Origin of the sequence: Micromonospora sp. PLK6-60, assembly GCF_019890675.1 — a bacterium.
Taxonomy (GTDB): Bacteria; Actinomycetota; Actinomycetes; order Mycobacteriales; family Micromonosporaceae; genus Micromonospora.
In genome coordinates, this window is the sequence record NZ_JAIOAA010000013.1 from 57,672 (window position 1) to 158,173 (window position 100,502).

General features: G+C 73.6%; 96 protein-coding genes (1 of these 96 only partly in view). 51 read left to right on the forward strand and 45 right to left on the reverse strand.

From position 1 onward, the window contains the following. Positions 1 to 308, reverse strand: the beginning of a protein-coding gene (locus K7640_RS22065) for a hypothetical protein (RefSeq protein ID WP_222956785.1). Its footprint begins 616 nt before the window's first position; 308 of the gene's 924 nt are visible here — the first part of the coding sequence; its start codon is at positions 306 to 308; its stop codon lies off the left edge, out of view. Positions 309 to 492: 184 nt separating this feature from the next. Between K7640_RS22065 and K7640_RS22070 the strand changes: the two genes are divergently transcribed. The 4 genes from K7640_RS22070 (at position 493) to K7640_RS22085 (ending at position 3,137) form a co-directional block, all read left to right on the forward strand. Continuing rightward, positions 493 to 963 (forward strand): MarR family winged helix-turn-helix transcriptional regulator, encoded by a 471-nt coding sequence (locus K7640_RS22070; RefSeq protein ID WP_222956786.1) that lies wholly within the window; start codon positions 493 to 495, stop codon positions 961 to 963. 376 nt (positions 964 to 1,339) lie between these two features. After that, the gene (gene wrbA / locus K7640_RS22075) at positions 1,340 to 1,960 is read left to right on the forward strand and encodes an NAD(P)H:quinone oxidoreductase (protein ID WP_222956874.1); all 621 of its coding nucleotides are present in this window, start codon (positions 1,340 to 1,342) and stop codon (positions 1,958 to 1,960) included. 60 nt (positions 1,961 to 2,020) lie between these two features. Continuing rightward, entirely contained in the window at positions 2,021 to 2,224 is a 204-nt protein-coding gene (locus K7640_RS22080; protein ID WP_222956787.1) for an SDR family NAD(P)-dependent oxidoreductase, read from the forward strand. A gap of 163 nt (positions 2,225 to 2,387) precedes the next feature. Next, positions 2,388 to 3,137 carry an SDR family NAD(P)-dependent oxidoreductase gene (locus K7640_RS22085; protein WP_222956788.1) on the forward strand — a complete coding sequence of 250 codons (750 nt, stop codon included), beginning with the start codon at positions 2,388 to 2,390 and terminating at the stop codon, positions 3,135 to 3,137. Between the two features lie 176 nt (positions 3,138 to 3,313). Here K7640_RS22085 and K7640_RS22090 read toward each other — a convergent pair whose 3' ends face one another. Both K7640_RS22090 and K7640_RS22095 read right to left on the reverse strand, forming a co-directional pair. Next, the gene (locus K7640_RS22090; protein ID WP_222956789.1) at positions 3,314 to 3,826 is read right to left on the reverse strand and encodes a sigma-70 family RNA polymerase sigma factor; all 513 of its coding nucleotides are present in this window, start codon (positions 3,824 to 3,826) and stop codon (positions 3,314 to 3,316) included. A 100-nt stretch (positions 3,827 to 3,926) separates the two neighbouring features. Next, a complete protein-coding gene (locus K7640_RS22095) occupies positions 3,927 to 6,674 on the reverse strand; it encodes an AAA family ATPase (RefSeq protein WP_222956790.1) in 2,748 nt (915 codons plus the stop codon). Positions 6,675 to 6,802: 128 nt separating this feature from the next. Between K7640_RS22095 and K7640_RS22100 the strand changes: the two genes are divergently transcribed. After that, positions 6,803 to 9,640, forward strand: a complete 2,838-nt coding sequence (locus K7640_RS22100) for a BTAD domain-containing putative transcriptional regulator (RefSeq protein WP_222956791.1) — start codon at positions 6,803 to 6,805, stop codon at positions 9,638 to 9,640. A gap of 125 nt (positions 9,641 to 9,765) precedes the next feature. Here the strand turns inward: K7640_RS22100 and K7640_RS22105 are convergent, their stop codons facing one another. Both K7640_RS22105 and K7640_RS22110 read right to left on the reverse strand, forming a co-directional pair. Next, positions 9,766 to 11,226: an alpha/beta hydrolase gene (locus K7640_RS22105; protein ID WP_222956792.1), complete on the reverse strand. Its 1,461-nt coding sequence runs from the start codon at positions 11,224 to 11,226 to the stop codon at positions 9,766 to 9,768. A gap of 162 nt (positions 11,227 to 11,388) precedes the next feature. Then, a complete protein-coding gene (locus tag K7640_RS22110) occupies positions 11,389 to 12,102 on the reverse strand; it encodes a hypothetical protein (RefSeq protein WP_222956793.1) in 714 nt (237 codons plus the stop codon). A gap of 253 nt (positions 12,103 to 12,355) precedes the next feature. On the opposite strand from K7640_RS22110, the gene K7640_RS22115 reads away from it, so the two are divergent. After that, positions 12,356 to 14,311 carry a translation factor GTPase family protein gene (locus tag K7640_RS22115; RefSeq protein WP_222956794.1) on the forward strand — a complete coding sequence of 652 codons (1,956 nt, stop codon included), beginning with the start codon at positions 12,356 to 12,358 and terminating at the stop codon, positions 14,309 to 14,311. Positions 14,312 to 14,344: 33 nt separating this feature from the next. Here K7640_RS22115 and K7640_RS22120 read toward each other — a convergent pair whose 3' ends face one another. The 3 genes from K7640_RS22120 to K7640_RS22130 form a co-directional block, all read right to left on the reverse strand. Beyond that, positions 14,345 to 14,665, reverse strand: coding sequence for a hypothetical protein (locus K7640_RS22120; protein WP_222956795.1), 321 nt, complete (start codon positions 14,663 to 14,665; stop codon positions 14,345 to 14,347). 145 nt (positions 14,666 to 14,810) lie between these two features. Further along, entirely contained in the window at positions 14,811 to 15,041 is a 231-nt protein-coding gene (locus tag K7640_RS22125) for a DUF2188 domain-containing protein (protein WP_222956796.1), read from the reverse strand. Between the two features lie 164 nt (positions 15,042 to 15,205). After that, positions 15,206 to 15,610, reverse strand: coding sequence for a VOC family protein (locus K7640_RS22130; RefSeq protein WP_222956797.1), 405 nt, complete (start codon positions 15,608 to 15,610; stop codon positions 15,206 to 15,208). 89 nt (positions 15,611 to 15,699) lie between these two features. Between K7640_RS22130 and K7640_RS22135 the strand changes: the two genes are divergently transcribed. The 4 genes from K7640_RS22135 to K7640_RS22150 all read left to right on the forward strand — a co-directional run bounded on the left by K7640_RS22135 (position 15,700) and on the right by K7640_RS22150 (position 22,576). Continuing rightward, positions 15,700 to 16,683: a YafY family protein gene (locus tag K7640_RS22135; RefSeq protein WP_222956798.1), complete on the forward strand. Its 984-nt coding sequence runs from the start codon at positions 15,700 to 15,702 to the stop codon at positions 16,681 to 16,683. A 286-nt stretch (positions 16,684 to 16,969) separates the two neighbouring features. Beyond that, positions 16,970 to 18,505, forward strand: coding sequence for a Re/Si-specific NAD(P)(+) transhydrogenase subunit alpha (locus tag K7640_RS22140; RefSeq protein WP_255609727.1), 1,536 nt, complete (start codon positions 16,970 to 16,972; stop codon positions 18,503 to 18,505). Between the two features lie 31 nt (positions 18,506 to 18,536). Further along, positions 18,537 to 19,994, forward strand: a complete 1,458-nt coding sequence (gene pntB, locus K7640_RS22145; RefSeq protein WP_222956800.1) for a Re/Si-specific NAD(P)(+) transhydrogenase subunit beta — start codon at positions 18,537 to 18,539, stop codon at positions 19,992 to 19,994. Between the two features lie 536 nt (positions 19,995 to 20,530). Next, positions 20,531 to 22,576: a family 43 glycosylhydrolase gene (locus K7640_RS22150; protein WP_222956801.1), complete on the forward strand. Its 2,046-nt coding sequence runs from the start codon at positions 20,531 to 20,533 to the stop codon at positions 22,574 to 22,576. Positions 22,577 to 22,635: 59 nt separating this feature from the next. On the opposite strand, the gene K7640_RS22155 is transcribed toward K7640_RS22150, so the two are convergent. Next, entirely contained in the window at positions 22,636 to 23,610 is a 975-nt protein-coding gene (locus tag K7640_RS22155; RefSeq protein WP_255609729.1) for a hypothetical protein, read from the reverse strand. Positions 23,611 to 23,833: 223 nt separating this feature from the next. Here K7640_RS22155 and K7640_RS22160 point away from each other — a divergent pair, with 223 nt between their 5' ends. From K7640_RS22160 to mnhG, 6 genes are read left to right on the forward strand one after another with little or no spacing between them, the layout of a single operon-like run. Then, entirely contained in the window at positions 23,834 to 26,668 is a 2,835-nt protein-coding gene (locus K7640_RS22160; protein ID WP_222956802.1) for a Na+/H+ antiporter subunit A, read from the forward strand. After that, on the forward strand, positions 26,665 to 27,123 hold the full coding sequence (locus tag K7640_RS22165) for a Na(+)/H(+) antiporter subunit C (protein WP_308042625.1): 459 nt from the start codon (positions 26,665 to 26,667) through the stop codon (positions 27,121 to 27,123). Before K7640_RS22160 ends, K7640_RS22165 begins: the two co-directional genes overlap by 4 nt. Beyond that, positions 27,120 to 28,691, forward strand: coding sequence for a Na+/H+ antiporter subunit D (locus K7640_RS22170; protein ID WP_222956803.1), 1,572 nt, complete (start codon positions 27,120 to 27,122; stop codon positions 28,689 to 28,691). Before K7640_RS22165 ends, K7640_RS22170 begins: the two co-directional genes overlap by 4 nt. Next, positions 28,688 to 29,311, forward strand: a complete 624-nt coding sequence (locus K7640_RS22175) for a Na+/H+ antiporter subunit E (RefSeq protein WP_308042626.1) — start codon at positions 28,688 to 28,690, stop codon at positions 29,309 to 29,311. The genes K7640_RS22170 and K7640_RS22175 overlap by 4 nt, the downstream gene beginning before the upstream one ends. Then, the gene (locus K7640_RS22180) at positions 29,308 to 29,571 is read left to right on the forward strand and encodes a monovalent cation/H+ antiporter complex subunit F (RefSeq protein ID WP_222956804.1); all 264 of its coding nucleotides are present in this window, start codon (positions 29,308 to 29,310) and stop codon (positions 29,569 to 29,571) included. Before K7640_RS22175 ends, K7640_RS22180 begins: the two co-directional genes overlap by 4 nt. Continuing rightward, positions 29,568 to 29,969, forward strand: coding sequence for a monovalent cation/H(+) antiporter subunit G (mnhG, locus tag K7640_RS22185; RefSeq protein ID WP_222956805.1), 402 nt, complete (start codon positions 29,568 to 29,570; stop codon positions 29,967 to 29,969). The genes K7640_RS22180 and mnhG overlap by 4 nt, the downstream gene beginning before the upstream one ends. A 64-nt stretch (positions 29,970 to 30,033) precedes the next feature. Here mnhG and K7640_RS22190 read toward each other — a convergent pair whose 3' ends face one another. The 6 genes from K7640_RS22190 to K7640_RS22215 all read right to left on the reverse strand — a co-directional run bounded on the left by K7640_RS22190 (position 30,034) and on the right by K7640_RS22215 (position 35,880). Continuing rightward, complete coding sequence (locus K7640_RS22190; RefSeq protein ID WP_222956806.1) at positions 30,034 to 31,368, reverse strand: PHB depolymerase family esterase; 1,335 nt, start codon at positions 31,366 to 31,368, stop codon at positions 30,034 to 30,036. A gap of 132 nt (positions 31,369 to 31,500) precedes the next feature. Further along, positions 31,501 to 32,349: an ABC transporter permease gene (locus K7640_RS22195; RefSeq protein ID WP_222956807.1), complete on the reverse strand. Its 849-nt coding sequence runs from the start codon at positions 32,347 to 32,349 to the stop codon at positions 31,501 to 31,503. After that, positions 32,346 to 33,341, reverse strand: a complete 996-nt coding sequence (locus K7640_RS22200; protein WP_222956808.1) for an ABC transporter ATP-binding protein — start codon at positions 33,339 to 33,341, stop codon at positions 32,346 to 32,348. Before K7640_RS22200 ends, K7640_RS22195 begins: the two co-directional genes overlap by 4 nt. Continuing rightward, positions 33,329 to 34,417 (reverse strand): hypothetical protein, encoded by a 1,089-nt coding sequence (locus K7640_RS22205; RefSeq protein ID WP_222956809.1) that lies wholly within the window; start codon positions 34,415 to 34,417, stop codon positions 33,329 to 33,331. The genes K7640_RS22200 and K7640_RS22205 overlap by 13 nt, the downstream gene beginning before the upstream one ends. Further along, on the reverse strand, positions 34,401 to 34,925 hold the full coding sequence (locus tag K7640_RS22210) for a sigma-70 family RNA polymerase sigma factor (RefSeq protein ID WP_308042627.1): 525 nt from the start codon (positions 34,923 to 34,925) through the stop codon (positions 34,401 to 34,403). The genes K7640_RS22205 and K7640_RS22210 overlap by 17 nt, the downstream gene beginning before the upstream one ends. Positions 34,926 to 35,124: 199 nt before the next feature. Continuing rightward, positions 35,125 to 35,880 (reverse strand): class I SAM-dependent methyltransferase, encoded by a 756-nt coding sequence (locus K7640_RS22215; protein WP_222956811.1) that lies wholly within the window; start codon positions 35,878 to 35,880, stop codon positions 35,125 to 35,127. A gap of 210 nt (positions 35,881 to 36,090) precedes the next feature. Here K7640_RS22215 and K7640_RS22220 point away from each other — a divergent pair, with 210 nt between their 5' ends. From K7640_RS22220 to K7640_RS22235, 4 genes are all read left to right on the forward strand, one after another. Beyond that, entirely contained in the window at positions 36,091 to 37,299 is a 1,209-nt protein-coding gene (locus tag K7640_RS22220; RefSeq protein ID WP_222956812.1) for a glycosyltransferase family 39 protein, read from the forward strand. A 102-nt stretch (positions 37,300 to 37,401) separates the two neighbouring features. Further along, positions 37,402 to 39,282 (forward strand): glycosyltransferase family 2 protein, encoded by a 1,881-nt coding sequence (locus K7640_RS22225; protein ID WP_308042628.1) that lies wholly within the window; start codon positions 37,402 to 37,404, stop codon positions 39,280 to 39,282. Continuing rightward, on the forward strand, positions 39,270 to 40,445 hold the full coding sequence (locus K7640_RS22230; RefSeq protein ID WP_222956814.1) for a glycosyl hydrolase: 1,176 nt from the start codon (positions 39,270 to 39,272) through the stop codon (positions 40,443 to 40,445). The genes K7640_RS22225 and K7640_RS22230 overlap by 13 nt, the downstream gene beginning before the upstream one ends. Positions 40,446 to 40,548: 103 nt before the next feature. Beyond that, positions 40,549 to 41,709, forward strand: a complete 1,161-nt coding sequence (locus tag K7640_RS22235; protein ID WP_222956815.1) for a glycoside hydrolase family 26 protein — start codon at positions 40,549 to 40,551, stop codon at positions 41,707 to 41,709. Here K7640_RS22235 and K7640_RS22240 read toward each other — a convergent pair. Continuing rightward, positions 41,700 to 42,536, reverse strand: coding sequence for an alpha/beta fold hydrolase (locus K7640_RS22240; RefSeq protein WP_222956816.1), 837 nt, complete (start codon positions 42,534 to 42,536; stop codon positions 41,700 to 41,702). The two genes, K7640_RS22235 and K7640_RS22240, sit on opposite strands and share 10 nt — an antisense overlap. 60 nt (positions 42,537 to 42,596) lie before the next feature. Here K7640_RS22240 and K7640_RS22245 point away from each other — a divergent pair, with 60 nt between their 5' ends. Beyond that, complete coding sequence (locus K7640_RS22245; RefSeq protein WP_308042629.1) at positions 42,597 to 43,280, forward strand: helix-turn-helix domain-containing protein; 684 nt, start codon at positions 42,597 to 42,599, stop codon at positions 43,278 to 43,280. A 10-nt stretch (positions 43,281 to 43,290) separates the two neighbouring features. Here the strand turns inward: K7640_RS22245 and K7640_RS22250 are convergent, their stop codons facing one another. The 4 genes from K7640_RS22250 to K7640_RS22265 all read right to left on the reverse strand — a co-directional run bounded on the left by K7640_RS22250 (position 43,291) and on the right by K7640_RS22265 (position 46,368). Continuing rightward, positions 43,291 to 44,091 (reverse strand): hypothetical protein, encoded by an 801-nt coding sequence (locus K7640_RS22250; protein WP_222956818.1) that lies wholly within the window; start codon positions 44,089 to 44,091, stop codon positions 43,291 to 43,293. A gap of 47 nt (positions 44,092 to 44,138) precedes the next feature. Continuing rightward, entirely contained in the window at positions 44,139 to 44,756 is a 618-nt protein-coding gene (locus K7640_RS22255; RefSeq protein ID WP_222956819.1) for a hypothetical protein, read from the reverse strand. A 4-nt stretch (positions 44,757 to 44,760) separates the two neighbouring features. Further along, positions 44,761 to 45,267, reverse strand: coding sequence for a hypothetical protein (locus K7640_RS22260; protein WP_222956820.1), 507 nt, complete (start codon positions 45,265 to 45,267; stop codon positions 44,761 to 44,763). 66 nt (positions 45,268 to 45,333) lie between these two features. Then, positions 45,334 to 46,368 carry a LacI family DNA-binding transcriptional regulator gene (locus K7640_RS22265; RefSeq protein WP_222956821.1) on the reverse strand — a complete coding sequence of 345 codons (1,035 nt, stop codon included), beginning with the start codon at positions 46,366 to 46,368 and terminating at the stop codon, positions 45,334 to 45,336. Positions 46,369 to 46,485: 117 nt separating this feature from the next. Here K7640_RS22265 and K7640_RS22270 point away from each other — a divergent pair, with 117 nt between their 5' ends. From K7640_RS22270 to K7640_RS22290, 5 genes are all read left to right on the forward strand, one after another. Then, complete coding sequence (locus tag K7640_RS22270) at positions 46,486 to 47,652, forward strand: Gfo/Idh/MocA family protein (RefSeq protein ID WP_222956822.1); 1,167 nt, start codon at positions 46,486 to 46,488, stop codon at positions 47,650 to 47,652. Beyond that, on the forward strand, positions 47,649 to 48,800 hold the full coding sequence (locus K7640_RS22275) for a dihydrodipicolinate synthase family protein (RefSeq protein WP_222956823.1): 1,152 nt from the start codon (positions 47,649 to 47,651) through the stop codon (positions 48,798 to 48,800). The genes K7640_RS22270 and K7640_RS22275 overlap by 4 nt, the downstream gene beginning before the upstream one ends. Continuing rightward, on the forward strand, positions 48,797 to 49,600 hold the full coding sequence (locus K7640_RS22280) for a sugar phosphate isomerase/epimerase (protein ID WP_222956824.1): 804 nt from the start codon (positions 48,797 to 48,799) through the stop codon (positions 49,598 to 49,600). Before K7640_RS22275 ends, K7640_RS22280 begins: the two co-directional genes overlap by 4 nt. Before the next feature lie 44 nt (positions 49,601 to 49,644). After that, the gene (locus tag K7640_RS22285) at positions 49,645 to 50,370 is read left to right on the forward strand and encodes a nucleotidyltransferase domain-containing protein (protein ID WP_222956825.1); all 726 of its coding nucleotides are present in this window, start codon (positions 49,645 to 49,647) and stop codon (positions 50,368 to 50,370) included. A gap of 91 nt (positions 50,371 to 50,461) precedes the next feature. Then, positions 50,462 to 50,731 carry a GlsB/YeaQ/YmgE family stress response membrane protein gene (locus tag K7640_RS22290; RefSeq protein WP_222956877.1) on the forward strand — a complete coding sequence of 90 codons (270 nt, stop codon included), beginning with the start codon at positions 50,462 to 50,464 and terminating at the stop codon, positions 50,729 to 50,731. 238 nt (positions 50,732 to 50,969) lie between these two features. On the opposite strand, the gene K7640_RS22295 is transcribed toward K7640_RS22290, so the two are convergent. Continuing rightward, positions 50,970 to 52,199, reverse strand: a complete 1,230-nt coding sequence (locus K7640_RS22295) for a CdaR family transcriptional regulator (protein ID WP_222956826.1) — start codon at positions 52,197 to 52,199, stop codon at positions 50,970 to 50,972. Between the two features lie 85 nt (positions 52,200 to 52,284). Here K7640_RS22295 and K7640_RS22300 point away from each other — a divergent pair, with 85 nt between their 5' ends. The 4 genes from K7640_RS22300 (at position 52,285) to K7640_RS22315 (ending at position 56,946) form a co-directional block, all read left to right on the forward strand. Further along, positions 52,285 to 53,376 carry a ferredoxin reductase gene (locus tag K7640_RS22300; protein ID WP_222956827.1) on the forward strand — a complete coding sequence of 364 codons (1,092 nt, stop codon included), beginning with the start codon at positions 52,285 to 52,287 and terminating at the stop codon, positions 53,374 to 53,376. Positions 53,377 to 53,390: 14 nt separating this feature from the next. After that, on the forward strand, positions 53,391 to 54,560 hold the full coding sequence (locus K7640_RS22305; RefSeq protein WP_222956828.1) for an acyl-CoA desaturase: 1,170 nt from the start codon (positions 53,391 to 53,393) through the stop codon (positions 54,558 to 54,560). A gap of 100 nt (positions 54,561 to 54,660) precedes the next feature. Further along, the gene (locus tag K7640_RS22310) at positions 54,661 to 56,172 is read left to right on the forward strand and encodes a 26S protease regulatory subunit (protein WP_222956829.1); all 1,512 of its coding nucleotides are present in this window, start codon (positions 54,661 to 54,663) and stop codon (positions 56,170 to 56,172) included. Between the two features lie 81 nt (positions 56,173 to 56,253). Next, the gene (locus K7640_RS22315) at positions 56,254 to 56,946 is read left to right on the forward strand and encodes a hypothetical protein (RefSeq protein WP_222956830.1); all 693 of its coding nucleotides are present in this window, start codon (positions 56,254 to 56,256) and stop codon (positions 56,944 to 56,946) included. Between the two features lie 69 nt (positions 56,947 to 57,015). Here K7640_RS22315 and K7640_RS22320 read toward each other — a convergent pair whose 3' ends face one another. Beyond that, complete coding sequence (locus K7640_RS22320) at positions 57,016 to 57,882, reverse strand: DUF6745 domain-containing protein (protein ID WP_255609736.1); 867 nt, start codon at positions 57,880 to 57,882, stop codon at positions 57,016 to 57,018. 452 nt (positions 57,883 to 58,334) lie between these two features. Between K7640_RS22320 and K7640_RS22325 the strand changes: the two genes are divergently transcribed. Then, positions 58,335 to 59,192 (forward strand): septum formation family protein, encoded by an 858-nt coding sequence (locus tag K7640_RS22325; RefSeq protein ID WP_222956831.1) that lies wholly within the window; start codon positions 58,335 to 58,337, stop codon positions 59,190 to 59,192. On the opposite strand, the gene K7640_RS22330 is transcribed toward K7640_RS22325, so the two are convergent. After that, positions 59,127 to 59,798, reverse strand: coding sequence for a YciI family protein (locus tag K7640_RS22330; RefSeq protein ID WP_222956832.1), 672 nt, complete (start codon positions 59,796 to 59,798; stop codon positions 59,127 to 59,129). The two genes, K7640_RS22325 and K7640_RS22330, sit on opposite strands and share 66 nt — an antisense overlap. 72 nt (positions 59,799 to 59,870) lie before the next feature. After that, positions 59,871 to 60,617: a GntR family transcriptional regulator gene (locus K7640_RS22335; RefSeq protein ID WP_222956833.1), complete on the reverse strand. Its 747-nt coding sequence runs from the start codon at positions 60,615 to 60,617 to the stop codon at positions 59,871 to 59,873. A 645-nt stretch (positions 60,618 to 61,262) separates the two neighbouring features. On the opposite strand from K7640_RS22335, the gene K7640_RS22340 reads away from it, so the two are divergent. The 3 genes from K7640_RS22340 (at position 61,263) to K7640_RS22350 (ending at position 62,271) form a co-directional block, all read left to right on the forward strand. Further along, positions 61,263 to 61,439 (forward strand): hypothetical protein, encoded by a 177-nt coding sequence (locus K7640_RS22340; RefSeq protein ID WP_222956883.1) that lies wholly within the window; start codon positions 61,263 to 61,265, stop codon positions 61,437 to 61,439. Further along, positions 61,436 to 61,654 (forward strand): hypothetical protein, encoded by a 219-nt coding sequence (locus K7640_RS22345; protein ID WP_222956834.1) that lies wholly within the window; start codon positions 61,436 to 61,438, stop codon positions 61,652 to 61,654. Before K7640_RS22340 ends, K7640_RS22345 begins: the two co-directional genes overlap by 4 nt. 146 nt (positions 61,655 to 61,800) lie before the next feature. Continuing rightward, the gene (locus tag K7640_RS22350) at positions 61,801 to 62,271 is read left to right on the forward strand and encodes a hemerythrin domain-containing protein (RefSeq protein WP_222956835.1); all 471 of its coding nucleotides are present in this window, start codon (positions 61,801 to 61,803) and stop codon (positions 62,269 to 62,271) included. 10 nt (positions 62,272 to 62,281) lie between these two features. On the opposite strand, the gene rox is transcribed toward K7640_RS22350, so the two are convergent. Further along, positions 62,282 to 63,703, reverse strand: coding sequence for a rifampin monooxygenase (gene rox / locus K7640_RS22355; protein WP_222956836.1), 1,422 nt, complete (start codon positions 63,701 to 63,703; stop codon positions 62,282 to 62,284). Between the two features lie 203 nt (positions 63,704 to 63,906). After that, the gene (map, locus tag K7640_RS22360; protein ID WP_222956837.1) at positions 63,907 to 64,725 is read right to left on the reverse strand and encodes a type I methionyl aminopeptidase; all 819 of its coding nucleotides are present in this window, start codon (positions 64,723 to 64,725) and stop codon (positions 63,907 to 63,909) included. Positions 64,726 to 64,800: 75 nt separating this feature from the next. Between map and K7640_RS22365 the strand changes: the two genes are divergently transcribed. Further along, positions 64,801 to 65,067: a helix-turn-helix domain-containing protein gene (locus K7640_RS22365; RefSeq protein ID WP_222956838.1), complete on the forward strand. Its 267-nt coding sequence runs from the start codon at positions 64,801 to 64,803 to the stop codon at positions 65,065 to 65,067. Here the strand turns inward: K7640_RS22365 and K7640_RS22370 are convergent. Further along, on the reverse strand, positions 65,064 to 65,720 hold the full coding sequence (locus K7640_RS22370) for an HAD family hydrolase (protein WP_222956839.1): 657 nt from the start codon (positions 65,718 to 65,720) through the stop codon (positions 65,064 to 65,066). The two genes, K7640_RS22365 and K7640_RS22370, sit on opposite strands and share 4 nt — an antisense overlap. 143 nt (positions 65,721 to 65,863) lie before the next feature. Between K7640_RS22370 and K7640_RS22375 the strand changes: the two genes are divergently transcribed. Together K7640_RS22375 and K7640_RS22380 are read left to right on the forward strand one after the other, a co-directional pair. Continuing rightward, on the forward strand, positions 65,864 to 66,196 hold the full coding sequence (locus K7640_RS22375; protein WP_222956840.1) for a YciI family protein: 333 nt from the start codon (positions 65,864 to 65,866) through the stop codon (positions 66,194 to 66,196). Beyond that, positions 66,193 to 67,413 carry an RNA polymerase sigma factor gene (locus tag K7640_RS22380; RefSeq protein WP_222956841.1) on the forward strand — a complete coding sequence of 407 codons (1,221 nt, stop codon included), beginning with the start codon at positions 66,193 to 66,195 and terminating at the stop codon, positions 67,411 to 67,413. The genes K7640_RS22375 and K7640_RS22380 overlap by 4 nt, the downstream gene beginning before the upstream one ends. A 29-nt stretch (positions 67,414 to 67,442) precedes the next feature. Here the strand turns inward: K7640_RS22380 and K7640_RS22385 are convergent, their stop codons facing one another. Further along, positions 67,443 to 68,057 carry an HD domain-containing protein gene (locus tag K7640_RS22385; protein WP_308042630.1) on the reverse strand — a complete coding sequence of 205 codons (615 nt, stop codon included), beginning with the start codon at positions 68,055 to 68,057 and terminating at the stop codon, positions 67,443 to 67,445. Positions 68,058 to 68,165: 108 nt separating this feature from the next. Between K7640_RS22385 and pdxY the strand changes: the two genes are divergently transcribed. After that, positions 68,166 to 69,017: a pyridoxal kinase PdxY gene (gene pdxY / locus K7640_RS22390; RefSeq protein WP_222956843.1), complete on the forward strand. Its 852-nt coding sequence runs from the start codon at positions 68,166 to 68,168 to the stop codon at positions 69,015 to 69,017. Between the two features lie 49 nt (positions 69,018 to 69,066). Here pdxY and K7640_RS22395 read toward each other — a convergent pair whose 3' ends face one another. The 3 genes from K7640_RS22395 to K7640_RS22405 form a co-directional block, all read right to left on the reverse strand. Continuing rightward, positions 69,067 to 69,540 (reverse strand): GNAT family N-acetyltransferase, encoded by a 474-nt coding sequence (locus K7640_RS22395; protein WP_222956844.1) that lies wholly within the window; start codon positions 69,538 to 69,540, stop codon positions 69,067 to 69,069. A gap of 81 nt (positions 69,541 to 69,621) precedes the next feature. Beyond that, positions 69,622 to 72,147 (reverse strand): FtsX-like permease family protein, encoded by a 2,526-nt coding sequence (locus K7640_RS30635; RefSeq protein WP_222956845.1) that lies wholly within the window; start codon positions 72,145 to 72,147, stop codon positions 69,622 to 69,624. A 1-nt stretch (position 72,148) separates the two neighbouring features. Continuing rightward, positions 72,149 to 72,952: an ABC transporter ATP-binding protein gene (locus K7640_RS22405; RefSeq protein ID WP_222956846.1), complete on the reverse strand. Its 804-nt coding sequence runs from the start codon at positions 72,950 to 72,952 to the stop codon at positions 72,149 to 72,151. Between the two features lie 274 nt (positions 72,953 to 73,226). Between K7640_RS22405 and K7640_RS22410 the strand changes: the two genes are divergently transcribed. Then, positions 73,227 to 73,442: a heavy metal-associated domain-containing protein gene (locus K7640_RS22410; RefSeq protein ID WP_222956847.1), complete on the forward strand. Its 216-nt coding sequence runs from the start codon at positions 73,227 to 73,229 to the stop codon at positions 73,440 to 73,442. Here K7640_RS22410 and K7640_RS22415 read toward each other — a convergent pair. From K7640_RS22415 to K7640_RS22425, 3 genes are all read right to left on the reverse strand, one after another. Further along, positions 73,439 to 76,429, reverse strand: coding sequence for a BTAD domain-containing putative transcriptional regulator (locus K7640_RS22415; RefSeq protein WP_222956848.1), 2,991 nt, complete (start codon positions 76,427 to 76,429; stop codon positions 73,439 to 73,441). The genes K7640_RS22410 and K7640_RS22415 overlap by 4 nt on opposite strands. A gap of 174 nt (positions 76,430 to 76,603) precedes the next feature. Continuing rightward, positions 76,604 to 77,317: a spermidine synthase gene (locus K7640_RS22420; protein WP_222956849.1), complete on the reverse strand. Its 714-nt coding sequence runs from the start codon at positions 77,315 to 77,317 to the stop codon at positions 76,604 to 76,606. Between the two features lie 93 nt (positions 77,318 to 77,410). Continuing rightward, on the reverse strand, positions 77,411 to 77,800 hold the full coding sequence (locus K7640_RS22425) for a hypothetical protein (RefSeq protein ID WP_222956850.1): 390 nt from the start codon (positions 77,798 to 77,800) through the stop codon (positions 77,411 to 77,413). Positions 77,801 to 77,986: 186 nt separating this feature from the next. Between K7640_RS22425 and eccB the strand changes: the two genes are divergently transcribed. Continuing rightward, the gene (gene eccB / locus K7640_RS22430) at positions 77,987 to 79,378 is read left to right on the forward strand and encodes a type VII secretion protein EccB (protein WP_222956851.1); all 1,392 of its coding nucleotides are present in this window, start codon (positions 77,987 to 77,989) and stop codon (positions 79,376 to 79,378) included. A 187-nt stretch (positions 79,379 to 79,565) separates the two neighbouring features. Here eccB and K7640_RS22435 read toward each other — a convergent pair whose 3' ends face one another. From K7640_RS22435 to K7640_RS22450, 4 genes are all read right to left on the reverse strand, one after another. Beyond that, a complete protein-coding gene (locus tag K7640_RS22435; RefSeq protein ID WP_222956852.1) occupies positions 79,566 to 80,174 on the reverse strand; it encodes a bifunctional 2-polyprenyl-6-hydroxyphenol methylase/3-demethylubiquinol 3-O-methyltransferase UbiG in 609 nt (202 codons plus the stop codon). Positions 80,175 to 80,249: 75 nt separating this feature from the next. After that, positions 80,250 to 81,116, reverse strand: coding sequence for a carbohydrate ABC transporter permease (locus tag K7640_RS22440; RefSeq protein WP_222956853.1), 867 nt, complete (start codon positions 81,114 to 81,116; stop codon positions 80,250 to 80,252). Next, complete coding sequence (locus K7640_RS22445) at positions 81,116 to 82,072, reverse strand: carbohydrate ABC transporter permease (RefSeq protein ID WP_222956854.1); 957 nt, start codon at positions 82,070 to 82,072, stop codon at positions 81,116 to 81,118. The genes K7640_RS22440 and K7640_RS22445 overlap by 1 nt, the downstream gene beginning before the upstream one ends. Further along, positions 82,069 to 83,463, reverse strand: a complete 1,395-nt coding sequence (locus K7640_RS22450) for an ABC transporter substrate-binding protein (RefSeq protein ID WP_222956855.1) — start codon at positions 83,461 to 83,463, stop codon at positions 82,069 to 82,071. The genes K7640_RS22445 and K7640_RS22450 overlap by 4 nt, the downstream gene beginning before the upstream one ends. A gap of 116 nt (positions 83,464 to 83,579) precedes the next feature. Here K7640_RS22450 and K7640_RS22455 point away from each other — a divergent pair, with 116 nt between their 5' ends. The 3 genes from K7640_RS22455 to K7640_RS22465 all read left to right on the forward strand — a co-directional run bounded on the left by K7640_RS22455 (position 83,580) and on the right by K7640_RS22465 (position 86,814). Next, entirely contained in the window at positions 83,580 to 84,620 is a 1,041-nt protein-coding gene (locus K7640_RS22455) for a zinc-binding alcohol dehydrogenase (RefSeq protein ID WP_222956856.1), read from the forward strand. Then, positions 84,617 to 85,435, forward strand: coding sequence for a sugar phosphate isomerase/epimerase family protein (locus K7640_RS22460; protein WP_222956857.1), 819 nt, complete (start codon positions 84,617 to 84,619; stop codon positions 85,433 to 85,435). The genes K7640_RS22455 and K7640_RS22460 overlap by 4 nt, the downstream gene beginning before the upstream one ends. Before the next feature lie 89 nt (positions 85,436 to 85,524). Continuing rightward, the gene (locus K7640_RS22465) at positions 85,525 to 86,814 is read left to right on the forward strand and encodes a hypothetical protein (RefSeq protein ID WP_222956879.1); all 1,290 of its coding nucleotides are present in this window, start codon (positions 85,525 to 85,527) and stop codon (positions 86,812 to 86,814) included. A 53-nt stretch (positions 86,815 to 86,867) separates the two neighbouring features. Here K7640_RS22465 and K7640_RS22470 read toward each other — a convergent pair whose 3' ends face one another. Then, positions 86,868 to 87,572, reverse strand: coding sequence for a CBS domain-containing protein (locus K7640_RS22470; RefSeq protein ID WP_222956858.1), 705 nt, complete (start codon positions 87,570 to 87,572; stop codon positions 86,868 to 86,870). Between the two features lie 166 nt (positions 87,573 to 87,738). Here K7640_RS22470 and K7640_RS22475 point away from each other — a divergent pair, with 166 nt between their 5' ends. Next, positions 87,739 to 88,332: a hypothetical protein gene (locus tag K7640_RS22475; RefSeq protein ID WP_222956859.1), complete on the forward strand. Its 594-nt coding sequence runs from the start codon at positions 87,739 to 87,741 to the stop codon at positions 88,330 to 88,332. A 99-nt stretch (positions 88,333 to 88,431) separates the two neighbouring features. On the opposite strand, the gene K7640_RS22480 is transcribed toward K7640_RS22475, so the two are convergent. Both K7640_RS22480 and K7640_RS22485 read right to left on the reverse strand, forming a co-directional pair. After that, positions 88,432 to 89,670, reverse strand: coding sequence for a hypothetical protein (locus K7640_RS22480; RefSeq protein WP_222956860.1), 1,239 nt, complete (start codon positions 89,668 to 89,670; stop codon positions 88,432 to 88,434). Between the two features lie 41 nt (positions 89,671 to 89,711). Further along, positions 89,712 to 90,299 carry an NUDIX hydrolase gene (locus K7640_RS22485; protein ID WP_222956861.1) on the reverse strand — a complete coding sequence of 196 codons (588 nt, stop codon included), beginning with the start codon at positions 90,297 to 90,299 and terminating at the stop codon, positions 89,712 to 89,714. Positions 90,300 to 90,381: 82 nt separating this feature from the next. Here K7640_RS22485 and K7640_RS22490 point away from each other — a divergent pair, with 82 nt between their 5' ends. Next, complete coding sequence (locus K7640_RS22490; RefSeq protein ID WP_308042631.1) at positions 90,382 to 90,876, forward strand: type II toxin-antitoxin system PemK/MazF family toxin; 495 nt, start codon at positions 90,382 to 90,384, stop codon at positions 90,874 to 90,876. A gap of 159 nt (positions 90,877 to 91,035) precedes the next feature. On the opposite strand, the gene K7640_RS22495 is transcribed toward K7640_RS22490, so the two are convergent. Then, entirely contained in the window at positions 91,036 to 91,686 is a 651-nt protein-coding gene (locus K7640_RS22495; RefSeq protein WP_222956862.1) for a GGDEF domain-containing protein, read from the reverse strand. 259 nt (positions 91,687 to 91,945) lie between these two features. Here K7640_RS22495 and K7640_RS22500 point away from each other — a divergent pair, with 259 nt between their 5' ends. The 5 genes from K7640_RS22500 (at position 91,946) to K7640_RS22520 (ending at position 96,552) form a co-directional block, all read left to right on the forward strand. After that, on the forward strand, positions 91,946 to 92,182 hold the full coding sequence (locus K7640_RS22500) for a DUF397 domain-containing protein (protein WP_222956863.1): 237 nt from the start codon (positions 91,946 to 91,948) through the stop codon (positions 92,180 to 92,182). 153 nt (positions 92,183 to 92,335) lie between these two features. Then, positions 92,336 to 93,217 carry a helix-turn-helix transcriptional regulator gene (locus K7640_RS22505; protein ID WP_255609769.1) on the forward strand — a complete coding sequence of 294 codons (882 nt, stop codon included), beginning with the start codon at positions 92,336 to 92,338 and terminating at the stop codon, positions 93,215 to 93,217. Between the two features lie 484 nt (positions 93,218 to 93,701). Next, positions 93,702 to 94,769, forward strand: a complete 1,068-nt coding sequence (locus K7640_RS22510) for a LacI family DNA-binding transcriptional regulator (RefSeq protein ID WP_222956864.1) — start codon at positions 93,702 to 93,704, stop codon at positions 94,767 to 94,769. A 2-nt stretch (positions 94,770 to 94,771) separates the two neighbouring features. After that, entirely contained in the window at positions 94,772 to 94,975 is a 204-nt protein-coding gene (locus K7640_RS22515; RefSeq protein ID WP_222956865.1) for a hypothetical protein, read from the forward strand. 95 nt (positions 94,976 to 95,070) lie between these two features. Then, a complete protein-coding gene (locus K7640_RS22520) occupies positions 95,071 to 96,552 on the forward strand; it encodes a serine/threonine-protein kinase (RefSeq protein ID WP_222956866.1) in 1,482 nt (493 codons plus the stop codon). Positions 96,553 to 96,700: 148 nt separating this feature from the next. Here the strand turns inward: K7640_RS22520 and K7640_RS22525 are convergent, their stop codons facing one another. The 3 genes from K7640_RS22525 to K7640_RS22535 all read right to left on the reverse strand — a co-directional run bounded on the left by K7640_RS22525 (position 96,701) and on the right by K7640_RS22535 (position 99,250). Further along, entirely contained in the window at positions 96,701 to 97,552 is an 852-nt protein-coding gene (locus tag K7640_RS22525) for an MOSC domain-containing protein (protein WP_308042632.1), read from the reverse strand. 145 nt (positions 97,553 to 97,697) lie between these two features. After that, positions 97,698 to 98,384 (reverse strand): phosphotransferase, encoded by a 687-nt coding sequence (locus K7640_RS30885; protein ID WP_222956867.1) that lies wholly within the window; start codon positions 98,382 to 98,384, stop codon positions 97,698 to 97,700. Positions 98,385 to 98,518: 134 nt separating this feature from the next. Continuing rightward, on the reverse strand, positions 98,519 to 99,250 hold the full coding sequence (locus tag K7640_RS22535) for a carbon-nitrogen hydrolase family protein (RefSeq protein WP_222956868.1): 732 nt from the start codon (positions 99,248 to 99,250) through the stop codon (positions 98,519 to 98,521). Positions 99,251 to 99,358: 108 nt separating this feature from the next. Here K7640_RS22535 and K7640_RS22540 point away from each other — a divergent pair, with 108 nt between their 5' ends. Beyond that, a complete protein-coding gene (locus K7640_RS22540; RefSeq protein WP_222956869.1) occupies positions 99,359 to 100,150 on the forward strand; it encodes a DedA family protein in 792 nt (263 codons plus the stop codon). Positions 100,151 to 100,502 lie beyond the last annotated feature (352 nt).

Sequence of the window (100,502 nt, forward strand, 5' to 3'; positions counted from 1 at the left end):
GGGTCGAGGTCGCCGGCCCGGCTCGCGGTCAACTGCACCCACCGCTGCGACGACCGGCGGGCCGCCCCCGCCGCGACGCCGCCGTTCGGCACCGCCCAGTCGCCGGTGTCGGCCTGCGACCTGTTCGACTTCGCGGTGCCCGAGAGCAGCGCGAGGCTGCCGCCCACCGAGCCGTCCGCGGCCTCGCCGCCGGCCGGGGCGGGCACCCGCGCCGGTGCGGGCGCCTCCGACGGTGAGCCACACGCGGTCAACGCCACCGCGCCGGCGGTCATCAGGGCGGCGAAGGGCACCAGGTAATTGCGCATCATCTTGGGGTCTCCCGGTTTCTACCGGCTCCCGTACGTCCGGAAGCAGTTCGGCATCCACACGGCCCCCGCTCGACATCGGTTCAGCCGAGCTCGCTCTCGCCGTGGCGGCGGGAGTAGCCGGCCATGCCCCGGCTCACCACCTTGTCGGCGCGGTCGGGCCTGCTCCGGGCGGTAGCGTTGAGGGGTGAGCGAGTCTGAGCGGCTGAACGACCGTGAGCGACGTGCGTGGTTCGCGTTCCTGACGATGCAGGAGGACGTCCGGCGTCACATGAACCGCCAGTTGCTCCGGGACGCGGAGATCTCGGTGGCGGATTTCGCTGTGCTGAGCAGCCTGCGGATGTCCAAGGACGGCCCGATGCGCGTCTTCGAGTTGCGGGAGGCGCTCAGGTGGGAGAAGACCCGCCTGATCCACCAGATCTCGCGGATGATCCGCCGAGGTCTGGTGGAGCGGCAGACCTGCGTCGAGGACCGACGTGGCACGCGCATCGCCCTCACCGACGAGGGGCGCGCGGTGATCGACAAAGCGACGCCGCTGCACCTGCGGTACGTGCGGCAGATCTTCCTCGACGTGCTCAGCCCTCGTCAGCTCGACACCCTCGCCGTCGTCTCGGAAGCGGTGCTGGACAACCTCGAGGACGACGCCTTCGAGGACTGAGCAGGCCGACCCGGGTGGTGACAAGTCACCTCTATTTCCGGGGCGGATAGCTGTCGGCGCGGATAAACGGTGACGTGCCACCTGCTCTGTTGCCGGGCTTTGCTGCCACCCCGCCCCCGTGGCAGGGCTGCTGCGCGGGTTCAGGTCGCGGCGGAGCTGGCCTTTCAAGCGACCATAAGGGCTGTTTCCCGGCGATGGGCCGACCTGGTGATGACCTTGGGTGTGCTCGGCGTCGCCGTACCCAGCGAAGGTGATGTGTCATCGGACACGTAGAGGTGACGTGTCACCTGAATCTGGCTACGGTTGGCCGCAGTAAGCCGCCCGGGCATCGCCGAGGGCCACCGTGGTTCACGCATCCGAGGAGAAGATCCACACCATGTCCAACGTCGTCAAGCTCGCCCTGATCTACTACTCGTCGACCGGTACCGGCACCGAGATCGCCACCACGATGGCGGACGCGGCGGAGGCCGCCGGCGCGCAGGTGCGGATCCGCAAGGTCGCCGAGTTGGCGCCGCAGGCCGCGATCGAGGCGAACCCGGTCTGGGCCGCCCACCACGCGGCCACCGCGGACGTGCCCGCCCCGACCCCCGATGACCTCGTCTGGGCCGACGCCGTCATCTTCGGGTCGCCGACCCGCTTCGGGAACATCGCCGCCCAGTTGAAGCAGTTCTTCGACACCCTGTCGGCGGTGTGGCAGGCCGGCGCGCTGGCCGACAAGGTCTACAGCGGCTTCACCTCGACCGCCACCCGCCACGGTGGGCACGAGTCGACCCTGCTCGCCATGTACAACAGCATCCACCACTTCGGCGGCATCATCGTGCCGCCCGGATACACCGACGCGGTCAAGTTCGTCGACGGCAACCCCTACGGCACCTCACACCACGCGACCGGCCCCGACTTCAGCGCGATCGGTGACGACACCCGCAACGCAGCCCGGCACCAGGCCGAACGCGTCGTCCGCATCGCCCGGGCCCTCAAGTCGGGAAACGCCGCCTGACGGTGCGGCACCCCACCCCGACCGCGCCGCGCGGACGGGACCTCGGAAAGGACCATCGCAATGGGACGCGTCTGGCTGGTCACCGGAGCGGGCTCCGGACTCGGTCGGAAAGTCGCCCGAGCGGCGCTCGCCGCGGGAAACACGGTCGTGCTGAGCGATCGACGTACGGCGGGGGCCGAGGAGGTCGTCAGCGCCTGCCCCGACCGCTCCGGCACCCTCGAGTTGGACGTCACCGACCAGGTCCGGTCCGGCGAGGCCGGCTAGGAGGCCATCGGTCGATGTCGATGGGCAACGAGACCGTCGACCGCCTCGACGACGCCGTGCAGCAGACGCCGGACGAGCGGACCGCCGGGGAAGCCCCTCAGCCGGAGCACCGACCACGACGCATGAATCCCCGCACCTGCGGGGCGGGAGAAGGGACATCACCATGGCACGGCTACAGGGAAAGACGGCGGTGGTCACCGGCGGCGCGATGGGAATGGGCGCCGCCACCGTCCGCCGGCTCGTCGGCGAGGGCGCGAGCGTCGTCATCGCCGACGTGAACCTTCCGGCGGCGGAGGAACTCGCGGCCGAGCTCGGACCGCGGGCGGTCGCCGAGAAGCTCGACGTCCGATCGACGGACGAGTGGGCCGCCCTCGTCGGGCGGACGGAGGAGCGCTTCGGCTCCGTCGACGTCCTGGTCAACAACGCCGGCATCGCCGACCCGGCGCCGTTGGAAGAGTGGGACACCGCGCGGTTGCAGCGCACGCTGGACGTCAACCTGATCGGTGTCTTCAACGGCATCCAGGCGGTCGTCCCGGCGATGAAGCGGGCCGGCGGCGGGTCGATCGTCAACATCGGCTCCGTCGGCGCCTTCCAGGGCGTGCCGAGGATGTCCGGCTACGTGGTGTCGAAGTGGGGCGTACGTGGCCTCACCAAGACCGCCGCGCTGGAGCTGGGCGTCCACGGGATCCGCGTGAACGCCGTCCACCCCGGGCAGACCCGCACGCCCATGACCGAAGGCGTCACCTTCAACACGAGCAACATCGCACTCGGCCGGGTCGGGGAGCCGGACGACATCGCCCGGATCGTCCTCTTCTTCGCCAGCGACGACTCGACGTTCGTCACCGGCAGCGACGTGGCCGGCGACGGCGGGCAGGCCGCCGGGCAGGCCGACTACGACGGTCTGCCGCGATAGCGGGCCCGCCACCTACGACAGTGGCCACCGCACGATCCCCGGTCGCGTCCCGCGCACCGGGGATCGCGCGTTCCGTCGACTCGGCACGACCACCCCGTGGAGCGTGCGGGACGCGCCGTCTCTGACGACGGCGCGGTGCTGATGCTCACTCCGCGCTGACGGTCACTTCGCGCTGTTCAGCTACTCGCCAGCGCTTCGCGCAGATGACGCACGGCGTAGTGGGCACGCGACTTGACGGTGCCGGCCGGAATGCCGAGCAGGGCGGCGACCTCGTCGACGGAGTGTCCCTTGACGTGCAGCTCCAGCAGGACGGACCGGTGGGCGGCGCCGAGTTCGCCGATGGCGCGTCGCAGGGTGAGCGAGGCGATCGCCGTTTCTGCCGCGGAGTTTGCCGGGGGCGCCAGGTCCGGGTCGGCGAAGCCGACCTCGATGGGCCGCCGTTGCCGTTTGCGGTATGCGTCGATCGCAATTCGCCGGGCGACTGTGAACAGCCAGCGCCGCTGCGGCTCCGGACCGGCGGGCAGTTGGTCCAGGCTGCGCCAGGCCCTCAGCATCGTCTCCTGCAGCAGATCCTCGGCCGTGCAGGGAGAGCCCGGTGGGGTCAGTCTCCGCAGGTAGTGCAACAGCGCGCCGCCATTGTCCCGGTGGAGTACCTGCAGGTCAGTGTCGGTGGCGGTGGCCCTCGGCATCATATTCCCCTCCGTCGTCCAGCACGCTGGGGAAAGCGTAGGAGGGGGGCAGTAAATTCCTACTCTATTGCCAGTTAATTAGCGTCCGTTCAGCATTCTGCTATTCCGGTAATTGCGCCGACAGGGCGTCGCGCAGCCCGGCCCGTGCCGAGATACCGAGCTTGGGGAAAATTCGGTAGAGGTGGGCGCCGACCGTGCGGGGGGAAAGGTAGAGGCGCTCGGCGATCTGCTTGTTGGTCAGACCGCCGGCGGCCAGGCCGGCGATCTCGAGCTCCTGGCCGGTGAGGCCGGCGGGGCCCGCGGCCGGTTGCTCGGCGACGACGGGCCGGTAGCCGGTGGCGCGCAGCTCCGCGGTGGCGCGGACCAGCCACGGCTCGGCGCCCATGGCGGCGAAGCCGCTGCGGGCGGCGAGCAGCTGGGTTCGGGCGGCCGAGAAATTCCGCCGGCGGCGCAGCCTTTCGGCGAAGGCGAGCCGGATCCGGGACGACTCGAACAGCCAGCGCTCGGAGGCCGGGTCGTTCAGGGTCTGCGCGAGCCGGGTGTCGGCGTCGTCGCTGTCGAGCACGAGCGCGTCGACGCCGTGCTGAAGCAGCCTCATGCGGGAGGACAAGGCGGCCACGTCCGCCCCGCGCATGGCGTCGGCGTGCGCCCGGGCCTCGGCCGGACGCCCGGTGCGCACCGCGGCTTCGACCAGGTCGAACATCAACCACGTGCAGTTCGGCACGTACGCGGCGAGGACGCCGGCGGGACTGGACGCGGCAGCGTGCCGGTAGGCCGACTCGAAGTCGCCCGTCGCGGCGGCGGCCAACGCACGCGGGTGATGGGCGATGGCCGCCGCTCCGGCGACCCCGCGGGGCAGCGCCCAGTGGGTGATCTCGTCGGCCAGCTCGTACGCTTCACCGGCCCGGCCCCGGCCGGCCGCGACGATCGCCCGGGTATAGAGGAAGTACCACCTCAGGAAGGTGAGGCCGCTGTCGCCGCAGACCTGCTGCGCTTCGACGGCCAAGGTCTCGGACTCGTCCCACCGGCCGGTGAGGAAGCCGTCCAGGCAGAGGTGCATCATCGCCGACAACTGCCGCCGCGGCGCCCCTCCCTCGCGCCCCTGCCGCACGAGCCGCCACGAGTACTCGCGGTTCTCGCCCAACCGGTCGAGATAGATCGAGGCGGTGCCGATCCGCATGACCCGGGTCAGATCCTCCTCCTCGGGCAACGTGGCGATCAGCGCCTCCAGGTCGGGCAGCGCCGCCCGGCCGGTGCGTACCGGGTCGGGGAAGGTTCTGCTCATCACCGACAGGAGGTCGGCCGGGCCCGGGCGGAGCATGGCCAGCAGCCGGTGGAAGGCGGCCCAGTGGTCGGGACTGCCGGCGTACCAGGACAGCAACAGCAGCGTGTGCATGGCCTCGTCGAGCGCGGGGTCGTCCGCGCGCCAGCCGTGCGCGCCCGTCTCGATCGCGCCGGCGAGCAGCCGGTGGGCGGTGTGCACGTCGCCGTCTCCATTGATCATCAAAAGAGCCGCGGCGCCGGCCGCGTGCAGAGCGCCGGCCGCGTCGACGTTCATCTTCCGGGCCCGGGCGAGCAGGGTGGTCGCGTCGGCCGAGCCGCCGGCCTCCGCGCCGATGTACGCCGCCTCGGCCAGCCGTCGGGCAGCGTCCTCCCCGGTGGCGCTGAGCTCCGCCGCGCGCGTCAGGGCGGCGATGGCGGCCAGCGCGTCACCACGTTGCAGGACGCGGTGGGAGGCGCGCTCGAGTTCCGCCGCGACCACCTCGTCCGGCCCGGCGGTGGCCGCGGCGAGATGCCAGCTACGACGTTCCGGATCGCCCGGCAGGGCTTCGGCGATGGCCAGGTGCGCCCGGCGGCGCTCCTCGTGCGTGGACGTCGCGACGATCGCCGACTGGATGAGGGGGTGCCGGAAGGTGATCCGCCCGGTCGCGTCGTCGACCCGCACCAGGTGGGCTCGTTCGGCCGGTGCCAGCGGGGTGAGGTCGGTCATGCCGCGCAGAATGCGCACGTCGCCGCTGCCTTCGAACGTGGCGAGCAGCAGCAGCAGGCGGGTGGGATCGGGCAGGCCGGCGATGCGGTTGGCGAAGTTGGCCTGTAGCCGGTCGCTGAGGGGCACCACGTCCGAGAAGTTCGCGGGCTGCGGCGGGTCGGCCAGGGTGTCCGGCAGCTCGCCCAGGGCCAGGGGATTGCCCTGGGCGAGGTCGAGCAGGCGTTGCCGAGCGCGCGGCGTCATGGTGGGGAAGCGGAAATCCACCAGCCGGCTCGACGCCTCGGCGCTCAGCGGCTCGACGGTGACCCCGGTGAGGCCGCTAGGGTCGAGGAAGCTCTCGGTGCCGGTTCTCCGGGCGGCGATCACCCCGATGGGTGATTTCGGCACCCGGCGGGCGACGAAGCCGAGCACCACCGCGCTGGACCGGTCGGCCCACTGCACATCGTCCACGATCAGCAGGACGGGCGCCTGCTTTGCCACCGTGGTGAGCAGGGACAGGGCGGCGTTGCAGACCATCAACGCCGCGGGTGCCGGGCCGGGCCCGAAGCCGAGCGCCACGGTGAGCGCGTCGCGCAGCGCCGGGGGCAGTCGCTGCATCTCACCGTAGAGCGGCAGCAGCAGTTGGTTGAGCAACGAGTAACTGACGTCCGCCTCGAACTCGGACCCGGACGCGCGTAACACCCGAAGGCCGGCCGCCTCGGCCATGGTCGCCGCGGCGGCCAGCAGGGCCGACTTGCCGACGCCGGGTTCGCCGCGGACCATCCGCACGTTTCCGTCGTGCCGCACGGATTCCAGGAATCGTTCGATACGCGCCAGTTCCACCTCGCGCCCGAACAACAGCTCAGGGGTTGCCGTCACATCCGGCACTACGCCACCGGGCGGTCCGGGTTCAGCCGCCCTCGGCCAACAGACTCTAAGCTGGGAGCCGTGATCGTTGACCGCTCGCCATGCTGATGGGGGCCGGCACGCCGGGCCAGGGTCCGCCCGTGCGCTTCGCCGTGCTGGGCCCGGTGCGGGTGTGGCGGGGCGGACAGGAGGTCGATCCGGGCTCGCGCCAGCAGCGGCTGATCCTGGCGCTGCTCCTGGCGCGGGCCGGCCGCCCTGTCGGCATCATGGATTTCGTCGCGCTGTTGTGGGACGAGCGGCCGCCCCGCAGCGCCGTGAACATCGTGCACCTGCACCTGGGCAGCCTCCGCCGGCTGTTCGAACCCGACCTGCGACCCCGCGCATCCGGACGGTGGCTGGTGGGCGACGCGGCCGGCTACCGCATGGTGGTCGACGCGGACGGACTGGATCTGCTGCGCTTTCGCGACCTGGTGCGACAGGCGCGGACGGCGGACGACCCCGTGGCGGCGTTGGCGACCTACGTGCGGGCGCTGGAACTGTCGCGTGGGCCGTGCGCCGGAGCGCCGGACCTGATCAGTCGCCCGGTCGCCGATTTCGAGGCGGTGGACAACGAGTACGCCGACCTGGTGGGCGAGGCCACCGAGTTGGCCCTGCGCGCCGGAACGGCGCGTACCGTGCTGCCCATGCTGCGGCGGGTCGCCGCGCAGCGTCCGCTGGACGAGGCCGTGCAGGCCAAACTGTTGCTGACGTTGTCCGCGGCCGGGCAGCAGGCCGAGGCGATCGCCCTGTACCAGGAACTCCGCGGCCGGCTCTCCGATGAGCTCGGGATCGATCCGGGCCGGGAGCTCCAGGAGGCATACCGGAAGGTCCTGCGACACGACGCCGCCGGCAGTGCCGAGCCGCCGGAGGTACCGCTGCGCGACGAGGGCCCGCTGGCGGCTGGCCCGCTCGTCGTTCCGGCCCAGCTGCTGCCCGACCTGCCCCACTTCACCGGCCGGGCGGAGAGCCTGCGCCGGGCGCTTGCGCTCATCCACGGCCGAGCCCCGACCGGGGCCCTGCGGATTGTGGCCATCGAGGGCATCCCCGGGGTCGGAAAGACCACCCTGGCGACCCACCTCGCCTACCGGGTGGCCGACGAGTTCCCGGACGGCCAGCTCTACGCCGACCTCCGGGGCCTGGATCCGGACGCCGCGTTGGCCCCGGGAGAGGTGCTGCAGGCATTCCTGCACGCGCTGGGCGTCCGCGGCCCGGACATCCCGGTGAACGAGCTGGCCCGGTCCGGGCTCTACCGCAGTGTCCTGGCGGAGCGCCGGGTGCTGATCGTCCTGGACAACGTCCGCGACGCCGACCAGGTCCGGCCGCTGCTCCCCGGCGCCCCGGGAAGCCTCGTCCTGGTCACCAGCCGGTACAGCCTGGCCGGTCTCGCCGCGACACACGGGGCCGACGTGCTCGCACTCGACGTTCTGCCGAATGATGAGGCGCGCGACCTCCTGGTCTCGCGCCTCGGACCCGCGCGTGCGCTGGCGGACCGGCCGGCGCTGGACGAGATCGTCACACTGTGCGGGGGCCTGCCGCTGGCCCTCGCCGTGGTGGCCGCCCGGACCCTGGCGCGCCCCGGATATCGGCTGTCGGCCGTCGCCCGTGAGCTGCACGACACTCGGGGCAGCCTCGACGGATTCGACGTCGACGATCCGGACAGCGACCTGCGCGCCATCTTCTCCTGGTCCTACCGTGGGCTCAGCCCTTCGGCCGCCCGCCTCTTCCGTCTGCTGGCACTGCATCCGGGCCCGGACGTCACGCTTCCGGCCGCGGCGAGCCTGGGCGGCCTGCCCGCGCGCACCGCCCGCGGCGTGTTCGGCGAGCTGGTACGAAGCAGGCTGGTCACCGAACGTCGGCCCGGTCGCTACGGCGCCCACGACCTGATCGCCGCGTACGCGCGGGAGCTGTTGCACGACACCGACACCGCCGCGGAGCGCGACGCGGCCACGGACCGGCTGCTCGGGTACTACCGACGTGCCGCGTACGCGGCCAATCGTCATATCAATCCCGAGATCGACGCGGATCCACCCGAGATTCTCGACGGGGTCGTCGACGAGAGCCCGAGCACCGGCATGGAGGCCGCCGACTGGTTCGCCGCCGAACGTGAGGTGCTCAAAGCCGTCATGCGTCAGGCGAACGACGTGGGCCGGGTCTACGACGCCTGGCAGTTGGAGCTGACGGTGCAGGGCTTCTACCAGCGGGACGGTTGGTGGCAGGAGTGGGCGACCGTGGTGCGCGAGTGCCTGGACGCGGCCAGCGGCGCCGGCGACTCGGCCGGAGCGGCGAACATGTTGCGCAGTTTGGCCGGTGCCCAGTTCTACCTCGGCAACAGCACCTCCGCGCTGGCCCTGCTCGAACGTGCGCTCACGATCTTCACCGAGCTGGGCAACGCGTCCCGGGAAGCGCTGACGCTGCGCAACATCGGCGAGGTGAGCTTCGCGGTCGGCGACTACCACCGGTCCGCCGCCTGTCATCACCAGGCGCTGCGGATCGCGGAGTCCCTCGGGGAGCAGATCACGCAACTGGATGTGCTGTGCCGTCTCGCCGACACGCAGTACGAACTCGGCGACCGTACGTTGAGTTTTGCGACCATCGGCCGGGCGCTGGCCATGAGCGAGCAGCTCGGCCGCGATGTCCGCCGCAGCGAATGCCACCTCCGGCGCGCCAACCTCTATCTCCGCGAGCGGCAGTACGCCGAATCGCTGGCGGACTGGACCGCGGCCGAAGAGCTGTCCACTGCCATCAGCCATCGCGTGCACATGGTCCGGGCGAAGCTGGGCCTGGGTGACACCGCCTATGCGATGGGCGACCGGTCCGCAGCCCGGACGGCTTGGTTGGCGGCTCTCGCCCTGAGCAACGACTCGAATCCGGGGCAGGAGGCCGGGATCCGGCATCGTCTGGCGAAGCTGGGCCACCGCGCCGATGGCGTGGCGGCGTAGCGGATCGTCGACGCGGCGGCCACCACCCGGCCCGCTACGGTTCCGCCGCCCTGCCGGCATCGAACCGTGGGAACCGTTGCCGGCCGCCGGGGTATCCCACTCAGCAGCCGGCAGCGCCGGCCGGCTCAGGGGCGCGGATCCACCGCGGCGCAGGTCGTCCCCGGCGCCGGGAGCCGCCCATCGACAACAAAGCGGTCGACGACCGCGTCGGGGCACGACAGGTGCTGGCGGTAGACCCCGTGACCCCACCCCTGGTAGGTGAACAGCCGCGCGCCGCGGCCGAGTTGTTCGGTGACGGTTGCCGCCCAGTGGCGTGGAGTGGCCGGGTCGTGCTGGGCGGCGACCACGAGCACGGGACGGCGGGTGTCGACGTCCAGCCGATGCTGCGGATTACGGACCCTGCCGGGGTAGCCGAGGCAGGAGCCGAAGGACTCCGCGCCGGCCGCGCCGACCCACAGGTGAGGTGCGGCCGATGCGGCCTCCTCCAGGAGGCGGGAGAAGTCGGTGAAGTTGCGGATGTCGAGTTTCCAGTCCTGGCAGAACGCGAAGTCGGCCAGGGGTCGAACCTCGGGCATGGTGGCGGCCGTCCCGGGCCCGACCGGCCCGCCGTCCAGTGCGGTGAGCCGTTCGGCGAGTCGGGGCCAGTTGGCCGGAAGCCAGGACGTGAACTGCAGCTCCGCGGTCAGGCCGTACCGGGTGTAGTTGCCGAGATCGCCGTTGTCCGCCCGAGCGGACAGCGACGTGACAAGTGCCGGCACGTCGCGGCCGTGCAGGGCGCAGGTCGGCGTCCGGTCGCACCAGGACGCGAACTGCGTGAACATGTCCTCGGCCGCCGCGGTGTGGGTGACGAAGAACGACCGCGCGGACTGGCTGTGGTCCATCGGGCTGTCGAGCACCATCGCGCGCACCCGGTGCGGGTAGTTCTCGGCGTACGCCTGGGCCGTCAGCGACCCGTAGGAGACGCCGTAGAAGGTGATCGTCGACTCTCCCAGCGCGGCCCGGATCGCGTCCACGTCGTGGGCGACGCTCACCGAGTCGAGATGGTCGGTCAACGGGCCCGTGCGTTGCCGGCAGTCCTCGTACAGCGCGCGGTTGTACCTCACCAGGCCGTCGTAGGCCCGCTTGCTCGTCGGCACCGGCGGAGGCCGCTCGGCCAGCAGGTTGGCGGAACACACGACCGGGTTGCTCCGGCCGACACCGCGCGGGTCGAAGCCGACGATGTCGAAGCGGCGCAGGATCTCCGGGTTGAAGTAGCGCTCGTCGAACACCGCGTCGATACCGGACAGCCCCGGCCCACCCGGGTGGAAGATCAGGGTGCCGATCCGGTCCCCGGGGTCCGCCGCCGGGCGGGTGGCGAGGGCCAGCTCGAAGGTGGGGCCGTCGGGGCGGGCCCAGTCGACGGGAAGCGTGAGCGACCCACACCGCAGTCGCTGATCTGCCTCGTGCTCCGGGCAGGAATGCCAGGCCACGCTGCGGCTCGCGCCCGGAGCAGCCGAGCTTTCGCGGGGTCCGATGATCACTGCGCCTCCCAGGCTCAGAGCGCTGGCGACCAGGGCGCTCAGCACGGTGTTGAAGATCCTTCGCATGAGTCCTCCGCGGACGTGGTGTCGGCTCGCGACGACAGGTGCGGACACCACCACACGACGTGTGTTCGTCCGGTCGGTTCACACAGCTCACCGGAATCCGTGACGGGTTCCGTGGCGCGTCGGCGGGCGTGGCGGGTGGCGGTGAACGACAGTCGCGGTCGGTCAGGCCGAGGTGAGCACCGTGATGGGCGAGCCGAAGGTGGCCGAGCCGGGATCGTGCGCCTGCCCGATCAGAACCCGGTCACCGAGCGGAGCGGCCAGCCGCACCACCACCTCGCGCTCCTCCGCGTAGTCCAGTCGAGCGCTGTCCGGCCCGTCCCTGGGGACTTCCACGGGCTCGACGAGCACGGCCTGGTCCGTCTCGAAGACCTCGGCGTAGGGATAGTCGGCATATGGCGTGGGCGTTCCGGTGAACCGGTATGTCAGCGTCCGCCCGTCCTCCGCGAGCACCGCCTCCTCGTGATCGCAGGCGCTCAGGCCGGGCGGCCGCCACGTCATCCGGTGTTCGAAATCTGGGTCCAGGGCGATGAACGGCCATCTCCGGTCGTCGGGATACATCATCCACGCGGGAAGCTCGCGGCGGCCCCGGTCCGTGGCGAAGGGCCCGTTCGCGCGGATGAGTCGTGCCAACGGTCTCGGCGCCCCGGTCTGCACGTCGCTGCAGTACTTGATCGCCGCCGGAACGAGCTCCGGCGGCAGCGCCGAGTGCGGAACGCCGGGGCCGTCGAACACCTCCCGCCACCGGGTGTCCGCCCTGAGCCGTTCGAGCGCCGTGACGCCCATCGCCGTCAGCACGACGGGGCGTGGCTCACGGTGGACCGGAAAACCTTCCCACCTGGCCAATGCCTGCCGAGCATGCTCCGCATCGATGCGCACGAACTCACGCTAGCGGCCCCGCGCTCGGCCGCGTGTCCCGAGGTCTTCCGCAGTCGACGCGGCAGGCTCACGGCAGTGCCGTCGGGACTGAATTCGGTGGCGGCGGTCGCAGCGGGCGTGCGAACGTGGAGGCCGTCCGCCGGGTGCAGACCGGTGGGCAGGGTGATTCGCCGGGAACGACCACGATGAGGAGTGACAATGCGAGCAACTTCCACGCTCCGGACCCTTGACCGTCCTACCGTGGAGTTCCGCCTTGGCACTGTTGAACCTCGGGATCGTCGCCCATGTTGACGCCGGAAAGACCAGCCTGACCGAACGCCTGCTCTACGAGGCCGGCGCCGTGTCCCAGCTCGGCAGCGTCGACGCCGGCACGACGCGCACCGACTCGATGGAGCTGGAGCGCCGGCGCGGCATCACCATCCGGGCGGCGGTCACCTCCATCATGATCGGTGACCTGCGGGTCAACCTGGTGGACACCCCCGGCCACCCCGATTTCATCGCGGAGGTCGAGCGTTCGCTGGCCGTGCTGGACGCCGCCGTGCTCGTGGTGTCGAGCGTGGAGGGGGTCCAGCCGCAGACCGTCGCCATCTGGCGGGCGCTGCGCCGCATCGGCGTGCCGACGATGTTCTTCCTCAACAAGGTGGACCGCCGCGGTGCCGACGTCGACCGGGTGACGACCGAGCTACGCCAGCGGCTCGGGGCGCGGCCGGTCCCGCTCACCACGGTCCTCGGCCAGGGCGGGAGCGACGCCCGGGTGCGGGCCGTGGGCCTCGACGCCGAACCGGTGGTGGCGGCGGTGGCGGAGGTCGACGACGCGCTGGCGACGCGGTGGCTGACCGACGGGCCGGTGCGGGTCCGCGACGTCCGGCGGGCGATCCGGAACACGGTACGCCGCGCCGAACTCGCCCCGGTGGCGTGCGGCTCGGCGATCACCGGAGCCGGGGTGCGGCAGCTGTCCCACCTCCTGGCCGACCTGCTGCCGCGCGCCGAGGAGCGGGACGGTCCACTGGCGGGCACGGTCTTCGCCGTCGACCGGGACGGGCACGGCCGGCGGGCCTGGCTGCGGTTGTGGTCCGGGCGTCTGCGCGTACGGGATCGGGTGCCGCTGGCCGAGACCCGCCCCCAGACGGTGACCCAGATCGCCGTCATCGAGCCCGACGGCGTGCTGGTGCGTCCCGCGGTGTCGGCCGGGCAGATCGCCGCGGTACGCGGCGTGGCGGCCCGGATCGGCCAGCACATCGGGGACCCGCCGCTGCGGCGCGGCTACCGGTTCCCACCGCCGACCAGGCAGGCGCTCGTCGAACCCGTCGACCCGGACCAGCGCCTGGCGATGTTCGCCGGCCTGGCCGAGTTGGCCGACGAGGACCCGCTGGTGGACCTGCGGCTCGACGAGCAGCAGGCGGAGGCGGTGATCCGCCTGCACGGCGAGGTGCAGAAAGAGGTGCTGGCCGCGCTCATGGCGGAGCGGTACGGCGTCCGGGTGCGGTTCTCCGGCACGCTGACGGCCTGCATCGAACGGATCGCCGGCACCGGCAGCGCCGAGGAGCGGGTGCGCGAGCGCGGCAACCCTTACCTGGCCGGGCTGGGGTTGCGCATCGAGGCCGCCCCGGTCGGGCACGGCATCGAGTTCCACCCCGGTATCGAGCCCGGCCGGCTGCCACCGGCGTTCGTCGCCGCCACGGAGGAGGGTGTGCGGGCCGCGCTCCGGCAGGGCCGGCGCGGCTGGCCGGTCACCGACTGCACGGTCACCATGACGGCGTCCCGATACTGGCCGCGGCAGAGCAAGCCGCACCAGAAGTTCGACAAGTCCATCTCGACGGTGGCGGCGGACTTCCGCAATCTCGCCCCGGTCGTGGTCGCCGCGGCGCTGCGCCGGGCCGGTACCCGGGTGTGCCAGCCGATCGAGCGCTTCGACGTCAACCTTCCGCAGCACGCGGTGGAGCCGGTGCTGGCGTTGCTCGGCCGGTCCGGGGCGCTCGTCCACGACACCGCGGTCGCCGGTGGGTACCTCGAGGTGAGCGGCACCCTGCCGTCGGCGCGGGTGCCGCAGGTCGTCGCCGCCCTTCCCGACCTCACCGGTGGCGAGGCCGTGCTGACCACCACCTTCGACCACTACGCACCGGTCACCGGTGCGGATCCGCCGACGTTGCCCCGGCGTGGACCCGATCCGGCCGATCGGGAGGCGTGGTTCCGTGCCGTGCCGCGGTAGGGCGGCCGGGAGGCGCCAGGCCCGCCGATAGGATCAGCCGCGTTCCCGCCCGGGTAGCGGATCACCACGGAGAAATGCTTCGTACGCCGGACGGACGTCGTCGTCGATCTCGGGCCGGACGCCGCGGTAGCGGGTGTCCGCGCGGTCGCGATGCGGGCCGGAGAGCCAGTACTCCTCGTCGGTGTCGACGTCGTAGAAGTTGGCGTCGTACATCCCGCGCCCGCGTCGGAGCCTTCTGCCATGCCAGTACGCCGTTTGCCAGCTCTTGCTGAACCGCACGTAGCTGATCCACGCCGGCCCGCTGTCGGTGTCGTGGCCCGTCTTCAGCTGTACGAACATCACCCGTTCCGGCACGGCGTACAGGATGACACGGTGCGGCTCCCCGGGTCGGTTCCGATCTGCGACCGGGAGAGGTCCCGGCGGGTTCGTCGAACCCGCCGGGACCTTCGGCTCGCCAAGGCCGGACGGCCGTGCGGCCGCCGTCGGCGCTGCCGGTGGTTCAGCCCGGGATCTCCCGGGGGTCGCGGCTGCGGGGGTAGGTGTTCTTCTCGCCGATCGTGCCGTCCTGCTTCTTGATCACGTGCTCGGTCTCGCGCTCCGCGGCCAAATCCCGGCCGGCCGCCACCGCTTCCGCCTTGGTGTCGTGCCGGCTGCTCGCCCGCTCGTTGCCCTCCGGGCGGTTCTTCCACTGCCCGTCCTGCTGGTAGGTGTCGATGTCACCCTTGGCCATGTCCGTGTCGCCTCCCTCGGTCCGTGCGTGGTCGATGGTGAATGTGCCCGCGCGGCCGGACGGCGAATCCTCCCGCGATCGGTGGATCCGCGGGCGCCGTCACGCCGCCGGTCGCGCCGGACATCCCTCGTCCCCAGGCAGGGGACAGGTGGAGGTGCCGTGCGTCATCGACCCAGGATCTCCAGGTAGTGCGGGTTGTGCATGATGCCCAGCACGTTCCCGAACGGGTCGATCACCGATGCCGTCACGAAGCCGGACGTTCGTGGCGTGAGCGGCTGGTACTCCGTGGCACCCATCGACAGCAGCTTGTGGAACGTCGCGTCGATGTCGTCGACGTGCCAGTACATGACGACGCCGCCGGGGCCGGGCGCGGCGCCCGCCGGCGCGTACCGGCGGTCGATCAGGCCCAGCTCGTCCAGGCTGTCGCCGATGCGGAACTCGACGTAGGCGGGCGGCCCGTCGACCGGGCGCACGAAGTAGGGCTCGGCGTCGAGCAGTTCGGCGTACCACCGGGTGGCCGCCGCCAGGTCGTCGGCCCAGTAGTTGATCGTGGCGAATCCGCGCAACATTGGTGCTTCCTTTCCTTCGGTCGGTGACAGGGACCATCCTCCGGCCTAAAGTGCTCACCAACTGACCACTTTGGGCCGAGGGTGGAGAGATGCGCGCTGACCGCCTCGTCGCCGCTCTCCTGATCATGCAGACCCGCGGTCGGGTGACCGCAGCCGAACTGGCCGGCGAGCTCGAGGTGTCGGTCGCCACCGCCCGCCGCGACCTGGAGGCGCTGTCGGCGGCGGGTATCCCGGTCTATCCGCAGCCGGGACGCGGCGGCGGCTGGGCGCTGGTCGGCGGGGCCCGCACCGACCTGTCCGGCCTGTCGGCCACCGAAGCCCAGGCGCTGTTCCTGCTCGCCGGCCCGGCCGCGACCGTCTCCGACGAGGTCAGGGCGGCCCTGCGCAAACTCCTCCGGGCGCTGCCGCAGACCTTCCGGGCCGACGCCCGGGCCGCCGCCGACGCCACGATGATCGACCCCGCCCGCTGGGGTGAGCCGGACCGCCGCCGCCCGCAACTGGTCGACCTGCTGCAGACCTCCGTCATCCGGCAGCGCAAACTCCGGCTGACCTACACCGGCCGCACCCGGGAGCAGACCGAACGGCTGGTCGATCCCTGGGGCCTGGTCGACAAGGACGACGTCTGGTATCTGGTCGCCGGGACCGACCAGGGTCGGCGCACCTTCCGCGTCGACCGGATCGTCGCCGCCGAGCCCACCGACCTACCCGCCGAACGTCCCGACGACTTCACCCTCCAGGCCGCCTGGCAACACGTCGTCGACGAGGTCGAACAGCGACGTTCCCGCACCTGGGCGACCGTCCTCGTCGACAGCAGGTTCGTGTCCGTGCTGCGGAACCAGTTCGGCCGGCACTGCCACCCCGACGACGAACCCGGCGACGGCCCGACCCGGGTCCGCCTCGCCGCACCGACCCCGCTGGACCTCGCCCGGAACCTCGCCGGCTGGGGCGCGCTGATCGAGGTGGTCGAACCCCGCTCCGTCCAGGCGGAGCTGGCGCGCATCGGCGCCGAACTCGTCACCCGCTACCCCCGCGGACCCGGCTCGACGGACGAACCCGGTCCGGGCACGACCTAAGCCCTGCCGGGCGGCCCCACCCGTCGGGTCGTCCCGGGGCGGGTGGTCGCCGTACGGCGATCAGGACGGCTGTCCAGCGTCTTCCGGTGACCTTGACCGGCGGGAAGGCGCCGGTTCCCGTCGCGTCGTGCCCGAGGGCCGACGCCGAAATCGGCGACATCGGTCTATGGCAGACCAGCGCGATGATCGACATTATGGGAGTCGCGGTGACCCCGCATGAGAATCGGCGAACGCCTGACCGCCAAGAGGCGGGGCCGAGGCCGAGGGCCTCCCGGCGACCAAGGAGATGCGTGTGCTTATCGGCGTTGTCAACGAGTCGAGGCGCGGGGAGACCCGGGTGGCCGCAACCCCCACCACTGTGGTCCAGCTGTTGAAGCTGGGTTATCAGGTGGTGGTGGAACCCGCCGCCGGGGAGCCGTCGAGCTTCCCGGACGAGGCATACGTCTCCGTCGGCGCGTCCGTGGGGAATCCCCTCACCGCGGACATCGTGTTCGGGGTGAACGCGCCGTCAGCGGAGCAGCTCGACGCGCTCCGCCCGGGTGCGACGTGGGTCAGCCTGCTGGCTCCGGCGTCGAAACCCGAACTGGTGGAGCAGCTGGCGCGTCGTCCGATCACCGCCCTCGCGATGGATGCCGTGCCGCGCATCTCCCGCGCACAGTCGCTGGACGTGCTCTCCTCAATGGCGAACATCGCGGGATACCGGGCCGTGGTGGAAGCCGCACACGCCTTCGGGCGGTTCTTCACCGGTCAGGTGACCGCTGCCGGCAAGGTGCCACCGGCGAAGGTGCTGGTGGCGGGTGCGGGTGTCGCGGGGCTCGCGGCGATCGGTGCCGCCGGCAGCCTGGGCGCCGTCGTCCGCGCCACCGATCCCCGCCCCGAGGTGGCCGACCAGGTGCGTTCGCTGGGCGGGGAGTACCTCCCGGTGGAAGCGCCCGACGTGGAGGTCTCGGCCACCGGGTACGCCAAGGAGATGTCGGAGGACTACCACGCCCGGGCGGCTGCCCTGTACGCAGCGCAGTGCCCGGACGTGGACATCATCATCACCACCGCGTTGATCCCCGGGAAGCCGGCGCCTCTGCTGCTCACCAAGGAGATGGTGGCGAGCATGAAGCCGGGAAGCGTCATCGTCGACATGGCGGCGTCGAACGGCGGGAACGTGGAGGGCACCATCCCCGGTGAGGCGGTCGTCACCGAGAACGGCGTGACCATCCTGGGCTACACCGACCTCGCCGCTCGCCTGCCCACCCAGGCGTCGCAGCTGTACGGCACCAACCTGGTCAACCTGATGAAGCTGCTGACGCCCGGCAAGGACGGCCAGCTCGTGCTCGACTTCGATGACGTGGTGCAGCGGTCGATGACCGTGGTCCGGGACGGCGAACTCACCTGGCCGCCACCGCCCGTGCAGGTCTCGGTGGCGCCGGTCGCGGCGGAGAAGTCAACGGAGTCGCGAGCGAAGCGGCCCGTACCGACGTCCCGCCGCGTCGCGATGGCGACGGCCGTCGGGGTGGTGCTGTTCCTGGTCGCCGCGCTGGCCCCGCCGGCGCTGCTGGGTCACCTGACGGTGTTCGCCCTGGCGATCGTGGTCGGCTACTACGTGATCGGTCACGTGCACCATGCGCTGCACACACCGCTGATGTCGGTGACCAACGCGATCTCAGGGATCATCGTCGTCGGCGCGCTCGTGCAGATCGGTCACGGCGAGGCGTCGAACCGAGCCCTGATCACCGGGCTGTCGTCCGCCGCGATCCTGCTGGCCAGCATCAACATCTTCGGCGGCTTCGCGGTGACCCGCCGCATGCTGACCATGTTCTCCCGCAGCTGATGCCACCCCCGAGTCCTGGAGCTACTACGACATGACTGTCGAGACCGCGGCGCAGTCCGCGTACATCGTGGCCGCGCTGCTGTTCATCCTGGCGCTCGCCGGCCTGTCCAAGCACGAGACCGCCAGGGCGGGCAACGCCCTGGGCATGGCCGGCATGGCGTTGGCCCTGGTCGCCACCGTCGCGCTGGCCGCCGAACACGGCATCGGCGGCACCGCCGCGAGCCTGCTCGTCGGGGCCACCCTGGTCGGTGCCGTCATCGGGTTGGACCGGGCAAGGCGGGTGCAGATGACCGGCATGCCCGAGCTGATCGCGCTGCTGCACTCCTTCGTCGGCCTCGCCGCCGTGCTCGTGGGCTGGAACGGTTACCTCCAGGTCGAAGGCGACCTCGACGGCGCCGAAGCGCACGCGCTTCGGGCCGAGGAGATGCTGGGGATCCACCATGCCGAGGTCTTCATCGGCGTCTTCATCGGCGCGGTCACCTTCACCGGATCGATCGTCGCGTTCGGCAAGCTGTCGGCGCGGATGAAGTCCGCCCCGCTGATGCTGCCCGGCAAGAACATGCTCAACCTCGGTGCCCTGGCCGCGTTCGCGTTGCTCACCGTCTGGTTCGTCCTCGACCCGCAGTTGTGGCTGCTCGTCGTGGTCACCGCGATCGCGCTGGCACTGGGCTGGCACCTGGTCGCCTCCATCGGCGGAGGTGACATGCCGGTGGTGGTGTCGATGCTGAACAGCTATTCCGGCTGGGCCGCCGCCGCGGCCGGGTTCCTGCTGGAGAACAACCTGCTCATCATCACCGGCGCGCTGGTCGGCTCCTCCGGCGCCTACCTCTCCTACATCATGTGCCGGGCCATGAACCGGTCGTTCCTGTCCGTCATCGCAGGCGGCTTCGGTATGGAGAGCACCACCCCGGGCGAGGTGACTCAGGGCGAGCACCACGAGGTGACCGCCGAGCAGGTCGCCGACATGCTGGCGGAGGCGGACTCGGTCATCATCACCCCCGGCTACGGCATGGCGGTCGCCCAGGCGCAGCACGGCGTCGCCGAGCTCACCCGCAAGCTCCGCGAGCGGGGCATCGAGGTCCGCTTCGGCATCCACCCGGTAGCGGGCCGCCTGCCCGGCCATATGAACGTCCTGCTGGCTGAGGCGAAGGTTCCCTACGACATCGTCCTGGAGTTGGACGAGATCAACGACGACTTCGCGCACACCTCCGTCGTGCTGGTCATCGGCGCCAACGACACCGTCAACCCTGCTGCCGAAGACCCCGACAGCCCCATCGCCGGAATGCCCGTCCTGACCGTCTGGGAGGCAGGCCAGGTGGTGGTCTTCAAGCGCTCGATGGCCACCGGCTATGCCGGTGTCCAGAACCCGCTCTTCTTCCGGGACAACACCTCGATGTTGTTCGGGGATGCCAAGCAGCGCGTCGACGACATCCTTGCCGCGCTCGCGACGCGCAGCCAGACCGGCCCGACGCTGACCGCCACCGGCTGAGGTAGGGAGGCGGCGGCGTGGTCCTCGGGTCGCCTCCCGTCGGGCGGGCCGAGCCGGGCCGGCCCGGCTCGGCCGGCCAGCACGGATGACCTCCCTCCACATCGGACAGCGCCGCCTCGGGGTCGACCCGTGACTCTTGACACTCCTGTGTCGGGAGTGTTAAAAATCCACTACAACCAGTGTTAGCGCCAACATGAACACCGGCCGCAACAGGGTGTCGGAGTGGGGCAATCCGTCCATCACTCCTATTAACTTGGTGTTACGTCGCCCCCACTAGAGATTGGAACGAGTGTTAACGCTAACACTCGGCGACCTGCCCCGACGGTCGCTTCCAGGACGACCGGGAACCCCGAAGAGCCCGGCGCCTGCTGGACACGACATCGCCACGGAGGGACTCGGCTCTGCTCCCCGTACCCCTTCGTGAATCTCTGGATTCGACAGCCCGGGACGACTCGTGAACCGGACCGTCGATCAAGGAAAGGAAGACGTGCACCATGTCTTATCTGTTGGCAAGACCGTGGAGAGTCATCCCCGTCATGATGGCGCTGATCCTGGCTGTCGGGGGTCTGGCAATCGCCCGGCCCGCGCAGGCGGACACCCACGTCATCGGCTCGTCCGACAACGGCGACGGGACGTATGACAACCCGGTGATCTGGGCAGATGTGCCTGATACGGACGTCATCCGGGTCGGGGACGCCTTCTACATGTCGAGCACGACGATGCACATGAATCCGGGTGTGCCCATCATGAAGTCCTATGACCTCGTGAACTGGGAGACCATCAGCTATGCGTACCTCGTCATGGACGACAGGCCGGCGACCACGCTGAAGAACAACCAGAGCATGTACAGCAACGGGACCTGGGCAAGCACCCTGAGGTACAAGGACGGAACCTTCTACATCGTGGTCCCGTCACCGACGACGGGCAGGACCTACTTCTTCCAGACCGAGGATCCGGAGCACCAGCCGTGGCGCCGGACGGAGGTCAACGCCCGGTACCACGACCCCAGCCTCCTGATGGACGACGACGGACGTAACTGGCTCGTCTACGGCAACAATCCCCTCAGGATCATCGAGGTGAACAAGACGGTCACCGGCATCGCCGCAGGCGCCCAGTCGCAGGTGCTCATCCAGAACATCCACGCGCCGGACCCGATCACCGGAATCACGCCCACGGGCGGGCTTGCCGAGGGCTGCCACATCCAGAAGATCAACGGCACGTACTACATCGAGTGCATCACGTGGCCGTCGGGGAAGCCGCGTACCCAGGTCGCCCATCGCGCGAGCAGTCTTGCCGGTCCCTGGGAGTCCAAGACGATCGCCCAGGAGAACGTCGTGGTCGGCACGGGCGGTGGCGGGCCCGCCCAGGGCAACATCGTCGACGACGGGCAGGGCAACTGGTACGGCGTGGTCTTCCGCGACAGCGGCTCGGTCGGCCGGATCCCGTGGCTCATCCCGATCAACTGGACCAATGGCTGGCCGATGTACGGTGACGACGAGACCGGCCTGCACCTCACCCGGAGCGGCCCGAAGCCGATTCAGGGCTTCCCGATGAAGAGCGTCGTGTCGTCGGACGAGTTCACCAACAGCGCGCCGAAGCCGACGTACAACGACGCGATCCTGGATCCGCTGCTGCCCGAGTACGTGTACAACGGCTCGAACCTCAAGCTCGACTGGCAGTGGAACCACAATCCGGACAACCGGTACTGGTCGCTCACCGAGCGCCCGGGTTGGCTGCGGCTCACCACGGGGCAGCTGGCCACCAACCTGCTGAACGCACGGAACTCCCTGACGCAGCGCACCTTCGGGCCGACCTCCTCCGCCCAGGTGGCGCTCGATGTCAGCAACATGAAGAACGGCGATCGCGCGGGCCTGGCGCTCTTCACCGCCCGGTACGGCACGATCGAGGTGCGCATGAACAACGGGGTCAAGACCCTCGTCATGATGAACAGCTCCTCGACCACGAACCACACCGACGTCGCGAGCTACCCCCTCACCTCGAACAAGGTCTATTTCAAGGTGGATGCGAACTTCGCGGGTCAGCTGGACCGAGGAACGTTCTACTACGGCCTCGACGGCGTGCACTGGACCCAACTCGGTAACACCCAGCAGATGAACTACAGCACGAACAACCACTTCATGGGATACCGCTTCGCCCTGTACAACTACGCGACGACGGAACTCGGCGGTCACGTGGACTTCGACTACTACCGCATCAGCGACGAGCTGAAGGGCGCGACGCCGCTGACGGTGAAGGGCTTCTACCAGCCGGTCGGCATGGACGGGGTGGTCAACACCGTCAAGGCCGGAAGCACCGTACCGATGAAGTTCGAGGTGTTCTCGGACGCCTCGGAGGCGACCGACCCCGCCATCGCCTCCATGACGGTGGCCGATGTCGCCTGTGACGCCAGCGCGCAGACGGAAGAGATCGAGTCACTCGCCACCGGCGAGAACTCGCTCACCTACACCGACGGTCACTTCCAGTACAACTGGAAGACCCCGAAGAGCCCCGGCACCTGCTACGCCGTAACCGCCACCATTCAAGACGGATCTCGCATCACCGCTCAATTCAAACTGCGCTAGACGACACCGACGGGGGAGGGGCTGCGCACGCCGCAGCCCCTCCCTCCTCGGTGCGGCGGTCAGCCGGCCGGGCTGAGGTCGATCACCAGCGCGGGGCCGGTCCGCCCGCCGCCCGGCTCCGCGCGGGTCAACCGCTGCGCCGCCCGCGCCGGGTCGTCGTCGCGGATCGCTTCCCCGAGTACGCGGACCCAGCGCTCGCCGTGGGTGTCGGTGAAGCCGGTGCTCACGACGGCGATGCGGCGGGCGGTGACGCGACCGCCGGTCACCTCCGTGGCCCCGGTCGGTTCCGTGGCCGGGGCGGTGAGCCCGAGGGCGGGGCCGGCCGGGACGCCGGCCGGCCCGTCCGGCGTGCCGACGTCGGGTGAGCCGCAGCGCACCGCCTCGACCCGGCCGGCCCGGTCGACCTGCACGATTGTCGCGTCGAGGTAGCCGGCGGGGGCGAGGTCGTGGACGGCCCGGCGCAGCGCGCGGGCGAGCTGGGGCAGGGTGCGCCGCGGCCGGCCGGCCTGCTGGTGGAACGTCCGCTCGATGGCCCGGGTGCCGGCCCGGTCGGCCAGGGCGTCGCCGACCGCCGTGCCGACGAGGACCCGCAGGCCGCCGTCGCGGACCGGGACGGCGGCGGCGACCTCGCCGGGGCTGCGGCAGATCGCGAGGGCGGCGCGTCCGGGGCCGGCGGGCATGGTGAACACGGCGACGTCCGGTGGGGCGGCGGCGCGGACGACCGCGGCCCTCCGCCGGCGGCGTCGTGCCCAGGCCAGGGCGGGCGCCGCCGCGAGGCACATCGCGGACACGAGCAGCGCCGACGGGTCGGTCCGGTGCCCGGGGACGATCGGTACGGCGACCGACACCGCGACCAGCACCCCCGCCCAGGCCGACACGAGTGCCGCCGCCCGGGGGCGGATCGTCACCCCGAGCAGGCCGGGCAGCAGCACCCAACCGAGCGGGGAGCTGACCTCGGCGGCGCCCATCAGCATCGCGTTGCCGGTGGTGCCCGCCAGGGCGGTTCGCATCGACAGCAGGGCAGTGTTGCGCATCACCGCGTCCCATCGTCGGGCGGGTCGGCGGACTGTCACCTGCCGCCCCGCGGGCCGTGCGCCGCCGGTCGGGCGGCGGGGCCGGACGGCCACGCCGACCAGGTTAGCCGGTTCGGCGGCGCCCCGACTCGCGTAGTTCGACGAATGTCGATCATCGTATGTGCTGTTCACCTGATCGCAGGTTAGGGTTGACTCACCGCGTTGTGGATCATTGGGAGGTTGTGTGCTGGTACTGGTGGCGGTCCATGCGCTCGCAGCCTTGATCGCCCCGGCGCTGGTACGCATCTGGGGCCGCCGGGCTCTCTACCTGTTGGCCCTCGTGCCCGCCGCGGCGCTGGGCTGGGCGCTGACCCGGACGGACCAGGTGCGCTCGGGCACGCCGGTGGTCGAGACGGTCGGCTGGGTGCCGCAGCTCGGTCTGGAAATCGCCCTGCGGATGGGCACGCTGTCCTGGTTGATGGTGCTGCTCGTCGGTGGCGTCGGTGCGCTCGTGCTCGCCTACAGCGCGCGGTACTTCCACTCCGACGATCCCGGCCTGGGCCGGTTCGCGGCGGTGTTCGTGGCGTTCGCCGGGGCGATGCTGGGCCTGGTGGTCTCCGACGACCTGCTGCTGCTCTACGTGTTCTGGGAGCTGACGACCGTCTTCTCCTACCTGCTGATCGGCAGCGACCCGACCCAGCGGGCGAGCCGGCGGGCCGCCATGCAGGCGTTGCTGCTGACCACGCTGGGCGGTCTGGCGATGCTCGCCGGGTTCGTGATGCTCGGCCAGCACGCCGGCACGTACCGGTGGTCGGAGATCGCCGACGACCTGCCCGGCGGCGGCTACCTCGCGGTGGCCCTGGTGCTGGTCCTGCTGGGCGTGCTGAGCAAGTCGGCGATCTTCCCGTTCAGCTTCTGGTTGCCGCGCGCGATGGCCGCGCCCACGCCGGTCAGCGCGTACCTGCACGCGGCGGCCATGGTCAAGGCCGGGGTGTTCCTGGTCGCGCTGATGGGGCCGGCGGTCGGCGAGGCGACGCCGTGGCGGCCGGTGCTGCTCACCGCCGGACTGGTCACCATGTTCCTCGGCGGCTGGGCGGCGCTGCGGCAGGTCGACCTGAAGCTGCTGCTCGCCTACGGCACGGTCAGCCAGTTGGGCCTGCTGATGGTGATCCTGGGCGCGGGCACCCGGGGCACCGCGCTGGCGGGTGCGGCGATGCTGCTGGCGCACGCCCTGTTCAAGGCGACGCTGTTCCTGATCGTCGGGGTGGTCGACCACGTCGCCGGCACCCGCGACCTGCGCGAGCTCAGCGGGCTGGGCCGGCGGGCACCGGTGCTGGCGGTGGTGGCCGGTCTGGCGGCGGCGTCGATGGCCGGGCTGCCGCCGCTGGCCGGGTTCGTCGCCAAGGAGGCGGCGCTGGAGGCGTTCCTGCACGGCGGCCCGGCGGATCTGCTGGTGTTGGCCGGGCTGGTGATCGGCTCGGCGCTGACCGTGGCGTACACGATGCGTTTCCTGTGGGGCGCGTTCGCCGCGAAGCCGGACGTCGAGGCCACCCGGCCCGAGCGGGTGGAGTGGCCGTTCGTCGCCCCGGCGGCGGTGCTGGGCGTCGCCGGTCTCGCCGTCGGCGTGCTCGCGCCGGCCGTGGACCGGGTGCTCGCCCCGTACGCGGATCTGTTCCCGGACGCCGACCCCGGCTACCACCTGGCGCTGTGGCACGGCCTGACCCCGGCGCTGGGCCTGTCGGCGCTGGCCGTCGCGGCCGGTGTCGGGCTGTTCCTGCTGCTGCACCGGCGCCGGCCCCGGCTGGCGCGGCTGCCGTTCGACGGCGCGAGCGCCTACGACTGGGCGGTGCGGGGCGTCGACCGGGCGGCGGTGGAGCTGACCGGTGCCACCCAGCGTGGTTCGCTGCCGTTCTATCTGGGCGTCATCCTGGTGGTGCTGGTGGTGCTGCCCGGCGGCGCGCTGCTGGCCGGCCTGCCCTGGCCACAGCGGTTCAAGCTGTGGGACAGCCCGTTGCAGGCGGTCGCGGGCGCCGTGGTGGTGGTGTCGGCGGTGATGGCGGCGCGGGCCCGGCGGCGGTTGACCGCGATGATCCTGGTCGGCGTCTCCGGCTACGGCACCGCGCTGCTGTTCATCCTGCACGGCGCCCCGGACCTGGCGCTTACCCAGTTCCTGGTGGAGACCGTCACGATCGTCATGTTCGTGCTGGTGCTGCGCCGGTTGCCGGCGAAGTTCTCGGTCCGGCCGATCCGCACCAGCCGGCGGGTGCGCGTCGCGCTCGGCGTCGCCGTCGGCCTGGTCACCGCCGGCATGGCGTACGTGGCGGCCGGCGCCCGGGTGGCCACCCCGATCTCGGTCGACTTCCCCGGCGAGGCCGTGGCGTACGGCGGCGGCAAGAACGTGGTGAACGTGACCCTTGTCGACATCCGGGCCTGGGACACGATGGGCGAGATCGCCGTGCTGGTGGTGGCCGCCACGGGCGTGGCCAGCCTCATCTTCCGCCGGTCCCGCGCCCTGGACATGCGCAGCGGCATCCCCGGCGTCGGCCGCAGCGACTCGGTGCGGCCGCGCTGGCTGACCACCGGCGCCACCTCCCGACAGCAGTCGGTCATCCTCCAGGTGGTCACCCGGCTGCTGTTCCACGCGATCGTGCTCTTCGCGATCTACCTGCTCTTCTCCGGCCACAACGCGCCCGGCGGCGGCTTCGCCGCGGGGCTGGTCGCCGGCCTCGGCCTGGCCGTGCGGTACCTGGCGGGCGGGCGCACCGAGCTCAACGGGGCGGCGCCGGTGGACGCCGGGCGGGTGCTCGGGGCGGGCCTGATCGTCGCCATCGGCACCGGGGTCGGCGCGATGCTGCTCGGCGGCGACTTCCTGCAGAGCGCGCTGCTCGACTTCCACCTGCCGGTCTTCGGTGACGTCCACTTCGTCACGTCGGTCTTCTTCGACGTCGGCGTCTTCCTCATCGTGGTCGGCCTGGTGCTGGACATCCTGCGCAGCCTCGGCGCGGAGATGGACCGCCAGCAGGAGGTCGACGAGGGCGTGGCCGAACCGGCCGAGGACCGGACGAAGGAGCTGGTGTGAACCCCAACCTGATCTACGTCCTGGTGGTCGGTGTGCTCTTCGCTGCCGGGATCACGCTGCTGCTGGAACGCAGCCTGACCCGGGTGCTGATGGGGGTCATCCTGCTCGGCAACGGCGCCAACCTGCTGCTGTTGACCGGCGGCCGGGCCGGCGGCCCGCCGATCGTCGGCACCACCGACGAGGCGGAGATGGCGGACCCGCTGCCGCAGGCGATGGTGCTGACCGCCATCGTCATCACCCTGGGCATGACCGCGTTCCTGCTCGCCCTGGCCTACCGCAGTTGGCACCTCAACGGGCACGACGAGGTGCAGGACGACGTCGAGGACCGCCGGATCATGGAGTTGGCGGACCGGGACGAGGGCCCCGGCACCGCCGACGCGGACACCGTGCGTGAACTGGCGGCCGACCCCACCGAGCCGATGCCGGTGGCCCGTGAGCGGGAGAGTGCGACATGACCTGGCTCGTTCCGCTGCCGGTGGTGATGCCGCTGATCGGCGCCGCCCTGACCCTGCTGCTGGTCGGCCGGCCGCGCGCCCAGCGGTGGGTCAGCATCACCGTGCTGACCGCCACCGTCGCGGTCGCGGCGCTGCTGCTGGTCCGCTCGTCGCTGGACGGCCCGCTGGTCGTCGAGGTCGGCGGCTGGGTCGCGCCGCTGGGCATCGTGCTCGTCGCCGACCAGCTCGCCGCGCTGATGCTCGTGGTGTCCGCGGCGGTGACCCTGTGCGTGCTGGTCTATTCCATCGGGCAGGGCCAGGCCGACGGGCACGAGGAGACGCCGCTGTCGGTCTACCACCCGACCTACCTGGTGCTGACCGCCGGAGTGTGCAACGCGTTCCTCTCCGGCGACCTGTTCAACCTCTATGTCGGCTTCGAGATCCTGCTGGTGGCCAGCTACGTGCTGCTGACGCTGGGCAGCACGGAGACGCGGATCCGGGCCGGCACCACGTACGTCGTGGTCAGCCTGCTGTCGTCGGTGCTCTTCCTGGTCGCGATCGGCCTGGTGTACGCCTCGACCGGGACGCTCAACCTGGCGCAGCTGGTGGACCGGTTGGACGCGCTGCCGGACGACCTGCGGCTGGTCCTGCAGGGCATGCTGCTGTTGGCCTTCGGCATCAAGGCCGCGGTGTTCCCGCTGTCGGCGTGGCTGCCGGACAGCTACCCGACCGCGCCCGCCCCGGTCACCGCGGTCTTCGCGGGCCTGCTCACCAAGGTCGGCGTGTACGCGATCATCCGCACCGAGACGCTGCTGTTCCCCGGCGGCCGCACCGCCGACCTGCTGCTGGTGGTCGCGGCACTGACCATGGTGGTCGGCATCCTCGGCGCGGTGGCCCAGTCCGACATCAAGCGGTTGTTGTCGTTCACGCTGGTCAGCCACATCGGATACATGCTGTTCGGGGTCGGGTTGACCACCACGCTGGGGCTGTCCGCCGCGATCTTCTACGTGGTGCACCACATCACCATCCAGACCACCCTGTTCCTCGCCGCCGGGCTGATCGAACGGCGCGGCGGCAGCACGGCACTGGACCGGCTCGGCGGGCTCGCCCGACTGTCGCCGCTGCTGGCGGTGCTGTTCTTCGTACCCGCGCTCAACCTGGCCGGCATCCCGCCGTTCTCCGGGTTCCTCGGCAAACTCGGCCTGGTGCAGGCCGGGGTGGCCGACGGCGGGGCGCTGGCGTGGGGGCTGGTGGCCGGCGGGCTGCTCACCAGCCTGCTCACCCTGTACGCCATCGCCCGGGTGTGGAACCTGGCGTTCTGGCGGGCCCCGCACCCGGACATGCCGGAGCCGGGTGACCCGGTGCGGGCGGCCCGCACCGACGGCGCCGAGCAGCCGCACGAGGACCCGGAGCCGGCGGGCGCGGTGCTGCCCCGGCTGATGATCGGCTCCACCGCCGCGCTGGTGGCGTTCGGCCTGGCGTTGACGGTGGTGGCCGGGCCGCTCTTCGACATCAGCACCGACGCCGCCGAGGACCTGCTGCGCCGCGCCCCGTACGTCGAGGCCGTGTTCCCGGACGGTGCCCCGTGACCGACGAGTCGATGACGACCGGGCCGGCGAACCCGCCGCTGGACCGCCGCGCCCGCTGGCGCAACCGGGTGGTGGCGGTGACCGGCCTGGCCACCATGTGGGTGCTGCTCTGGGGGACGCTCTCCTGGGCGAACGTGATCAACGGCCTGGTGGTCGCCGCCGTGCTGGTGGTGGTGTTCCCGCTGCCACCGGTGACGTTCGCCGGGCGGATCCGGCCGGTCGGGCTGCTCCGCTTCGTGCTGCGTTTCCTGCTCGACCTCGTGGTCGCCTCGGCGCAGATCGCCTGGCTGGCGGTGCGCTTCGGGCACACCCCGCACGCCGCGATCATCGCCGTGCGGCTGCGGGTGAACAGCGACCTCAACCTCACCCTCACCGCCGAGGCGTTGTCGCTGGTGCCGGGGAGCCTCATCCTCGAGGCCGACCGCGGCACCGGCACCCTCTACGTGCACGTCCTCGGGGTCCGCACCCCGGCCGAGGTGGAGCGGTTCCGCGACGGCGTGCTCGACCTGGAGGCACGCATCATCGCCGCCATCGGGTCGGCCGAGGAACTGCGCACCCTCGACCGGCCCGCTCCCACCGGCCCGTCGGAGCCGGTCGACCTGGAAGGGGCATCGACGTGACCGTCGTCGCCGTGCTCGTCGCCACGCTGCTCGCCGTGGCCGGCGCGCTCACCCTCACCCGCATCATCCGTGGGCCGTCGATCCTCGACCGGGCGGTCGCCACCGACGTGCTGCTCGCCGTCGTCGTCGCGGCCATCGCCACCGAGGCGGCCTACAGCCGGGACGCCACGGCGCTGCCGGTGCTGGTGGTCCTCGCCGTGCTCGGCTTCGTCGGGTCGGTGAGCGTGGCCCGGTTCGCGGCGCGGAGAAACGTCAAATGACGCTCGACGCCGTCCTCGACGTCGTCGCCGCCGGCTGTCTCATCGCCGGGGCGCTGCTCAGCCTCGCCGCCGGGGTCGCCCTGGTCCGCTTCCCGGACCTGCTGTCCCGGATGCACGCGGCGGCCAAGCCGCAGGTCCTCGGCCTGCTGCTGGTCCTGCTCGGTTGCGCGCTGCGGCTGCGTTCCGGGGTGGACATCACCACGCTGGTGCTGGTGGGCGCGTTCCAGCTGGCCACCGCCCCGGTCGCGGCGCACATGGTGGGCCGGGCCGCGTACCCGCACGACGAGATCCGCCGCGACCTGCTGCTCACCGACGAACTCGCCGCGCACCTCGACGACGTGCGGGCGCGGCGGGCGGACGCGCCGGGCGAGCCCGACCCGGCGTCGCGGCCGGCCTGAGCGGCCGAACGCCGGTCCGTCGCCGCGACGGACCGACGTTCGGCGGGTGGACTCGCGCCGGCGGTCAGCCGGTCGTGCAGGCGGCGCCGTTGAGGGTGAAGCTGGCCGGCTTGCCGGTGCCACCGGTGTGGGTGGCCTGGAAGCCGATGGCCACCGACGCGCCGGGGGCCAGGACGGCGTTGTAGGAGACGTTGCGGGCGGTGACCGCGCCGCTGGTCGGGGCGTACGTGGCGTTCCAGCCGTTGGTGATGGTCTGCCCCGCCGGCAGGGTGAAGCCCAGGCTCCAGCCGTTGATCGTCGCGCTGCCGGTGTTGGTGACGGTCAACGAGGCGGTCAGGCCGTTGTTCCAGGCGTTCACCTCGTACGTCACCCGGCAGGCGCCGGTCGACGGCGGCGGCGTCGTGGTGGGCGGCGGCGTGGTCGGTGGCGGGGTGGTGGGCGCCGGCGTGGTGGGCGCCGGGCTGGTCGGCGGGGTGGTGGTGCCGTCCAGGCCGAAGAAGCGGATCGCCTGGGCGGCGTCGACCGGCAGGTTGTGCGTCACGCCCTGCATGCTGATCGCCTCGACCGGCGCCTGGCCGCCGCTACCGCCGTAGCGGGTGCGGGTGTAGTTGGACTGCGGGTTGTCGGTGTAGGTCGGGGTCTGGCTGAGACCATGCAGGTTCGTCCACTGCTTGATCTCCTCGGTGAAGTTCTGGTAGCGCAGCGTGTCGTCGTTGGTGCCGTGCCAGAGCTGCATCCGGGGACGCGGCCCGGTGTAGCCGGGGTACGCGTTGCGCACCAGGTCACCCCACTGCTGCGGGGTGCGTACGACCTGCCCGTTGGCGCACTCGCTGTTCCACTCGGAGCCGTTGGTGGTGGCGAAGCAGCCGAACGGCACCCCGGCGAACGCCGCGCCGGCCTTGAACACGTCGGGATAGAGCCCGAGCAGGACGTTTGTCATCATCGCCCCGGACGACGTGCCGGTGGCGAAGATCCGGTCGGCGTCGACGGCGTAGCGCTGCCGCACGTAGTTGACCATCGACATGATCCCGACCGGGTCGCTGCCGCCGTCGCGGCGCAGCGCCTGCGGGGAGGAGACGTCGAAGCACTTGCTGCTGCGGGTCACCGACGGGTAGACGACGATGTAGCCGTACCGGTCGGCGAGGGACGCGAACTGGGTGCCGGAGTACATCGCCGGCCCGGAGCCGGTGCAGTAGTGCACGACCACCAGGAGCCCGGGCCGGGGCGCGACCCGGTCCGGCACGTACAGGTACATCTGCAGGTTGCTCGGGTTGGTGCCGAAGCCGGTGACCTCGGTCAGCGCGGCGGCCGACGCCGGGGTGGGCAGGGTGAGCGCCGCGAGCGCGGCCAGGACGGCCGCCAGCAGGGCGGCGCCGAGCAGTCTGAGCCTGACTCTCATGGGGTGGTTCCTCCGACGGATGCGGGACGGGCAGGGGTGGTGACCGGGGTGCCCGGGTGCCCGATCGTGTCCGGCTCAGGAACATCCACAAGTATGTATGCCGAGGTGCCCGCTGACAAGCGCGCCGGTGGGCTACACGTCGCGGCGCCGGAAGGCCACCGCCGCCAGGCCGAACACGAGGGCCACCCACACCCCGACCCAGCCGAGGTAGCCGGCGGTCAGCGGGGCGACGCTCAGGAACGGGGAGGCGCTCACCGCCTGGCCGAACTGGCCCAGCACCCCCGGGTCCTGGAAGGCGTGCATCGCCCCGCGCCACAACCCGTCGGTGGGCAGCAGCATCCGGGACACGGTGCCGACCTGCGTCACACCCTCGTTGTCCAGCGCCGCGCCGACGCTGCCGACCACGCCCGCGATCCAGGTGGCGCCGAACAGGCCGACGGCGACGATGCCCGACGCCATCGGCGAGACGGCGGTGGACAGCAGCAGGCCCAGGGTGAGCAGCACGGTGGTCTGCGCGGCGAGCAGCGCCAGCCCGGCCACGGGGTGCGGCGGCCAGTAATCGACGGTGACCCGGACGATGAGGATCTGGGCGAGGCCGGCGACGGCCACGAACCCGGCGCCGAAGACCACCAGCCCCAGCCACTTGCCGAGCAGCACCGCCGAGCGGGGCACCGGCCGGGCCAGCACGGCCAGCGCGGTGCCCGACTCGATCTCGCCGGCCAGGGTGGGGGCGGCGAGGAACGCCGTACCCAGGGCGGCGATCAGGCTCAGGCCGAACATCACCAGGTTGAGCACCTGGGAGGCGGCCAGCCGGGACTCTCCGCTGGTGAGGGTGCCGAACTCCGCGCCGAGCCGGGAGAAGCCCCAGGCGCTGAGCGCCAGCAGGATGAGGGTCAGCGCGGCGAGGGCGCGCAGCACCCGGCGCCGGGCCGCCTCGCGCAGGGTGAGGGCCGCGACGGTGCCCACCGTACGGGCGATCACGGCTGCTCACCGCCCGGCTCGGCGCGCAGGATGTCCAGCAGCCGGTCCTCCAGGCTGACCCGGCCCGGCTCGACGGCGTGTATCCGTACGCCGAGGGTGACCAGGTCGGCCACCAGGTCCGGCACGGTGGCCGGGGCGGGCTCGGTGGGCAGCGTGACGGTGTACGCGTCCCCGTCGCTGGTGAGCGTCCCCGCCTCGGCCAGCCGGGCCCGCGCCCGCGGGCCGACCGCGTCGAGCCGCAGCCGCAGCTCCCGCCGGCCGAGCAGTTCGGCGAGGGTGCCGGCGGCGGCGACCCGGCCCTTGTCGAGGATGACGACGCGGTCGCAGACCCGCTCGACCTCGCCGATGAGGTGCGAGTTGAGCAGGACGGCGACCCGGCGGGACCGCAGCGACAGCAGCAGGTCGCGGACGTCGGCGCGGCCGAGCGGGTCCAGGGCGCTGGTGGGCTCGTCGAGGACCACGAGTTCCGGGCGGGCCACCAGCGCGACGGCCAGCCCGAGCCGCTGCTGCATGCCCTTGGAGAAGCCGCCCACCCGGTCGCCGCGGCGGTCGGCGAGGCCGACGAGCGCCAGGCACTCGCGCTGTTCGGCGGCCGGCACGGCGGTGCCGGCGAGCCGGACGTGCAGCGCCAGCACCTCGGCGGCGGTGAGCCACGGCTGGTAGCGGAACAGTTCCGGCAGGTAGCCCACGCGGGCCCGGGACTGCGGGTCCCGCGCCGGCCGCCCGAGCAGCAGCACCTCACCGGCGTCGGGCCGGACGAGGCCGAGCAGCATCTTGATGACGCTGGTCTTGCCGGCGCCGTTCGGTCCGAGCAGGCCCACCACCTCGCCGCGGTCGACGGTGAACGAGACGCCGTCGACGGCGGTGCGCCGCCGGTACCGCTTGCGCAGCCCCGAGCACCAGACCGCCGGGGACGGGGGCAGGTCGGCGACCAGCCGCCGGGCGGCCTCGACGGCGGGCCCGCCCGGCGGGGCGGCGGTCACCTGGTCCACCGCAGCTCCCGGGCCACGGAGAGCACCTCGTCGGCGCTGATCGAGCCGGCCACCGCGGTGAGCTGCCCGTCGTGCGCCCAGACCACGCCCGCCATCGAGCCGTCCCGCGCGGTGAGCAGCGTGGCCGGCACCCCGCCGACGTCGACCGGGCGGCTGGACAGCTGATCCGCCGCGACCGGCAGCGGCAGCGTCGCCCCGTCGGCGGAGAAGTGGCGCAGTTGCGCCGCCACGTCCGCGGGCAGGCCGGGCAGGGAGAGCAGGTAGTCGCGGGCGGTCTGGAACGGCGTGCCGGAGGAGTAGGCGGTGGGCGCGACGGCGCGGGCCACGATCAGGGCGGGTACGCCCCGGGCCTCCGACCAGACGGCGGCGAGTCCCGGGCCGGCGACCAGCCGGAACCGGCTGCCGTCGAGCCCCGCAGGGGGCGGTGGCAGCGGCTCGCCGGCCGCCGCGGCGGTCCGCGCCGCCTGCTCGGCGGAGAAGGTGAAGACCGCCTCCATCCGGTCGCCCACCCGGTACGTCGGCGCGCCGGTGACGCCGCGGGGCAGCTTGCCGACCTGGGGGAGCGGCAGTCCGGTGGCCTGCCGTGCGGCGGCGGGACCGTTCGCCTCGCGCAGCTGGGGCCGGTGGGTCACCTCGACGGTGCCGTAGGCGGACAGGTCGGGCAGCTCGACCAGGTCGGCCTGGCTGAACGTGACCGGGGCGACCCGCTCGGTGCGGAAGATCTCCAGCCAGTTGGCGGCGGCCGCGGCGCTCGCCCCGGCCAGCACGGCGACGGCGGCGACGGCCGCGATCACCGGGCTGCGCAGCGCGGTGCGCCACCGACGGGCGGGGCGGGCGGTGGCCGGGTGACGACGGCCGTCGGCGGCGAGCGTGCCCGCCAGGCGGTGCCAGCCCGCCGCCACGTCGGTGCTCAGCTCCACGTCCAGCGCGGCGCCGGTGAGCGTCGCGTCCCGCTGGGCGGCGGCCAGCCCGGACAGGCAGCCGGGACAGGCCGCGACGTGTGCGCGGTCGACGTCCGGCACGCCGGCCGGCTCGTCCACGAGCCGGCGCAGGGTGCCGTCACTCGGGTGACGCATGATGGCTCAACTCCTTGCGTAGGGCGGACTCGGCGCGCCGCACGACGGTGCCGACGCTGCCGGGGGAGAGACCGAGCGCGGCCGCGACCTCGGCGTAGCTGAGGCCGCTGTGCCGCAGGACCAGGGCGAGCGCCTGCCGGCGGGGCAGGCGGGCCAGCGCGGCCCGGACCCGGCGGCGCTCGTCGAGGGTGACGACGGCGTCGGCGACGTCGGGGCTGACCGGGTCGGCGACGCCGGCGACCCGCTCGCGCGAGGCCCGCCGGCGACCCGAGCGGAGGTGGTTCAGCGCGGTGTGCGCGGCGGCGACGGACAGCCAGGCGGGGGCCTCGCCGGCCGGCACGCCGGAGCGCCCGAAGCTCAGGAACACCTCCTGGGCCACGTCCTCGGCCTCGTCGCGGGAGCCGAGCACCCGGGCGGCCACCGCGACGACCCGGGCGTAGGCGGCGCGGAAGACCTGTTCGAGGTCGGCCCGGACGGGTGCCCGCCGGCCGGGAGTCGACACGGCCACGCCGGCCCTCCGCTCGCCTCGGCCGCCGGCCGGGCCGGGGGCGTCAAGGGACAGCACCGCCGGCCCGCCGGCCGCCGGTCGGGTCCCACTCTGCCTGCGGAACCGTACGTCCTCCATACCCTGTCAGCACCGCCGCCGACGGCGATGTGACACCCGGGGCGACCGGAGTTTCCCGGCCGGCCGGTGGCACGGCGGCCGGTCAGCGGCGGGCGGTGATGAGCACGCTGTGCTGGCGGATCCGGAAGTCGCCCGTGCTGTCGGCCCCGACCCGGATCCGCTCGCGCACGGCGGACGCCTGCGCCGCGCTGAGGGGCTGCTCGGCCAGGCTGGCCAGATAGGCGAGGATCGGCTCGGCGGAGGGGACGGCCAGCTCGCCCGGGCGGCGCCGCACGGTGACGTCGGTGAAGTGCCGCGCCACGTACCCGGGGCCGGACTCGGCGGTGAAGCCGGTGAGGGTGAGGCCCGGGCTGCCGACGGCGGCGCGCAGGGCGTTCAGCTCCGCGAGGTGGTCGCCGCCGTTGGTGGTGACGGCGAGCCGGCCGCCGGGGCGTAGCACCCGGGCGAACTCGCGCAGCCCACGGTCCGGGTCGTCCAGGTGGTAGAGCATGTGGTTGGCGACCACGGTGTCGAAGCTGGCGTCGCGGAACGGCAGGGCGGTGGCGTCGCACCGCTGCACCCGCGCGCCGGGCACGGTACGCAACTGCGCGCACATGGCGGGGGAGAAGTCGGCGAGGGTGAGGCGGAGCCCTCGCCGGACCGGGTCGACCCGCCGCCACAGCTCGCCGGTGCCCGCGCCGATGTCCAGGACGTCCCCGCCGAGGGGCAGCTGTTCGGCGAGCCAGGCGAACCAGTCCTGCGGGTTCGTGCCATAGGCGTGCAGGGCGATCCGCGCGGTGAGGTTCCCGGTGCCGGCGGCGTACTGGCGGACGGCCCGGGCGGACGGCGGTGAACTCATGCCCGGACCCTACCGGCACACCTTCTCGGGCGATATGAACGATTTGGGCATTTGCGGGCGAATGCCGCTCCTATGCTCCGGTGTGGGCATCCCGCAGCGATTCAGGAAGCCCGGCGTCGGTGCTGGCAGCTCGCGCGTGTCGCGGCACCGCACCCCGCCGGGTGGGCTCTGCCGTGCCCTCGACCCGCCGAACGGAATGCGTGGGAGACGATGACGGACGCGGAGACGATGGTCCTGCCCCGCTCGGGGCTGACCGAGCTGGGCGTCGAGGACCCCTGGGGGGAGGACCACGGCCCGGGCGGCGAGCCGGAGGTCGACTCCGCGCGGTGGCGCCTCGCCGCCTGGCTGGTGCCCGCGCTGCTGATGGGCGGGCTGGGCCTGCTCCGCGGCGGCGGGCCGGTGCTGCCGGGGGCGGCGGAAACCGAGTCGGCGGCCCCGCTGTTCCACCTGATCATGCGGACCTGGGTGGGGGCCTTCGGCACGTCGGACCTGGCGCTGCGGGTGCCCTCGACGGTGGCCGCCGTCGCGGCCGCGGCGATGGTCGGCGCGCTGGCGACCCGGCTGTACGCGCCGCGGGTCGGCCTGCTGGCCGGGGTGATCTTCGCGCTGCTGCCGACGTCGGCGCTGTCCGCGCAGCAGGCCCAGCCGTACCCGCTGGCCGTGCTCGCCGCGGTCTTCGCCACCTGGTGTCTGGTCCGCGCCACCGACCGGCCGGGGCCCGGACCGCTCGCCGTCTACGGCGCCGCCGTGCTGATCCTCGGCTCGTGCCATCTGGTGGCGCTGCTGCTGGTGGTCGGGCACGGCTGGGTGGTGCTGGCCTTCCGGCGGTCGATGGCCGGCTGGTGGTTGCTGGTCACCGCGGTGGGCGTGTCGCCCGCCGCCGCGACGGTGCTGCTCGGCCCGGGGCGTGGCACGTGGCCGGCGCCGGGGGTGGCGGCGGGGTCGGCCGAGCTGGCCGCGGCCCCCCGGGAGCTGTTCGGCGTGGCCGCGCTGGGTGCGGTGCTGTTCCTGCTGGCGCTGTTCAGCCTGCCGCTGCGCCGCGGCGCCGCCGTCTGCACCGCGTGGGCGGTGCTGCCGCCGGTCGTGCTGCTGCTCGCGGCCCAGGCCGCCCCCGTGTGGCAGCCGCGGTACCTGCTGTTCACGCTCCCGGCGTGGGCGATCCTCGGGGCCGTCGCCCTGAGCCGGGTGCGGGCCGGCTGGGCCGCGGCGGCGCTGGTGGCGATCGCGGTGCTCGCCGTGTCGGTGCACCTGGATCTGCGCGAGCCCGCCGGGCCGCAGCGCGCCGGTGGCCGGCTCGCCCGCATCGTCGAGGACTGGACACGGCCGGCGGACCCGCCGGTGGCCGCCCGCCCGGCGCCGAACGGCCGGGCCGGTGGTGGAGCGACACCGTCCATCGTGGCCGGTCCTGCCCGTTCGTGAGTTCTGCACTTTTTAGGCGAAATGTCTGCATAGCATTGGTCCAGCCGGTTTCGGCAGCTTCACTTTCATGGGGGAAACGTGGGCGTCGCCAGCGATACACGCGTGTCCGGAGCCGCGCGGAGCGGAGCCGCCGCCGGCGGTTCCCCGGTCCGCGACTCGCCCCGGGTCACGTCCGACCCCCGGCCCGAACGCGGCTGGCGCAACGTGCGGGCCCGATTGGCGTACGCGGGCTGCGGCGCGATCGCCGGCCCGCTCGCCGCGGCCCGGCGGGCGGCGGCGCCGGTGACGTTCCGCCGCGTCCTGACCCCGGCGGCCCGGCTGGTCCTGACCCTGCTCGTGCTGCTCAACAGCGCGGCCGGGCTGGTGTTCGTCGGCTGGCTGCTGCTGCCGGCGCACGTGCCCGGCTCGGGCGTGATCGGCGCCGACAGCTGGCAGACCATGGCGGCCCGGCTCGGCTTCTGCGTCGTGGTGGGCGTGGAGCTGATCCGCCTGGCGCAGAACCTGGTGATCTGGGTCTTCGCGTACCACGCCAAGGACCCGGTGCCGGTCGACCCGCCGGTCGGCCTGCGGGTCGCCCTGCTGACCACCATCGTGCCGAGCAAGGAGCCGATCGACGTCGTGGAGCGCACGCTGCGGCGGATGACGGAGATCGTCTACTGCGGCCAGGTCGACGTGTGGATCCTCGACGAGGGCGACGACCCGGCGGTGAAGGCGATGGCCGCGCGGCTCGGGGTGCGGCACTTCAGCCGGCACGGCCGTCCCGAGTACAACCAGCCCAGCGGCGAGTTCCGGGCCCGGACGAAGTCCGGCAACCACAACGCCTGGCGGGCCGAGCACGAGGACCGCTACGACGTGGTGGCCAACGTCGACCCGGACCACGTGCCGCTGCCCGGGTTCCTGGAGCGCACCCTCGGCTACTTCCGGGACCCCGACGTCGCCTTCGTGGTCACCCCGCAGGTCTACGGCAACATGCACCAGAACTGGGTGGCGCACGGCGCCTCGGTGCAGCAGTACCTCTACAACGGACTCATCGCCCGGGGCGGCAACGGCCTGGACGCGCCGCTGCTCACCGGCACCGGCCACCTCTACCGCCCGGCGGCGTGGCGGACCATCGGCGGCTACCAGGACTCGATCATCGAGGACCACCTCACCAGCATCCGGATCCACGCCGCGACCAACCCGGCGACGGGCAACCGGTGGAAGGGCGTCTACACGCCGGACGTGGTGGCCATCGGGGAGGGCCCGACCTCCTGGGCGGACTACTTCAACCAGCAGAAGCGGTGGGCGGCCGGGATCTGCGAGATCCTGGTCCGGCCCGACCTGCGCGCGCCCCGCGAGCTGAGCACCCGGCGCCGCTGGCAGTACCGGCTGCTCCAGTTCTACTACCCGAGCGTCGCGGTCAGCCTGGTGCTGGGCAACCTGGCCACCGCTCTTTACCTGCTCACCGGCGTCAGCACGGTCCAGCTCGACGTCACGGTCTGGGCGACGCTGTGGGGCTCGACCATGGGCACCTGGTTCCTGCTCTGGCTGTGGCTGCGCCGGTTCAACCTCGCCGCCCACGAGCGCGAGGAGATCGGCCTGGTCGGCATGGCGCTGGCGTTCTTCACCGGCCCCGTCTACGTGGCCGCCGCCGTCGGCGCGCTGCTGCGCCGCAAGCTGGCCTTCGTCGTCACCGCCAAGGGAAAGCTGCGCACCACGGAGTCGCTGGCCACCTTCCGGCTGCACTTCGCGTGGGCGGGGTTCGCCGCCGCGCTGCTCGGCGCCAGCTTCGTGCTGGATCACGACGTCACCCTGCTGCGGGTGTGGCCGGTGCTGACCCTGCTGACCGGGCTCGGGCCGCCGCTGATCGCGATCGCGTCCGGCCTGGCCGCCCGCGGCCGGGCGCGTGGGGAGCGCCCCGGCCCGGTCCGGGTGCCCCGGGGCCGGCGGCGCCCACCGCGCTCGCGGGTGCCGGCCGGCCGGAGGGCGCCGTGGCTCGGTTGACCCGGCCGCGCGGCGCGCTGGTGCTGGCCGGTGCGCTGCTGCTGGCCCTCGCCCTGACGTCCGTCGCCACCTCCGGGCGGTGGGGGGACGGACGGTCCGGCCCGACCGCCGGGACCGGACCGGACCGGCCGGTGGCGGGTGAGGCGGCGGAAACCGCCCGACCCGGCGGGTCACCCCGGCCGGCCCGGGCACTCTTCCCGCCGAAGGGGAAGACGTTCGTCGGTGTCATGACCGCGGCGGGCCCGCACGATCTCACCGCCACGACCATGTTCGCCGCGGCCGCCGAGCACCAACCGCAGGCCATGCTCTTCAGCGTGGGCTGGGCGTCCGGCCCGTTCGACCGGACCCTGTTCGACCGGATCAGCGGTCGCGGCATGCTGCCGATCGTCGGTTGGGAACCGTGGGACCACCGGCCGGGCGAAGCGGCGATCGAGCGGGGGCTACCCACGCCGGAGGTCGACCGGGCGCGCATCGCGCAACCGCGCTACCGGCTGGCGAACATCGTGCGCGGGGACTTCGACGACTACCTGCGCTCCTGGGCCGACGGGATCAGGTCACTCGGATATCCGGTGGCCATCCGGTTCGCCCACGAGATGAACGGCTACTGGTACCCGTGGTGCGAATCGGTGAACGGCAATCGACCGGGCGACTATGTGGCGGCGTGGCGGCACGTACGCGACCTGTTCCGGGCCGCCGGGGCCACCAACGTCACCTGGGTGTGGAGCCCGAACAACAAATGGGACGACTCGACCCCGGAGCTGTCCACGTTCTACCCGGGTGACGACCAGGTCGACTGGGTGGGTCTCTCGGGCTACTACAGCACGGTGTTCAGCCCGGAATACCGGTCCTTCGACAAGATCTTCGCCGAGTCCATCGAGGACATCCGGGCCTTCACCGGTAAGCCGCTCGTCATCACCGAAACCGGCGCCTCCGACTCGCAGGGGCGCAAGGCCGAGTGGATCGCGGAGACCTTCCGGTCGCTGCGCCGCTACCCGGACATCATCGGCGTCGTCTGGTTCGAGGTGGACAAGCCCCGGGAGACCGACTGGCGCATCGCGAGTTCCCCGGCCGCCGCCCGGGCGTTCGCCCGGGCGGTCGCCGACCCGCGCTACACGTTCACCTGGTCCGCCGACATGATTCCGCGTTCAGCGATGGAGGACTGATGTCCCTGCCCGATCGGCCGCCGCCCGGCGCCCTGACCGCGCCGGTCACCCGGCTTGGATTGCCACCCGACGAGGTCGCGGTGGCGGCGGAGGGGGTGCCGCGATGATGCGGTTGACGCTTCCGCGAGCGTTGCTGGTGGCGGCGGGCGCGCTGCTGCTGGCCTACGCATTCGCCATCGCACCGACCACGTCCGGGGGCCCGGAGGACCGCCGGACCGAGCCGGTGGCGAACGCCGAACCACGCGTGGTGGCGGAGAGCGCACCCAGCCCGTCACCCGTACCGGCCGTGGCGGTCTTCCCGCCCGACGACAAGGCGTTCGTCGGGGTGATGACCGAGAAGGGCCCGCACGACTTCGCGGCGCTTGACACGTTCACCGCCGCCGCGGCACACCAGCCACAGGTCATGCTCTTCAGTTCGGGATGGGCGACCGACGAGTTCGATCGGACGCTCTTCGACCGGATCAGCAGCCGGGGCATGCTGCCGATGTTGGGCTGGGAACCGTGGGACTACCGGGTGGACCAGCAGGCCAGGAAGCAGAAGACGCTCCCCGCCCGCCAGGTCGACAGGATCCGGTCCAACCAGCCCGCCTACCGGTTGTCCCGCATCGCCAACGGGGACTTCGACAGCTATCTGCGCTCCTGGGCGGACGGGATCAGGTCACTCGGCTACCCGGTGGCCATCCGGTTCGCCCACGAGATGAACGGCGACTGGTACCCGTGGTGCGAGAAGGCGAACGGCAACCGACCGGGCGACTACGTCAAGGCGTGGCGCCACGTCCATGACCTGTTCCAGGCGGCCGGAGCCACGAACGTGACCTGGGTGTGGAGCCCGAACGCCAGGTGGAACAAGTCGACGGGGCACCTGGCCGACTACTACCCCGGGGACGACTACGTCGACTGGGTGGGCGCCACCGGCTACTACGGCACCGGAGTCTTCACGAACTACTGGTCCTTCGACGAGATCTTCGGCCCCACGATGACCGAGCTCGGCCGCTTCACCAGCAAGCCGATGGTGATCACCGAGACCGGGGCCTCCGACGCCAGCGGACGCAAGGCCGAATGGATCCGGGAGACGTTCCGTACGCTGCCCCGGCACCGGAACATCATCGGGCTCATCTGGTTCGAGGTGGACAAGGAGCTGGACTGGCGCATCGCGAGCAGCCCGGCTGTGGCGGCGGCCTTCGCCCAGAGCGTGGCCGACCCCCGCTACCGGTTCAGCTGGTCGCCCGAGATGCGCCCGCGCCTCGACGTCGGTCATCCCTGACCGGCGGCTGCCCCGGAGACCGGGGCGGCGAGGAACTCGGTGAGCGGCTCGACCAGCCGGCGGGGCGCCCGGTTCAGGCCGTCGTGGCCGCTGCGCGGCACCGGCAGGACCCGGGCCCGGGGCAGGGCGCCGGCCAGCGCCGCGTTGAGCCCGGCATAGTACGGCGGGCCGGCCGCGCCGTACGCCAGCAGCGTCTCGGCGGTGACCCCGGACCACTGGTCGGCCGGGCCGTCGTGCAGCCGGATCTGGTGTGTCTCGTCCAGCGTCGTGCGCAGCAGTGCGCCCATGGTGCGCCCGATCGGCGTGCGCAAAAACGCCCGGCTCAGCGCGATCTGGACGCCGAGCGGGAGCCGGGCCGTGGGGGAGTGGGTGTTGATGCCGGCCCCGGTCAGCGCCATGGCCCGGGCCAGGTCGCCGGCCGCGGCCGCCGCCCGCGCCGCGTCGAGCCAGCCGACCGGGAAGCCGCCGTCGATGCTGACCGCCGCGTCGTAGAGCGCCAGCCGTCGCACCGGCAGCCGTTGCGCGGCCCGCAGGGCGATGAACCCGCCGGAGCTGTGCCCGATGACGTTGCCGGCGCCGGTGTGCGTGAGGACGGCGGCCAGGTCGTGGACGTCCTGGTCGACGGTGTACGGCTCGGCGCGTGGAGCGGCGTCCGCGCGGCCCCGCCGGTTGTAGCGGTGGACGGTGAAGCGGTCGGCCAGCCGGTCGGCGAGCCGGCGGTAGACGCCGATGGTGACGCCGCCGCCGTGCACCACCACGATGCCCGGGCCGCTGCCGGTCGAGTGCAGCACGATCGTCGCCCCGTCCGGTGCGGTGATCCGTTCCATGGTTCGTCCACCCCCGTCAGTTGAAACTGCGAACGCCGTTTGCAGTTTAGAGTGGTTCCCGTGACCGACGCAACCACCGGTTCCGCCGCCCGGCAGCCGATCTGGACCCGGCCGCACCGCGGCACCCGCGGACCGGCCCCGACGCACAGCCGGGACGACATCGTGACCGCCGCCATCGCGCTGGCCGACGCCGAAGGGCTCGGCGCGGTCTCGATGCGGGCCGTCGCCACCGCCCTGGGCACCGGCGCCGGATCGCTCTACCGCTACCTGTCCTCGCGGGACGACCTGCTGGACCTGATGACCGACCGGGCGGTGGGCGAGCTGCGGTCGCACCCGCCGGCGGACGGCGAACCGCTGGACGCCATGCTCGGGCAGGCCCGCCGGCAACTCGCCCTCTACCAGCGGCACCCGTGGCTGCTGGACGTGGCGCACCGGACGTCCGGCATGGGCCCCGAGACCCTCGCCTGGTTCGACGACTGCCTGCGGATCCTGACGCCGCTGCGCTGCCCGGTCGCGGCCAAGTTCGAGGCGATCGCGATGATGACCGGAGTCGTCACCCTCTTCGCCCGCAACGCCGCTGCCGCCGCGACCGGCCTGCCCGCGCTGGACCTGGCCGCGTACCCGCACCTGGCCGCGGCCCTCGCCCAACCCCCGGCGCGCGCCCCCCGCGCGGACCTGTTCGAGCGGACCCTGCGCAGCCTGCTGGCCGGCCTGCTCGCCGCCGACCCGCCGACCGCGACCTGACCGACGACGCTCAGGGGCGCGGCGCCTTCTCGCCGTTCGCGGCGGTGTACTCGGCGGCGAGCCAGGGACCCAGGTCGTCGAGCAGGAGAGCCAGCACCGCCGGGTCCGCCCGGGGTGCGCGGCCCACCGCGGCGGCCACCCGCATCTGCGCCAGGCGCTCCGGGTGGTAGTGGCCGAACGCCTCGGTGCACCCGTCCAGGTCGCTGACCCAGCCGCCCCACCGCGGCATGACCAGGGTGAAGCCGGTGCGGACGAGGCGCCGGCCGACCAGCCGGGCCAGGGCCCGGCGTTCGGCGTCCGTGCCGGCGGCCCGCTCGCGCCACCCGGCAAGCTCGCGGCCCAGATCGCCGTTGGTCTCCCGGGCCAGCAGGGAGGTCGGCCGGTAGCGGGGCAGCCGCCCGGCCAGGTCGTCGCCGAGCAGGGGCGTGCACAGGCAGGCGACGAAGAAGCCGAGGTCGTGCCGCTCCAGGTCGCTGAGCAGCGTACGCGCGCTGAACAGCAGCACGCCCACCCCGTCGACCTGGGCGAAGCGCTCGTCCAGCGCCGCCTGCATCGCGTCGGCGTCCGCCCGGTCGGCGCCCGTCGGCTCACGCCGCAGGGCGAGCAGCAGGTCCAGGTCGGACACCCCCGGGACGGCGGTGCCGCGCGGGAGGCTGCCGTAGAGGTACGCGCTGTGCAGCCGCCCGTCGCCGAACACCTCGGCGATCCGCGCCCGCGCCGCGTCGACCACCGGGACGAACGCCGCCGGTACCCGGTGCAGGGCGCCCTCTCGGGCGATGGTCCCGTCGGGACGCAGTCCTCGGCCGCTCACCCGGCTCACTCTGCCCGGCACCCGCCCGTCCGCCCAACGACTTTTCGTCACGGATGGTCGGGACGGATGTCGCGGATCCGCCCGCACGCGTCGATCTCGGCGACCGGCACCTCCGGCGCGTACGCCCGGACGGCGGCCACCAGCCGCCGCCGGTTCAGGCGCCACCCGTTGACGGCCAGGCTGAGCCCGCTCACCTCGACCGGCACGTGCGGCAGCAGTCCCCGCAGCGTCCGCTCACCGGCCGAGCCGGGACGGGGTGCGCGGGCCGGCGCGGGAATCCCCTCACGCAGTCGCACCCCGAGGTAGCGCAGTCGGGCGGGCCACCGGAAGTACTGGTGGAACAGCACCACCGCGGCGACGTCGGACCAGGGCGCCACGATGTCCGGTGCCCGGCGTCCGGGCCACAGCGTCAGCGGGGACAGCAGGCTGATCCCGTCCGGTTCGACCCGCAGCGCGACCCGCCTGGTCAGCGCGTTGGCCAGCAGCACCAGCGCGCCGCCGCCGAACAGCAGGATCAGGATCAGCTTCAGCGGCCAGAGCAGCAGCGCCTCGGGCAGGCCACCGCCCTCCAGGTAAACGCCGACCGCCACCGACACCGCGCCGAAGAGCACCACGGCCAGCGTCTGCGGGCCCAGCCCGTGCCGGGCGACGTACGGTTCGGCCACCCGCTCACCCCCGCCGGTCGGTCGGCGCCGCCAGTGCCGCGCGGAGGCGGTCGACGTCCGGCTCGACCCCGACCAGGGGAACCGTGAACTCGCGCGGCCGGCGCACCCGGGCGCCGCTCCAGAAACCCAGCTCACCCCACTGGTACGCGGACAGCACCGGGCGGGTGCGGTGCGGGTCGTCGACCGCCAGCACCAGCCGGGGCCACCACCGGCCGCGTATCTCGGCCACCGTCAGGGCCGCCCGGTCGATGGCGAGGGTCTCGCCGTCGGGTCGGGTGACCAGCAGTTCGCCCGTCGTCACCCGCAGCGGCAGGCCCTTCTGCCTGGCGAGCTGGGCGTACGTCCCACCGACGCTGAACAGGAGAGGGCAGAGCGCCGGGAACGGGTCGTACCAGCGGTGGTCGAGGAACAGCTCGCCGAGCACAGCGACCAGCACCGCCAGGGTGGCCGCCGGCGCGGCCCGAGCCAGCAGCCGCCTTCTCGACCGCCGGAACCACACCCCGTCGTCCACGGGCGAAAGGTTTCCGCCGGCTCGTCCCGGCAAACCCGCCGTCCAGGATGGACGGCGGTCCCGCCGTCAGTCGACCGGGGCGGGCCCGGTCGAGTCACGCACCTGCAGCGCGTGCCCGGTCGCCCGGCGGCGCGGCCGGGCCGAGCGGGGCTTGAGCGCCAGGGTGAGCGCCATCCGACCCATGTCGGTCATCGGCAGCCGCACCGTGGTGAGGCTGGGAGCGAGATCGGCGGCCACCGACACGTCGTCGAAACCGACGACCGACATCCGGGCCGGCACCGCGACCCGGTGCGCGCGCAGCGCGGCGAGCACGCCGATGGCCATCGCGTCGTTGAGCGCGATGATCGCCGTGGTCGACGGGTGATCGCGCAGGATTCGTTCGGCGGCCACCCGGCCGCCGTCGCGGGTGAAGTCCGAGTGCACCACCGGCAGCTCGGCCAGCGAGAGGCCGTGTTCGGCCAGCGCGGCGGAGACCCCGGCGAGCCGGTCGGCGACCGTGGTGAGCCGGGCGGTGCCGGCGGCCACCGCGATCCGCCGGTGGCCGAGGTCGAGCAGGTGCGCGGCGAGCGCCCGCCCGCCGGCCTGGTTGTCGGGCAGCACGGCGTCGACACCCAGCGCGTGCCGGCCGATCACGGCCACCCGGCCGCCGCCGTGCTGGAACTCGGCCAGTTCGGCGCGGGCCGCGGCCTCCACCTGCGGATCGGTGTAGCCGGATCCGGCGACGAGAATGATCCCGACCCGCTGGGCGATGAGGTGGCGCAACTGGCGCAGCTCGGCCTCCGGGTCCCGGCCGGAGTGGCAGATCTGCACGAGCAGCCCGTGCTCGGCCGCCACCTGGATGACCCCGCCGGCGATCTCCGCGAAGTACGGGTCGTCGACCTGGTGCACCACCAGCCCCACCGAGTTGCTCGCCCCGCCGGCCAGGGTGCGGGCGTACGGGTTGGCCACGTAGCCGAGCTGCCGGGACACCTGCCGGACCCGGTCGGCGACCAACTCGCTCACCCCGTCCCGGCCGGCGAGGGCACGGGAGGCGGTGGCCAGTGAGACGCCGGCGCGTGCGGCGACGTCGACGAGGCGCACCCTCGGGCCGGGTCTGGGCATCCGCAGCTCCCCATGAATGCACGGTCGTCTATTGCCAGTGCCGCAGCAGGCAGCCTAGTCTACGGAAGCGCTTACGTAAGCGCTTCCGTCTTCACCGACCACCAAACTGGAGGGGCGATGACGGCACGTGTCCCGATCGGGATCGTCGTGAACGGCGTGACCGGGCGGATGGGTTACCGGCAGCACCTGGTCCGTTCCCTGCTCGCGATCCGCGAGGAGGGCGGTCTGCCGCTGCGCGGCGGGGACCGGCTCTGGCCGGAGCTGCTCCTCGTGGGGCGCAACGAGGCGAAGCTGCGCGACATCGCCCGGCGGCACGGACTCACCGACTGGACCACCGATCTCGGCGCGGCCCTCGCCCGGCCGGACATGGCCGTCTACTTCGACGCCCAGGTGACCAGCGAACGGGAGAAGGCGCTCGGCCTGGCCGTCGCCGCCGGCAAGCACATCTACACCGAGAAGCCGGTCGCCACCACGGTGGGCGGCGCGGTCGAGCTGGCCCGGGCGGCCGACGCGGCCGGGGTCCGGCACGGCGTGGTGCAGGACAAGCTTTTCCTGCCCGGCCTGCGCAAGCTCGACCGGCTGGTCCGGGGCGGGTTCTTCGGCCGGATCCTGTCCGTGCGCGGGGAGTTCGGCTACTGGGTGTTCGAGGGGGACTGGCAGGCGGCGCAACGGCCCAGCTGGAACTACCGGACGGCCGACGGCGGCGGCATCGTGGTGGACATGTTCCCGCACTGGCACTACGTGCTGGAGCAGCTCTTCGCGCCGGTGCGCGCCGTCACCGCGCACGTCACCACCCACGTCCCGCGCCGCTGGGACGAGCGGGGCCAGCCGTACGCGGCGACCGCCGACGACGCCGCGTACGCCATCTTCGAGCTCGACGGTGGGATCGTCGCCCAGATCAACTCCTCCTGGGCGGTCCGGGTCAACCGGGACGAGTTGGTCGAGTTCCAGGTCGACGGCACCGAGGGCAGCGCCGTCGCCGGCCTGCGCCGCTGCCGGGTGCAGCACCGGGCCACCACCCCGAAGCCGGTGTGGAATCCGGACCTGCCCGGCGCCGACGACTTCCGGTCGCAGTGGCAGGAGGTGCCGGACAACGCGGAATACGACAACGGTTTCAAGGAGCAGTGGACGATGTTCCTGCGCCACGTCGTCGAGGACGCTCCGTACACCTGGGACCTGTGGGCCGGCGCGCGCGGCGTGCAACTGGCGGAGCTGGGCCTGCGCTCGGCCCGCGAGGGCCGGCGGGTCGAGGTCACCGAGCTGTCCGGCCGGGAGCCGGCATGAGCGCCGCGGTCACCCTGCCCGACGGGCCGCTGACCCTCACCGGCCGGGGCGCCGCGCACACCGGCCCGGGGCGGCCGTTCACCAGCCGGATCGCGTACGCCGCCGCACACGTGGTCGCCGACCCGGCGGCGGAGAACGGGCCCGGCGCCCCGGCCGCCGTCGACTGGGACGCCACCCTCGCCTTCCGCCGGCACCTGTGGTCGTACGGCTTCGGGGTGGCCGAGGCGATGGACACCGCGCAGCGCGGCATGGGCCTGGACCACCCGACGGCGCGCGAGCTGATCCGGCGCTCGGCGCGGGCGGCCTGGGAGACCGGCGGCGCGATCTGCGCGGGCGTCGCCACGGACCAGTTGCCCGCCGGCCCGGCCACCCTCGACGAGATCCGCACGGCGTACGCCGAGCAGCTGGCCGACGTGCAGGCCGCCGGCGCCCGGCCGGTGCTCATGTGCAGCCGCCACCTCGCCGCGACCGCCCGCTGCGCCGACGACTACCTGGACGTCTACGGTCGGCTGCTCGCCGAGGCGGACGGCCCGGTGCTGCTGCACTGGCTGGGGCCCGCGTTCGACCCGGCGCTGGCCGGCTACTGGGGCGCCCGCGACGCGGGTCGGGCCGCCGAGACGGTGCTGGCGCTGGTCGCCGCGCATCCCGGCCGGGTCGACGGGATCAAGCTGTCGCTGCTCGACGAGGACTTCGAGGTGGCGTTGCGCCGGCGGCTGCCGCCCGGCGTCCGGCTCTACACCGGGGACGACTTCCACTATCCGGCGCTGATCCGTGGTGACGCGCGGGGCCACTCCGACGCGCTGCTCGGCGTGCTGGCGGCGATTGCGCCACCGGCCGCGGCGGCGCTGCGCGCCCTCGACGCGGGGGACACCGACGGCTACGACCGGCTGCTGGCGCCGACGCTGCCGCTGGCCCGGCACCTGTTCGGCGCGCCGACCCTGCACTACAAGACCGGCATCGTCTTCCTGGCCTGGCTCGCCGGGCACCAGGACCACTTCACCATGGTCGGCGGCCTCCAGTCCGGACGGTCGCCGGCCCATCTCGGACGGCTGCTGCGGCTGGCCGACGCGGCCGGCCTGCTGCCCGACGCGGAACTGGCCGGGTACCGGGCCCGGGCGTTCTTCACCACGGCGGGGGTGGCCCAGTGAAACGGTTCGCGCTCAACTCGGCCACCACCCGACGCTGGCCGCTGCCGGAGCTGGTGGCGGGCTGCGTCGACGCCGGGGTGGCCGCGGTCGGGCTGTGGCGCGAGGACCTCGCGGCGTACGGCGTCGCGCCGGCCGCCGCCCTGGTCCGCGACGCCGGGCTCACCGTCACCTCGCTGTGCCGGGGCGGCTTCTTCGACGCGCCGGACTGGTACGACGAGAACCGGCGGGCGATCGACGAGGCGGCCACGCTCGGCGCCCCGGTGCTGGTGCTCGTCTCCGGCGGCCTGCCTTCCGGCGGCCGGGACCTCGACGCCGCCCGCGCGCACGTCGGCGAGGCGCTGGGCGCGCTGGTGCCGCACGCCCTGGCCGCCGGGGTCCGGCTGGCGGTCGAGCCGCTGCACCCGATGTTCTGCTCCGACCGGTGCGTGGTCGCCAGCCTCGGGCAGGCGCTCGACCTGGCCGCGCCCCATCCGAGCGAGGCGGTGGGGGTGGTGGTGGACACCTACCACCTGTGGTGGGACGACCAGGTGTGGACGCAGATCGCCCGCGCCGGCCGGGAGGGCCGGATCGCCTGCTTCCAGGTGGCCGACTGGGTGACGCCGCTGCCGGCCGGGGTGCTGCTCGGCCGGGGGCTGCCCGGCGCCGGCTGCGTCGAGCTGCGCCGGTTCCGGGAGGCGGTGGACGCCGCCGGCTACACCGGCCCGGTCGAGGTGGAGGTCTTCGCCGAACAGGTGTGGCGGCGCCCGGGCCGGGAGGTGCTCGACGAGGCGATCGCCGGCTACCGGACCCACGTCGCCTGAGCGGCGGGGCGGAAACCGCTTGCCGGCGTCGGCAGACTGCGGGCATGAACGTCCTCGACGAACTGCGCGGCCGGGCCGAGGCCGACCCGATCGTGGTGGGGCTGGTGCTGACCGGCTCGCACGCTCGCGGGATGGCGAACCGGTGGTCGGATGTGGACGTGATCGTGGTGGTCCGGGAACGCGGCGGCGGGTGGACCCGGACCCGGCGCAGCCCCGAGCTGGACGAGATCGTCTGCACGGTCGACGAGCTGGCCGACACCTCCGACCGGTGGCAGCGGTACGCCTACCGGGGCGCGCGGGTGCTGCTGGACCGGCTCGACGGCGGCGTCGCCGAGCTGGTCCGGCGGCAGGCGGTGCCCACCGCGGCGGAGGCGGGTGCCTGGGCCCGGGAGGCCCTCGACGGATACCTCAACCTCGCGTACCGGTCGGCCAAGAGCCGGCGGGCCGGGGACCCGGTGGCCGCCGAGCTGGACGCCCGGGAGAGCACGCCGTGGCTGCTGGAGACCGTGTTCGCGGGGCACGGGCGGCTGCGTCCGTACAACAAGTACCTGCGGTGGGAGCTGGCGACGTATCCGTTGCCGGCACCCTGGGACGCGGCGGACCTGCCGGGGCGGGCGTTGCGCGACCCGGTGGGGATGGCCCCGGAGGTGGTGCGGCTGGCCCGCCGGCACGGGCTGGGGGAGGTGGTCGACGGGTGGGGGGACGACCTGGCGCTGCTCGGCTGTGGCGGGGCTCACCCCGCTGATGACAGCCCACTCACGGATCGATGACGATCCCGTGACAACCGGGCCCGGTCGGTTTCGGTCAGCTCCGGTCCCGGGCATGAGCCACGTCGACCTCAATCCTGGGAAGGACGATCACGTGGAAATCACCGGCTTCTTCACCGCCATTGTCATCGGTCTGATCATCGGCGCGCTGGGCCGCCTGGTCGTGCCGGGCAAGCAGCGGATCCCGATCTGGCTCACCCTGCTGATCGGTGTGGTGGCCGCCATCCTCGGCACGCTGGTGGCCGGGGCGTTCGGCGTCGACGACACCCGCGGCATCGACTGGATCGAGCTGCTGCTCCAGGTTCTCTTCGCCGCCGCGGGCGTCTGGCTGGTCGCCGGGGCGTACGGCCGCCGCCGGCTCTGACCTACCCACGTCGTCGGCCCGCCACCTGCCTGGTGGCGGGCCGACGCGCGTCCCGGGCCGGCCGAGCGGGTGCTTAGGCCCTGTCCTGCCGATCATTGCCGGGCTGCGGCGGGCCCAGACGGCGACCGGCGGCGTTGTCGGTTCGTCCGGATACAACACCGGTATCCGGACGAACCTCCGCCTTGCCGGACCGCCGCCTGGACCGCGCCTCGCACCGACATGATCGACAGGACAGGGCCTAGTCCCCGGCCGGGGTCGGCGGCGGGACCGCCAGCGCGAGGGTGAGGTCCAGGACGACGGCCGGGTCGTGCAGCTTGTCGCCGTACAGCTCCCGCACCTTGCCCATCCGGTAGCGCACGGTCTGCGGGTGGACGAAGAGGTCCGCCGCCACGTCCTCCCGCCGCCCCTGGTGCAGCAGCCAGGAGCGCAGCGTCTCGGCGAGGCGTTGCGCGGTGGCCGGGGGCAGCCCGGCCAGCGGCTCCAGCACCTGGGCGCGCAGGTCGGCCAGGCCCTCCGGGTCCATGCTGAGCACCAGCTCGGCCAGGTGCGCCTCGGTGTCGAGCACCGGGCCGCGGTGGCCCGGGCCGAGCCCCAGGGCCAGCGCCCGGGTGGCCCGCTGGTACGAGCGGCTGACCCGGGTCCACGGGCGGACCGGGCCCAGCACCGCCCGGTGCCCGTGCAGCAGCCGGGCCAGCTGGCGGCGGCGCGGGCCGTGCATGTCGGGCACCAGCAGCACCGCCATCTCCTCGGCCGGCTCCACCCCGGGCAGGTCCTCCCCGCTCTCCAGGGTGTGCGGGCTGAGCAGGGCGAGGACCGCGCGGACGTTGCTGCGCGGCAGCAGCACGACGGTCAAGGTCTGCGGCGGCGGCCAGTCGGCCCGCTCGGCGCTGCGGCGCAGCGTGTCCTCCGGCTCGTCGGCGAGCAGTTGCTGGGTCAGCCGTTCCAGGTCGCGCCGCCGGACCCGGCCCGCGCTGGCCAGCTCGTCGGCGTGCCCGGCCACGCTGGCCGCCGACAGCTCGTCGATGTAGGCGAACATCAGCTCGGCGAACTCGGCCACCGTCTCGGCGGCGAGCCCGCTACGCACGGTGGTGGTGGAGACCTCCCGCCAGGCCACCCGGGCCCCCACCCGGTACGCGGCCAGCAGCGCGTCCATGCTGCGGCCGGAGCGGGCCTCGCCGCTGCCCAGCGCGTACGCCGCCTCCAGCGCCGGGGTCAGCGGGGTGCTCGGGTCGGTGGCCTGGGCGCCCTCGATGAGCTGGAGAAACGTGCCCAACGCGATGCGTACGGCGTGCTGTATCTTGTCCCGCATCGAGCCGGTGAGGGCCCCCGAGTAGCTGGGCACCTCGGCGGTGATCGCGGTGACCGTCCGCTCGGCCACCAGCGGCAGCCGGTCGCGCAGCCGGCCGGCCACCCCCTCGTCCAGTTGCAGGTGTGCGGCCCGGCGCGTCGTACCGGTTTCGTCCGACATTCTTGTGCTCCCCGAACAAAAACCCGTGGACAATTCACCTTAGCCGGTCAAGATGTTATGCGATCAGGGCGGTCACGCTGGTCGTATGACCACAACTGTCCCGCGTCCTCCCGCGAAGGTCTCCTTCCGGGACAGGCTGCTGCGCCTCGCCGAGACGGTCACCACCCCGCTGCTGCCGGACGACTACCTCGACCTGGTCGCGCCGCTGCGCGCCGGCGCGGACCTGCGCGGCCGGATCGTGGCCGTCGAGCCGGAGACCGCGGACGCGGCGACCGTGGTCATCCGGCCCGGCCGTGGGTGGCGCGGGCACACCCCCGGCCAGTACGTCCGGCTCGGGGTGGACGTCGACGGGGTCCGCCAGTGGCGGGCATACTCGGTCACCTCGCCGCCCGGTCGCCCGGACCGCTGCATCACGATCACCGTCAAGGCCATCGCCGACGGCAAGGTCAGCAACCACCTGGTCCGCCGGGTCCGGACCGGCACCATCGTCCAGCTCGACCAGGCGCAGGGGGACTTCGTGCTGCCGGCGGCGACGCCGCGCCGGCTGCTCTTCGTCACCGCCGGCAGCGGACTCACCCCGGTGATGGGGATGCTGCGGGCCGGCGCGCACGGCGACGCGGACGTGGTGCTGGTGCACTCGGCCCCCCGCCCGCAGGACGTGATCTTCGGCCCCGAGGTGCGGGAGCTGGCCGCCCGTGGTGTCATCCGACTGGTGGAGCGGCACACCGAGGTCGACGGGCTGCTCGGCCCGGACGAGCTGGCCGGGCTGGTCCCCGACCATCTGGAGCGCCAGACCTGGGCCTGCGGCCCGGTCGGGCTGCTCGACGCGCTCCAGGAGCGCTGGGCGTCGCACGGGGCCGCCGACCGGCTGCACATCGAGCGGTTCCGCCGCTCGGTCGCCGCGGTCGGCGAGGGCGGCACGGTGAGCTTCGCCCGCTCGGCGGTCACCGTGGCGGCCGACGGGGCCACCCCCATCCTCGAGGCCGGCGAGCAGGCCGGGGTGCTGATGCCGTCCGGCTGCCGGATGGGCATCTGCTTCGGCTGCGTGGTGCCACTGCGGGAGGGTGCGGTGCGAGACCTGCGCAACGGGGAACTGACCACGGCCGAGCCGGGCGACGGGGTGCTCATCCAGACCTGCGTGTCGGCGGCGGCCGGCCCCTGCGACATCGAACTCTGACGGAGGAACCACACGTGACCGTGATCCAGAAGAAGGCCCGCAACCCCATCGCGCACCTCAGCGCGGAGGACATCGAGATGCTCGGCAAGGAGCTCGACGCGATCCGCGACGAGGTGATCGCCAGCCGGGGCGAGCGGGACGCGGCCTACATCCGTCGGGTGATCAAGACGCAGCGCACGCTGGAGATCAGCAGCCGGGCGGTGCTGCTCTTCTCGCTCTTCCCGCCGGCCTGGCTGATCGGTACCGCGGCCCTGTCGGTGGCCAAGATCCTGGAGAACATGGAGATCGGGCACAACGTCCTGCACGGCCAGTGGGACTGGATGCGCGACCCGAAGATCCACTCGACGACGTGGGACTGGGACCACGTCTCGCCCCCCGAGCAGTGGAAGCACTCGCACAACGAGCTGCACCACACGTACACCAACGTGCTCGGCAAGGACAACGACCTCGGGTACGGCATCATGCGGGTCGACGAGGACCAGCCGTGGCACCCGGCCCACCTCGGCCAACCCTTCTACAACCTGGTCAACGCCGCCTTCTTCGAGTACGGCATCGCCGCGTACGACCTGGAGCTGGGCCGCAACCTCAAGGAGGGCCGGCACAAGTCGCCGGAGTTCCGGGCGCGGGTCCGGGCGGTCGGCCGCAAGATCCGCAAGCAGGTGCTCAAGGACTACGTCGTGCACCCGTTGCTCTCCGGCCCGTCCTTCCTCAGCACCCTGGCCGCCACCTTCACCGCGAACCTGGTCCGCAACGTGTGGAGCCACTCGGTGATCATGTGCGGGCACTTCCCGAAGGGCGTGGAGACCTTCGAGAAGACCTCCATCGAGGGGGAGACCAAGGGCGAGTGGTACCTGCGGCAGATGCTCGGCTCCGGCAACATCAGCGGCAGCAAGCTGATGCACATCATGACCGGCAACCTGTCGTTCCAGATCGAGCACCACATCTTCCCCGACCTGCCCAGCAACCGCTACCAGGAGATCGCCCCCAAGGTCCGCGACCTCTTCGACCGGTACGGGCTGAAGTACACCACCGGCTCCCTGCCCCGGCAGGTCGCCTCGGCCTGGTGGAAGGTCATCCGGCTCTCCCTGCCCAACCGCCGCGAGGCCGGCCCGGTCCAGGACCGCCCGATCGACGGCGGATCGGCCGGGGCCCCGCTGCCGGCGCTGGCCGGCTCCGCCGCCTGACCGCCGCTGACCAGGGGCGGCGAGCAGTGGCGGTCGCCCCGGGCAGCTGTCAGACTTGCCGCGGACGACACCTGCCACCGGGGCGAGGGGCGTGGTTGGCATGACGCAGCAGGAGTACGACCTCCGGCCGGACGCCGAGCGCTTCGACCTGTTCGGCGCCCAGGTGACGCTGCTGGACGCGGCGGCGCTGCTGACCGCGGCCGGCGCCGGCCCGGTCGAGCTGTTCCACGGGTGCGTGTTCCCGCCGCCGGTGCGCGACGTGCGGCTCACCATCCGGGTGGTGGAGACCGACGTGGTGCCCACCCACCGCTTCGACGCCGAGGTGCGCAGCACGCCCGGCGGCCGGGCCTCGGGGCTGTTCGCGCTGGGCGCCGTCGGCCCGGCCGGGGTGCTGCTCGCCCGCCGGCTCGCCGCCGCCGACCCGACTGCGGGCCGGGTGGTGGCCGGCGCGGGCCGGGTGGCGGCCGAGGCGACCCGCCGGCTCGGCCTGGTCGCCCCCGCGCCGACCGTGGTCACCGACCCCGACGAGGCCGGCGCGGCGGTGTTGCGGGAGGCCGAGGCGCTGGGCCTGGGCCCGGACATCGCGCACCGGGAAACCCCCGACGGCGGCTACACCAGCATCGTGCGCGGATCGGTCGCCAGCGACGCGGTGACCCCGGCGCACCTGCGGGCCATGATCGGGCTGGTGCTCCAGGCGGTGCGCGAACTGGCCGGCGACACCCCGGAGCCGCGGGTGCTGCGCGGGCGGACGTACCTGCTCGGCCGGCCGGCGGGGCCGGTCGTCACCGCCACCACCGCGCCACGCAGCGAGACGGTCACCCTGGACATGGTCGGCGGCCTCGACGAGGTGGTCGCCCGGTTCCGGGAGATCGCGATCTCCTTCCGGCATCCGGCCGTGATGGCCCGCTGGGGCGCCCGCCGGCCGCAGGGCATCCTCATGTACGGCCCGCCGGGCACCGGCAAGACCATGCTGGCCCGGGCGCTGGCCAACGAGGTCGGCGCGGAGTTCGTGGAGATCCGCACCCCGGAGATCCTGGACAAGTACCTCGGCGGCTCCGAACGCAACATCAAGCAGATCTTCCGGGACGCCCGGCGTTACCGGGAGCCCACGGTGATGCTCTTCGACGAGTTCGACAGCATCATCAGCTACGCCGGGGCGGGCGGGGACGCCGCCAGCCAGGCGGTCAACGCGGTCGCGGGCATCTTCAAGCAGGAGATGAACACGCTGATCGAGGAGAACCCGAACGTCATCGTGGTGGCGACCACCAACTTCCCGCACCGGGTGGACGCGTCGCTGACCCGCTCCGGGCGCTTCGACATCAAGGTGGCCATCCCGCTGCCCGACGAGCGGGGCCGCGCCGAGATCATCGCCAAGATGATCCGGGAGCTGATCACCAAGCACGAACGGTCCGGCTTCCGGATGTTCGCCGAGGACGTCGACCCGGCCGACCTGGCCGCGCTCACCGCGGGCCTCACCGGCGCCGACATCCGTGAGGTGCTGCGCCGGGTGCAGCTGGCCAAGGCGATGGCGGAGGCGACCGGCGCCGGCCCGGTCGGCCCGATCAGCCAGCACGACCTGCGCGAGGGCGTCGCCGGGCTGCGCCAGGGCTGAGCCTTCCGGGCACCACTGTCGTCAGTGGACGGCGCTAGCCTGAGCGTGATCTTCTCAGTGCGGTAGCCAAGGAGCCCCCTGATGCTCGATGACATGCGCGTGCTGCGCGACGCGGTGCGCAGATACCGCGAGGCGGCGACGGCCGCCGGCCTCGACTGGCCCGACCACGGCGAGTCCCCCACCGGGCAGCCGCCGGCAGTGGTCCACCGGATCTTCGGGGTGGACCACATCGCGGAGCAACTGACCTGGTTGCAGTCGCAGCGCTGGCCCGACCGGCAGGTGCTGCCCAACGTCGGCTGGCGGATGCCCTGGCCCGAGGACGCCGACGCGCTGGACTACCTGGGGATGTCGATCGGCACGCCGTTCCCGTGGCGGCAGCAACTGCCCCTGTTCCACTTCGACTACCTGCTCTACACGTTCGTGCTCGCCGGCGAGCACGAGGGCGAGATCTGGCGGTACGAGATCTCGCCGGACATGGGGGAGACGGTACGGGCAGCGACCAGCCTGGCCGCGCTCTTCGACCAGTGGACCAGGGGGATCGCCGCCGGTGTGGTCCGCTACGACGAGGACGGCAAGTGGCTGCTGGTCGAGGGCCTGGCCGGGGCGCCCGACCTCGACCCGCTGGCCTTCCCGGAGTCGCCGGTGGAGGAGACGCTGCTGCGGGCGCGGCAGCGCGAGTGCGGGGTGGACCTGGCCGTCGTCGAGGACCCCTTCGCGCAGAACGAGGAGCTGCTCGACGCCATCGACGCCGCCAAGGCGTCGCTCGGCGGGTAGCCGGGCCGCGCGGGTGGGTCGGGCCGGGACGGGCGGGTCGCCTCGTCCCGGCCCGGCGGTCGGCTCAGGTCATGTCGTCAGGCGTGGCTGCCAGCCGTCGCGAAAGCGCACCCCGCGCGGCTGGAGCCGGAGCTGATCGTGCACCGTGCCGGGGACCGGCTCGGTGTGCACCGTTTCGGGGCGGTCCACCACCACGCAGACGTCCGCACCGGGCCACCACCAGCCGCAGGAGCGGGCCAGGCCGGCCCAGACGTCGAGGTGCTCGCTCTCGTCCGGTCCGTACCGGGCCAGGCCGAGTCGCCGCAGCACGTCGTAGTAGGCGATCCAGGACGCCTCCTGCTGCCCGTACCAGCACACCGGCAGTGCGGTGTCACCGGCGAGCGCGGCGCGCACGGGTGACCGGAAGCCGTGCGCGAGGCTGCGGTGCAGCGCCACGCGTACGCCCTGGTGCAGCAGCACGGCGAGCGGAACGCCGCGGTCGAGCGCGGACAGCGGCGGCAGTTCCGGCCACGGTTCTCTGGTCTTGCCCATCCGCACCGGTGACAACTCCGGGTCGGGGTGCGTGAGGCCCGCGCTCAACGCGGCGCGCAGTTGGGCGACGACCATGGCGAGATCGCTGGCCACCGGCGGTGTGCCGGCGGAACGCGGGTCGCGGATCCGCTCGTAGAGCTGGTCGAGGGTGGGCCAGCCGGTGATCAGCGGCAGTGCCTTCGCCGGAGAGTCGACCCATTCGAACCGGGGTCGCGGCCGCGATGCCCTGGCATAGATGGCGGTCAGACAGCGTTCGGCGGTCGGCCGGTCGGCCGGCGCGGTGGACAGCCCGTGGTCGAGCCACCCTTGGCGGATCAGACTGGCCTGCTGCCACAGGTCGCGGGCGGTGCCGTCGCGAGCGGGCTGGAGGGGATGCGCGGCGTCGTGCCGCGCGGGGGCGCTCAACGCGCCAGGGCGTCGCCGCCCTTCCGGTAGGAGATCATCATTCGACTATGGCGTACGGGGCGGCGCCGGCGCAACCGGTTACCCGGGCGGCGCGGCGGCGGGCTTTCGCTTGTCGCGTTTCGCGGTGCGCCCCGGGGTGGCCGGTCTGACACGCTACGAACTTGATGTCGTAGACGAATCAGCCGGCCGGGAGATGCCCGCCGCTTGCCGCATTTTGCGCCGGAGGTGATTCGTTCACGTCATCAAGTTCGTAGGTTGCGCGACACACCTCCGGCTGCCGGTACCCCCTCAGCCGGATCGACGATCAGGACGGGCGACCGCCGAACGCCGAACGCCCAGGATCCGTGGGGCAGCCGAGATGCCCGCACGGACGACCTGATCTTGCTCCGCTACGATGCCCCGGACCGGCGTGGGTCGGATGGCACCGAGAGGGGCGCGGCAGCATGCAGGCGATGGTCCGGATCGTGCTGGTCGGTTTGCTGGTGGCGGCGACGGGGGCGTGTCACAGCGGCTCAGAGGCGTCGCCGGCCCGGTCCGATCCGGCGTTCCTGCCGGCGTCCGGGGCCTGCCATCAGACGATGACGGAGGGGCGCCACGACGAGGCGTACCGCCCAATCCCGTGCAGCTCCCGGCACGAGACGGAAACGCTCCTGGTGAGCAGCTTCGGTGGGGTCGACGCCGAGGCGGAGGCTGCACCGGACGCCGACAGCGAGGCCATGTTCCGCGTCTACGACGCCTGCGACAGGCGGGCCGAGCAGTGGCTCGGTGGCGACTGGCGGAAGTCCCGGCTGGCGATGAAGGCGTTGGTCCCGAGCGCCGACCAGTGGTCGGCCGGCGAGCGCTGGTACCGCTGTGACGTGGCCGAGATGGAGGCACTGGACCTGTGGGTGCCGATCCCCCGGGCCAACAGCCTCAAGGGCGCCCTCCGCGGGGACTCGCCGATGCTGCTCGCCTGTTTCCGGGAACCCCGGTTCGACGGTGACGATCTGCTGAGCATTCCGCCGGCATCCTGCACCGGGCCGCACGACACGGAATTCGTCGGTACCTGGCGCTCCGAACTCACGCCGGACGACGAATCGATCTCCGGCGAGGACCTCGACGAGGGATGCTGGGGGATCGCTGCGAGCTTCGTGGACGTTCCGGAGAAGACGCTGCGCAAGCGGATGCGGATAATGACGACCTTCGTCGAACTGCCGGAGTGGACGGCGGGCTTCCCCGGCGGCCTCTGCTTCCTGCAAGCGCCGTCACATTCGCTCACCCGGTCGCTGCGGGGCGCCGGTGCCGGGGGCCTGCCGTCCGGCGGTGCCTGACGCGATCCTCGCCGGTCGCGGATCGCCTCGCCGGTGGCCGTCGGAGCTTCCGTTCAGGACGGGCGACCGGCCGAACGCCCAGTCGTGCACCTCGATCTCGGCGTACCGCGCGGCGGTCAGCACGGCGCGTGCCTCGTCCGGGTCGGCCGCCCGGACCAGTGCCGCCGTACCCAGCCAGGTCGTGCCGTCGTCGGACAGCAACGGCCCGTACGCGATCAGGTCGTGGCGGTCGGCCGGCGCGGTGAGGTCGGCGGCCGGGCCGGTGCCGAGCCCGAGCACCAGGTAGCGGTTGCCGCCGTCCCGGCCGCCGGGAAAGTCCCACATGGTGCGCCCCAGCGTGTTGCGCCACCGGCGCAGCAGCACGTCCCGGTAGGCGCCCGCCTGGTAGTTGGGCTCGTCGAAGGCGAACGCCCGGGCGGCCGTCGGATCGGGCAGGTCGAGGATGTGCAGGCTGCCGGTGGGCGTGCGGCCGTCCTGACCGAAAGTCGGCCCACGGGCGATCATCACCGCCGCATAGCCGTCCATGTAGGACCAGTGCGCTTCGCGCAGTTCCTCGCGCAGGGCCAGCGAGTCCCGGCGGTCGCGGTGATAGCAGAAGAATTCCATGCCGTGATCCTGCTCGTCGTGCCTGGCGTGGATCGGAAGCGGGGTACCGCCCGGTCGCGTCGGTCTGGTGCTTCAGCCGATGGGGATCCGGTAGACGAGGTCGTACCGGCCACCCGGTAGCACGATGTCTGCCGTCTCGACCGGTAGGTCGCCGGCAAGGTAGGTCCGCTCGATGGTGTGTACGAACGCGCGGGCCGGAAGGCTGAGAGCTTCCACCTCACCGGCCGTCGCAGCCCGGAGGCTTACGCGTTCGACGACCTCGCTGAGCCGGACACCGATCACGTCCATGCGGGCCACCACGCCCGCCGGTCCGCCGGCTTCCGGCCACTCCACGGGCGTGCCCTGTGTGATGGCGAGCGGCTCGTAGGAGGTGGAGAGCTGGATCGGCTCGCCGTCGGCGAGGAACCGGTAGGACGTTCGCATCACCGCCGCTCCCGGCTCGACGCCGAGCCGGGCGGCGATCCGCTCATCCGCCTGGTCGTGGCGGCTGTCGTGCTCCCAGGTCCCCTGCTGCCCGGCGCGAGCCGCGTCGCGGGCGAATGGCGAGGTTGGACCGTCGCCAGCCCGCAGGTCGCGGCCCTGCGCATGACGGACCAGCCGGCGGGTGTCGCGGACGTACACGCCGGAGCCAGCGCGCCCCTCCACGATGCCCTCTCCCTTGAGTACGGCGATCGCCCACTTGGCCACGGTGCGACTCACGCCGTACTGGCGCATCAGGCCGGTTTCCGACGGGAGCTTCGCCCCGGCGGGAAGGTCGCCAGACATGATCGCGGCCCGCAGGTCGGCAGCGATCTTCAGATAGGCAGGCGAGGTCGGCATTCGAGTTTTACCTCCGGTCAGCCTGCTCAGTCGATCACACCCAACCTGGTGTGCCAAGTTCGCGCGCCCTCTTGCCTGAGGCGAACCTAGTGCACTAGCTTTCAATGGCGTCCCGTTACTGCCTGGCTCCGGTCAGCAACCATGCCTGGGAGTGGCGGGACGCCCCAATTGAGCGACCAGCGCCTGCGCATCTCCAGGGCACGGTCTGTTTCCCATGGTGCGAGGGAGGCCCCTTGGCAACTTCCGGGTACGCGATTGTCCGCAGGCTGATCGGACGACCCGAGGCCGTGCAGTGCGGCGTCGGCCGGCTTATCCAAGAACACGAGCATGCCGAGGCGCATCAACGGTTGCTCGATCAGGCGAGGCGTTCACGGGATGTGCGGCGGAACCGCGAGCTGACGCAGGAGGTCCTTACTGCGTCGCTGAAGTCAGGGAACGAAGCGTGCAGCACATCGACTAACGGCCGGCAGCGTGTCGCGTACGAGGAATATCTCCTCGCCGTCGCGCTGACCCTGGCCCGACGCCACCGGCCGGTGTGGTCGTGGCGGAGGTGGCGGCGGATCTGTCGCTGCGGAGCGGACCTGCCGTGCCGTTTCCGCCACCGGATGCCGATCGGTCGCGCCCACTGGCCGCAGGGGAGCTGAGGTGACCGACCAGGAGCAGGCGATCCTGGCTGTGCACGTGCGCGGGCTCGACGGCATGTGTGCCGGGTGCCGGGCGTGGTGGGGGCGGCTCACCCCGTACCCGTGCTGGCAGGTGGAGTGGGCGACCAGCCGGCGGGCGCGGGCGATCACCGCGCGTTTCCTCGGGGTCGGAGCGTGACCACCCACGGGCCGGTGCTGCCGATCTGGACCTGCGGCGGCTGCGGAGCGCCGTGGCCGTGCGCCACCCGGCGGCAGGAGCTGCGGGCCGAGTACGCGGACGCGCCGGTCTCGCTGGCGTTGTACCTGGGGGCGCAGCTCGTCCGCGCCACCGCGGACCTGACCTGGGCGCCCGCCGGCACCCTGCACCGGCGCTTCCTGGGCTGGCTGCGGTGAGCGCGTCGCGCGGGGCCACGGCACGGCCCTGTTGCCGCTAGGCTGGCCGCAGCGTCGCGTGCCGGTGGCAGACCGTGTCAGGCATGGAGGCGCCGGACCGAAGGGAAGCACGACGTTGATGACCGTCGTCCCTTCGCCCTTCACTCGTGAGTGAGGGCGAGCAGACCAGGCTGGTGGCCTGGAGCCGAGAGTTGCAGGCCGTTCATGTCCGGCTGCGCGAAGCGCTGACGGTGACCCGGCAGGCCCTGGCCGCCGGCGAGCCGGCGCAGCCGGCGACCAGGGACCTGCTGTTGTTCTGTCACGGGTTCTGTGCCGCGTTGACCGCCCACCACGAGGGCGAGGACCGCGACCTGTTCCCGGCGATCGCCGGGCGGCACCCCGAGTTGCGCGAGGCGCTGCGCTACCTGCGGCAGGACCACTCGATGATCGCGCACCTGCTGGCCGGGTTGCAGGCCGCCGTGGCCCGGTCCGCCCCACCGGAAGAGCTGGCCCGCCATCTGGAGGGGGTGGCGGCCATCATGGAGTCACACTTCCGGTACGAGGAACGCCAGCTGCGTACGGTGCTGGCGACCCTGGCCCTGGACGCGGACCCGGCGGTGGTGCTGGGGCCGCTGTGAGCCGGCCGGCTCAGGCGGCGGCGCCGAACCAGCGGGACAGCTGGGGGAGCAGCTCCCGCTGGTCGTCCCCGGCCCACGCGACGTGCCCGTCGGGCCGCAGCAGCACGGCGGGCACGTCCAGCTCCTCGCTGACGTCGACGACGTGGTCGACCCGGTCTGCCCAGCCCCGCACCGAGAGCTGCCCGGTCTGGTCGAGCAGCAGGCCCCGGCCGCCGCGCGTCAGCTCGTAGAGCCGGCCCCGCTTCAGCCGCACGTCCCGCAGGCGCCGGCCGAGCAGGTCGTGGCCCGCGCCGAAGTCGTAGCGGACCCCGAGCGCGGTGACCTTCTCGGTGAGGTGCCGGTTGACGTCCTCGAAGTCGAGCAGCTCCGTCATCAGCCGGCGCACCGCCCGCGCGCCCGGCTCGGTGGACATCAGCTCCATCTGGGCCCGGGTGTTGTCGAGCACGTCGGCGGCCACCGGTCGCCGTTCGTCGTGGTAGCTGTCCAGCAGCCCGTCCGGCGCCCAGCCGGCGACCGTGGCGGCCAGCTTCCAGCCCAGGTTGAACGCGTCCTGGATGCCGAGGTTGAGCCCCTGCCCGCCGGTCGGCGGGTGGACGTGCGCGGCGTCGCCGGCCAGCAGCACCCGGCCGACCCGGTAACGCTCGACCAGCCGGGTGGCGTCGCCGAAGCGGGACAGCCAGCGCGGTGAGTGCACGCCGAAGTCGGTGCCCGCGTACGCCCGCAGTTGTCGGCTGAACTCCTCCAGGGTCGGCGGCGTGCGGTCATCGGCCACCCCCTCGGCCGGCACCACCACCCGGTACGCCCCGTCGACGCTGACCGGCCCGAGGCCGAACCGCAGCTGGGTCCTGCGGACCTCGGCCACCACGGCCGCGATCGTCTCCGGCGACGCGGTCACCTCCATCTCGCCCAGCAGCGTCTCGTTGCGGCTGGGCTCACCGGGGAAGTCGACGCCGAGCAGCTTGCGTACGGTGCTGCGGCCGCCGTCGCAGCCGACGAGGTAGCCCGACCGCACGGTCGTGCCGTCGGCCAGCTCGGCCGTCACCCCGTCGTCGTCCTGGCTCAGCCCGACCAGCGCGCAACCGCGCCGCACCTCGGCGCCCACCTCGGCGGCGTGTTCGGCCAGCAGGCGATCGGTGGTGGTCTGCGGAATGCCGAGGACGTAGCCGTGCGCGGTGTCCAGCCGGGGCGCGGGTTTCGGGATCGCCGCGAAGAAGCCGGCGACCGGGTGCTGCTGGCCGTGCGCCAGGAACCGTTCCAGCAGGCCGCGCTGGTCCATCACCTCGATGCTGCGGACGTGCAGGCCCAGCGAGCGGACGTACCGGGTCGGCTCCGCCTCCTTCTCCAGCACGAGCACCCGTACCCCGTGCAGCCGCAACTCGGCGGCCAGCATCAGGCCGGTCGGTCCGCCACCGGCAATGATCACGTCAAACATGAGCCGTCCATTTCACTGGGGTCGCATTTCAATGCGTACGAATTCTTGATTTCCGCGCCTGATGGCTTCGGGCGGAAATTCTGCGGCATGACCCGGGTCTTGCCGCAAGGCCCCCAGTGCGGTATACGTTAAGAGTGGCAGGGAGAAGCGATCTCCCTGCCTTTCGCTTTTGTGGACTTGTGCCTGCTCAGGGCGGCGGTGGGTCAGGAGGCCGCCGCGGGCTTCCTGGTGGGATCGACCGAGGTGGGGCCGTGATCGGGGCGGCGGGTCAACACCCGTGGGCCGGCTTCGGTGATGGCGACCGTGTGTTCGGAGTGGGCGGTGCGGGAGCCGTCGGCGGAACGAATCGTCCAGCCGTCCTTGTCGTACCTGATTTTGTCGGTGGAGCCGCAGAACCAGGGCTCGATGGCGATGGTGAGACCGGGGACCAGTTTCACGCCGCGGCGGGGGCGACCGTTGTTGGCCACGTGCGGGGCCTCGTGCATGGTGCGGCCGATGCCGTGGCCGCCGAACTCGGCGTTGACGCCGTAGCCGTAGGAGTGGGCGACCTCGCCGATCGCGGCGGAGACGTCGCCGAGGCGGCCGCCGGGCTGGGCGGCGGCGATGGCTGCCGTCAGGGCGACCTCGGTGGCCTCGATCAGCCTGAGGTCCGCCGGGTCGGGGGTGCCGACGACGACGGAGAGCGCGGAGTCGGCGACCCAGCCGTCGATGCCGACCGCCATGTCGATGCTCAGCAGGTCGCCGTCGCGCAGCACGTAGTCGTGCGGCAGGCCGTGCAGCACCGCGTCGTTCACCGACAGGCACAGCACGTTGCGGAACGGGCCACGGCCGAACGAGGGGGCGTAGTCCCAGTAGCAGGACTCGGCGCCGCGCTCGGCGATCCGGCGACGGGCGTGGTGTTCGAGGTCCATCAGGTTGACCCCGACCGCGGCGACACCGCTCAGCTCGGCGAGCAACTCGCCGACGAACTGGCCGGTCACCGCCATCCGGTCGATCTCCTCGGCGGACTTGAGCTCGATCACGACTTTCTCCCCCTCCGTCTGCGGTATTTTTATACCATGCGAGGTCGGGGCGCTCCGGCGGGATATCCTGCGGGCATGGTGCGTCAACCACTCACCGCCGAACAGATCGCCGCGGGCCAGCGCCTCGGGGTCGCCCTGCGGGCGGCGCGGGCCGGCCGCAGCCTCGTCGAGGTGGCCCTGGCGGCCGGGATCTCCCCCGAGACGCTGCGCAAGATCGAGTCGGGTCGGCTGCCCGCACCGGCGTTCGGCACGGTGGTCTGCCTCAGCCAGGCCCTCGACGTCCCGGTCGGCGAACTGGCCGATGTCTGGCTGGCCGCCATGCCCGTCCGCCAGGCGTCCTAACCGCCCGTCGCGTTGTGCCTCGCCACCAGGTCCGGGAGTTCGTCAAGCGCATCGATGCGGAACAGGCACCGCTGCGCCACGGCCGGGTCGTCGAGGATGTGACCCCACGGACCACGCCGGATCAGGCAGGTCTTCATGCCGGCCTGCGCGGCCGGTCGGGCGTCGTTGTCGGGCCGGTCGCCGACGTACAGGATCGCGGACGCGTCGCCGCCGCCCGCGCCGACGACCCGTTCGAAGAAGGCCGGCGACGGCTTCTCCACCCCCCAGGCGTGCGAGGTGCCGATCACGTCCACCGGGAGGTCGAGGGCGCGCAGCGTCGCCTCGGCGTGCGCCGGCTGGTTGCCGGCCAGGCCCACGAGCAGGCCCTGTTCCCGCAGGGCGGCCAGGCACGCCCGCGCGTCCGGATAGAGATCCTCCTCGCCGAACGACTCCGGAACGCCGGCGGCCGCCCGGCGGTCGAGCTCGGCCGCGAGATCGAAGTCGGGCCGGAAGGCCCGGAACGGTTCCTGCCAGTGCCGGCCCCGGGCGATCGCCGCGCCGAAGACCGCCGAGAAGGTGTGCCGTGGTACGCCGAGCCAGTCCGCCCAGGCCGCGAACTCGCGGGACTCGTCGAGGATCGTCCCACCGACATCGAAGAAGACCGCACCGATCACCTGAGACCCCCGTCCCGGTCGCGCCGCCAGTGGATCATAGAAGAAAACTCGGTGCCGCGTGTCGGACCGCGGCGGCGGCGTTCGTAGCAGGGACGACAGGCGGCTGCCCGAGGCGGCGGTCACCGAGACAGGAGATGATCCGGATGGCGCAGTATCTGATGTCCGTGCTCGCCGACACGACCGGCCTCGCCACCGCCGAGGAGATGGCCGCGATCGACGTCTTCAACGAGCAGCTCCAGGCCGACGGCCACTGGGTCTTCGCCGGCGGCCTCGCCGCGCCCGACACGGCCACCGTCGTCGACGCCCGACACGGTGAGCCGGTGTTCACCGACGGCCCCTACCTGGAGTCGAAGGAGCACATCGCCGGTTTCTGGATCGTCGAGGCGCCCGACCTCGACGTGGCGCTGCGGCTCGCGGCCGGCGGCTCGAAGAGCTGCAACCGGCGGGTCGAGCTGCGGCCGCTGCTGGGAGCATGACCGACGTCGCCGAGGTGATCACCCGGGTCCACCGCGCGGAGTGGGCCCGGCTGGTCGCGACCCTGGCCCGGCGCCTCGGCGACCTGGACGTCGCCGAGGAGATGACTGCCGAGGCGTTCGCGACCGCCGTCGAACGCTGGCCGGTCGACGGCGTCCCGCCGAACCCCGGTGGGTGGCTCACCACCACCGCCCAGCGCAAGGCCATCGACCGGCTCCGGCGGGAGGCCCGGCGCGAGGAGAAGCACCAGGAGGCGCTGATGCTCTTCGACACCCCCGAACCGCTCGGCGCCATCGACGACGACCGGCTCCGCCTCCTGTTCACCTGCTGCCACCCCGCCCTCGCCATGGAAGCGCGGATCGCGCTGACCCTGCGGATGGTCGGCGGGCTCACCGTGCCCGAGATCGCCCGCGCGTTCCTGGTCCAGGAGGCCACGGTGGGCCAGCGGATCACCCGCGCCAAGGCGAAGATCAAGGCGGCCAGGATCCCGTACGGGGTGCCGTTCCGGGCCGACCTCCCGGCCCGGGTCGGCGGGGTGCTCGCCGTCCTCTACCTCATCTTCAACGAGGGCTACCTGCCCGCGGACCCGGCGAAGGCGGCGATCCGCGCCGACCTGACCGCCGAGGCGATCCGGCTGACCCGGCTGGTCGAGGCGCTGCTGCCGGCCGACGGCGAGGTGACCGGGCTGCTGGCGCTGATGCTGCTGACCGAGGCCCGGCGGGCCGCCCGGGTGTCGGCGAGCGGTGAACTCGTCACCCTCGGCGAGCAGGATCGCGGCGCCTGGGACCGGGCGCTGATCGCCGAGGGGCACGCCCTGGTCCGCGCGCGTATCGCCACCGGCCAGCCGCCCGGCCGCTACCAGCTCCTCGCCGCGATCAACGCCGTGCACACCCACGCCCCCGACGCCCGGGACACCGACTGGTCGCAGGTCGTCGCGCTCTACGACCAGCTGGTCCGCCTCGACCCCTCGCCGATCGTGCGGCTCAACCGGGCGGTCGCGGTCGCCGAGGTCGACGGCCCGCAGGTCGCGCTGGCGCAGGTGGACGGCCTGCCGCTGGAGGGCTACCACGCCTACCACGCCACCCGCGCCGAGCTGCTGCGCCGGCTGGGCCGCAGCGGGCAGTCGCGGGCGGCGTACGACCGGGCGATCGAGCTGGCCGGCAACACCGCCGAGACGGCGTACCTGATCCGCCGCCGCGACCAGCTCGTCGGCCGCTGACCGTCCACACCGGAGCGTGGCCCCGGTGCTCAGCGCACCGGGTGCCCGTACCGCTCGGACAGGGCGGGCAGGTCGGGCTCGCCGAACCGCTCGACCAGCGCCGCGAACCGGGCCGCGTTGTCCGCGCCGAACCGCCGCACCTTGGCCGCGTACGACGCCGCGGTCAGGAAGGCCGGTGGCGTCGACTTGCTGTGGAACTTGTCGGCGTACATGACCAGCAGCTCCTCCGCGGTGTCGGCCGTGTAGTCGCCGACCGGCAGCGGCAGGCCCTGCCGCAGCACGTCGTCGCGGGTGAGCCCGACGCCGGTGTGATGGGCGCAGAACCTGCTCACCGGCTCGGGGAGGCCGAGGTCACGCAGGAGCGCCTGACCCAGCACCCCGTGCCGGATGTAGTTGCCGTGATCGAGCCGCCCGGTCGGGCCGTAGAGGCGGTAGACGCCGATGTCGTGCAGCAGGCTCCCGGCGCGTACCAGCTCGACGTCGACCGCCGGGCGGTGCCGGTCGAGCAGTTGCTCCGCCACCTCGCACACGATCCGGCAGTGGGTGTAGACGAGGTCGAAGGCTTCCTCGGTCGGCGCGAAGCGTTCGTGCAGCGCCCGGATCTGCGCGTCGGTCGGGATGACCGACGCGTGCTGGATCGTCACGTCCCTCGCCCCGTTCCACCCGTGCGCCGACGACCGCCACACCCTACGCCGCCGCCGGGTAGCCCCTCCTGACGCATCGGGCGCGGCCGGAACGGGCATGATGAGCTGGTGAAGATCCTGTCCATCCAGTCCTCGGTCGCCTACGGCCACGTCGGCAACTCGGCGGCCGTCTTCCCGCTCCAGCGGCTCGGGCACGAGGTGTGGCCGGTGCTGACCGTGCACTTCTCCAACCACACCGGGTACGGCGCGTGGCGCGGCCCGCTGCTGGCCCCGGCCGACGTCGCCGAGGTGATCGCCGGCATCGCCGATCGCGGGGTCCTCGGTGACGCCGACGCGGTGCTCTCCGGCTACCAGGGCGACCCGGCGATGGGCACGGTGATCCTCGACGCGGTGACCCTGGTCAAGACCGCCAACCCGGACGCCGTCTACTGCTGCGACCCGGTGATGGGCGACGTCGGGCGGGGCATGTTCGTCCGGCCCGGCATTCCCGAATACCTGCGCGACGTCGTCGTGCCGCGCGCGGACATCATCACCCCGAACCATTTCGAGCTGGACTTCCTCGCCGGCCGCACCACCACCACGCTGCCGGAGCTGCTGGCCGCGGTGGACGTGGTCCGGGCGACCGGACCGCGGCACGTCCTGGTCACCAGCGTGGTGCACGGTGACGTGCCCGAGGGATCGCTGGAGGTGGTGGCCGTCTCGGACGAGGGCGCCTGGGCGGTGACCACGCCACTGCTGCCGATCACCCCCAACGGCGGCGGGGACGTGACCGCGGCGCTGTACCTGGCGCACCTGTCGGCCACGGGCTCGCCGGCTACGGCGCTGGAACGCACCGTCAACTCCGTGTTCGCCGTGTTCGAGGCGACCCTCGCGGCGGGCACCCGGGAGTTGCAGCTCGTCGCGGCCCAGGACGCGATCGCCGTGCCGCCGGCCCGGTTCGCCGCCCGCCAGGTGCGCTGAACCGGGCGGCCGGTCCGCTGGGGACCGGCCGCCCGGCACCACACCCGCCCTACGGGCGCGTGGGCGCGGCGGCCGGTTGCCAGGCCGCCACCACCTTGGTCCAGAGCCTCGCGCCGAGCCGCCGGTAGAACCGCTGCGCGGCGGTGTTGCCCGGCTTCACCTCCCAGCGGATCAGCAGGCCCTCGTCGGCCACCGAGGCGGCCAGGCCGGTCATCAGCCGCCGGCCGACGCCCGCGTCCCGGGCGTCCGCCCGCACGTACAGGTCGTCGAGGGCGAGGATGTCCCGGCCGCTCCACAGGTGCGGGCGGCGCTGCGCGGAGACGTACCCGAGGGGGCGGCCGGCCCGCTCGGCGAGCAGCACCAGTACGTCGTCGCGGCCCAGCATCTCCCGCCAGCGCGGAACGTCGGTGGTGACGTGCGCGGCGTCGCCCTCGTGGGCGGCGAGCTCCCGGACCAGGGTGTCCACGGTCGGCGCGTCGGCCGGGACGGCCCGGCGCAGGGTTACCCGGGTTTCGGTGATCATGGTCGTTCCTCTCGTCGTCGCCTCGCCGGACGGTCGGCCGGCGGTCGATGCGGCGGCGGCGCGAACCACCACCGCCATGGGTCAGGGAGTGGCGATGGCCCGCAATACGTCCATCCGGGCGGCCCGCCGGGCCGGCAGCAGCCCCGCCAGCAGCCCGGCGGTGAGGGCGACCGCCACCACCGCCGCCAGCCGGCCCGCCGGCAGCGCCAGCGCGGTCGGGGCGTCCCGGTCGAGGACCGCCACGGTGGCCGCGGCGAACCCGGCGCCGAGCGTCACCCCGACGGTGGTGGCCAGGGCGGCGACGAGCACCGCCTCCCAGCGGATGGTCCAGCCCACCTGGCGGCGGCTCGCCCCGACGGCCCGCAGCAGGCCCAGCTCGGCGGTGCGTTCGGTGATGGACAGGGCCAGCGTGTTGGTGATGCCCAGCAAAGCGATCAGCACGGCCAACATCAGCAGCGCGGTCACCAGGCCGAGGACCTGGTCCACCATCCCGGTCCGCCCGGCCACCGCGGCGGCCTGGTCGCGTACGTCGGCGGTGGGGGTGTCGGCCAGCGCCGCGGTGACCGCCCGCCGCGCGACCGCCGGGTCGGTGTCCGGTGCGAGGCGGACCAGCACGCTCGCGTCGGCCCGCTCCCGGTAGAGCGTGGCGAAGGTGTCCAGCGCGATGATGTGGTCGGTGGCCAGCGCCCGGGCGTCGGAGTCGCGCAGCAGGCCGACCACCGGCAGCCGGCGGGTGCCGGTGTGCGAGAACGTCATCGGCAGGTCGTCGCCGACCCGCAGCCCGCGCTGGCGGGCCACGTGCTCGGCGAGCACCACCCCGCCGCCGCGCAGCGCGTCCAGGCTGCCCGCGGTCATCCGCAGCGCGGCGACCCGGGGGAGGGTGGCCGGGTCCACGGCGGTGAGCGCCGACACCTGCTCGCCGTCGCGCCAGTGCCCGTACCGGATGCGGGAGGTCACCGCCACCTCCGGCAGCCCGGCGATCCGCTCGTGCACCTCCGGGGCGAGGCCGCCGAGCATCTCGCCGCGGGCGCTCTCCACCACCAGGTCCGCGGTGACCACCTCGGCGTACGAGTCGCGGATCGAGTTCTTCACCGACGTGCCGAGCACCGCCAGGTAGCTGATCAGCGCCAGCCCGAGGGCCAGCGCCAGCGCGGTGGCGGCGGTCCGGGCGGGGGTCCGGGCGGCGGCCTCGACCGCCAGCCGGCCCGGCGTGCCGGCCAGCCGCAGCGGCCGGCCGAGCAGGCGGACCAGGGGCGGGGCGAGCGCCGGGCCGAGCAGCGCCAGACCGAGCAGCGCCCCGGTCGCGGCGACGGCCAGCAGGGTGACCGGCGCGCCCGTGGCGACCAGCCCGGCCGCCGCGCCGCCCGTCACGGTGGCCAGCAGGCCCAGCCCGGTCCGGGTCCGGCCGGTGCCGGCGGCGGTGGCCCGGCGCAGCGCCGCCACCGGGGCGACCCGGGCGGCCCGCCGGGCCGGCCCGGCCGCCGCCAGCACCGTGACCAGCACCCCCACCACGGCGGCGACCAGCAGGGTACGGGGGGTGACCACCAGGCCGCCGTCCGGCAGCGGTACGCCGAACGCGCCCGCCAGCCGTCGCATCGCCGCCGCCGCGCCGACCCCGAGCACCGCGCCGAGCCCGGCGGCGGCGACGCCCACCAGCAGCGCCTCGCCGAGGATGGACCGCAGCACCTGCCCGCCGGTCGCGCCGGCGGCCCGCAACAGGGCCAGTTCCCGGGCCCGCTGGGTGACCACGATCGAGAACGTGTTGCCGATCAGGAAGGCGCCGACCAGCAGCGCGGCGGCGGCCAGCGCGAGCAGCATCACCCGGATCATGTCGAGCTGGGCGCGGGCGGCCTTGGCGCCGGCCGCCGCGATGTCCTGGCTGGTGGCGACCTCCACCTCGGCGCCGAGCGCCTGGCCGATCCGCTGTCGCAGGTCACCGGCCGCGACGTCGGGCGCCGCGACCACCGCCACCTCGGAGACGCCGGTGCCGAGGCGCAACAGCCGCTGGGCTGTCGCCAGGTCCACCAGCGCGACCGTGCTGTCGGGCAGGCCGGACCGGTCGCCGAAGCCGGCCAGGCCGACCACCCGCAGCCGGGCGGTCTCCACCGCGCGGACCGTCACCGTGTCGCCCAGCCGTACGCCGTGGGCGCGGGCGGTGTCCTCGTCCACCACCACCTCGTCGGCCGCCGCCGGGGCCCGGCCGGTGCGCACCGGGAACGCCCCGACCGGGGCGGGCTCCCAGGAGGCCAGCACCGAGGCCCCGCGGGGGACCACCGGCCGGCCGGCCACCTCCAGCAGCCCCTCGCCGCGCACCAGCGGCCGGGCGGCGGACACCCCGGGCAGCGCGGCGACGCGCCGCACGGTGGTCTCGGGCAGCGGATCGCGGGCCACCTCGACCCCCATCGCCGAGTCGAACGCGACGGCGTCCCGCACGGTCAGGTCGGTGCCCGCCGTGGCGGTGCGGAACTGGTCGTCGAGCAGCCGGGTCGAGGTGTCGGTCAGCACCAGGCTGCCGGTCACGAAGGCCACCCCGAGGACGACCGCGACCACCGTGAGCGCCAGCCGGGCCCGCCGGGCCAGCGTGCTGCGCAGCGTCAACCGCCACATCTCAGGCACCTTCCTCGTCGGTGGAGCGGGTCAGCCGCGCCATCCGGTCCAGCACCGCCGCCGCCGTCGGGTCGGCCAACTCGCCGTCGACCCGACCGTCGGCGAGGAACAGCACCCGGTCGGCGTACGCGGCGGCGTGCGGGTCGTGGGTGACCATGACGACGGTCTGGCCCAGCTCGTCGGCGGCGCGGCGCAGGAAGCCGAGCAGCGCCCGGGCCGACTGGGAGTCCAGGTTGCCGGTCGGCTCGTCGGCGAAGACGATCTCCGGCCGGGTGATCAGGGCGCGGGCCACGGCGACCCGCTGCTGCTGGCCGCCGGAGAGTTCACCGGGTCGGTGCCGTAGCCGGTCGGCCAGGCCGAGGGTGGCGACGAGGTGGTCCAGCCGCTCGGGGTCGGGGCGGCGCCCGGCCAGGGTCAGCGGGAGCAGGATGTTCTCCCGCGCGGTCAGCGTGGGCACCAGATTGAAGCTCTGGAAGACGAAGCCCACCCGGTCGCGGCGCAGCAGCGTGCGCTGCCGCTCGCCGAGGCGGGCCAGGTCGGTCCCGCCGAGCAGAACCTCCCCGGAGTCCACCGTGTCCAGTCCGGCCAGGGCGTGCAGCAGAGTGGACTTGCCGGAGCCCGACGGGCCCATCACGGCGGTGAACCGGCCGCGGGCGATGGTCACGCTGACCCCGTCCAGGGCGCGGACGGCGGTGGCGCCCCGGCCGTACGTCTTGACCACCGCCCGGGTGCGGGCGGCGACGTCGGGCTCGGCGGCGGGGATCGGATCGGTGACGGACGGCAGGACGGCGGTGCGGTTGGTCATGGCATTGCTCTCCTCGGTCTGGGGGCGCCGGTCAGCGGGTGCGGGCGGGGCGGACGTCGACGCGGTGCCGCGGGCGGCGGCGCAGCCGGCGGGACAGCTCGGCCTGCTCCAGGCGGATCAGCTCGGTGGTGAGAAAGGGGTGCACGGGATGCCTCCTCGACGTGGGTTCGGTGCCGACGTGGACCACCGTCGCGGGCCGCGCTGTCCGGACGCTGGCCGCCGGGGCGGGCCGGGTGGACAGCGCCCGGACAGCGGGCCGGGCGAACCTTCCGGCATGGAACGCGAGGAGTGGGCGGAACTGTCGGTGCCGCTGCCGGACGGGATCTGCCGGCACTGCGTGCGGTGGATCAGCGGCCGGCTCCGGGACCTGCCCGGCGTGGTGTCGCTGGAGTACGACGCGGACCGCCGGGTGCTGCGGGTCGGCGGTGAGCCGGACCTGGCGGCGCTGCGCCGGGCCGGGTTCGCCGCCCGCCGCGAGGAGGGGGGTTAGGCCAGGTTTTCGGCGGCCTGGCGGGCCCGTCGTGCCTCGTCGGGCTGCCCGGCGTCGGCCGCCGCGTCGGCGGTCAGCTGCCAGAGCCGGCGGCGGGCCCACGGGAACTCCCGCTCCTCGAACAGCGCCAGCGCGGTGCGGCAGCCCTCGACGGCGCGCACCGGATCACCGCCGGCGTACGCGATCCGCGCCCGGCCCCAGGCGGCCCAGGCCCGGCAGCGCGGGTTGCCGCTGCGCCGCGCGGTGTCGTCCGCCTCGGCGAGCAGCGCCGGCACGTCCCCGGCGTCGTCCCGGTCCAGCCGGGTGTGCGCGAGCTGCACCAGGCTGAACGCCAGCGCGTGCGGGGACGCGGTGACCGCCCGCGCCGCGCCCACCGCCTCGGTGAGCGCCCGCAGCGCCTCGTCGCCCCGGCCGCCCTCGCGCAGCGCGACGCCCAGGTGCGCGTGGATGCCGGCCACCAACAGCCGGTCCTCGGTGCGGGCCAGCAGGTCCAGGCAGTGCGTCCAGCGGTCGGCGGAGCGGTCGAAGGCACCGGCCCGCAGATCGAGCAGCGCCTCGACGTACCAGGTCATCGCCGACCACCACGGGTCGGCCAGCTCCGCCCGGGCCCGCTCGACGAGCCGGCGGTGCCGGTCCAGGTCCCCGTCGTACTGGCCCTCCCAGGCCAGCGCCAGCCCGGAGATGGCGGCGTTGCCGGCGTCGCCGAGCCGTTCGTGCAGCTCCAGCGCCTCCCGGCTGGCCGCCCGGGTGACCGGGGTCGGGTAGTACACGCCGAGCAGGCCGACCCGTTGCAGGGCGGCGGCCCGCTCGGCCGGGGTGAGGCGGCCGGTGTCCACCAGCGCGGTCAGCGCCCGGATCCCCTCGTCGCGCAGCCCGTAGCTCCAGAACGGGTACAGCGCCCGGGCCAGCCGCAGCCCGGCCGCCGTGCCGTCCGGCCGGGCCAGGCAGAAGTCGACCGCGGCGCGCAGGTTGTCGTGCTCCGCCACCAGCCGGGCCCAGGCGTCGCCGCCGGCGCGCGCGGACGGGCCGTACCGTTCGGCCAGTTCGGTGAAGTGCGCGACGTGCCGCTGCCGGGTCTGCTCCCGCTCGCCGGCCTCGTCGAGCCGGCCGGCGGCGTACTCCCGGACGGTGACCAGCAGCCGCATCCGCCCGCTGGCCGGGTCCGGCACCACCAGCGAGCGGTCGACCAGCCGGAAGAGCAGGTCGAGCACCTCCTCGGCGGCGAGGCCGGCGAAGGCGCAGACCCGTTCCGCCGCGGCCAGGTCCCAGCCGCCCCGGAACACGGCCAGCCGGCGCAGCAGCCGCCGCTCGGCGTCGGTGAGCAGCTCGTGGCTCCAGTCCAGGGTGGCCCGCAGCGTCCGGTGCCGGGCCTCGGCGGTACGCGCCCCGGCGGTGAGCAGCGCGAACCGGTCGTGCAGCCGGGCGGCGATCTCCGCCGGCGGCAGCGCCTTCACCCGGGCGGCGGCCAGCTCGATGGCGAGCGGCATGCCGTCGAGCTGGCGGCAGATCTCCACCACGGCGGGGGTGGTCGCGGCGTCCAGGGCGAAGTCGGGCCGTACCGCGCGGGCCCGGTCGACGAAGAGCCGGACCGCCGGGCTCGCCGCGGCCTGCGCCGCCTCCTCCGGTACGGCCAGCGGCGCGACGGCCAGCTGCGTCTCGCCCGGCACGGCCAGCGCCTCCCGGCTGGTGGCCAGTACGCGCAGCGCCGGGCAGCCGTCCACCAGCCGCTCCACCAGCGCCGCCACCTCGTCCACCAGGTGTTCGCAGTTGTCCACCACCAGCAACGCCGGCTCCCGGCCCAGCCGGGCGGCGACCGCGGCGGTGGCGGCGTCGCCGGTGCCGCCGGCCACCTGGAGCTGACCGGCCACCGCCGCCGGCAGGTCCGCTCCGGCGGGCACCGCCGCCAGCCGGACCAGGTGTACGGGCAGCTCCGCCTGGAACCGGCGGGCCACCTCCAGGGCGAGCGTGGTCTTGCCGACGCCACCCGGGCCGGTCAGCGTGACCACCCCGGCCCCGTCCAGCCGCTCGCGTACCCGGCGCAGGTCGGCGTCCCGGCCGACCATCGAGGTGAGCCGGCGGGGCAGGAGCGCGCCGTCCGGCGGGCCAGGCGGGGCCGTACCCCCGACCAGCGCCGACGCCGCGACGGCCGGTCGCTGCCCGGCGGCCGGCGGGGCGGCGGCGGGTGACGTGGCGGCGGGCGCGGGCCGCGGTGGCGCGGCGGCCGGCGGCACCTGCTGGCGCAGGATGGCCTCGGCCAGCGCCCGCAGCTCCGGCCCCGGGTCGATGCCCAGTTCGTCGGCGAGCCGCCGGCGCAGCGCGTGGTACGCGGTCAGCGCGTCCGCCTGCCGGCCGGCCCGGTACCGGGCCAGCATCAGCAGCCGGTGCGCGCGTTCCCGCAGCGGGTGCGCGGCGACCAGGCGCTCCAGGTCGGGCAGCGCGGCGGCCTGCCGGCCGGCGTCCAGCAAGAGTTCCAGCCGGTCCTCGACGGCGCCGAGGCGCAGCTCCTCCAGCCGGCCGCCCTCGGTGGCGACCCACCCGGCGTCGGGCACGTCGGCCAGAGCGGGGCCGCGCCACAGGGCCAGCGCCGCGTCGAACCGGGCCAGCGCCGCCGTCGGATCCCGCTCCGCGCGCGCCTGCGCCAGCAGCCGCTCGAAGCGGTGCGCGTCGACCGCGTCGCCGGGCACCGCGAGCAGGTAACCGGGGGCCCGGGTGACCACCAGGTCGGCGCCCGCCCCGGCCCCGGCCAGCGCCCGGCGCAGCTTCGACACCCGCAGCTGCAAGGCGTTGGCCGCGTCGGCGGGCGGCGCACCGGCCCAGAGCGCGTCGGTCAGGGTGTCGGCGGCGACCACCCGGCCGGCGGCCAGCAGCAGCCGGGCCAGCAGCGCCCGGTTCGCCGGGGGCAGCGTCACCGGCGGCCGGCCGGCGACGCGCACCTCCACGGTGCCGAGCAGGCCGAAGGTGACCGGTGACCCGTCCTCCCGGTCCATCCCGCTCCCGTCCGCCCGGCTCGCCCGCCGCCCAGCCTCGACCGGGTCGCCGCCCCGGGCGGCCCCATCGTACGGGCGGCCCGGCCGCTCGCCCACGGTGATCGACCGGCCGTTCGGGCGGTGATCACCGCCGGTCGTCGGCCCGCCGGCTCAGCGGGCCATGCCGGCTCCGGCTCAGTGGCGGGCGACGTAGACGGTGTTGGCCGATTCGCGGCGTTGCAGCGGGTTGGCGAACCGGACGACGTGGGCCACGGTGGTCGGGAACACCTCGGTGAGGATGCGCTGGAACTCCGGGTCCGGCGGGTCGTTCGACCAGAGGGCGAAGACCCCCTCCGGGTGCAGGTGCCGGGCCATCCGGTGCAGCCCGTCGACGGTGTAGAAGGCCCGGTGCGCGGGGTGCAGCACGTGCCGCGGAGAGTGGTCGATGTCCAGCAGCACGGCGTGGAACCGCCGCCCGGGCTCGTCCGGGTCGAAGCCGTCCGCGCTGTCCGCCGCGGCGAAGAAGTCGGTGTGCGCGAACCGGGTCCGGGGGTCGCTCGCCAGCCCGTCGGCGAACGGCAGCAGGCCGGCCCGGTGCCACTCGATCACGTCGTCGAGCGCCTCCACCACCAGCATCGAGCGGACCCGGGGCTCCTCCAGCGCGGTCCGCGCGGTGTAGCCCAGGCCCAGGCCGCCGACCACCACGTCCAGGTCCGTGCCGGCCAGCGGGGCCAGGCCGAGCCGGGCCAGCTCGATCTCCGCCACCGGGAAGAGGCTGGACATCAGGTACTCGTCGTCGAGCTTCACCTCGTACACGTCGACGTCGAGCGCCGGGTCCCGCCGCCGGCGCAGGCTGATCGCCCCCATCGGGGTCTCCCGCCAGGCCAGTTCCTCGAATCGAATGCCCACGGGTGGTCCCTCTTTCCGGCCGGTTCGGTGCACCGGATGCTACCGGTCGCGCCGGCGTGAACACGCGGGATCGCCCCGACACCAGCCGACCGGTCACCACGGCCAGAGCGCCGCCCCCACCGTGCCGACCAGCGCGACGGCCCCGAACACCGAGGCCGGCCCGGAGGAGCCCCGCCAGCGCAGGGTCACCGCCGCGGCGGCGGTCAGCAGCAGCGCCACCGGGCCGGTCAGGGTCAGCCACGCGCCCCACGCCGCCGCGCCGGTGCCGCGGGTGCCGGCCGCTCCGTGGGTCAGCAGCCAGCCGCCGAACAGCACGCCCGCCCAGCTCACCGGGGTGAGCGCGGAGGTGGCGACGGCCAGCGCCTCCACCGTCTGGCCGGGCCCCAGCCGGGCGACCGGCTCCGGCCCGGCCGTACCGGTGATCGGCCGGCGGTCGGGCGCGGCCGGTCGCAGTCCCGGCCGGCGGGCGGTGGCGCTCGTCATCCGGCGAACCTAGACCGGGACCGGCCGGCGGCGGATCCCCCGTCGGGCCGGGGTCGGGCACCGGTGGTGCCGGCCGGCGCGGCACCACCGGTCCACGGCCGTCGATCTCCCGGCCGCCACGCAGGGTCCCCGGGAGATCGACGGAACGCTTATCCTGGGCGGCGATCGTACGCCGGAAGGGGCCGCATGCCGTCGCGGCAGGACCAACTGCACTCGTACCAGTTCACCGTCCAGCGGGCGGTCGCCGCCCTGGTGATGCGGGAGACGGATCCGGCCCGCTCGCCGTTCCGCCGGCTCGCCGGCGCCGGGCTGGCCAGCGTGCTGGTCGCCGCGATCGGCCTCGGCGGCTCCGCCCTGTACGGCCTGTTCGCCGGCGGTGGCACCAAGTGGCGGGACACCGCGGCGGTGATCGTGGAGAAGGAATCCGGCGCCCGCTTCGTCTACCGTCAGGACAAGCTGCACCCGGTGCTCAACTACGCCTCGGCGTTGCTGATCACCGGCGCCGAGCAGCCGCGGACCGTGCTGGTGTCCCGCCGCTCGATCGAGGGGGTGCCGCGCGGCCTGCCGCTGGGCATCGCCGACGCCCCCGACTCGCTGCCCGCGCCCGGCCGCCTCGCCACCGACGGGTGGACGGTCTGCTCGGTGGCCGGCGGCGCCGAGGGGGAGCGTCCCGCCCCCCGCTCGGCGCTGCTGATCGGGCTGGCCGCCCGGGGCGGTCGCCCGCTGCGCGACGACGGGCTGCTGGTCCGGCATCCCGACGGCACCCTGTACCTGCTCTGGCACCAGCGGCGGCACCTGGTCCGCGACGCCGACCGGGTGCTCGCGGCGCTGGCCGCCACCCGGGAGCGGGCGGTCCCGGTGGCGCCCGCCCTGCTCAACACCCTCGCCGTGGGCGGCGACCTGGCCGCGCCTCCGGTGCCCGGGCTGGGGGAGCGGTCCCGGCGGGTGCCCGGCGCCACCGTCGGGGACGTCTACCTGGTCCGCAACACCGGCGGCGGCCGGCAGTACGCGGTCGCCGAGCGGGACGGCCTCGCCGGCATCACCGAGTTCCAGGCCAGCCTGCTGCTGGCCCGCACCCGCCAGGGCACCCCGGAGCAGCTCACTCTCGGCCGCTTCGCCGAGTTGCCCAAGCGGCCCGACCGGGTGCCCCGGGGGCCGACCGCCCCGCCCCCGTCGCCGCCCCGGCTGGCGACCGTCGACGGGGACGGCGTCTGTGCCCGTACCGGGGACGACGGGGGCGCGCGGGAGGTGCGGCTGGGCGCCGCCGTGCCGGACCTGGCCGGCGCCGCCCCGACCGGGGCCACGGCCGGCGACGTCCCGCTGGCCGATCACGTCCTGGTGGAGCCGGGCCGGGGAGCGGTGGTGGAGAGCGTGGCCGCGCCCGGAGCGGCCGGCGGCACGGTCTGCGTGGTGACCGATCTGGGCCGCCGGTACGTGCTGGCCGACCGCGGCGTGCTGCCGATGCTCGGCTACCGCGACGTGCGGCCGGTACGCCTGCCCGCCGGCCTGGTCAGCCTGGTGCCCGCCGGCAGCCCGCTGGACCCGGCGGCGGCCCGGGCGGTGGCCGCCCCCGGCTGACCCGGCGCGGTGTCGCGGTCCGGCTCGCCGGTCTCCCGGTGGTGGCGCGGCCGGCCCGCTCGCGTTGGGCTCGCCGGTCTCCCGGTGGTGGCGCGGCGGCGGCCCGCGCGCGTCGGGCTCGCCGGTCTCCCGGTGGTGGCGCGACGGCGGCCCGCGCGCGTCGGGCCGGGACGCGGCGCCGGGCCGGTCACTCCGGCGTGCGGCGCAGCACGGTGACCGCGAAGCTGGCCTCGTCGTGCCAGGGCCGCAGATCCCAGGTGGCGAAGCGGTGTTCCGTCCGCAGCCCGCCGGTGGCCGCGACGTCGGCGTCGAAGTGGTCCAGCCGGTAGCCCCGGTCGGTGCCGAAGCCCACCACCAGCAGCCCGTCCGGGCGCAGGTGGGCGGCGATGCGGGCGAGCACCCGCTGCTCCGTGCCGGGGGCGACGAAGGCCATCACGTTGCCCGCGCAGACCGCCGCGTCGAACGGTTCGGCCTCCCCGGCGGCGGGCAGGTCCAGCTCGGCCAGGTCGCCGACCAGCCAGGTCGGGCCGGGATGGTCGGCGCGGGCCGCCTCGACCAGCTTCGGGTCGGCGTCCACCCCGACGACGGTGTGCCCGCGTGCGGCGAGCGCGGCGCCGACCCGACCGGTGCCCGCGCCGGCGTCGAGGATCCGGGAGCGCGGCGGCACCATGGCGTCGATCAGGCGGGCCTCGCCGGCCAGGTCCACGCCCTCGGCGGCGAGCCGGCGGAACCGGTCGATGTACCACTGGGAGTGCTCGGGGTCGGTCTCGGTCATCCAGCGGGTGGGGTTGGCCATGAGTGCACGGTAGCGGGTGTAAGGAGGGGCCCCTTGTTAACAGACGTCTGTTAACAAGGGGCCCCTCCTTACACCTCAGCCCTTCTCGGCGCCGCTGGTGAGGCCCTCGGTGAGCAGCCGCTCGCTGGCGAAGAAGAGGATCACGATGGGCAGCGTCAGGATCACCGACCCGGCCATCAGCACCGTCTTGGGCACCTCGACGCCGTCGGAGAGCAGCGACAGGCCGAGCGACACCGTCCACCGGTTCGGCTTGTCGACCAGGAACAGCAGGGCGAAGAAGAACTCGTTCCAGGCGATCATGAAGTCGTAGAGGGCGACCGCCATGATCGACGGGGCGGCGAGCGGGAGGCTGACCCGGCGGATGATGCCGAGCCGGCCGGCCCCGTCGATGGCCGCCGACTCCTCCAGGCTGATCGGGATCGTCTCGAAGTAGTTCTTCAGCATGTAGACCGAGACCGGCAGGGTCTGCGAGATGTAGACCAGCACCAGCCCGATCAGCGAGCCGCGCAGCCCGGCCCGGGTGAAGACCACGAACAGCGGGATCGCGATGACGATCGACGGGAACAGGTAGACCGCCAGGAACAGGAAGTTGACCTGCCGGCGGCCGAAGAACCGCAGCCGGGACACCGCGTACGCGCCGGGGATCGACACCAGCAGGGTGAGCAGGGTCGCGGAGACCGCGACGATCCCGCTGTTGCGCAGGAAGGTGAGGAAGCCCTGGCCGCCGTCGTCGACGGCCTTCAACACCTCGGTGTACGTGGCGACGGTCAGCTCGCCCAGCGGCACCAGCAGCGCGCCGGGGTCGAGCAGCAGCCGCTCGATGGGGCGTACCGACAGCACCAGCATGTAGTAGAACGGCAGCGCGGTGACCAGCAGGAAGGCGGCGATGACCAGCCGCCGCAGCCAGCGCAGGGTCACCGTCTCGATCCGGTCGCGGTCCATCACGTCTCCTTCCGTCCGGTGAAGAACCGCAGGTAGATCGCGACGAAGACGATCAGCACCACGGCCAGCACGACCGCCTGCGCCGCCGCCGCGCCGATGTCGGTACGCGCGGTGAGGAACTGGTAGACCCGGACGCTGACCACCTCGGTGCCGGCCGCACCGCCGGTGAGCAGGTAGACGTCGTCGAACTTGTTGAAGGTCATGATGAACCGCAGCAGCGCCAGCAGCGCGATCACCGGCAGCAGTTGCGGGAACAGGATGTGCCGGAACCGCTGGGTCGGGGTGGCCCCGTCCACCCGGGCCGCCTCCTCCAGGTCACCCGGCACCGCCTGGAGCCGGGCCAGCAGGAACAGGAAGGCGAACGGGAAGTACCGCCACGCCTCGAAGCCGATCACCGTCCAGAGCGCGGTGGACTCCTGGGACAGGAACGGGATCGGGGTGTCCCAGCCGAGGAACCGCTGCCCCCAGTTGTTCACCAGGCCCAGTTGCGGGTCGAGCAGCACCTGCCAGACGAACGCGACGGCCACCACCGGCGCCACGTAGGGCAGCAGCATCGACGCCCGGACCAGGGTGCGCCCCTTGAACGGCCGGCGCACCACCAGTGCCGCCACCAGGCCGATCACGATCGAGCCGAAGGTGGCCCCGACGGCGTAGACGAGGGTGGTCCAGAGGGTGTCGGCGAAGCCGGGCGTGTTGAGCACCCGGGTGAAGTTGTCCAGGGTGAACTCCCCGAACAGCCCGGTCTTGCGCAGTGTGGCCAGGCGTACCCGCTGGAAGGCCAGGACCAGGGTCCAGACGATCGGGATGCCGATCACCGCGAGCACGACGAGCAGGGTCGGCGCGACCAGGGCGAGCCCGGCGCGGGACTCGCGGCGGCGCAGGGTGAGCGGCCGGCGACCGTGCGGCGGTCGTTCCCGGGTGGGGGAGCGACCGGCCTCCGGCGCGGTGGTCGTCAATTGACACCGGCCTTGATCGCCTCGACGTCCTTCTTGGCCCGGCCGGCGGCCGCGGCGGCGTCGGACTTGCCGCCCACCACGTCGGCGAGGGCCTTGGGTACGGGCAGCTCACCGAGGATCGCGCCGACCAGCTTGCCCTGCCCCTGCGGCAGGCCCCAGCGGGTGAAGGTGTCCGGGCTGCGGCCCAGCGTGTCCAGCACCTGGTCGCCGTAGACCTCGGACAGCGGCTTCTTGGTGTCCACCCCGGCCTGGCTGGTGCGCCAGGCGGTGCGGAACTTCTCCTTGTCCTCGGCGGTGCCGTTGCGGACCGGGAAACGGCCCTCGGGGGACATCCCGAACCAGCGCGGGTAGCCGTCGGAGAGCATGTACTCCACGAAGGACTTGGCCGGGTCGCTGGCCGCGCCGTCGAGCACCGCCCACGAGCTGATCTCGCCGTACTGGGCCGGCTCGGTGCCGTTGGGCCCCTTGATCGCGGTGACGAAGCCGCTGTTCTTGGCCAGGAAGGTCGGGTCGGCCGCGCACTGCGGGCAGGTGGGCTTGGCGTCGTTACGCAGCCCGGCCAGCTCGTCGAGGATGAACGGCGACCAGACCACCATGGCCGCCTTGCCGGCGAAGTAGGTGGCCCGGGTGGTGTCCACGTCCTGCGCGCCCTTGACCGAGTGGTTGCGCATCAGGTCGCCGTAGAACCGGAACGCCTCGACGCACTCGGGCGAATCCAGCTTCACGTCGCCGGAATCGTCGGTCAGTTGACAGTTGTTCGCCAGTGCCAGGTGCTCGAAGGTCTGCTGGGTGAACACGTCGCCCGGGGCGGTGGCCGCGGTGATGCCGGCGACGCCGCCGGTGTTCAGCTTGGTCGCGGCGTCGGTGATCTTTTCGTACGTGTCGGGGGCCGGCAGGCCGGCCTTGTCGAACAGGTCCTTGCGGTAGACGAGCAGCTGACCCCACCCGTCACTGGGGACGGAGAGCTGCTTGCCGCCGTCGGAGGTGAGCTCCAGGGCGCGCGGGGAGAAGGTGTCCTTGCCCAGCTTGTCGACGATCTGACCGTTGGCGTCCGGGTGCAGCAGCTCGTTGCCGGCCAGCGTGCGGATGCCGGCCAGCGACACCGAGCCCACCACGTCGGGCAGCTCGCCGGCCGCGGCGCTGGAGGCGATCAGCGACGGGAACTGGTCCTCGTTGACCGGGACCAGGTTGACCTTCACCCCGGTTTTCGCCGTGTAGTCCGCGATGATCGCCTTGGTGGCGTTGACCCGGTCGGCCACGTCCTCCAGGCTCCACACGGTTATCTGGGAGTTGTCGCTTTTCGGCTGGTCGTCGCCGCAGGCGAGCAGACCTGCACCGGCCAGTGCCATGATCAGGGTGGAGGCGACGATCCGCGTCGGAGGGGATGACATCGGTGGCACTCCTCTCGAAGGGTACATGAGGGATTCAACGTCTTGTACTGATCAATTACAAGACATATAACTATTTTTGTCATTTGCTTTACCCCGGCGCTTCCGGGATGTGACTCATGGTCAATTGGGTTGTCTCTCTCGCCGGGCCCCGACAGATCAGTCTGGAGCCCTGCCCGTCGGATCCGCTCGGCCCCGGCCAGGTACGGGTACGCACCCGCTACTCCGGCATCTCGGCCGGCACCGAACTCACCCTCTACCGGGGCAGCAACCCCCGGCTCAGCAAGGACTGGGACGACGTCACCCGGATGTTCGTCCCCCGCCAGACCCCCGTGCCGTACCCGCTGGTGGGCTTCGGTTACGAGGAGGTCGGCGAGGTCGCCGAGGTGGCCTCGGACGTCTCCGACCGCCATCCCGGCCAGCTCGTCTGGGGCATCTGGGGACACCGGGCCGAGGCCGTCCTGCCCGCCGGCGCGGTCACCCCGCTGCCACCCGGGCTGGACCCGCTCGCCGCCGTCTTCGCCCGCCCCGGCGCCATCGCGCTCACCGCCGTGCTCGCCGGCGACCTGCACCTCGGCGACTGGGTCGGCGTGTTCGGGCAGGGCGTGATCGGGCTGCTCGCCAGCCGGCTCGCCGTGCTCTCCGGCGCGCGGGTGGTCGCCGTCGATCGGATCCCCGCCCGGCTCGCCATGGCCGCCCGCTACGGCGCCCGGCTCACCGTCGACGCGGGCGTCGAGTCCGCCGCCACCATCCTGCACAAGGCCACCGACGGCCGCGGCGCCGACGTCTGCCTGGAGCTGTCCGGGGCGTACCCGGCGCTGCACGAGGCGATCCGCGCCACCACCCACGCCGGCCGCGTCGTGGCCGCCGGCTTCTACCAGGGCCAGGCCGACGGACTCGGCCTCGGCGAGGAGTTCCACCACAACCGCATCCAACTGGTGGCCGCCCAGGTCTCCGGGCCCACGCCGGCACCGAGCATGGCCGGCCGGTGGACCGGCGGCCGCGTCGCGCAGACCTTCATGGACCTGGTGGCCGAGGGCGCCGTCGACCCGCTGCCGCTGGTCAGCCACGTGGTCGAGGCGAACGCGGTGGCCGACGCGCTGGCCCTGCTCGACCACGGCGAAAGCGCCGCCCTCCAAGTCGTGCTGAGGTTCCCATGACCATTCCACTCGCCTGCCAGGAACAACTGCTGCCCGGCACCGACCTGATCCAGAAGTACGCCCTCGCCACCTCCCTCGGCTACGACGGCCTGGAACTGCGCGGTCGCGCCGACCTCGCGCTCGCCCGCCGGCTGCCCGAACTACGCCGCGCCCGGGCCGCCGGGGTGGCCATGCCGACGGTCTGCGTCGAGATGGACCACTTCATCGGCGACTTCGACCCGGCCCGCTCCCGGGACGCGGTCCGCAACCTGCGCTCCCAACTGTCGGTGATCGCCGAGCTGGGCGGCGTCGGCGCGATGACCCCGGCGTCCTGGGGGATGTTCTCCCGCCGGCTGCCGCCGTTCGAGCCGCCCCGCTCGGCCGCCGGGGACCGGCAGGTGCTCGTCGACGCCTTGGGCGAGCTGGGCGAACACGCCCGCGCCGAGGGGGTCACCCTCTTTCTCGAACCGCTCAACCGGTACGAGGACCACATGGTGAACCGGCTGGAGGACGCGGTGGCGCTGTGCGCCGCGGTCGGGCTGCCCTCGGTGCGGGTGGTCGCCGACACCTTCCACATGAACATCGAGGAGGACGACGTGCACCGGGCGCTGCGCGCCGCCGCGCCGTACCTGGGGCACGTGCAGGTCAGCGACTCCAACCGCTACCAGCCCGGCGCCGGGCACCTCGACTGGCCGGCGCTGGTGCGTACCCTGCTGGAGCTGGACTACCGCGGCTGGCTGGCGCTGGAGTGCCGGCTGCGCGGCGACCCGGTCCGCGCCCTGCACCAGGCCGCCACCGTGCTCCGGCACGCCCAGCCCCGAGCGGCGGCGGCGTGACCGCCGGGCCGGACGCCGCGGCCGGCGTCGCGCGGCCGGCGGGCGGGCCGGGAAACGGCCACCGGGGCGGCCCGGCCGACCCGGCCGAGCTGAGCCGCCTCGCCCTGGCCACCCTCGACGGCAACTGGGAACACGACCACACGGTGCCCTCGCGCACCCTCTACCCGCACCAGTGGAGCTGGGACTCGGCGTTCATCGCGATCGGGCTGGCCCACGTCCGCCCCGACCGGGCCTGGCAGGAACTGGGTACCCTCTTCGCCGCCCAGTGGGCCGACGGGCGGGTGCCGCACATCGTGTTCAACCCCCGGCTGCGGGTCGGCGCGTACTTTCCCGGGCCGGAGTTCTGGGACTCGGCCGCCGCCGACGGCGCGCCGGCCGCGGCCACCTCCGGGATCGTGCAGCCACCGGTGCACGCCCTCGCGGCCTGGCTGGTGCACCGACGCGGGCCCTCCGCGGCGTCCCGGGCGGCGCTCGCCGAGCTCTACCCGGGGCTGGTGGCCCAGCAGCGCTACCTGGCACAACGGCGGGACGTCGCCGGGGGCGGGCTGGCCTGCGTGGTGCACCCGTGGGAGTCCGGCCTGGACAACAGCCCCGCCTGGGACGCGCCGATGGCGGCGGTGCCCGCCGAGGCCGAGACGATGCGGGCGTACCGTCGGCACGACACCGCGCACGCCGACGCCGCGCACCGCCCCACCGACCTGGACTACGCGCGCTACCTGGCGATGGTGCAGTCCTACCGGGCCGGCCGCTACCGCGACGACGACCTGGCCGACCGGCACCCGTTCCTGGTGGAGTGCCCGCTGTTCAACGCGGCCCGGGGGGCCGCCGAGCACGCCCTGGCGAGCATCGCGACCGTCGTCGGCGCCGACCCGGAACCGCACCGCGAGCGCGCCGCGCGGATCACCGCCGCCCTGGTGGAGCGGCTGTTCGACCCGGCCACCGGCACGTTCCGGCCCCGCGACGTGCGCACCGGCCGGCTGGTCCCGGCGCGAACCGTGCTCGGCCTCACCCCGCTGATGCTGCCCGACCTGCCCGCGCCGCAGGTGGCGGCGGTGCTGGCCGAGGCGTGCTCGGCGCGGTTCGGGCTGGCCGGCCGGATGGACCGGCCGCTGCCCAGCCACGACCGCACCGCCGCCGACTTCGACCCGCTGCGCTACTGGCGGGGGCCGAGCTGGATGAACATCAACTGGCTGGTGTGGCGGGGGCTACGGGCGCACGGCCGGCCGGAGCTGGCCGCCGGGCTGCGCCGGTCGATGATCGACCTGGTGGCGGGGGCCGGCTGCCACGAGTACTTCCACCCGGACACCGGCGCCGGCCTGGGGTCGCCGGCGTTCAGCTGGACCGCCGCCCTCCTCCTCGACGCGCTCGCTGAGGTGTAAGGAGGGGCCCCTTATTAACAGACGTCTGTTAATAAGGGGCCCCTCCTTACACCTCAGGCGATGCCGGCGGGGGTGGCGCCGCCGGCGCGCAGCGCGGACATCGGGGCGTCGTCGACGGCGTACCCGAGTGCGTCGACCACCTGGACCACGCCGCTGACCTGTGCGGTCAGCCGCAGCGCGAGGCGCACCGTGGACCACCGGTCGAGCTGGCCGGTCAGTGTCACCACGCCGTCGTGCACCTCGACGTCCACCACCCCGTCGGGCACGGCGAGGACCCGGTGCAGCACCTCCCGCACCACGTCAGTACGGATGTCGGCGTCCGGGCGCAGGTGCACCGCGAGCAGGTCGCCGCGGGTGACGATGCCGGTCAACCGGCCCAGGTCGTCCACCACCGGGAGCCGCTTGACCCGCCGGGCGGTCATCAGCCGGGCCGCCTCGACCAGCGTGGCGTCCGGCCCGACGGTGATCGCCGGGGCGGTCATCAGGTCGGCGGCCGCCGTCGCGCCGGCCTTGGTCCGGGCCGCCCGCTGCCGCCGGCCGGTGAACACCCGCCGTTCGTGCGGCTGCCCGAGCAGCTCCACCTTGTGCAGCAGGTCCGCCTCGGAGACCACCCCGAGCACCCGCCGGGCCTCGTCGACCACCGGCACCGCGGTGACCCGCCGGCCGGTCAGCACGTCCACGATCTCCCGGTAGGCGGTGTGCTCCCGTACCGCCGCGACATCCGTCGTCATCACGTCCCGAACCTGCCACGTACGCATGGCGACCTCCTCGTTTCCCACCTCCGAAGCTAGGTGGGCGGGCGGTCGCCGGGCAGGGGCGCACGGACCGGGCGGCCGGGCCGGAGGTCCCGCGCGGCCCGCACGCGTCGCACCGCTGGGGCAGGATGGGCGCGCGGGCAGGGGGCCCGCCGATGGGGAGGCCGCGATGACCGTCACCGCCGACGACCTCGACACCGCGCTGGGCTGGTTGGTCACCACCCTGACCCCGGCCGTCGACCGGGACTGGGCCGCGCCCGCCGAGTCCCCGGGACGGGACTGCTGGCACGTCGCCGAGCACGTCGGCGACACCCTGCTGTCCTACGCCACGCAGCTGGTGGCCCGCCCCGACGGCCGCTACGTGCGCTTCCTGGCCGGTGCCGACGCCGACGCGACACCGGCAGAGGTGCTGGAGTTCGCCGAGGCGTCCGGGCGGGTCCTGGCCGCGGTCGTGCGCACCGTCCCGGCGCGCCAGCGGGCATACCATCCGAGCGGCTGGGCCGACCCGGAGGGTTTCGCCGCGATGGCCTGCGCGGAGGTGCTGCTGCACGGCGACGACATCGCCCGCGCCCTGGGCCACCCGGCGGACCCGCCCGCCCCGCTCTGCGCCCGGGTGACCGCCCGGCTCTTTCCCGACGCGGCGGGCGCGGTGACCGGCGTGGACCCCTGGTCGGGTCTGCGTTGGTGCACCGGCCGCACGGAGCTGCCCGGCCGGCCGCGCCGGGAGACCTGGCAGTGGCGCGGCGCGCCGATCGGCGGCTGACCGCGCGGCATCACGCCCACGGCCTGCGGGTCGCGGCTGCGAGCGCGACCGGGCGCGGTGACGGTCACCGGCCCGGCCCGGCCGGCGCACGCCAGGCCGTCAGGCCGGCGGGTCGACGGCGTCGGCGTCCGGCACGTCCTCCGGCTCGGCCGCCCACGCCGAGAAGACCGGCAGGCCGTGCCACGGGCCGGGACCGTCCGGGCGGTCGTCGGTGGCCACCGCCACGACGGCGTACGGGTGGCCGAAGCGCAACTCGGCGGTGCGGGCGACCCCCTCGGGTGGCAGGGACACCGTCCCCATCATCGCGGTCACCGCGGCGGCCTCGAAGCCGTACCGGGAGTAGCGGGCCGCCGCCGCCTGCCGGGCGGCCACCTGGGGCGCCGGAGCGTCCAGCAGCGCGCCCAACGCCCGGGTGGCGGTGCCGAAGCCGAGCCCGTCGACGGTCAGGTCGTGGTTGTCCGTGGCGGACCAGCAGGGCAGCACCGCCTCGTGGCGCTCCTCCCGCCCGCCCGCCGCCCGGGTGCGTACCGGTTCCTCCCGCAGGGTCCACAGCGGGGAGTCGCCGAGCGGCAGGTCGAACAGCGACCGCGCCCCGGCCGGCCCGGCGCTCGTCGCCGCCCCGGCGCTCAGCTCGTACGCGGTGGCGAGCACCTCCGGCGGGGCGACCTCCGGCGCGGCGGCGACCGACACCACGGTCAGGCCGGCGGTCCCCGCTGTGCGGGCCGGCGCGGCGTGCACCACGACGTCGCCGATCCGTCCGGTGCTGACGATCCAGCCCCGGTGGCCGTGCCCGGGGGAGCGCAGCACCCGGCTGAGCCGCCGTGCCCATCGGCTGCCCGGGCCGAGCGCGCCGGCCGGGGTGACCTGGAACGGCTGCGCCCAGGAGACCCGGGTGGCCAGCGCGTCGGCCAGCACGAACAGGGTGGCCGGCTCGAGGCGCAGCGGGAAGCGGTCCACCAGGCCCAGGCTGTGCTCGCGGGCCCAGGCGTCCAGCTCCGGCTGCTCCGGCAGCGTCCCGGTGGCCGTCGCCCGGGGCAGCGTGGCCCGCCAGTCCCGCCAGCCGTCGGTGTCGGAACCGGGGCGGTGCCAGACGGCGGTCGCCGAGGCGACCAGCGGGTGCGGGTCGGCCAGCAGGGCAGTGGCCAGCCGGGCGGCGGTCGGTACGTCGACGCCGAGCAGTCCGGCCAGCTCGTCCCGGTCGGCGCCGGTGGCCGCCGGGGCGCTGAGCGCGAGCAGCAGCCAGGCGCCGAGCGGGGAGGCGACGTGGTGCCGGTCGCCGACGGCGGCGTGCAACCGGTGGGCGTAGCCGGCCAGGGCGGCGTGCGGGGTCGTGGTCATCCGTCCACTCTGCGCCCTCGACGGCCGGTCGGCACGTCCCGTCAGGAGGCCAGTTCGAAGGGTTCGTCGATCTCGTCACCGGCCAGGAAGCCGTCGAGCAGCGCCGGCAGCCGTCCCGGATAGAACCGGGCCGGGGAGGTCAGGATCTCCCCGATCGGCCACCAGCGGAAGCCGAAGTAGTCCTCCAGCTCGTAGTCGAGGCGTTCGGCGCCGTCCACGTCCGGGCCGGGGCCGTCGAGGCGTACGGTCAGCACGACCTCGTCCTGGAGGTGCCGGAACTGTCGGTGGATGAAGCTGGCCTGCCGCCGCCAGGCCGGCGGCCCGAGCTGGTCGGCGGTGGCCTGGATGCCGGTCTCCTCGCGCAGTTCGCGCAGGGCCGTGTCGACGTACGTCTCGCCGGGGTCCATCCCGCCGCCGGGCAGCTCCCACCAGGTGCCCAGCCGTGGGTGGTCGGGGTCGTGGGTGTGGAACAGCAGCACCCGCTGGTCGGCGTCGAGCACCACCAGCCGCACCGCCCGCCGCCGGACGACGGGCAGGTCGTCGGGGAGTTCGATGTCGTCTCCGGGTGCGGGCCCGGACCCGGCGGGCTCGGACGGGTGGTCGCGTGCGATCCGTCCCGGCTGACTCATCCGGCACCGCCTTCCCGACATCGGAGGCCGACCGGGACAGTCAAGCACAGCGGGAGAGCCCCGGGGCGCTACGCTGCCCGCCGTGGCGAACCTGTTGAAGAACGTGGCGGCGCGGCTCGGTCGGATGAGCGGGGGAGGTACGTCGCCCACCGGCGGCGGCCAGGTGGTGCCGGCGCAGGCGGCGCGACGCCGGCAGGTCACCGCGCTGCAACGCCGGGAGCTGACGTACGCCCCGGAGCTGGACGGCCGGGCCGATCCGGGGGAGATCGTCTGGACCTGGGTGAACTATGAGGACGACCCGCGGCAGGGCAAGGACCGGCCGGTGCTGGTGGTCGGCCGGCAGAGCCGGACCCTGTTCGGGCTGATGCTGTCCAGCCAGAGCGATCGGGACGGTCAGCGGCACTGGCTGGCGCTCGGGCCGGGGGAGTGGGACCGGGACAACCGGCCGAGCTGGGTACGGCTGGACCGGGTGCTCACCATGCGCGAGGACGGCATCCGCCGGGAGGGCGCGGTGCTGGACCGGGCCCGGTTCGACCGGGTGGGCCGGGCGCTGCGCGACGGGTACGGCTGGCGCTGACCGCCCGAGCGCTGGCCTCCTCCGGGCTGGCCGCCTCGGGGATGGCCGGCCTGGCGCGGCGCAGCCCTGCCGGCCCGGCGTGGTGCGGTCCTGGCCGGCTTCGTCGCGGGTGCGGTGCAGCCCTGCCGGCCTGGCGCGGTGCAGTCCTGGCCGGCTCGGTCAGCGCTCGGCCAGGTGTGCGCTGTCCACCAGTTGTGGGCGGGTGCCGCCGGAGGTGACGCTCTTCGCCCGGTACATCGCCTCGTCGGCGCGGCAGAGCGCCTCGGCGAGCTGCGTCGGGCCGGTGACCGGGGCGAGCCCGACCGAGGCGGTCACCCGCAGGCTCACCGCGCCGAGGTGGATCGGGGCGGCCAGCGAGTCGCAGAGCCGCCGGGTGGCGTGGTCGATCCACCGGCGGTCGACGGTCGGCGTGGTCAGCAGGCCGGCGAACTCGTCGCCGCCGAGTCGGGCGACCAGGTCGTTGCCGGCGAAGGCGGACAGCCGCTGCGCCACGCTGATCAGCACCTGGTCGCCGGCGGCGTGCCCGTAGCGGTCGTTGACCTGCTTGAAGTCGTCGAGGTCGAGGACGACGGCGATCAGCGGTTTGCCGGCCGAGTCGGTGAGCAGGGTCGCGGCGAGCCGGTGGAAGGCCCGCCGGTTGGGCAGGCCGGTCAGCGGGTCGTGACTGGCGGCGTGCCGCTCGGCGGCCAGCTCGGCCTGCAGGTGCTCGATCTCGGCCTCGGCCCGTACGGCCCGGTTGCGCAGTTGCCAGGCGGAGATCAGCGCGCCGGCTGCCGAGATCCCGGACGCGACGGTCAACGGATCCGGCACGCGCCCTCCCATCACACCCGTGCGACCGTCGGCCGGCGGCGCGAGCACGCCCGCACCAGGCCGTGTTTTCCCTGCGTATGGCCAGGTGGGCGGTGACCCAAAGTGAACGGATGGGTACCGGTCCCGTGCGTTATCATGCTCGCTGTCCAATGCAGATGCAATAGCAGATGCACGTGCATCTGCGTCCATAATCGACGGCTCCTCGCCACACCCGCCCCTCCCCGCGGCATCGGCAGGCTCTTTCACCCCAAGGACGGCCATGCAGCCTCACAACGGCGTTCCTGTTCCGCTACTGCCGACGCTCACCTGGCAGAAGAGTCGGCGGAGCAACCCGAGCGGCAACTGCGTCGAACTGGCCGAACTGCCCGGCGGCGCCGGCATCGCCATGCGCAACTCGCGCCACCCCGAGGGGCCGGCGCTGATCTACACGGTGGACGAGATCGCCGCCTTCGTGCTCGGCGCGCGGGACGGCGACTTCGATCACCTGATCAACTGAGTCGTACCGGCCGCGGGCATACCGTCCCGGCGACGGGACCGGATCGGCCGTCCGGACTAGTTCACCTCACCCACGGTCCATGGCATGCTTACACGTCGGTCGGAGTGGGGCACCCGGCCGTTGGGCAAGGCATGCGGAGGTCGGCACGTGACGATGGTTCCCGCCGGGAGCGGCCCGACCACCGGTCCGACCGTGCTGCGCATGTTGCTGGGCGGCCAGTTGCGGCGGCTGCGCGAGTCGGCCGGGGTGACCCGCGAGGGCGCCGGCTGGGAGATCCGCTCCTCGGAGTCGAAGATCAGCCGGATGGAGCTGGGCCGGGTCGGTTTCAAGGAGCGTGACGTCGCCGACCTGCTCACCCTCTACGGGGTCAAGGACGCCGACGAGCGCGAGGCGCTGCTCAAGCTCGCCCGGGACGCGAACAGCCCCGGCTGGTGGCATCGGTACGGTGACGTCCTGCCCAGCTGGTTCCAGTCGTACCTCGGGCTGGAGGCGGCGGCCGCGCTGATCCGCACGTACGAGGTGCAGTTCGTGCCCGGTCTGCTGCAGACCGCCGACTACGCCCGGGCGGTGGTGCTCCTCGGCCACGCCAAGGCGGACCCGGACGAGCTCGACCGGCGGGTGGGGCTGCGCATGCAGCGGCAGGAGTTGCTGCACCGGGCCGAGCCGCCGCAGTTGTGGGCGGTGGTCGACGAGGCGGCACTGCGCCGGCCGATCGGCGGCCCCGAGGTGATGCGGGGGCAGATCACCGCGCTGATCGAGGCCACCCGCTCCCCGCACGTACGCCTCCAGGTCATCCCCTTCGACGCGGGCGGGCACGCCGCGGCCGGGGGTGCCTTCACCATCCTGCGCTTCGGCGACCAGGATCTGCCCGACATCGTCTACATCGAACAGCTGACCAGCGCCCTCTATCTGGACAAGCGCGAGGATCTCGACTTCTACGCGCTGGCCATGGAGCGGCTGTGCGTGGAGGCCGAGCCGCCGGAGCGTACCCCGGAGATCCTGCGTCGGCTGTTGGCGGAGCGCTACCCCGACTGACCTGGGGTTCCGCGCCCCGGCGACGCGACCGTGGGCGACAGCAACCGGCCCGGAGCGCCACGCCCGCCGGCCCGCCCCGATCCGCCCGGTCCCGCGCGGCCCGGCGCGGCCCGGCGCACGAACCTTCCTCACCAAAAGTAATGTTCGGCTTCCCGGGCCATGCCACACCCGGCCGCTTTGCTCTGCTGCCGTCGAGGCAACAGGCACCCCGCGTGACCGGGCGGCCGACCTGCCGGGTGGTGGCCTCCAGGCATTTCACCTGTTCAGTGCGGTGTTGCGTGGGCGGAAGCAGAGCAAAGGCGGCGGGGTGGGTGCGGCCGGGCCGGCGAGGCGGCCACGAAGAGTGACCGGGCGGACTATCACCCACAGTGAGGGTGGGCGGCCGGCGCGGCCGCCGGCCGTTCGATTCCCATTGACGCCCACCGAGGCCTCCAGTAATCTCTGGATCGATACAGAAATCTGAATCGATCCAGAGGGGGTTCGGGTGAAGCCCACGCTGCAAGCGGTGGCGGACGCGGTCGGCGTTTCCCGCAGCACCGTGTCCAACGCCTACAGCCGCCCCGACCAGCTCTCGCCCGCGCTGCGGGCGCGGATCCTGGAGGCCGCGCGACAGTTGGGCTATCCGGGGCCGAACCCCACCGCCCGGTCGTTGCGCCGTGGCTACGTCGGCGCGATCGGGGTGCTGTTCACCTCGCAACTGTCCTACGCCTTCACCGACCCGTTCGCCGTGCGCTTCCTCGCCGGGGTGAGCCGGGCCGCCGAGCGGCACGACACCAGCCTGCTGCTGATCCCGGTGCCCACCGATCTGAACCATGCCCGGCAGTCGGTCGAGAACGCCGCCGTCGACGGCTTCTGCGTCTACTGCGCCGGGGACGAGTCCTGGGCGCTGGACGCGATCGGACGCCGTGGTCTGCCGTACGTCACCACGGCGATGTCCGAGTCCGACCCGGCGCAGCGGTACGTCGCGATCGACGAGCGGGTGGCGGCGCGTTCCGTTGCCGACCACGTGGCCGGCCTGGGTCACCGGCGGGTGGCCTTCCTCGGCGACACCATCGTGCCCGGCGCGCCGACCGGACCGCTGCGGCTGGCCGGCGTCGACGACGTCGGACACCCGACCACCCGAGGTCGGCTCGCCGGATTCCACGACGCCTTCGCGGCGGTCGGGGTCGAGTGGTCGGCCATCACCGTACTCAACGCCGCCGGCAACAGCCGGGACGCCGGCGCCGAGGCGGTCCGCTCCCTGCTCGCCGGGGAGAACCCACCCACCGCGGTGCTGGCCTGCTCGGACGTGTTGGCGCTCGGGGTGCTCGACGCGCTCGCCGCCCGCGACCCGGCGACCGCCGCCCGGCACCCGGTGTCGGTGACCGGCTTCGACGACATCGCCGAGGCCGCCACCGCCGGCCTCACCACCGTGCGGCAGCCGGGCGAGGAGAAGGGTCGCCTCGCCGCCGAGCTGCTGCTGGAACCGCCCGAGGACCCCGCCGCCGGGCAGGTCCTGCTCGACACCGAACTGATCGTCCGCACCTCCGTCCGCACCGCACCGAGGAGTTGATCATGGAATACTCGACCGGATTCTCCCTTGCCGTCGACGCCGTCAACCGCCACGTCAACTCGGCCCGTCCGGACGCACCGGTCCGGCCCGAGCCGACGCCGCGGGCGCGACTGGCCCCCGCCCGGCACCGCACGGCGGCCGCCCTGCACCGGCTGGCCGACGCGATCCAGCCGCGCCCCGTGCCGGCACCGCCCTGCGCCGGCTGAGCAGCCCACCGGCGAGGCCGCCACCGACCACCAACCGGGCCGGGAGCCCACCGCGGTTGGTGGTCGGTGGCGACCGGAAGGCACACTGGGACACCATGTCGCCGTTCACCCCCGCACTCCGGCTGCACGATCGGTACGTCCTGCGGGCGCGCATCGGCCTCGGCGGGATGTCCGAGGTCTGGCGCGCCGACGACGAGGTGTTGCACCGGCCGGTCGCGGTCAAGGCCCTCGCCACCGAGCTGACCGCGGATCCGCACCTGCGGGCCACCATCCAGCGCGAGGCCCGGGCCGCCGCACGGTTGACCCACCCGCACGTCACCCAGGTGTACGACTACGGCGAGGCGACCCTGGACGGCGGGACCGTCGTGCCGTACCTGGTGATGGAACTGGTCGACGGCGACACCCTGGCCGACCGCCTCGCCGCCGGCCCGCTCGCCTGGCCGGCGGCGGTCCGGATGGCCGGCCAGGTCGCCGGTGCGCTGGCCGCCGCGCACCGGATCGGCGTCGTGCACCGCGACATCAAGCCCGGCAACGTCATGCTCACCGAGACCGGCGCCAAGGTTCTCGACTTCGGCATCGCCGCGGTCGCCGGGCCGCGGCGGGCCGGGCAGACCGGCGAGATGATGATGGGCACCCCGGCCTACTTCGCGCCGGAGCGGCTCGCCGCCGGTCCGCCCCACCCGGGCAGCGACGTGTACGCCCTCGGCGCCCTGCTCTACCGGACCCTCACCGGCGAGCCGCCGTACCCGGTGCGGACCTGGGAGGACGCCCAGCAGGTGCACGCCCGGCAGGTCGGCCCGCCGCTGCTGCGGGTGCCCGGGCTGCCCGCGGAGGTGGCCACGCTGACCCTGGCCTGCCTCTCCGCCGACCCGGGCCGCCGGCCGACCGCCGCGCACCTGGCCGAGCGGTTCGGTGTGATCCGGGCCGTCGATCCGCCCACCACCGCCCTGCCCGTCGCGAACCGGGCGGCGGCGCGGCCGCCCCACCTGACCGACGGTCCGGCCGCAGTGCACCCGCCCACGCTGATCGACCGTCCGGCGGCCCCGGTCCGGCCGCCCGCACCAACCGCGCCGGCGAGCCGGGGCAACCGCCCGCTCGGTGTCCTGGTCGCCGTGGGGCTCGCCCTGCTGGTGGCCCTGGTCGGGCTGTTCGCCCGCGACACCGACCCGCCGTCGCAGGTCGCGCCGACCACCCCACCGGCCGGCGCCACCCCGGCCGGTCAGCCGTCGACCGGCGCGCCGAGCCCCACCCCGGACCGGACCACCACCTCCGCGCCACCACCGGACGTCGGGCAGGTGCCGGTCAGCCTGCGGCAGTTCGCCGCCGCGTTCGGCAGCCTGCTCGACCGGGCCGAGGCCGTCGGGGCGGTCGACCCGGACACCGCGGACGACCTCCGCGACAAGCTCGCCGACCTGGACCGGGGCAAGCCGAAGGACCGGGGCAAGCGGATCGACGAGCTGCGCAAGAAGGTCACCGAGGCAGCGGAGAAGGACGAGCTCAACGCCGGCACCGCCGACGACCTGCTGCGGCTGCTCGACGCCGCCGGCCGGCTGCGCGGCGGCCGGGGCGAGGGCTGAACGCCGGGCCGGGCTGGCGTTCCGTGCTGTTCTTCGCGCTGAGCGCGTCGGACGGTCCGGCCGGCTCGTGCGGACGGACCAGCCTCGCGGGCCACGTCGTGACCGGCCATCCGGACCCGCCGCCGGGTCGTCCGGCCGGCCCGTGCGGTCAGAGCAGCGCCACCCGGTCGCCCACCGCGACCGGCCCGGGCCGGACGACCTGCGCATAGGCGCCCAGGCAGGGCTGCGGCCCGAGCCTGGGCAGCGGCTCGATCCGGTTCAGCCGGGCCGGCGCGCGCAGCGCATCCGGCGCGCGGGGCAGCGCACCGTGGGCCAGCGTCGGTACGGCACAGCGCGGGGTCGGCGCGATCACCCGCAGGACCAGTTCAGACCCGATGCACAGCTCCCGCCCCACCCACTCGTTCTCCACGAAGCCGCCCGCACCCGCCTCGGCGACGACCAGGTTCGGCCGGTACCGGACGGCGTCCGTGACCCCGACCCGGGCCAGGCTGGCGGTGGTCACCAGGTGAACCGGGGCGAAGTCGGCGAAGCTTCCCGGCGGGGCGGCCGCCCCGAGCGGACTCTCCCGCACCGGCACGGAGGCGGCCACCCCCGCCGTCAGCACCTCGTCGGGGTCGGCCCGGTCCAGCACGGCCCCCGGCGGCACCTGGTCGATCAACGTCACCGGCTCGCCGAGCGCCGCGCTCAGCACCGCGTCCGCCGTGGCGTCGTCGGCGTCGACCCAGCGCCCGTCGGGCAGGGTGACCCGTACCGTGTCCGGAGTTCCGCCGGTCGCCCGCAGGGAGAGCAGCGCCCGCCAGCGCCGGGGGTCCTTCGCGCTGGCGATCCGGCCGGACACCCGGTGCCGCAGCGCCAGTCGCCGATCCCCGGCGACGCCGAGAACGGTCACCTCGACGGCGTCGAGGCGCTCGCCGAGCATCGACTTGACCGGATACCGCCACACCTCGGCGAGCCGCCCGACCGGCGTACCGGCCGAGCGGCCCGGAATGTCGCCGCTCACGCCAGCGCCCGCCGGGTCGGATCGTCCACGTTGGAGAGCGCCGCTGCCGGGTCCGTCATCAGGGAGCCGCGTCGCGGACCGGTGCGGTCGCCGCCCGTCGTCGGGGTGCCGCCTTGCACGGCAGGGCGCCCACCGTCGCCGCCCGTCATCGGGGTGCCGCGGCACGGACCAGGGCGGCAGCCTCCGTCAGTCGCGCCGGGCCGTGCGGGCCGGTCCGCGTCCGCAGCGTCACCGCCCGGTCCAGGGCGGTCGCCGGGCCGACCTCGGCCAGGAACGCCGCCAGCAGTGCACCGGCCGGCGCGACCAGTTTCCCGCCCGGTTCGGTGGCCACCTCGGCGAGGATCAGGGCGCTCATCGCCCGGTCCAGCGCGGGTGGTCCCTCGTCGGAGTTGCGCCAGTCGATGACCACCGGGCCGGCGGGGGTCAGCAGCACGTTCTCCGGATGCAGATCGAGGTGCAGGACGCGGACGCCCGGGTCGCTCGACCGCCGGGCCGGCAGCGCGTGCAGGCGCCGGTGCAGGTCGGCGAGGATTCGCGCCCCGGCCACGACGTCCAGCGCACCACCGAGGAACGCCGCCGCCATGGTCGGCCCGGACAACCGCTCGAGCACCAGGTCGGCGGCCCCGCCCGAGTGCACCAGCGGCACCGGGTAGCCCGCGCGGTGCAGATACGTCATCACCTCGACCTCCGGCCCGACGTCACCGCCGTGCCGGTAGCGGCGCAGCACCCGGTCCGGCCCGAGCGGATACACGTCGGCTTCCCGTCCGGACGCCAGCGGCGCCCCGCCCGGCGCGGGCCCCGAGCCGCGAGCGGAGGGGGCGACATCGGTCACCGACACACCGTATCCGCCCACCGGCGCCCCCGGGGACCCCCAACGGAACCCCCCCCACCGCTGCCACCACCCTGCCGGCGTCGGTCAAGGGGTTTGTGTCAACCGCCGGCCGGATGCTGACGCGAACCCCTTGATCACCGGCTGTGTCCGGGCGGGTGGTCGGTGAGGGTCGCGGTGACCACCTCGCCGACCGCGGTGCCCGCCCGGGCGAGGGGGGTGCCGGTGCGGGACCACACGCCGGATCGGCCGGCCGCCTCGGTGAACCCACCGCCGGTGCCCCCGGCGAAGCTCGCCACCGCGACCCAGACCCGGTGTTCGGCGACGACCCGCGCGGCCCGTTCGTCGGTCACGTGAGCGTCCGCCGCCGATTCGAGCACGCCGGCGACGTATCCGTCGATGCCCAGCGCGGCGGTCTCGGCGGCGTGCCGGGGCACCCCGGTGTCCTTGCAGATCGCCAGCCCCAGCCGCCACCCGTCCACGGACAGCACGGCCGGCGCGTCGCCGGGGCTGTATCGCTGCGGCTCCGCCCCGCCCAGAAACATCTTCCGGTACGCCACCCGCGCGCCCGCCCCGTCCACGGCCAGCATGGCGATGTGGATCCGGCCGTCCGGGCCGGCGACCGGCGCGCCGGCCACCGCCAGCGCGCCCGAGTCGGCGCAGGCGGCGACCAGCGACGCCAGCCGCCCGTCGGTCTCCGGGTCCAGGACCGGGGCGTCCGGGCCGTAGCCGGTGAGTGAGAGCTCCGGGAAGACCACCACCCGGGCCTGGGCCCGCCGGACCAGGTCGGCGTGCCGGTCGGCGTTGCCGGCCACGTCACCGGAGCGGGACAGCGGCTGGGCGACGGCGATCCGCAGCGGCGTACGCAATGGACAGACCTCCTCGTCGGTGCCCCGCAGCATAGGACGGCGCGGCGAACCGGGGCGGAGACGCCGATCGGCGTGGTCGACGGTCCGGGTACCCCGTAACGTTGTCGAATGCTCAGAGACGCGCAGTTGGTGCTCGGCCCCCGTACCGTCGCCGCGGAGCCCCCCTCCGACGGCCCGGTCGGTTTCGTGACCGGCCTGGTGGAACGGCTCGGCGGGCCCGGCGCCGGGCTCGCCGTCGCCCTGGAGAACCTTTTCCCGCCGATCCCCAGCGAGGTGATCCTGCCGCTGGCCGGGTTCGTCGCCAGCCAGGGGCGGATGAGTCTCTTCGGCGCCATCGCCTGGACCACCCTCGGCTCGGTGCTCGGCGCGGTGGCCCTGTACTACATCGGCGCCGCGCTCGGCCGGGACCGGATGCGTGCCATCGCGGCCCGGCTGCCGCTGGTGAAACTCGCCGACGTCGACCGCACCGAGGCGTGGTTCCTGCGGCACGGCCGCAAGGCGGTGTTCTTCGGCCGGATGATCCCGATCTTCCGCAGCCTGATCTCGGTGCCGGCGGGCGTCGAACGGATGCCGCTGCCGACATTCCTGCTCTACACCACGCTGGGCAGTCTGATCTGGAACAGCGTCTTCGTGCTCGCCGGCTACCTGCTCGGCGAGAACTGGCACCTCGTCGAGTCGTACGCCGGCACCTTCCAGAACATCGTCATCGTCGCGTGCGTGGCGGCCCTGAGTTGGTTCGTGGTGTCCCGGGTCCGCCGTGGCCGGCAGGTGCCCGCCGACTCCGGAGCCCCGGTGGAGTTCGCGGACGGGCCGCCGGTGACGGACCGGACATACCAGGGCACGATCTACCGCGGCGGCACCTGGACCGGCGAGCGCGGCGAGCCGGACCGCCGGAGCTGAAGCGCGGCCCGCCTCCGGCGGGTAAGGAGGGTGCCCTTGTTAACGCCTCCGGTAGAGGAGGGGCCCCTTGTTAACGCCGGCCGGAATGCGCTGCCGAACCGGCCCACGCCCGGCGCGGGATCCACCGGCGGCTCAGGGATGCCCGGGTGGGTAGGTGGACACCCACCCGCCGCGTGAGGTGGCCGGCCGCGAATGTTGGACAGTTGCCGTTCGTGACGAACAGTAACTGTCCAAGATCTCGTGCAGAAGTTCCGCGAAGGCCGAGTGGGAGACGGTGAAGGCGCGTCGGTTGCGCGCGAGGCGGATGAGACGTCCGCGGCCGGGTGAGTGATTCGGCCCGGGTTGAGGCTGC

Bases quoted from the DNA above. Each gene is read 5' to 3' on its own strand.
- K7640_RS22300 (WP_222956827.1), top strand. From the start codon at position 52,285: ATGACCACAACTGTCCCGCGTCCTCCCGCGAAGGTCTCCTTCCGGGAC.
- mnhG (WP_222956805.1), top strand. From the start codon at position 29,568: ATGACGCTCGACGCCGTCCTCGACGTCGTCGCCGCCGGCTGTCTCATC.
- wrbA (WP_222956874.1), top strand. From the start codon at position 1,340: ATGTCCAACGTCGTCAAGCTCGCCCTGATCTACTACTCGTCGACCGGT.
- K7640_RS22425 (WP_222956850.1), bottom strand. From the start codon at position 77,800: ATGACGAGCGCCACCGCCCGCCGGCCGGGACTGCGACCGGCCGCGCCC.
- K7640_RS22155 (WP_255609729.1), bottom strand. From the start codon at position 23,610: ATGCGCAACACTGCCCTGCTGTCGATGCGAACCGCCCTGGCGGGCACC.
- K7640_RS22125 (WP_222956796.1), bottom strand. From the start codon at position 15,041: ATGGCCAAGGGTGACATCGACACCTACCAGCAGGACGGGCAGTGGAAG.
- K7640_RS22470 (WP_222956858.1), bottom strand. From the start codon at position 87,572: ATGCGTACGTGGCAGGTTCGGGACGTGATGACGACGGATGTCGCGGCG.
- K7640_RS22190 (WP_222956806.1), bottom strand. From the start codon at position 31,368: ATGAGAGTCAGGCTCAGACTGCTCGGCGCCGCCCTGCTGGCGGCCGTC.
- K7640_RS22395 (WP_222956844.1), bottom strand. From the start codon at position 69,540: ATGATCACCGAAACCCGGGTAACCCTGCGCCGGGCCGTCCCGGCCGAC.
- K7640_RS22265 (WP_222956821.1), bottom strand. From the start codon at position 46,368: ATGCCCAGACCCGGCCCGAGGGTGCGCCTCGTCGACGTCGCCGCACGC.
- K7640_RS22140 (WP_255609727.1), top strand. From the start codon at position 16,970: ATGCGTGTGCTTATCGGCGTTGTCAACGAGTCGAGGCGCGGGGAGACC.
- K7640_RS22085 (WP_222956788.1), top strand. From the start codon at position 2,388: ATGGCACGGCTACAGGGAAAGACGGCGGTGGTCACCGGCGGCGCGATG.
- K7640_RS22540 (WP_222956869.1), top strand. From the start codon at position 99,359: ATGCTCAGAGACGCGCAGTTGGTGCTCGGCCCCCGTACCGTCGCCGCG.
- K7640_RS22455 (WP_222956856.1), top strand. From the start codon at position 83,580: ATGGTCAATTGGGTTGTCTCTCTCGCCGGGCCCCGACAGATCAGTCTG.
- K7640_RS22270 (WP_222956822.1), top strand. From the start codon at position 46,486: ATGACGGCACGTGTCCCGATCGGGATCGTCGTGAACGGCGTGACCGGG.
- K7640_RS22330 (WP_222956832.1), bottom strand. From the start codon at position 59,798: ATGGAATTCTTCTGCTATCACCGCGACCGCCGGGACTCGCTGGCCCTG.
- K7640_RS22240 (WP_222956816.1), bottom strand. From the start codon at position 42,536: ATGGAACGGATCACCGCACCGGACGGGGCGACGATCGTGCTGCACTCG.
- K7640_RS22105 (WP_222956792.1), bottom strand. From the start codon at position 11,226: ATGCGAAGGATCTTCAACACCGTGCTGAGCGCCCTGGTCGCCAGCGCT.
- K7640_RS22235 (WP_222956815.1), top strand. From the start codon at position 40,549: ATGATGCGGTTGACGCTTCCGCGAGCGTTGCTGGTGGCGGCGGGCGCG.
- K7640_RS30635 (WP_222956845.1), bottom strand. From the start codon at position 72,147: ATGTGGCGGTTGACGCTGCGCAGCACGCTGGCCCGGCGGGCCCGGCTG.
- K7640_RS22405 (WP_222956846.1), bottom strand. From the start codon at position 72,952: ATGACCAACCGCACCGCCGTCCTGCCGTCCGTCACCGATCCGATCCCC.
- K7640_RS22090 (WP_222956789.1), bottom strand. From the start codon at position 3,826: ATGCCGAGGGCCACCGCCACCGACACTGACCTGCAGGTACTCCACCGG.
- K7640_RS22335 (WP_222956833.1), bottom strand. From the start codon at position 60,617: ATGCCGACCTCGCCTGCCTATCTGAAGATCGCTGCCGACCTGCGGGCC.
- eccB (WP_222956851.1), top strand. From the start codon at position 77,987: ATGCCGTCGCGGCAGGACCAACTGCACTCGTACCAGTTCACCGTCCAG.
- K7640_RS22275 (WP_222956823.1), top strand. From the start codon at position 47,649: ATGAGCGCCGCGGTCACCCTGCCCGACGGGCCGCTGACCCTCACCGGC.
- K7640_RS22415 (WP_222956848.1), bottom strand. From the start codon at position 76,429: ATGGACCGGGAGGACGGGTCACCGGTCACCTTCGGCCTGCTCGGCACC.
- K7640_RS22285 (WP_222956825.1), top strand. From the start codon at position 49,645: ATGAACGTCCTCGACGAACTGCGCGGCCGGGCCGAGGCCGACCCGATC.
- K7640_RS22170 (WP_222956803.1), top strand. From the start codon at position 27,120: ATGACCTGGCTCGTTCCGCTGCCGGTGGTGATGCCGCTGATCGGCGCC.
- K7640_RS22080 (WP_222956787.1), top strand. From the start codon at position 2,021: ATGGGACGCGTCTGGCTGGTCACCGGAGCGGGCTCCGGACTCGGTCGG.
- K7640_RS22450 (WP_222956855.1), bottom strand. From the start codon at position 83,463: ATGTCATCCCCTCCGACGCGGATCGTCGCCTCCACCCTGATCATGGCA.
- K7640_RS22295 (WP_222956826.1), bottom strand. From the start codon at position 52,199: ATGTCGGACGAAACCGGTACGACGCGCCGGGCCGCACACCTGCAACTG.
- K7640_RS22310 (WP_222956829.1), top strand. From the start codon at position 54,661: ATGACGCAGCAGGAGTACGACCTCCGGCCGGACGCCGAGCGCTTCGAC.
- K7640_RS22130 (WP_222956797.1), bottom strand. From the start codon at position 15,610: ATGTTGCGCGGATTCGCCACGATCAACTACTGGGCCGACGACCTGGCG.
- K7640_RS22520 (WP_222956866.1), top strand. From the start codon at position 95,071: ATGTCGCCGTTCACCCCCGCACTCCGGCTGCACGATCGGTACGTCCTG.
- K7640_RS22410 (WP_222956847.1), top strand. From the start codon at position 73,227: ATGGAACGCGAGGAGTGGGCGGAACTGTCGGTGCCGCTGCCGGACGGG.
- K7640_RS22315 (WP_222956830.1), top strand. From the start codon at position 56,254: ATGCTCGATGACATGCGCGTGCTGCGCGACGCGGTGCGCAGATACCGC.
- K7640_RS22500 (WP_222956863.1), top strand. From the start codon at position 91,946: ATGCAGCCTCACAACGGCGTTCCTGTTCCGCTACTGCCGACGCTCACC.
- K7640_RS22515 (WP_222956865.1), top strand. From the start codon at position 94,772: ATGGAATACTCGACCGGATTCTCCCTTGCCGTCGACGCCGTCAACCGC.
- K7640_RS22505 (WP_255609769.1), top strand. From the start codon at position 92,336: ATGGTTCCCGCCGGGAGCGGCCCGACCACCGGTCCGACCGTGCTGCGC.
- K7640_RS22365 (WP_222956838.1), top strand. From the start codon at position 64,801: ATGGTGCGTCAACCACTCACCGCCGAACAGATCGCCGCGGGCCAGCGC.
- rox (WP_222956836.1), bottom strand. From the start codon at position 63,703: ATGTTTGACGTGATCATTGCCGGTGGCGGACCGACCGGCCTGATGCTG.
- K7640_RS22135 (WP_222956798.1), top strand. From the start codon at position 15,700: ATGCGCGCTGACCGCCTCGTCGCCGCTCTCCTGATCATGCAGACCCGC.
- K7640_RS22205 (WP_222956809.1), bottom strand. From the start codon at position 34,417: ATGCGTCACCCGAGTGACGGCACCCTGCGCCGGCTCGTGGACGAGCCG.
- K7640_RS22375 (WP_222956840.1), top strand. From the start codon at position 65,864: ATGGCGCAGTATCTGATGTCCGTGCTCGCCGACACGACCGGCCTCGCC.
- pntB (WP_222956800.1), top strand. From the start codon at position 18,537: ATGACTGTCGAGACCGCGGCGCAGTCCGCGTACATCGTGGCCGCGCTG.
- K7640_RS22475 (WP_222956859.1), top strand. From the start codon at position 87,739: ATGACCGTCACCGCCGACGACCTCGACACCGCGCTGGGCTGGTTGGTC.
- K7640_RS22480 (WP_222956860.1), bottom strand. From the start codon at position 89,670: ATGACCACGACCCCGCACGCCGCCCTGGCCGGCTACGCCCACCGGTTG.
- K7640_RS22460 (WP_222956857.1), top strand. From the start codon at position 84,617: ATGACCATTCCACTCGCCTGCCAGGAACAACTGCTGCCCGGCACCGAC.
- K7640_RS22440 (WP_222956853.1), bottom strand. From the start codon at position 81,116: ATGGACCGCGACCGGATCGAGACGGTGACCCTGCGCTGGCTGCGGCGG.
- K7640_RS22150 (WP_222956801.1), top strand. From the start codon at position 20,531: ATGATGGCGCTGATCCTGGCTGTCGGGGGTCTGGCAATCGCCCGGCCC.
- K7640_RS22215 (WP_222956811.1), bottom strand. From the start codon at position 35,880: ATGAGTTCACCGCCGTCCGCCCGGGCCGTCCGCCAGTACGCCGCCGGC.
- K7640_RS22220 (WP_222956812.1), top strand. From the start codon at position 36,091: ATGACGGACGCGGAGACGATGGTCCTGCCCCGCTCGGGGCTGACCGAG.
- K7640_RS22325 (WP_222956831.1), top strand. From the start codon at position 58,335: ATGGTCCGGATCGTGCTGGTCGGTTTGCTGGTGGCGGCGACGGGGGCG.
- K7640_RS22485 (WP_222956861.1), bottom strand. From the start codon at position 90,299: ATGAGTCAGCCGGGACGGATCGCACGCGACCACCCGTCCGAGCCCGCC.
- K7640_RS22435 (WP_222956852.1), bottom strand. From the start codon at position 80,174: ATGGCCAACCCCACCCGCTGGATGACCGAGACCGACCCCGAGCACTCC.
- K7640_RS22380 (WP_222956841.1), top strand. From the start codon at position 66,193: ATGACCGACGTCGCCGAGGTGATCACCCGGGTCCACCGCGCGGAGTGG.